Origin of the sequence: Vagococcus fluvialis bH819 (assembly GCF_900163795.1) — a bacterium.
Classification (GTDB): Bacteria; Bacillota; Bacilli; order Lactobacillales; family Vagococcaceae; genus Vagococcus; species Vagococcus fluvialis_A.
Genome location: NZ_FWFD01000018.1, coordinates 1 through 87,660 on the forward strand (window position 1 = coordinate 1; position 87,660 = coordinate 87,660).

At 30.7% G+C, this 87,660-nt stretch carries 89 protein-coding genes, 2 pseudogenes and 1 other annotated feature; of the genes and pseudogenes, 66 read left to right on the top strand and 25 right to left on the bottom strand.

Features of this window, described 5'->3' with window-relative positions; all coding sequences use genetic code 11:
* Window positions 1-185: 185 nt before the first annotated feature.
* The 8 genes and pseudogenes from FM121_RS12895 to FM121_RS12930 form a co-directional block, all read right to left on the bottom strand.
* Window positions 186-866, bottom strand: a pseudogene (locus FM121_RS12895) (IS6 family transposase).
* 496 nt (window positions 867-1,362) lie between these two features.
* Window positions 1,363-2,148 carry a tryptophan-rich sensory protein gene (locus FM121_RS12900; RefSeq protein ID WP_086952598.1) on the bottom strand — a complete coding sequence of 262 codons (786 nt, stop codon included), beginning with the start codon at window positions 2,146-2,148 and terminating at the stop codon, window positions 1,363-1,365.
* 459 nt (window positions 2,149-2,607) lie between these two features.
* Window positions 2,608-3,018 (bottom strand): type II toxin-antitoxin system death-on-curing family toxin, encoded by a 411-nt coding sequence (locus FM121_RS12905; protein ID WP_086952599.1) that lies wholly within the window; start codon window positions 3,016-3,018, stop codon window positions 2,608-2,610.
* Window positions 3,019-3,039: 21 nt separating this feature from the next.
* Window positions 3,040-3,294 carry an AbrB/MazE/SpoVT family DNA-binding domain-containing protein gene (locus FM121_RS12910; protein WP_179203878.1) on the bottom strand — a complete coding sequence of 85 codons (255 nt, stop codon included), beginning with the start codon at window positions 3,292-3,294 and terminating at the stop codon, window positions 3,040-3,042.
* Between the two features lie 745 nt (window positions 3,295-4,039).
* Window positions 4,040-4,351 (bottom strand): hypothetical protein, encoded by a 312-nt coding sequence (locus tag FM121_RS12915; protein WP_086952601.1) that lies wholly within the window; start codon window positions 4,349-4,351, stop codon window positions 4,040-4,042.
* Between the two features lie 150 nt (window positions 4,352-4,501).
* Window positions 4,502-4,801: a BRCT domain-containing protein gene (locus FM121_RS12920; protein ID WP_086952602.1), complete on the bottom strand. Its 300-nt coding sequence runs from the start codon at window positions 4,799-4,801 to the stop codon at window positions 4,502-4,504.
* 57 nt (window positions 4,802-4,858) lie between these two features.
* On the bottom strand, window positions 4,859-5,425 hold the full coding sequence (locus FM121_RS12925; RefSeq protein WP_086952603.1) for a recombinase family protein: 567 nt from the start codon (window positions 5,423-5,425) through the stop codon (window positions 4,859-4,861).
* A gap of 230 nt (window positions 5,426-5,655) precedes the next feature.
* A complete protein-coding gene (locus tag FM121_RS12930; protein ID WP_086952604.1) occupies window positions 5,656-6,504 on the bottom strand; it encodes an Rgg/GadR/MutR family transcriptional regulator in 849 nt (282 codons plus the stop codon).
* Between the two features lie 339 nt (window positions 6,505-6,843).
* On the opposite strand from FM121_RS12930, the gene FM121_RS12935 reads away from it, so the two are divergent.
* From FM121_RS12935 to FM121_RS12970, 8 genes are all read left to right on the top strand, one after another.
* Window positions 6,844-8,259 (top strand): radical SAM protein, encoded by a 1,416-nt coding sequence (locus FM121_RS12935; protein WP_086952605.1) that lies wholly within the window; start codon window positions 6,844-6,846, stop codon window positions 8,257-8,259.
* Window positions 8,228-9,262, top strand: coding sequence for a hypothetical protein (locus tag FM121_RS12940; protein WP_086952606.1), 1,035 nt, complete (start codon window positions 8,228-8,230; stop codon window positions 9,260-9,262). The genes FM121_RS12935 and FM121_RS12940 overlap by 32 nt, the downstream gene beginning before the upstream one ends.
* Window positions 9,263-9,274: 12 nt before the next feature.
* Entirely contained in the window at window positions 9,275-9,520 is a 246-nt protein-coding gene (locus FM121_RS12945) for a hypothetical protein (RefSeq protein WP_086952607.1), read from the top strand.
* Between the two features lies 1 nt (window position 9,521).
* Window positions 9,522-9,710 (top strand): CLI_3235 family bacteriocin precursor, encoded by a 189-nt coding sequence (locus tag FM121_RS12950; protein ID WP_086952608.1) that lies wholly within the window; start codon window positions 9,522-9,524, stop codon window positions 9,708-9,710.
* 51 nt (window positions 9,711-9,761) lie between these two features.
* Window positions 9,762-11,414: an ATP-binding cassette domain-containing protein gene (locus FM121_RS12955; protein WP_086952609.1), complete on the top strand. Its 1,653-nt coding sequence runs from the start codon at window positions 9,762-9,764 to the stop codon at window positions 11,412-11,414.
* A 202-nt stretch (window positions 11,415-11,616) separates the two neighbouring features.
* On the top strand, window positions 11,617-12,225 hold the full coding sequence (locus tag FM121_RS12960; protein ID WP_086952610.1) for a S8 family serine peptidase: 609 nt from the start codon (window positions 11,617-11,619) through the stop codon (window positions 12,223-12,225).
* A 131-nt stretch (window positions 12,226-12,356) separates the two neighbouring features.
* Window positions 12,357-13,952, top strand: coding sequence for a putative polysaccharide biosynthesis protein (locus tag FM121_RS12965; protein ID WP_086952611.1), 1,596 nt, complete (start codon window positions 12,357-12,359; stop codon window positions 13,950-13,952).
* A gap of 246 nt (window positions 13,953-14,198) precedes the next feature.
* The gene (locus FM121_RS12970; protein WP_086952612.1) at window positions 14,199-14,423 is read left to right on the top strand and encodes a hypothetical protein; all 225 of its coding nucleotides are present in this window, start codon (window positions 14,199-14,201) and stop codon (window positions 14,421-14,423) included.
* 1,931 nt (window positions 14,424-16,354) lie between these two features.
* Here FM121_RS12970 and FM121_RS12975 read toward each other — a convergent pair.
* Entirely contained in the window at window positions 16,355-16,735 is a 381-nt protein-coding gene (locus FM121_RS12975; protein ID WP_086952613.1) for a hypothetical protein, read from the bottom strand.
* Between the two features lie 6 nt (window positions 16,736-16,741).
* Complete coding sequence (locus FM121_RS12980) at window positions 16,742-17,650, bottom strand: ParA family protein (RefSeq protein ID WP_086952614.1); 909 nt, start codon at window positions 17,648-17,650, stop codon at window positions 16,742-16,744.
* Window positions 17,651-18,185: 535 nt separating this feature from the next.
* Between FM121_RS12980 and FM121_RS12985 the strand changes: the two genes are divergently transcribed.
* From FM121_RS12985 to FM121_RS13145, 36 genes are all read left to right on the top strand, one after another.
* Window positions 18,186-19,697 (top strand): primase C-terminal domain-containing protein, encoded by a 1,512-nt coding sequence (locus FM121_RS12985; RefSeq protein ID WP_086952615.1) that lies wholly within the window; start codon window positions 18,186-18,188, stop codon window positions 19,695-19,697.
* A 913-nt stretch (window positions 19,698-20,610) separates the two neighbouring features.
* Window positions 20,611-21,030 carry a hypothetical protein gene (locus FM121_RS12990; protein WP_086952616.1) on the top strand — a complete coding sequence of 140 codons (420 nt, stop codon included), beginning with the start codon at window positions 20,611-20,613 and terminating at the stop codon, window positions 21,028-21,030.
* A gap of 461 nt (window positions 21,031-21,491) precedes the next feature.
* Window positions 21,492-21,845 carry a hypothetical protein gene (locus FM121_RS12995; protein WP_233637820.1) on the top strand — a complete coding sequence of 118 codons (354 nt, stop codon included), beginning with the start codon at window positions 21,492-21,494 and terminating at the stop codon, window positions 21,843-21,845.
* Between the two features lie 225 nt (window positions 21,846-22,070).
* Window positions 22,071-23,258, top strand: a complete 1,188-nt coding sequence (locus FM121_RS13000; protein WP_086952618.1) for a hypothetical protein — start codon at window positions 22,071-22,073, stop codon at window positions 23,256-23,258.
* Between the two features lie 82 nt (window positions 23,259-23,340).
* On the top strand, window positions 23,341-23,598 hold the full coding sequence (locus FM121_RS13005; protein ID WP_086952619.1) for a hypothetical protein: 258 nt from the start codon (window positions 23,341-23,343) through the stop codon (window positions 23,596-23,598).
* Between the two features lie 36 nt (window positions 23,599-23,634).
* Complete coding sequence (locus tag FM121_RS13010; RefSeq protein WP_086952620.1) at window positions 23,635-28,395, top strand: InlB B-repeat-containing protein; 4,761 nt, start codon at window positions 23,635-23,637, stop codon at window positions 28,393-28,395.
* A 74-nt stretch (window positions 28,396-28,469) separates the two neighbouring features.
* Window positions 28,470-28,718 (top strand): hypothetical protein, encoded by a 249-nt coding sequence (locus FM121_RS13015; protein WP_086952621.1) that lies wholly within the window; start codon window positions 28,470-28,472, stop codon window positions 28,716-28,718.
* Between the two features lie 36 nt (window positions 28,719-28,754).
* On the top strand, window positions 28,755-29,186 hold the full coding sequence (locus FM121_RS13020; RefSeq protein ID WP_143597087.1) for a hypothetical protein: 432 nt from the start codon (window positions 28,755-28,757) through the stop codon (window positions 29,184-29,186).
* A gap of 16 nt (window positions 29,187-29,202) precedes the next feature.
* A complete protein-coding gene (locus tag FM121_RS13025) occupies window positions 29,203-29,586 on the top strand; it encodes a hypothetical protein (protein WP_086952623.1) in 384 nt (127 codons plus the stop codon).
* Window positions 29,583-30,899, top strand: coding sequence for an ATPase, T2SS/T4P/T4SS family (locus FM121_RS13030; RefSeq protein ID WP_086952624.1), 1,317 nt, complete (start codon window positions 29,583-29,585; stop codon window positions 30,897-30,899). The genes FM121_RS13025 and FM121_RS13030 overlap by 4 nt, the downstream gene beginning before the upstream one ends.
* Window positions 30,900-31,721, top strand: a complete 822-nt coding sequence (locus FM121_RS13035) for a hypothetical protein (RefSeq protein ID WP_086952625.1) — start codon at window positions 30,900-30,902, stop codon at window positions 31,719-31,721.
* Entirely contained in the window at window positions 31,721-32,449 is a 729-nt protein-coding gene (locus FM121_RS13040) for a hypothetical protein (protein WP_086952626.1), read from the top strand. The genes FM121_RS13035 and FM121_RS13040 overlap by 1 nt, the downstream gene beginning before the upstream one ends.
* Before the next feature lie 13 nt (window positions 32,450-32,462).
* Window positions 32,463-32,822, top strand: coding sequence for a hypothetical protein (locus tag FM121_RS13045; protein WP_086952627.1), 360 nt, complete (start codon window positions 32,463-32,465; stop codon window positions 32,820-32,822).
* Complete coding sequence (locus FM121_RS14490) at window positions 32,822-32,965, top strand: hypothetical protein (protein ID WP_179203879.1); 144 nt, start codon at window positions 32,822-32,824, stop codon at window positions 32,963-32,965. The genes FM121_RS13045 and FM121_RS14490 overlap by 1 nt, the downstream gene beginning before the upstream one ends.
* A gap of 32 nt (window positions 32,966-32,997) precedes the next feature.
* A complete protein-coding gene (locus FM121_RS14495) occupies window positions 32,998-33,147 on the top strand; it encodes a hypothetical protein (protein WP_179203880.1) in 150 nt (49 codons plus the stop codon).
* Window positions 33,148-33,170: 23 nt separating this feature from the next.
* The gene (locus tag FM121_RS14500; protein WP_179203881.1) at window positions 33,171-33,323 is read left to right on the top strand and encodes a hypothetical protein; all 153 of its coding nucleotides are present in this window, start codon (window positions 33,171-33,173) and stop codon (window positions 33,321-33,323) included.
* Window positions 33,324-33,338: 15 nt separating this feature from the next.
* The gene (locus tag FM121_RS13050) at window positions 33,339-33,779 is read left to right on the top strand and encodes a hypothetical protein (RefSeq protein ID WP_086952628.1); all 441 of its coding nucleotides are present in this window, start codon (window positions 33,339-33,341) and stop codon (window positions 33,777-33,779) included.
* A 16-nt stretch (window positions 33,780-33,795) separates the two neighbouring features.
* Window positions 33,796-34,023, top strand: a complete 228-nt coding sequence (locus FM121_RS13055; protein ID WP_086952629.1) for a hypothetical protein — start codon at window positions 33,796-33,798, stop codon at window positions 34,021-34,023.
* A gap of 13 nt (window positions 34,024-34,036) precedes the next feature.
* Entirely contained in the window at window positions 34,037-34,837 is an 801-nt protein-coding gene (locus FM121_RS13060) for a type III secretion system protein PrgH (protein ID WP_086952630.1), read from the top strand.
* A 1-nt stretch (window position 34,838) separates the two neighbouring features.
* Window positions 34,839-35,192, top strand: a complete 354-nt coding sequence (locus tag FM121_RS13065; protein ID WP_086952631.1) for a type III secretion system protein PrgI — start codon at window positions 34,839-34,841, stop codon at window positions 35,190-35,192.
* Window positions 35,146-37,563 (top strand): VirB4-like conjugal transfer ATPase, CD1110 family, encoded by a 2,418-nt coding sequence (locus FM121_RS13070; RefSeq protein ID WP_086952632.1) that lies wholly within the window; start codon window positions 35,146-35,148, stop codon window positions 37,561-37,563. Before FM121_RS13065 ends, FM121_RS13070 begins: the two co-directional genes overlap by 47 nt.
* A 115-nt stretch (window positions 37,564-37,678) precedes the next feature.
* On the top strand, window positions 37,679-40,540 hold the full coding sequence (locus tag FM121_RS13075; protein WP_086952633.1) for a lysozyme family protein: 2,862 nt from the start codon (window positions 37,679-37,681) through the stop codon (window positions 40,538-40,540).
* 237 nt (window positions 40,541-40,777) lie between these two features.
* The gene (locus FM121_RS13080) at window positions 40,778-41,281 is read left to right on the top strand and encodes a hypothetical protein (RefSeq protein ID WP_143597088.1); all 504 of its coding nucleotides are present in this window, start codon (window positions 40,778-40,780) and stop codon (window positions 41,279-41,281) included.
* Window positions 41,265-41,528 (top strand): hypothetical protein, encoded by a 264-nt coding sequence (locus tag FM121_RS13085; protein WP_086952635.1) that lies wholly within the window; start codon window positions 41,265-41,267, stop codon window positions 41,526-41,528. Before FM121_RS13080 ends, FM121_RS13085 begins: the two co-directional genes overlap by 17 nt.
* 14 nt (window positions 41,529-41,542) lie before the next feature.
* A complete protein-coding gene (locus FM121_RS13090; protein ID WP_086952636.1) occupies window positions 41,543-42,637 on the top strand; it encodes a hypothetical protein in 1,095 nt (364 codons plus the stop codon).
* 36 nt (window positions 42,638-42,673) lie between these two features.
* A complete protein-coding gene (locus FM121_RS13095) occupies window positions 42,674-43,159 on the top strand; it encodes a DUF3801 domain-containing protein (protein ID WP_143597089.1) in 486 nt (161 codons plus the stop codon).
* Window positions 43,159-44,967, top strand: a complete 1,809-nt coding sequence (locus tag FM121_RS13100) for a VirD4-like conjugal transfer protein, CD1115 family (protein WP_086952637.1) — start codon at window positions 43,159-43,161, stop codon at window positions 44,965-44,967. Before FM121_RS13095 ends, FM121_RS13100 begins: the two co-directional genes overlap by 1 nt.
* A 191-nt stretch (window positions 44,968-45,158) precedes the next feature.
* Window positions 45,159-49,316 carry a DUF3991 domain-containing protein gene (locus tag FM121_RS13105; protein ID WP_086952638.1) on the top strand — a complete coding sequence of 1,386 codons (4,158 nt, stop codon included), beginning with the start codon at window positions 45,159-45,161 and terminating at the stop codon, window positions 49,314-49,316.
* Window positions 49,317-49,332: 16 nt separating this feature from the next.
* On the top strand, window positions 49,333-50,400 hold the full coding sequence (locus FM121_RS13110) for an ArdC-like ssDNA-binding domain-containing protein (protein WP_086952639.1): 1,068 nt from the start codon (window positions 49,333-49,335) through the stop codon (window positions 50,398-50,400).
* A 29-nt stretch (window positions 50,401-50,429) separates the two neighbouring features.
* Window positions 50,430-50,705, top strand: coding sequence for a hypothetical protein (locus FM121_RS13115; protein WP_086952640.1), 276 nt, complete (start codon window positions 50,430-50,432; stop codon window positions 50,703-50,705).
* Window positions 50,706-50,880: 175 nt separating this feature from the next.
* Window positions 50,881-51,234, top strand: coding sequence for a plasmid mobilization relaxosome protein MobC (gene mobC, locus FM121_RS13120; RefSeq protein WP_086952641.1), 354 nt, complete (start codon window positions 50,881-50,883; stop codon window positions 51,232-51,234).
* Window positions 51,235-52,941, top strand: coding sequence for a relaxase/mobilization nuclease domain-containing protein (locus FM121_RS13125; protein WP_086952642.1), 1,707 nt, complete (start codon window positions 51,235-51,237; stop codon window positions 52,939-52,941). It begins immediately after the preceding gene.
* 52 nt (window positions 52,942-52,993) lie between these two features.
* Window positions 52,994-53,206, top strand: coding sequence for a hypothetical protein (locus FM121_RS13130; protein ID WP_086952643.1), 213 nt, complete (start codon window positions 52,994-52,996; stop codon window positions 53,204-53,206).
* A 50-nt stretch (window positions 53,207-53,256) separates the two neighbouring features.
* Window positions 53,257-53,565 (top strand): hypothetical protein, encoded by a 309-nt coding sequence (locus FM121_RS13135; RefSeq protein WP_086952644.1) that lies wholly within the window; start codon window positions 53,257-53,259, stop codon window positions 53,563-53,565.
* 210 nt (window positions 53,566-53,775) lie between these two features.
* Window positions 53,776-54,609, top strand: a complete 834-nt coding sequence (locus tag FM121_RS13140; RefSeq protein ID WP_086952645.1) for a hypothetical protein — start codon at window positions 53,776-53,778, stop codon at window positions 54,607-54,609.
* Window positions 54,610-54,882: 273 nt separating this feature from the next.
* Window positions 54,883-55,053 carry a putative holin-like toxin gene (locus FM121_RS13145; RefSeq protein ID WP_143597090.1) on the top strand — a complete coding sequence of 57 codons (171 nt, stop codon included), beginning with the start codon at window positions 54,883-54,885 and terminating at the stop codon, window positions 55,051-55,053.
* Window positions 55,054-55,216: 163 nt separating this feature from the next.
* On the opposite strand, the gene FM121_RS13150 is transcribed toward FM121_RS13145, so the two are convergent.
* The 5 genes from FM121_RS13150 to FM121_RS14505 all read right to left on the bottom strand — a co-directional run bounded on the left by FM121_RS13150 (window position 55,217) and on the right by FM121_RS14505 (window position 58,498).
* On the bottom strand, window positions 55,217-56,563 hold the full coding sequence (locus FM121_RS13150) for a PcfJ domain-containing protein (RefSeq protein ID WP_086952647.1): 1,347 nt from the start codon (window positions 56,561-56,563) through the stop codon (window positions 55,217-55,219).
* Complete coding sequence (locus tag FM121_RS13155; protein WP_086952648.1) at window positions 56,563-57,426, bottom strand: Cas9 inhibitor AcrIIA9 family protein; 864 nt, start codon at window positions 57,424-57,426, stop codon at window positions 56,563-56,565. Before FM121_RS13155 ends, FM121_RS13150 begins: the two co-directional genes overlap by 1 nt.
* Window positions 57,427-57,553: 127 nt before the next feature.
* Window positions 57,554-58,150 (bottom strand): hypothetical protein, encoded by a 597-nt coding sequence (locus tag FM121_RS13160; protein WP_086952649.1) that lies wholly within the window; start codon window positions 58,148-58,150, stop codon window positions 57,554-57,556.
* On the bottom strand, window positions 58,147-58,374 hold the full coding sequence (locus FM121_RS13165) for a hypothetical protein (RefSeq protein WP_086952650.1): 228 nt from the start codon (window positions 58,372-58,374) through the stop codon (window positions 58,147-58,149). The genes FM121_RS13160 and FM121_RS13165 overlap by 4 nt, the downstream gene beginning before the upstream one ends.
* The gene (locus tag FM121_RS14505) at window positions 58,352-58,498 is read right to left on the bottom strand and encodes a hypothetical protein (protein WP_179203882.1); all 147 of its coding nucleotides are present in this window, start codon (window positions 58,496-58,498) and stop codon (window positions 58,352-58,354) included. The genes FM121_RS13165 and FM121_RS14505 overlap by 23 nt, the downstream gene beginning before the upstream one ends.
* Before the next feature lie 648 nt (window positions 58,499-59,146).
* Between FM121_RS14505 and FM121_RS13170 the strand changes: the two genes are divergently transcribed.
* Genes FM121_RS13170 through FM121_RS13180 form a run of 3 tightly spaced genes read left to right on the top strand, consistent with a single transcriptional unit; the run spans window position 59,147 to window position 61,020 of the window.
* The gene (locus FM121_RS13170) at window positions 59,147-60,454 is read left to right on the top strand and encodes a Y-family DNA polymerase (RefSeq protein WP_086952651.1); all 1,308 of its coding nucleotides are present in this window, start codon (window positions 59,147-59,149) and stop codon (window positions 60,452-60,454) included.
* Window positions 60,451-60,651, top strand: coding sequence for a hypothetical protein (locus tag FM121_RS13175; protein WP_086952652.1), 201 nt, complete (start codon window positions 60,451-60,453; stop codon window positions 60,649-60,651). The genes FM121_RS13170 and FM121_RS13175 overlap by 4 nt, the downstream gene beginning before the upstream one ends.
* Window positions 60,652-60,663: 12 nt before the next feature.
* A complete protein-coding gene (locus FM121_RS13180; protein WP_086952653.1) occupies window positions 60,664-61,020 on the top strand; it encodes a hypothetical protein in 357 nt (118 codons plus the stop codon).
* A 133-nt stretch (window positions 61,021-61,153) separates the two neighbouring features.
* Here the strand turns inward: FM121_RS13180 and FM121_RS13185 are convergent, their stop codons facing one another.
* Window positions 61,154-61,591 carry a hypothetical protein gene (locus tag FM121_RS13185; protein WP_256958468.1) on the bottom strand — a complete coding sequence of 146 codons (438 nt, stop codon included), beginning with the start codon at window positions 61,589-61,591 and terminating at the stop codon, window positions 61,154-61,156.
* Window positions 61,592-61,753: 162 nt separating this feature from the next.
* Here FM121_RS13185 and FM121_RS13190 point away from each other — a divergent pair, with 162 nt between their 5' ends.
* On the top strand, window positions 61,754-62,401 hold the full coding sequence (locus FM121_RS13190) for a hypothetical protein (RefSeq protein WP_086952654.1): 648 nt from the start codon (window positions 61,754-61,756) through the stop codon (window positions 62,399-62,401).
* A 154-nt stretch (window positions 62,402-62,555) separates the two neighbouring features.
* On the opposite strand, the gene FM121_RS13195 is transcribed toward FM121_RS13190, so the two are convergent.
* The 3 genes from FM121_RS13195 to FM121_RS13205 all read right to left on the bottom strand — a co-directional run bounded on the left by FM121_RS13195 (window position 62,556) and on the right by FM121_RS13205 (window position 64,653).
* Window positions 62,556-63,089: a hypothetical protein gene (locus FM121_RS13195; protein ID WP_086952655.1), complete on the bottom strand. Its 534-nt coding sequence runs from the start codon at window positions 63,087-63,089 to the stop codon at window positions 62,556-62,558.
* Window positions 63,090-63,267: 178 nt separating this feature from the next.
* Entirely contained in the window at window positions 63,268-63,555 is a 288-nt protein-coding gene (locus tag FM121_RS13200) for a hypothetical protein (protein ID WP_086952656.1), read from the bottom strand.
* 18 nt (window positions 63,556-63,573) lie between these two features.
* Window positions 63,574-64,653: a ParM/StbA family protein gene (locus tag FM121_RS13205; protein ID WP_086952657.1), complete on the bottom strand. Its 1,080-nt coding sequence runs from the start codon at window positions 64,651-64,653 to the stop codon at window positions 63,574-63,576.
* A 400-nt stretch (window positions 64,654-65,053) separates the two neighbouring features.
* Between FM121_RS13205 and FM121_RS13210 the strand changes: the two genes are divergently transcribed.
* Window positions 65,054-65,488, top strand: a complete 435-nt coding sequence (locus tag FM121_RS13210) for a hypothetical protein (protein ID WP_086952658.1) — start codon at window positions 65,054-65,056, stop codon at window positions 65,486-65,488.
* Window positions 65,489-65,661: 173 nt separating this feature from the next.
* On the opposite strand, the gene FM121_RS14510 is transcribed toward FM121_RS13210, so the two are convergent.
* Window positions 65,662-66,576, bottom strand: a complete 915-nt coding sequence (locus tag FM121_RS14510) for a hypothetical protein (protein ID WP_179203883.1) — start codon at window positions 66,574-66,576, stop codon at window positions 65,662-65,664.
* 611 nt (window positions 66,577-67,187) lie between these two features.
* Here FM121_RS14510 and FM121_RS13220 point away from each other — a divergent pair.
* Together FM121_RS13220 and FM121_RS14515 are read left to right on the top strand one after the other, a co-directional pair.
* Window positions 67,188-67,517 carry a winged helix-turn-helix transcriptional regulator gene (locus FM121_RS13220; protein ID WP_086952659.1) on the top strand — a complete coding sequence of 110 codons (330 nt, stop codon included), beginning with the start codon at window positions 67,188-67,190 and terminating at the stop codon, window positions 67,515-67,517.
* 93 nt (window positions 67,518-67,610) lie between these two features.
* Window positions 67,611-67,769 (top strand): hypothetical protein, encoded by a 159-nt coding sequence (locus FM121_RS14515; RefSeq protein WP_179203884.1) that lies wholly within the window; start codon window positions 67,611-67,613, stop codon window positions 67,767-67,769.
* Between the two features lie 33 nt (window positions 67,770-67,802).
* Here FM121_RS14515 and FM121_RS13225 read toward each other — a convergent pair.
* Together FM121_RS13225 and FM121_RS13230 are read right to left on the bottom strand one after the other, a co-directional pair.
* A protein-coding gene (locus FM121_RS13225) for an IS3 family transposase (RefSeq protein WP_086952660.1) occupies window positions 67,803-69,157 on the bottom strand; the annotation gives its coding sequence in 2 pieces (ribosomal slippage) (window positions 67,803-68,689 and window positions 68,689-69,157; 1,356 coding nt in all).
* Window positions 69,158-69,415: 258 nt separating this feature from the next.
* Window positions 69,416-69,709, bottom strand: a complete 294-nt coding sequence (locus tag FM121_RS13230; protein ID WP_256958469.1) for a helix-turn-helix domain-containing protein — start codon at window positions 69,707-69,709, stop codon at window positions 69,416-69,418.
* A 143-nt stretch (window positions 69,710-69,852) separates the two neighbouring features.
* On the opposite strand from FM121_RS13230, the gene FM121_RS13235 reads away from it, so the two are divergent.
* Together FM121_RS13235 and FM121_RS13240 are read left to right on the top strand one after the other, a co-directional pair.
* Window positions 69,853-70,263 (top strand): universal stress protein, encoded by a 411-nt coding sequence (locus FM121_RS13235; protein WP_086952661.1) that lies wholly within the window; start codon window positions 69,853-69,855, stop codon window positions 70,261-70,263.
* A gap of 12 nt (window positions 70,264-70,275) precedes the next feature.
* A complete protein-coding gene (locus FM121_RS13240) occupies window positions 70,276-71,655 on the top strand; it encodes a SulP family inorganic anion transporter (protein ID WP_086952662.1) in 1,380 nt (459 codons plus the stop codon).
* 50 nt (window positions 71,656-71,705) lie between these two features.
* Here FM121_RS13240 and FM121_RS13245 read toward each other — a convergent pair.
* Window positions 71,706-73,370: pseudogene (locus tag FM121_RS13245) on the bottom strand (FAD-dependent oxidoreductase).
* A gap of 446 nt (window positions 73,371-73,816) precedes the next feature.
* Window positions 73,817-73,862 (top strand) — a sequence feature (sodium ion sensor (DUF1646 type); this cis-regulatory element may regulate processes involved in with the transportation of sodium ions).
* 121 nt (window positions 73,863-73,983) lie between these two features.
* Between FM121_RS13245 and FM121_RS13250 the strand changes: the two are divergent.
* The 10 genes from FM121_RS13250 to FM121_RS13295 are packed head-to-tail and all read left to right on the top strand — an operon-like array spanning window position 73,984 to window position 82,948.
* Window positions 73,984-74,307, top strand: a complete 324-nt coding sequence (locus FM121_RS13250) for a hypothetical protein (RefSeq protein ID WP_086952663.1) — start codon at window positions 73,984-73,986, stop codon at window positions 74,305-74,307.
* Complete coding sequence (locus FM121_RS13255) at window positions 74,294-76,240, top strand: V-type ATP synthase subunit I (protein WP_086952664.1); 1,947 nt, start codon at window positions 74,294-74,296, stop codon at window positions 76,238-76,240. The genes FM121_RS13250 and FM121_RS13255 overlap by 14 nt, the downstream gene beginning before the upstream one ends.
* A 21-nt stretch (window positions 76,241-76,261) precedes the next feature.
* A complete protein-coding gene (locus tag FM121_RS13260) occupies window positions 76,262-76,732 on the top strand; it encodes a V-type ATP synthase subunit K (RefSeq protein ID WP_086952665.1) in 471 nt (156 codons plus the stop codon).
* A 16-nt stretch (window positions 76,733-76,748) separates the two neighbouring features.
* On the top strand, window positions 76,749-77,363 hold the full coding sequence (locus FM121_RS13265; protein WP_086952666.1) for a hypothetical protein: 615 nt from the start codon (window positions 76,749-76,751) through the stop codon (window positions 77,361-77,363).
* A complete protein-coding gene (locus FM121_RS13270; protein ID WP_086952667.1) occupies window positions 77,363-78,367 on the top strand; it encodes a V-type ATPase subunit in 1,005 nt (334 codons plus the stop codon). Before FM121_RS13265 ends, FM121_RS13270 begins: the two co-directional genes overlap by 1 nt.
* Complete coding sequence (locus tag FM121_RS13275) at window positions 78,357-78,668, top strand: V-type ATP synthase subunit F (protein WP_086952679.1); 312 nt, start codon at window positions 78,357-78,359, stop codon at window positions 78,666-78,668. The genes FM121_RS13270 and FM121_RS13275 overlap by 11 nt, the downstream gene beginning before the upstream one ends.
* A 31-nt stretch (window positions 78,669-78,699) precedes the next feature.
* Window positions 78,700-80,484, top strand: coding sequence for a V-type ATP synthase subunit A (locus FM121_RS13280; RefSeq protein WP_086952668.1), 1,785 nt, complete (start codon window positions 78,700-78,702; stop codon window positions 80,482-80,484).
* Window positions 80,477-81,850 (top strand): V-type ATP synthase subunit B, encoded by a 1,374-nt coding sequence (locus FM121_RS13285; protein ID WP_086952669.1) that lies wholly within the window; start codon window positions 80,477-80,479, stop codon window positions 81,848-81,850. The genes FM121_RS13280 and FM121_RS13285 overlap by 8 nt, the downstream gene beginning before the upstream one ends.
* A 9-nt stretch (window positions 81,851-81,859) precedes the next feature.
* On the top strand, window positions 81,860-82,492 hold the full coding sequence (locus FM121_RS13290; protein WP_086952670.1) for a V-type ATP synthase subunit D: 633 nt from the start codon (window positions 81,860-81,862) through the stop codon (window positions 82,490-82,492).
* A 30-nt stretch (window positions 82,493-82,522) separates the two neighbouring features.
* Entirely contained in the window at window positions 82,523-82,948 is a 426-nt protein-coding gene (locus FM121_RS13295) for a universal stress protein (protein ID WP_086952671.1), read from the top strand.
* 1,042 nt (window positions 82,949-83,990) lie between these two features.
* Here the strand turns inward: FM121_RS13295 and FM121_RS13300 are convergent.
* Window positions 83,991-84,644: a BCCT family transporter gene (locus FM121_RS13300; RefSeq protein WP_086952672.1), complete on the bottom strand. Its 654-nt coding sequence runs from the start codon at window positions 84,642-84,644 to the stop codon at window positions 83,991-83,993.
* Between the two features lie 317 nt (window positions 84,645-84,961).
* Window positions 84,962-85,396 (bottom strand): carboxymuconolactone decarboxylase family protein, encoded by a 435-nt coding sequence (locus FM121_RS13305; RefSeq protein WP_086952673.1) that lies wholly within the window; start codon window positions 85,394-85,396, stop codon window positions 84,962-84,964.
* Between the two features lie 202 nt (window positions 85,397-85,598).
* On the opposite strand from FM121_RS13305, the gene FM121_RS13310 reads away from it, so the two are divergent.
* From FM121_RS13310 to FM121_RS13320, 3 genes are all read left to right on the top strand, one after another.
* Entirely contained in the window at window positions 85,599-86,864 is a 1,266-nt protein-coding gene (locus tag FM121_RS13310) for a TIGR00341 family protein (protein WP_086952674.1), read from the top strand.
* A gap of 81 nt (window positions 86,865-86,945) precedes the next feature.
* Complete coding sequence (locus tag FM121_RS13315) at window positions 86,946-87,251, top strand: GNAT family N-acetyltransferase (protein ID WP_206967739.1); 306 nt, start codon at window positions 86,946-86,948, stop codon at window positions 87,249-87,251.
* A gap of 116 nt (window positions 87,252-87,367) precedes the next feature.
* Window positions 87,368-87,610 (top strand): hypothetical protein, encoded by a 243-nt coding sequence (locus FM121_RS13320; RefSeq protein ID WP_086952675.1) that lies wholly within the window; start codon window positions 87,368-87,370, stop codon window positions 87,608-87,610.
* Window positions 87,611-87,660: the final 50 nt, after the last annotated feature.

Consider the following 87,660-nt stretch of genomic DNA (forward strand, 5'->3'; position numbering starts at 1 on the left):
GTGATACATATTTCAATAAAATGTACCAAAGAATTAAAGCTATGAATTATTCAGGAGATAATTATATAGATTATCAAGATTTTAAATCTACTTATCATTTATATGTTTTCAGAAAAAAGTAGTTATTTAAATGGTTCTGTTGCAAAGTTTAAAATGAAAAAAACTTTTACTTAATTGTTTTAATTCTATGATGAAATTCCTAATAATTGGTTAATCTCATAAGTCACTGAAAAGTCAAAGAGATTTCCGTCTCTTCGGCTAGTTTTATATAAAGCATGTATCGTTTCAATTCCTTTAATCGTAGTTGAGGCAGTCCTTATGGACTGATATAGCTTGTTCCTCTTCTTTACTGGTCGATGATCCTGCTCAATGATATTATTCAAATACTTACTCATTCGATGTTCTGTTTTGGTAAATAGATGTTCAAATTTAAGTCGATTGAAAGCGCAACTTAACGAAGGAGCTTTATCCGTAACCATTACTCTAGGTTCTCCAAATTGTTTAATTAACCGTTTAAAGAAAGAGTAGGCAGCCTGACTGTCTCGATTTTTTCGTAGCCATATATCTAAAGTTAAGCCTGAAGAATCAATGGCTCGATATAAATAGTGCCACTTTCCTTTTACTTTAATATAGGTTTTATCCATTCTCCATGAGTCACCAATATGCTTCTTTTTTTTCTTCCATAAGCAGTAAATAATCTGACTGTATTCTTGTACTCAGCGATAAATAGTTGTGTGACAAACATCAATTCCACGGTCATTCATGATTTCTGAAATTTCCCGATAACTCAGGTTATATCTCAAATAATAGCCAACGGCTATCGTGATAATATCTTTTTTGAATTGTTTCCCTTTAAAATGAGTCATCTGAAAGCTCTTAAATATTTTTCCTGATTTTAACTTAAACTAAAGCATTTGGAAAACTTTGCAACAGAACCGAAAAAACAAATGGGTATTCAATAGAGTATAATCAACTGATAATCTCTCGTTTGAAATCGAATATTAAACCAATAATATTAAAGAGTGAAACGGGTGATGAGGCAGTTAGTGCTATTCTTTATTAGTAAACATAGATGGTAGACAAAGTATTTATTAAACTTATACTTTGTCTTTTTTCTTGGTAAACTATAGAAAAGAAGTTAAATTAAAGAGCCAAAAAGATTGGATTCTAATTTATACAGCTCATCCTAGAAATCTGCTATCATTATTCTAAACGAAAAACAAACTAATTACTCTTAAGAGTAATTAGTTTGTTTTCAATCTGAAGAGAGATATACTCTCTCTTTTTCTATAAATATTTAATCAAATGTAATTGTATAGTCTGCTAAATATATATTTTTCAAACTAATTATATTAAATTACTTTATTTAACACTTGGAATAAGGTTATAATTATTTTTATAAAACTGATATATAGCAATAATAATTAAAGCGACTGCTCCACCTAATGCTATATATTTTAAAATCATGTATTGATTTGTTAATACATTAGAAGATTGTAATTGATTATTAATACCGTAAAAGGCCCATGCAATAGGTAAAGGAAATACAGCATTTTTAATTTTTAAAGTAATCAAATAAATTAAAATAACAGCAACTATTAAAGTTAGACTAGCCCAAAAATTTTCAGAAAGATAAAATCTGTTCCATTTCAATTTGACTAAGGTTGCTGATATATTTACAATAGTAGCAACAAAAATCCATCCTGCGTAGAATCCGAAAGTTATGGGAAGGAGTAATGTTTTTTTTGTATTAAAAGTTTCTATACTCTTTAATATTGATAATAGTGAAATTAGAAGCCCAAATATCAATAAGACAGATAATTCTAGTTGTAAATATGAAAATGAAATAATCCACAATATATTAAATAGACTTGCAATCCAAAACTTTAAAGTGATAGCATTAATAATTTTTTTATATTGAAGATCATTACTTTTAATTATCATCAAAATAATAGATACAATTAAAAACATATATATGATACCCCAAATACTAAATGTGCCTGGATTAGGTGTTATTAATGTTGGAAATTTATCTGAAACTTCTTTTTGAGAATAATTATTAATTTGACCACTTGCTCCAAGTGAATTGATTAATAATGTACCTATCAAAATGATAAAATTCCCAATTGCTTTTTTTCTTTCTACCATTTTTCTATCTCCTTCCAATATTATGTAATTAAAATATGTAATTAAAAAATAACTGTTTAACAATAAAAGATATTAATGAATAATAATGAAGTCAGAATTGAGTGTAATCGTATATTTTATTAATACATATATAATTATAACAGAGTGTCTTTCATAATGTCATTCGTAAATCAATTTTTGCAGTTAAAAAATTTTAGCAAACTGATTTTAGAAATTTAAGGTAATTTCATATCAAATTATCATGCTTAAGATTATATTTAGCTTTGTTTAACTTATCTTATGTAAACCAAATGATGAAAAAGGAATAATTAATTTATGATTCTAAGATGATTGATTACCTATTTAAAAATTATTAAATACCTTAAAGTAATCATCTGTGAATGTCTTTTGATAAAAAACTTTCTTTACATTTCAATAAAAAACAAGTGCTCAGAAATATCTGTATACACTTGTTTTTTATTATTTTATGTAAGCTGAGTCTTTTAAAAAATCGATAACTCTGGCTTTTAAAGAATCAAATTCCTCACCATTAGAATTTGAATTAACAACATCTAAAGTGAACTCTATAGCTACCTCATCAGGAAAATTAGTAGATTTCCCATTAATTCTTAGAAAAACAATCATCGCTGTCCAAGCCGTTCTTTTATTGGCATTGAAAAAACAGTGTTTAGTAGCTAAATTAATAAATAATATAGCAGCTTTACTGTAGATATCAGGATATATTTTTTCCCCGAATACTTCTTGTTTAGGTTGTTCTATAGACATTTGTAATGCAGAAGCGTCTTTTATTCCAATTTGTTCTTCTTTACTATAAGTAATAATCGATTTAGTATTTATACTAATAACATGTTTTGCGCTTAAGTAATTCATTGGTTGCAAACTCCTTCAGTTTTAAAGCTCAACCAACTTGCTTAAAAGACTATCATATTGATTCATAACTTCATCTATGATTTGGTCCACATCTAATTTAGGTTCTTCTTTTATTATAGTTACAGATTCTTCAGTCACTATAAATGATACCAAATCACCTTCAGATATTCCTAATGTATCCTTAACAATTGATGGGACAGTAACAATATCGCTGTTACCTGATTTTCTAATTTTATAAGCAGTCGATTTTTCTTCAATATTTTTAGTATTAATCATAATGTTACCTCCTATCCTAGTGTCCATTTTTAATTCCTCCTAATTAACTTAGAAATCTCCTTTCGTATCTTATCTTATATATATACATATTGCCATGATGCTCCTCTAATATTTCTTTTTAAAAAATTTTTTATAGAAACATTAGATTAATACTATAAACAGTATATCAACTCAAGTATATCTTTGTCAATATGTATATGTTTAATATTTTGTATATACTTATAAAAATTTTACTCAAATATGCTACTAAAAATAAGTGTTCAGAGAAGGGTTTTAAGCGATTCTAGAAAGTTTAGGTGAGTAGTTCTGTGTTAAAAAGCATTAGAATCCTCTTGCAGTAATTTTTGAAGAAATGTATCAAAGTTAATCGCGAAATTTTTATTTAAATATGGACTATTCGTATTTTGGTTTATAAAAAGCTCTTAGAAAAATTTGTTTTCCGAGAGCTTAGTATTATTAGTTTAGATATTACTTTAAATATAAATTTTTGATTCTGAATCAGACTATTTTATTAATAAAAAAGAGTGGTTATGGAGGAAACAGCTTTATGAGTTACAGGCTCAATAGTAACTGTTGTTTATTTTGATTTATAAATTTCATTATAAGACATATCCATCCCTCCCCTATCGTTAAAAATTTCATTATATTTTAACGATAGATTCTTAATTCATCAATTTATATAAAAATTTAGAGCTTATTTTGTCCAATGATATTCAAAGTAATCATAACGTGGTAAACAATGCACTTAGGGTACGACTACTTCAGATAAAGGTTTAAAGGAAGCATCATCCAAACCATATTCTGCCATTAATTGATTGACTACGTCTCTATTTTGGAAATGGTTATAGTTAACTCTTATCATTTTCATAAGATCAGCTTTAGTATGCTTATCAGTTTCAACTCTCCTTGCATCTTTCAAAAGTTGTTGTAAATTTACCTTAGAATAGCTACTATTACTCAATAAATCTGTATATAATTTTGATGTCTTTAGTTGCCCACCAAAGAATGTATTTACCTGCAATTGGCCATCCATTAATAGTTCGTTAACTTCTACCATATACCCACCTCCAATTCGTAAATTATTGCTATTTTCTTTAATAAGTACTTGTTTAATACTATTTTGTAGAATTTATTAAAATAAATTTCCGATACACATTGGAGACAACTAATAGTTCTTCGACTATCGTGTTTGTACTTATTTTATAAACTATAAATTACTATGTAATAAATACAAATTGTCCTTAATTAAAGAGAAAAAAGTTTTTTCATCAATCATTTTAATAGATTCTTGTTTATCATTAATTTTTATCGCTGTTTCTATTTTCTTAGAAGAAACTTTTTCAGTAAATAAATCACCTTGTAAATTACCTACTACCAAAATAGTAGTGCTTTTTGAAATATTTTTCTGTATTTTCCCACCAAGTGAAAAAACTAATGCTTGTGCTTGTTTTCTACTCATCGTTATTAAAGTTCCAGTAAATACAACCGTTTCATTTTTGATATTCATCAAAATCATCCCTTTTTAATGACATGTTTCTTCTATTATATAGCAAATGATTTTACTTTATTTTTGATTATCAATTTTATTGAGATATCTGTATACAGTAGTTCTAGAAATATTCCAGCTTTCTGCGATAGTTTTTATTGGAGTTCCACTATCTGCTAAAGTTTTAAGAAGCTCAACATCTTTTGAAGTAAGTTTTTCTGGTCTACCTCCAAATCGTCCTCTTGCTCTTGCAGCTTCTCTCCCAGCTGCAGATCGTTCAAGTATTAAGTTTCTTTCGAATTCAGCAAATGCTGCAAACAAATGAAACATCAGTTGGCCAGTCGAACTAGACTTATCCATAGTGATGTTTTCTTGAATACTATAAAAGCTGACTCCTCTGTCATTTAACTGATTAACAATAGTAATCAAATCTTGCATATTTCTTCCTAGACGGTCTAATCGCCAAACAACAATTGTATCCCCTTCTCTTGCAAAATCAATTGCATTTACCAATCCAGGTCTTTTACTTTTTGCACCACTAATTTTATCTGTAAAAATTTTTTGGCACCCTTCAGATTTCAAACTATCTTCCTGAAGATCTAAATTTTGTAATCCTGTTGAAACCCTTGCATATCCAATTTTCATAAAAGTCAGCTCCTTGTTAAATTTATTGTAACATAACTTAATTAGATAGCAATTAATGAACGTTGATTAGCGAATGGGTTAATGAACATTAAAGTGTCAAAAATATATCGAAAAAAGTAAAAAATAAAAAGTGTCCAGTATATGGTGATTTACTGGACACGTTTTTACATTCAAGACCATAATATTTTTAAAGTTATTAGTATTCTGAAATTTTTCTTCTTTTTAAAAGATTAGGTTCTAAAATAGGCAATTTCTTTATTAATTTGTTCTAGTAACTGTTTATTGTTTAATATTTCTATTAAACTTAAACCTTTTTCAATTTGAGAATTTTTATCACAAATAATACCATTTCTTATCATAGATAAAGATATATAATCAATTCTTTTACTTTCTAAAGACTTACTTAAAGAGAGGGATGAGAATTTTTTTGCTTGTTTTAATTCATTATTCATAAGAAATAATATGGTTAGATTCAAATATACAGATGTTTCTAATAAGATAATATTTGAAAAATTTTTATATTTATTTAAATTTTTTATTAACATATCACTAATTGTTAAATATGATTTTTTATCAAAAAAATGTAGGCAACAATTAATTATTTTTATATCTAAGAGTGTCCAGTTGTCTATAACGGACAATTCATTCCAAATATCTGCTGCATAAATTTTGGTGTAACAAGTAACCTTTTCATTTGAAGAATTATTTAAAAAGTTCAACATATACATTACATTTTTAATACACTTAATGGAAACACTGCAGTTTTCACTTAAGTATACTTCGCACTTTTTTATTATTTCATCATTAATTTCATTGTTTGTATTAGAAAATAAATTATTGAAACTCGTGATTATATCTTGTTTTTTATCATAAGAGTAACCATTTTTTATAAAGTCGAATTCTTCTAGAGTTAAATCAACAGCATTGAGAATATATTTAAAATTACTCATTGATAACACCATTTTTCCGTTTTCAAATTTTGATAAGGTTACTCTTGATATATGATTTTTTACAATATCATCTTGTGTAAGTCCTCTTGATTTTCGTATTTCTTTAAAAGTATATCCTTCGTTAGCCATATGAATCCTTCTTTCTATAATAAAATGTACTTATAGTTTACACTATGGTTTTAAATAATAACACAAGTTATAGTAGTTTATAGAGAAAAGAGAATAAAACGAGGTGTTAAAATGAGTTTATTGTTATTTTCAAACATAATATGGATAATTGGTGGGTAAAATGAACTAATATAATTAGAATTGGTTTTTAATAAGTTGATTAGCTCTCTTATTATATATTTTAATTTAAGTTCTATTTTTATCAACTCGAATGTGATTATTCTCACATTCGGGTTTGACAATAATCACTGTTATGAAGCGTTGTATTTCAATCTGAACTTGAAAGAAAGGAATGAAAATATGTATCTAACACTTGAATCGCCTAACTCTCCGTACTTGTATGATACTAATACTAATAAAATTATTCAAATATCTGAAAATATATGTACAAAAATTAATAACAAAGATTTTAGTAATAGTTCAGAGATTAGCATTTTATTAAAAGAAGGATTGCTGAAAGAAAATACTGTAAAAAAGATAATTCACCCTGAAACAAGGAATCTAGAGCATCACTTAAATTCAGGAATGAATCAACTTATTCTACAAATAACTCAGGAATGTAATCTCAGATGTTCATACTGTCCCTATTCTTGTGATTTAAACTCACAGAGATCTCATACTAACAAACGAATGAGTTGGGATGTAGCTAAAAAATCTATTGATTTTTTTTATTCACACAGTAAGTCAACAGATGAAGTAGTAATATCATTTTATGGTGGAGAACCCATACTTAATTTTAAATTAATGGAAAAATGTGTTGAGTACGCAAAGTTTGTTTTTTTAGGAAAAAATATAAATTTTAACATAACAAGTAATGGAACAATTTGGAATAAAAAAATAATGGCTTTCCTCGTAGAGAATGATTTCAGTATTACACTTAGTTTAGATGGTCCTAAAAAGATTCATGATAAACATAGGACTTTTAAAAACGGCAAAGGCTCATTTGATTTAATAATGAAATACTTATCAGATGCAATATCTGAACATGGTAAAACTTTAATAAATAAATTGTCAATTAACATGGTGATGGATCCTTCTAATGATTTTGATGAAATCAATAATTTATTTAAAAATAAATTATTAAAAGATATTAACTTACGAGCGGAGGTTATAGATGATGATTTTAGTGAGGAAAAAAATATTTATAGCGATGATTTTATTGAAAAAATCAGGTATCACGAGTTCTTATCAATTATAAATTACTTTCATTTAGTTAAAATTCAAGATACCTCTAAAATAACCGAATATACTCCATTGCTAATAGAAACTGATTATGAAAGATTTTTATTAAATTATGATAAATTAGATGAAAATTTTTCCCCTTCAGGACCTTGTATACCAGGACAAAGAAGATTGTTTGTAGATGTTAATGGTGAGTTTTTCCCTTGTGAAAGGATAAGTGAAAATAATGACTTTATGAATATAGGTAACTTATCTGAAGGTATGAATATGTGTAAGTCTAGTAGAATTTTAAATATTGCAACATTAACTGAAAATGAGTGTAAAAACTGTTGGGCTTTTAGATTATGCAATCACTGCGTAAAACTATGTGATGACAATGGTGTAATATCAAGAGAGAAAAAACTAGCTCAATGTTATGATACAAAAAATGGAGCGTATTCTATAATAAAGAACGCTATATTTATTTCAGAATTAAATAATCTATACTTAAAGGAGAGAAAACATGAAGAGAATAATCCTCTATCCTTGTGGTGAATCCGATACATTGTTTATTAAACATTTAGTTAAAACTTATTTAGATACAAATTTTGTTGTAATTAGTCCTGAGCAGTGGGAGAAGCCTGATGCAGGAATTTATCCGAATTTAATATATAGCACAGATTATAATAAATTTATGAAAGATGTTAACGATATATATATATTGGACAAAAAAGAAATACAGTACATGAAAAAACAGATTATTGAGTTGGTAAACAAAGCGAGCTCTCATAATAAATTAGTAACCTTTCTTTCTCCATTTGAAGAAATAGGAATAGAATCTTTGCATGTGAAATATATTGAAAATTTCCCCTTTAATTTTGATTCTAATAGAGATAAATTATACGTTCCTCAGGCTACAATTATTGGATTAGGAAAGCAAATTGAAGATTTAGATACTAGTCAACACTTATTTAATTTGATAGAGCAATTTTCAAAAAAAGGGTTAAATGTTGTAGTTATAAGTGAAAATAATAATTGTAAATTATTGAATAATTATTTCAAATTTCCTAAAAACTTTTTGCATGAGTTTCCCCTGTTTAATTCAATAAAATTACTTAATTCTTTTATTGAAGAATTAGACAATAAGTACGCTCCCGATATTATATTTATTGATATACCTAACTCATTAATCAAATTTTCTAATGATATAGTTGATGACTATGGTGTATCTTCATATATTATATCTCAATCTATAACTTTCGATTATTTTTTATTCCTAGGTACGTTAGATGTCAATTTTAATGAATTGATAAAAAAATTATCTCATGTTTTTGAGGTTCGGCTAAATATCAAAGTAGATCAATATTTATTAGTAAATAAATTTTTGGATATAGTTGATTATTCGGAAACAAAGAATATTAAATATAGAAATAATGATGAAAAAATAAATGCTGAACCTAGTCATCAAACAGTTAAAGTTATAGATGAGGATTTTAAATACGACTTAATAGTAGACGAATGCTTAAAACAATTAACTGCTTATTTACATATAGTATAAGGAGCAAACATAATGGAAAACAATTCATGCGCTATTCTAAATAAAATAAAAGATAAAAATTATATTTACGATGAAATAAAAAATTTACCTTTAACAGGTAAAATATTAGATTTATCAGCAATTGATTTAACATACTTGTTTCTGGAACTTGAAAAAAGTCTTAGTATAAACTTCTTAGAGGAAGATTTAATTAATTATAAGTTTAATACTTTAGAAGGTATTAACTTTATGATAAATAAAAAGAAAGGAGGAAAATAATATGAAATTAGGAAAAAAAAGAGACGTTGTTTACAATTCCATAGAGGCTTATGCTTGTAATTGTAATTGTAAAACTTCTTGTAGCTGTGGTTGTCTTTTTGGATGGACAAAATCTGGTAACAGAACAGGAACAGCATCAAGTGAACAATCAAGTTTAGCGACAGGAATGAGTTGGTCACCAAAAAAATAAGAAAGAAACCTCAGATTTTTCTGAGGTTTTATTTATATAAGTGAGGAAAGTATGATAAAAAAAATATTACTAGACGAGTTAAGAAGTATCTCTTTTAAAATATTAGTCTTGATAATTATAATTGCTACTTCTTTAAGATTAATAATTCCTTCAATAATCAGTAAAATAATTAATTATACAAACGAAGGTAAAGATATGATAGAAATAATTAATATATCACTAATTTCTATCGTAGTATTAAGTCTAATAGTCATATGTAATTTTTTGTCAGAAAAAGTGAGATTAAAAATTGTTAAAAAATTAAAAATTAATCTATTAAAGAAAGTATATAATAGGATTTATTTAAAAAATAATACCTTTTTTTCTAACAAAAATATGACTGAATTAACCAATTCTATTGAGCAAGATGTAGAAAGTATTACATCCTTATTTAGTTCTAATTTAATCAGTTCTATTGTTTATATACTTTTATGTATAGGAAGTATAATTATTTTATTTAGACTGAACATATTATTAACTATTTGTGTGATAACATTGTCACTCACTAAATTTTTTTTAGTTAGTAAATTCAGTAGAGACGTTCAAAATAATCAAATAAATATTTTAAAACTTTCAGAAAATTGGTATAAGTTTTTTGGTAGTATCTTTAACCATATCATGGACATTCGCTCATTTAAGGTGAAAAAAAGTGTTGAAGATTATTATTCTAAGCTATTAAACCAAAAAGTAACATTAGAAAACAAACAATCGTTAATTTTGGAACTATTAGGATATATAAATTCATATATTGATGAATTAACAACAATATCTATATATATTATAGGAGCGTATTTAATTTCCATAAAGAGTATTAATATTGGTACTTTAATAAGTGTGACTATATATGCTAGTTATGTCTCTAATCCTATAGATGTAATATCTAATATATATATCCAATTAAAGTCTATCCAACCTTCTTATTCTAGACTAGAGCATGTATTATTAGATGACACTTTAAAAGTAGGCCAGAAAAGTATTTCTAACATAGAAACTATTGAATTTGAGGATGTATCGTATTCAAGTTCTGAAAAAGAAATTTTAAGTAATATTACATTTAAGATAGAATCGAAAGAAAAAGTTGCTTTAATTGGTGGAAATGGTTCTGGTAAAACAACAATTCTCTTATTAATCTTGGGTATTATAAAGCCATCTAGCGGAAGTATAAAGATAAATAATATTAATATAGAAGAATTAGATATGGATACATACTGGAGTAATATATCATTTATAAAACAAAATTCACCAATGTCTAATTATTCTATTGTAGACAATATATATTTTTTTAGAAAAAGAAATAAAAAACAGTTGGATGATTTAATTTCAGATTTAAAGTTAGAAAATATTATCAGTAAAAAGGGATTTGATTACGCTGTTGGTGAAAATGGAGAGAAACTCTCAGGTGGAGAAAAACAAAAAATAATTCTTGCGAAATATAATCTTTTATTAAAGGATTTATTAATAATGGATGAACCAACTTCAAATATCGAAAAAGACTATATGAATATTTATCAAAATCTTATATTCAATAAAAATGAGAATAACACCGTAATATTAGTTACACATGATTATGATCTATTAGAAAATTTCAAAAAAATAATTTTGATACAAAAAAGTAATGCCTATTGTTTTGAAAATTATAATGATCTGAAAAGATTTAAATATTAATTCGATTCTATAATGAAATAAAGATTTATGTAAGAATATAGAATTTGTAGTAGAGACAAATTCTATATAAAGTATGGTTGTAAGAAATACGAATAAAAAGACTTCAGAGTGAAATGCGAATTATTTTAGTTAATCTTTTTATAAAAAATGGAATGTTTATAAATTTACTTTTATTTTAATGGAACTTAATAAGGAGAAACTCATGAAAGTAGCAATAATAGATTCACAGTTTAATAAAGATTCTTTTTACAAAGTTATTCACATTGATATATTTAATGATCAAGTATTAACGAATACTGATATTTATCCCCCCCCTTCTCATTGTGATATTTGTTTAGACTTGATAACATCAGAATTAATAAACAATAAAAATATTATCTTTTATTGTTTACCTGTATTGGATGATAAGAATACTACTTCTGTAGAGAAGCTTAAAAAAGCATTAAAATGGTGTATAAAAAATAATATTGATGTAATAAATTTAAGTTTAGGTACTATAAAGTATAAGGATATAATGAAATTACATTATATTTTAAATAAAGTAACAAAGAAATCTGTAGTATTTGCTGCTATGTCTAATAATAATAAATTTTGTTACCCTTGTTGTCACCCCCAGGTTATTGGAGTCGAAACACAACAAAGTGAATCTGGAAAAATAGTTACTGTGTCAAAAAAAATAGGTGTGAATTATTCTGTCAGATATGGATTAAATCAAAAGTTAAATGTTTTGAATAATTATTATAGAATTACTGATAACAGTTATGCATGTGCTTATTTGTGTAATCTATATTTAAAAAGAACTGAGATTTAATTCAGTGTATTAGAAATAAAACAGTATTTATGCTAACCAGGTTCAAACAATAAATAAGTTATCTATTATTATGTGCATATGTGGACTATAATTAGGTATAAAATATAAAAAAATTTACAGGAGCTCAAAAAATGAAAAAGAAGTTATTAGTAGGAACATTTTGGTTATCCTTTGCTAATCTTACATCAAAAATATTAGGTATTATTTATATTATACCTTGGTTAGCTATGATGGGAAGCCAGCAAGATAAGTTAGAAGCTCAAGCTTTGTATAATGTAGCATATGTACCGTATGCTTTGTTTCTCACATTAGGGACAGCTGGATTTCCAAGTGCTATTGCAAAACAAGTGGCAGAATATAATGGGAGGAATAATTTTCGAACCAGCCTTAAAGTCTTAAAAATTAGTGGATTACTAATGACCTTTACAGGAATCATATCCGCTATTATGATGTATATTTTAGCTCCTACTTTAGCTCAAAACAGTCCAGTAAATAATGTTGAGGATGCTATTTTATGTATACGTTCACTCTGTCCATCTTTAATAATTATACCAATTTTAAGTGTTTTTAGGGGATTCTTTCAAGGAAACAATGATTTAAGGCCATTTAGTTTATCTCAGATTTTTGAACAATTAGGTCGGATTATATTTATTTTAGGATTTACTTATTTTATATTACAGATAAAAAATGATAACATTGCTCAAGCTGTTAAACTAAGTACTTTTGCTTCATTTATAGGTGGGATGTTAGCACTTATATATCTTATTTTTTATGTCTATAAAAGACGTTTGATATATCAAGTTAAATTAACTAATAGCTTGCCTGTACTGTCAATTTCAACTAAACAGTTGATTAACTCAATCGTGAAGGAGTCAATTCCTTTTGTCATCATTGGTTCTGCAATTACAGTAACACAGTTAATTGATCAGCTAATGTTAAAAGAATTACTAATTATAAAAGGGGATTATACTTTAAGGACTATTGAGTCTCTATTTAGCCAATCTTCTGCAAATCCTAATAAACTAACTGCATTAATTATAGCATTGGCTGCTTCTGTTGGAGGAGCCTCATTACCATTAATTGCTGAAATTGGTTGTCGAAATCAATATGAGCTAGAGAGAGCTGTTGCTGATAGTCTGAGAATGACCTTGATGATGCTTTTACCTATGTCCATAGGCCTCATGATACTATCACAACCAGCTTATCGTCTTATTTTTGGTCCTGATAGACAAGGTGGTAATTATTTAGTTGTAGCAGTTGTAGCAGCCATAATTTTTTCTTTATTTGCCACTGTATTTACTATAATACAGTCTCTTGGAGAACATCGTATAGCGTTAATATATTTTTGTATTGGAATTTTAGTTAAGATTATATTACAAATACCATGTATTTATTATTTAGAGGGTTATGGAGCAAACATTGCTTCAGTCATTTCATTTGGATTAGTAACGATATTGGCCTATAGAAGATTAACTGGTAAATATAAGATAAAACCATTATATTACGTTCGTTCGAATATTATTCGAATTATTTTTGGGAGTTTTATAATGGGAATTATTTGTTTTGTTTCTGCTCAAAGCTTACGTCAATTCTTTGATATAAATTCGTGGTTATCGAGCTTTATTTATTCTATTATTGTTGCGAGCATTGGAGTAGTTGTATACTGCGGAATTGTTTTTAGAAAAACTGCCCATAATTACTATCTAAAGCTAAAAGAATATTTTTAAGTTTATGACCTGCGACAGTAATCTATCTTTTAAATTATTTCTTTAATGTATATAGAATCTAGAAAAATGAGTGTAAGCCAACAGGAGTTTTAAGAAAGAATAAGAAAAGATTGTTATACTGTTACCAAAATTAATGTTAGTAAATTAAAATAATAAATAAAGTATTGAGAATGATTAATGCATAAAAATTAGGATAAGCACTATGTTAACCAGGTGATTAAATAACGATAAAAGGAGTTTTAAAGAATGAATACTGCAATGCAAAAAATTAATTTAAAAGAATTTGCTGATTCAAAAAATGTAACTGTTAGACAGATTACTGAAGGAACAGGTATATCAGAATCAATTGTTAATAGCATGTATAATACTGGTGAGTTTGATGGCAATGATATTAAAATAAATGATATTTTAGAAATTATGGATTTTTTAGGAATTGAAAAGGTTAGTTCATTAGTTCCTAGAATAAAATAAAAAAGTTATTAATCGGCTCCCAAGCGACTATGATAGTTTGAGAGAACATTTATCTAAAAAAAATAGACCTATCAAGGATTTTTCGAGTCATTCCGTTTAACAGTCGAATGGTTTACTCACACTTGATAGGTCATTTAATTATTAGTAAGGATTTTTTCAAATTCCCACGCCTTTCTGATCTTACTTCTAGAACTCTTAATCCTCCAACACGTAACCTACTTCGTACGTGTTAATTAGTTTCCCTTTAAGTTGCTGCGTTCACTATTTGATTCAACAATAAACTTTAAGTATTAAAAACTAATCATGGGAATTTATCGTTCCTTACACTTAATTTATACCATAAAAAGAAAGCGTTATCAAATGAAAAGACTTACCTTCTAGAATTAATGAGATTTTCTACATATGATTGTTACCCATAATAATAGGGTAATGGATATGTTATAATAATTAAGCTGTCTTCCTTTTGGCTGAAATCTTCAGCAAGAAAGGAGGCTATATCATGTATTATCTCTTAGAGCTCTTCATTTCGATTACGGCAAATGTAACCGCACATTATATTTGTAAATGGTTTGAACGAAATGACAACGATGACAGTAAGCCTGCCCGTTAATCTATATAGAACGTAAAAAAAGACCAACAGCCCGCCAGCTGTTGGTCTTTTGGCATTAATATCATGCACTATCTCTTTGTAAATAAATTATATCATATATATTTTAAAATAACCAATTTGTTACTTTTTCAATTTAACAAACTCTCCCCTACTCATTTGATAAGCAGCATTATATTTAGAATTTACACAAATATATATAGTGAAAAGTAGCTGGTATTATAAAAGGCAATTAGAGAAATCGCAACGAACTATAAACTATTGACAAGTGTGTAAATATAAGAACGAACACAATATGTATTTGTTCTGTTTGATCAATTCAAAATGGCTATAAAGGTGCTACTTTTATTGCAATATTTACCATGCCCTCAACCCCTAAATATGAATTTGTTGAAGGTATTGGGGTTATATTTAGTTTGTCATTAGTATTGAATTACAGTCAAAAACTTTTTTATAAATTATAAAATATAAATTGTGATTTATAAATAACAATTTGTAAATACGTATATTCAAAATAAATCTTTAGCTGCCACACTTTTTGCAATATTACCGAAATATTTTTTTACTTTAGTATAGGGTTGATTCTTTAAACTCTTCCTAATGAATAATCTTTTTTTATTTATAATCTGTAAATAAACTTACTATAGTCTTTAATTCATTGATAGAGAGTTGTGCAACTAACATCATTACTAAGAACGGTCCTCATTCCTATAAATTTACTGATTACTTAAGTTACAATTGAAAACTATTTTTTTCTGGGTTATTTATAATTAGCATCAAAATTTAACTAATTTCTCTATTTTTTGATTAAATTAGGTGCTGAGAGAATGATTCTAATGCTTTTAAATTATTTAGGATTGATAAATCTATTTAAACCTTTTAATAGTGAACTATCAAAGTCAATTGATTTTTAATTAGTAGAAGTTAGAAATGAGTTTTTTTATAAAACACTTTGATTAAATTATAAATAATGAATGGGAACTCAATCATATTATATCTTAAACAATATCTTGACGTACTATTACTGATCTGATTTTTGGAAAAAATTATATATTTTTAGTTTAAATGATTATAATTTATAATTTACTTTTTATAATTTATATTTTGTAAATTATAAAATTGGTTTTAAAATATTTTTTCACCTTTTAGTAGGTTAAGTAGGACTGCTTGATTTAATATTTTGGAAACTTTGTTATATTTTACAGCAAATATAAATCATAAAAAGTAAATAGTACTATATTAATTGATTATCAACTTTAATTATTAGAAAGGAGATTTTACAATTTATAAAATATAAATTATAAATTGTAAAAAAAGAAAGCCTTTAAGCTTTCTTTTTTTTCTCGATTTTTTTCTCTAATTTAAATTTTTCATTTTCAATTTTTCTAGATAAATTTTTATCATAAATTTGTTTCTCGTCATAACTAAATCTACTAGTTCTTTCATGAATAAGCTCTTCTAAAAGCTCATATGTATAATCATTATCTGTAGTATCTAATAATGCCATATATTCACACCAAACTATTGCAGGAATTCCAAGTGATTTGTTGTTCGTTTTTAAAATATCTTCTTCAACGGTAATATTACTTAATAATTCTTTATTTCCAGCAGTAAAAGCGCTTTGTGGTTCAGGAACTTCTTTTCTCTCTTTAGAAGGTTTTCTATTTTTATTAAAACCAGCTACTTGTTTAGTATTATTATTCATTTTTCATTATTCTCCTTCAAACATCATTACTCTTTCTAAAAAGTTTATTGCAAGTGGTTCAAAAACTTCATTATATGCTTTTTCATCCCAGTATGTATCTGTGTTTAAACCAGTCCTAGGTGTTGTTTGAACTCTTTTGGTAAATGGAATGATCTTATTAAAGAAGTTTTGTTCTCCAAACATTTCAACAGCATCATCAACAACTGTTGTATCAATTGACCCTTTACTTAAGTGGTTTGGCAAAATACCAACTACTTCAGTTTCTAATCCAAAGTTCTCTATTAATGGAGTTAATTCTTCATTAATGTAATCTTTGACACCATCTAAACTATCAGGTTGAGTCTGAAAAGCCATGATAAGATAGTCAGATGCGTAAGTGGCATTTCTAGTAAAGTCTGACATTGTTGGCGGTGTGTCAATCAAGATAAAATCATAATCATTCTTTATTGGAGAAATTAAATTTTTAAAAACACTAATTCTATTTTGTTCAACTTCTAAGTAATTAGAATCTAAACCTTCTATTGAATCGCCATATAAACGTGTTAAATACTTTGGAAAATTTTTGAAGTCGATATGTGAAGGTATGCAATATAAATTATCAATAATATCTACTACCAAACCGCTTAAATCCTTTTCTACTATACCAGCCATCATAGTTTTTTCCAAAATGTAAATATCATCATCATCTGAGTAATAGTTTTTTGTTAATAACATGGTCTTAGTGGTATTTGCTTGTGGATCAGCATCCACTACCAAAACTTTAAAACCCAGTTTTGCTAGAACGTAAGACAGATATCTGATAATAGTTGTTTTTCCAACTCCACCCTTTGAATTTGCTACTGTTACAGTAATTGGTCGTTTTAATACATTTCTGTAGTTTGTAATTGTTTCTAAATATTCAGCATTAATTTCCATAAATATCCTCCTCGGTTATAAACTATAAAATGTAATTTATAAAATGCAATTTATAAAAGTTGTTTATATTATTGTACCACTAACGTTTTTAATGTCAATTACAATTTATATTTTATATTTTATAAATTGTAAATTATAATTGAGAACCCGTAAAATGTTTACTTTTTAAGAAAAATACGATATTTTGTTAGTGTGAAATACTTTTACTAGTCAAAATGATTAGTAAAGTAGAGCTTTACAAATATTTTTTTTTAGTATAGATTTAAAACCAAAATAAAAAAACTTAGACAATCAGAACGGGAATTCTGTTTTTCTAAGTTCAATTACTTTTTTACGGTTCTTTGGAAGAACTGCTATTTATCTATATTTATTACACTGATAATAGCAATTTTTTCGAAAAAAATCAAGGTAAAAAGGCTTATTTCCTATACTCTTTTTTAAAAAGTAAGCCTGTTTTTCCAATTTTTTTAGAACCGATTCATCTTTTAAGGGATGAGTGGGTTCTTTTTTAGGTTTTAGAAGGGAGGATATCAGGATGTCGCAAGCTGAAAAATTAATTGAATTGATCGTTAAGAACGGACTAACAACGTACAAAACTAAAAATAGTCGTCATAAATATATTCAAGAAACACCAGTTGTTAAAGACAAACAGGGTGTTGTCTTTGGATTTCGTACCAAAGAGCATATGACTGATTCAAGAGGGTTTATCATGAGTTCATTGGAAAGTGTTCTTGAGAATCAAGAGAAATTATCACATTGGACTCCTAATATTTTCTCATACGGTGGTTACCACAAACAATCTGTTTATGGCCACTCTGAAGATAATTTAATTCGTTTGAATTGCTTTGTTTTAGATGTTGATACGAACAATCCTAACTTTTTAAATGACTTGATGATAGCAAGTATTGATACAGACGAACTACTACCAACAGCTATTTTAAAAACACCTAAAGGCTACCATGTTTACTACGTGCTGGAAGAACCGATGTTTGTTTCATCTGCCAATAATTATAAATCATTAAACGTGGCTAAGTTGATCTCAAGCAACTTACGACGTTCTTTTGCGGAACAATTACCTGGTATCGACGTGACGTGTAATCACTTCGGTATCTTTAGAATGCCTACAAAACAAAACTTGATTCACTTTGAACCAAACTTTGTTTATTCGTTTAAGCAGCTAATGAACTGGTCCATGAAATATCAGGACAAAATTAGTTTTGAATTCACTTTAGATTTAAAGAAAAAGGCAAAAACTGTCAGACAAGTTGACGAATCTTGGTATAGAGAACTAATGAATACAGCCAAAATCAGAGGTAACAAGGGAGAAATAGGGCGAAATAACACTATTTTCACTTGTTCTTTGGCTTGCTATTCAAGTGGTTTGTCTTTTGAAGAGTGCTACGATGAAATGGATCAGTTTAATTCTGAGTTGAAAGACGTTAACGGTCATTCAGCTAGTTTAAAAGATTCTGAAGTGGTAAAAATTATTAAGTCTGCGTACAGTGGAAAATACACTGGAGCAAGTAAAGAGTTCATTCAGGAATTGCTTAGTTTGTATACTGGTTCAACTTATAATCCTAGCGTGCGTCAGAATGGCCGTGTGGCACGTGAAAAATGGGTAAAACACGCAAAACCTAGAGAAGAAAGACAAAAATCTCACTACAAAGAATGGGCTGAAGATTTAATTAACTACATCAACGAAAAAACATCTTCCGCAAGACCATATATTCAAACAGACCGAGAAACAATTTGTAAAGCTCTAGGTATGCCTGAAAGCTCTTATAAAGATTTAATGCGTCAACTGAAGAAAGAAAAACGTCTTTACGTTGAATCAAAACGTGGCCGTAATGGCTATACAAAATTAGCGACTAAAAAATCTATGGCCGTGACATTAAAAAATAAAAAGCAATTCCTGTTTAATCACTATATGGACGTTCTGAAGCGTTACTTTGAGGATAGCCCTATGCTAGTTCGATTTGCCAAAAACATTGAATTTAAAGAGACAAGAGACCACTCAGAAATCCTTTTATTTGAGGGAGTTACTTAATATTTTTAAATGGACGAACTGCCAAATACATAATTCTAGAATCCTGTTTGTTGGTTTTAGATGTTTAGAAAAGATATTTATAAAGAGTGAGCCGGTTGCTTTAGCAACATTTTTTAGGCGAGAGTTTTCCTTAGAAAACGGCTGGTGTACCAGGTAGCTGAAAGCTACAGGCGAGACTTTAGGCTCGTTATGTCTTTTAGTGAAGTAGCGTTTACTTTAGGATGAGGTTGGAAGTAAAGAGGAATATTTTATTTTATGTTATTAAAGTTAGTTGATGTCATGTTATTTTGTTGCGTGTTGTTTTAAAATTTAATAATTTTAACTATGGTTAATCTTTTTATTTAAAAATGATTAACTATTTAAGAAATGGGAAAAAAAGAACACGAATTATGCTGTTTTTGATTAACTATTAGCGAATTTTTCCGATACTAATTAAGGAGCAGTGAACTTAGCGATTAAGAGACACTTAAAAAACTTTTGTTATTTGAGTGCTTGACTTTAAAAATGTGGTAGGTTATCTTGTAAACAGGTAATGATTTTGTCGAACTATAAAATTATACAAAAAAAGAGCCCTACCAAAGTCTCGTCGTTGAAGATGTTTATCGACATCTTCAAGAGTCATTGACAATGATAGGTTCCAGTTAAGACTAAACTATAACCAGTCTAAACGGAGTTGCTCTTTGATGTTGCAGTTTATAGCCACAACATTAATAGTATAACAGATTGACACTTTTTATGTGTATTTTTTCTTTGTATTGATATTCAAGGAATAATGAACATGTGAAAAATGTATCTAATCTATTTTTGTTGGGGTATAAGCAGTGTCAGAGGGAGAATTCACGTTTAAGTGGGTTCTCCCTCTTTTTTGTTTTATTTTCGCTAATTCAAGCCTAGAAAGGAACTAGTGATATGAGTGGCAAAGGGATTAACTATTTCTTGTGAACAGCTTCATCATGTGACAACGGATGTTAAATTATTCAATGGTCAAGTATGGGAAATTAGAAAAGGTGGCAATGCTTTTCGGTTTACAACTCATTTTGTAAATGGAAATCGTTCGAAACGTGTTTATTTTGAAGCTTCGAAATTAGAAGATATTTTTTCTAAAATAAAAATCCTTTATGACAAAAAAGGACGCGAAGTTGCTTCTCGTTTGAATGAAAACAGCCGATTGTTAACGACACGTCACAACAAAGTTTGGTCTTACGCAAAAAAAGAGCAAAAACAAATAGATCAGGCGTCTATGTTGTATGTGCTGGTTGAAGCAATTAGATATAAAGAATACAAAGAAACCATTCAAAATTATTGGGAAATGAACGAAAAACAAATGAAATAACTGTAGCAAACAATTGTGTTTGTTACTTGGATATGTTGCTTAGTGTATGAAATTTTAGACTTTTTTTGTTTGCTAAATTCATTAGCAAACTTAGTTGTAAAGCGTTAATGACAAATGCCTACAACGCCTAATTGAATATTAGTTGGGTTTTAGAACGCCCCTTTAAGCTTATCAGCACGGCTACTAAAGAGCTTATCGTAACCAGCAAACAAATAAGACTGGTGTCTGCCGAAAACATAGAAGGATTTGCCATGACCTATCATGATTGAATTGATAAGGAGCAAATATTCTGCCTTCTTAGGAGTTAGATTTCTCCGATTGTAAAAATCTTGCGAATGTATTTAGTTCTAACTTTTCTAATTTAGTAAACAAAAGGTGTCTAATAGACAACATACAAAAGTATAAAATGTTGAAAGGAGAGAGTTTTTATAAATAGTCAAAATAATTGTAAAACTCTGTTTTTGACAGTTGGAAAAGAAGTAACGTTAACTTTTACAAGAAAGAAAAAAAAGTTAGATCGCTTAGTATCAGTTAATTTAAGCGTTAATAAACTCTATGAACTTATGAATAATGGGTTAGTAGATAAAGATGGCTTTTTAGAAATCAGTAGAGTATCACTGTTAACACGAAGTAACTTTAAAACAACTGTTGTGATTGATAACGTGAAAACAAAGGCTAACTGTGAAGGAAAAGATATTTTTTTAGATGGCGATTTCCAGTTATTTGTTGAAGAATCGCAATATATAAGCAGGGATGATTTATATGTTTTAAGTAGAAAAAATAGACAAACTTATGAAAAGGAGTTAAGACCATGAATTTAACAGGATTTGTTATTGTTTATCTAGTGGCTTATGCAGTAGGTAGAGTAATTTATAAGAAGTATATCGCTAAGAAAAAGATTGAGAAATAAGCATTAATAGATGATAATACTATTGTGACGTTGTTATTTATATTAATTAGAATAATGCTGTTAAACGTTATTCTAAGATAATTAGAACTAATTAATTTTGTTACTTAACTAAAAAATAGGAGTGAGTGAGTTGAAAAGATTTGGTAATTTAGGAACTCGAAAAAAAGCTTTAATAATTGGCGGTTCAGTTATTGTTCTTAGTTCTGTTGGTTTGTTTGGGTTTAAGCAGTATGATACTAATCAACGTGTAGAAGCAGCTCAAGAGCTATCGACTAAAAATATTGATTTCAAGGTAATTCAAAAAGGTATTGACTCATATGTAATAGAAGATGGATATCTATCTAAGAATGTTTCAAGTGACCAATTAGAAAAAAATACTAATCAATTAAAGAAATTAAAAGAATTTTCTAAAGCTGATTATATAGATGATAATGAGCGAAAAGTATTTCTTAAAAAGGTATCAGATGCCAATCAACAAGTAGATTTAATAGCTAACAAACTTGATACTCAAAAACAACTCAATGCCTTATTCGAAGGTGAAGTAATCATTGAGAATGAAGTAAAAACTGATGGAATTGTTAAAGAAGATGTTCAATCAGTGGAGCTTGATTTGAAGGGATTTAAAACAGAAGATGATTGGTTAAAGTCAGTCAAAAAAGAAATAGAAATAGTAGGTAGTCAAATTAAGTTAAAGTCGGAAGCAACAAAATCTGTCGAAACCTTTTTTTCTCAAGATAAAGTAAAAGAAGGGGTTACTCGTAAACAATATGATGAAACAGTTAAACAAGTAAATGCAGTTAAAAACCAAAAAGTTCAAGAAAAACTAAAACTGAAACTATCAGAAGTTGACAAGGAATTAAATCGTTTAGACAAAGTTGCGAAAGAAAAAGCAGAAAAAGAAGCGAAAAAAACTGGCGGAACAGTAGAGAAAACAGAAGATGGTTCTTATACAGTTGTTCCACCTAAAAAAGAAAATGATCAAAATAGTAGTTCTGTAGCTGCACCTAGCGTAAATAATGGGACTCAAAACTATTCATCAACTGAAAACGGCTCTAATGGTCCAGCAACTAATTATTATAATGAGACACCAACGAATAATAATAACTATTCAAGTGGCGGCCAATCATCAGGCAGTGTGTCGTCAAGTAATGGTGGTTCTAATACTAGTAATGGCAAAAATAATTATACAGAACATAGTGTACAAACTAACCCTCTTACTGGTGGAAATGTGTATGGAGGAACTTTAGATAATGTTGATTTAAACAATTTTGATATTACGGATATGCCAGGTGTGGAATATTACAACGGAAATAAATAAAAAAGTAGGTAGACGATATGTGGTCTACCTACTTTTTTGTTCGAAATTTTTATCATTCGTTAGAGAAGGGAGGTGAATCTTGATGAATGAAAGGACCAAAAAACTGATGGATGATTTGGTTCGTGAATGTCAAAGGGAAGGTGCTAGTTGTGTTGTTGGTGTGATTAGTGGAAATTCACCTGTTGAAATAGTCACGGGAGGGAATGGCTTAGATGTAGCTATGATTTTACAGATAGGTATGAATTCAATTGTTGAAGCTACTGGTATTTCGTCAGAAGTCATTGGTAATTTGATAAGTAATGGAATTAATAGCGAAGGAGTGCTGGCTTATGATATGTAAGATAGAGAAAATTTTAATTGTAAGTGAGGTGTCTTGATGCAAAAATTAAGACGTTTACCTTCTTTATGGTGGCTGATAAGTTTTCTCTTTATTAGTCTTTTTATTTTTTTACCACAAGATGTGAACGCTGCGACAGGAAATAGTACGGGAAAAGCTGCGAAATATTATGGTGGTTATGAAACATCTACACCTTGGATAACTATTAATGGTATTCCAGCGTTTTGTATTAATCCCGATAAACCTTGGCCAATAAATCAGTCGTATGCAGAAAAAGTTTATTATGATGTAGGAGTATATAATATTCTGTATTATGCAGAACAAAAAGGGTATTTTTCAAAAGAAAGTACTTATGTTGATACTTTTGTGGCTTTGAATTGGTACTTAGGCCATAGAACCTATAGGGCTCAAATGGAAGATCCAACAGTAAAATGGCTATACAATAAAGCTAAAAATCCTGATGCACCTCAAGGTAAATTTGATATTCAGAATAAAGTTCAAACAGCTACTTTTAAAAGCGGAAATACTTATCAAGAAACTGGTTGGTATAAGCCAGTAAGTAGTGGGACTGGAATTAATTACACGGTGACAGTACCCAAAAATATTACTTTAATAACAAATGATAATAAAACTTACCAATCGGGAAAAGTAACACTCAGTCAAAAGCAACAATTTAAACTAAGAGCTAATGTAGATTATTCAGGAACTGTTAGTTTAAGTGCAAATACAAATGTTTTATCAAAGTACGCTTTATTATTTTTACCAACATCAGGTAATGTTCAAAATTTAGTATCGATTCAACAAAAAAATGATCCAACTACAATACCTAATATTAAGGCAACTTTTTACAAACGTACCGCAAAAGGTAATGTGATAAAAAAAGATAATGCGACAGGTGCTGGGCTTTCAGGAGCTGAATATCAAGTAAAAAATATGACTACAGGTAAAACTTGGTCGGTTACTACTGGAAAAAATGGTTCTATTTCTTGGGGTGAAGCTACTATAGGTGATAAATTACAAATCACCGAAACAAAAGCTCCCAAAAATTATATTCTTGATGCTACGCCTAAAACATTAACGGTCAAATCAGGAAATAATGATGTGACTTTTCGAAATGAAAAGATGGCTGAATTGCAGTTAAAAAAGATTCAGATTTATACGGGAAAAGCCGAAAAAGGTTTACCGATAAAGATTTATACAAAGCGGGTTCAAACAAGTACAGAAGCTAATAAATCAAGTGTAGAGATTAACGTGTATGACGCTAGTACATCAAAAAAAGTGTTATCACTACCTTATACGATTAAAGATTTACCTGAAACTGTTGAGTCAGTTATTCCGTCTAATGTGTTAACAGTCAATCAAAAAGTAACTTACATTGCCAAAATTGAAAAGATTGATTCGAAGTCTACTTTTATTACTAAAGGCTATGAGAGTGTTGATACTGAAGGTTATTCATCTTCTGAAGCTAGCTTAACAATAAAAGCTTCAGAAAAGGAAACACTTAGTTTTAAAGGTGTGGTTATGACAGAGAGAGAAGTTGGGAAAGATATTAAACGATATTATGAAACGTTTGACATGCCAACTAATAAAATTAAAGAGCAAAAAACAGGTTACGGTTTTACACGTGATTTTGCTACAACATATACAAATGATTTACAGACTAGGTTTGATTATGACTTAATCATGCAAGTTGATTCTAAGCTGGTAGATAGTTTTTATCAGGTATCAGCGAATGATACAATGAGCGACGTTCGTTTAGAACAAACTTTACGTAGTGATTTTGATGGAAAAGATAAGAGATCATTTCAGCTACCGCATGTTCATGTTGAGAAGAAAACAGGAAATATCTTCATGGATAAACAAGTAGAAAATAAAGATAATCGAATTCGTTATGAACTACGTGATGGTGGCCGTAAATTTTATGTGCCTGTATGGGGAGAATTAGGCGAATATAATATAGCGTTAAAAAATGACCAACCTGTAGGAGTCAATCAAATTAATTTTAGTGTGACAGATACTATTAATATTTACGCTCAAATGGTTGCGACACAAGATTCAAAAACTAAAGATATTGACGAGATACTTATTCAACCAATAGATTCAAAGAATGCTTTTTCTAATGGAATTCCTGATAATTTTGGTTATATTTCCAAAGGAAAACGGTATTTAACTGATGAAGAAAAAGATTTCTTTTATGAAAAGAAATCAAATGAACAGGTATTAATTACTTATCAGGGAGAAAGTGGTAAAAATATTTCGTCTGAAAAGGTAAATATCGGTCAATCTTACCGTATATCAAATGAAATACCTGTCAAAACAGGTTACTTCTTTGATGGGTGGCAATCGTCTGTAGACGGTAAAACGTATCGAGTAGGAGATATCATTAAACCCTCTGAAAACGTGGTATTTACAGCCGTTTGGACGACTAAAAAAATAGCCGTTGTTTATGATGCTAACGGTGGAATAAAGGCCCCTGTGAATGAAAATTTACAGGCTGGAACAACTTATACTATTAGTAGTGATTATCCAAGTAGAGAAGGTTTTACTTTCAAAGGGTGGAAATCCTCGCTAGATGGAAAAGTTTTGCCAGCTGGTAGTGTTATGACTATTACAAAAGATTTAACGTTAACGGCCCAATGGGAAGTTATCAAGCGGATAATAACTTATGATGATGGTCAAACAAAACAAGAAGTTACTGAAGTTCAAGGAGCTACGCACAAAATTTCAATTGCTAACCCTACTAAAGCTGGTTTTACCTTTAAAGGTTGGAAATGGGATAGATTATACAAAAAAGACGAAACGATTAAAGTAGAAAATGAAAATATTTTATTTGAAGCTGTTTGGTCAAGGAATGAAATAGCAATCACTTATATTGGAAATGAAGGTCAAAATATTCCTGATAATGATACTAGTTTTGCATTAGGAAACTATACGATTGCTAGTGATCAACCATCAAAAGTTTATTCTCATTTTGTTGGTTGGAAAAATTCAGTTGATAATAAAATTTATCAGCCTAAAGAGATTATTAAAACAGGTGAAGTTGATATTCGCTTGATAGCTCAGTGGGAAGATGAAACCTCTAGTATTATTTATGATTTTAACGGAGGTACTGGAAACTTCACTAATAGCAAACAATCTATAGGAAAAACATATAAAATTCCAACAGGAACGGCTACAAAATTAGGGTATTCATTAACTGGTTTTGAAAATAGCTATGATGGAAAAATTTATAAAGTTGGGGATATAATCGACGTACAAGAGGAAGATACAACGTTAACGGCTCAATGGGAAACAGGACGTTATCAAGTATCTTACGATTCACTAGGCGGAGATAAGACTCCCGATAGTGAAACAATTGGTTATAATCAGTTGTTTTATGTGAGAGATATTATTCCGGCAAAAGAGGGGTATGTCTTTAAAGGATGGAAATCGTCACAAGATAGCAAGGTTTATGTAGTAGGTGATTCATTTATTGTAACGAAAGATATTGTATTAACGGCAGTATGGGAGTTAAAACAATATACGGTCAATTACAACTTAAATGGCGGAACAGGAGCTGTAACTTCGGCTACTGTGAAACATGGCGAAAAACATACTGTTAGTGCTACGATTCCAACAAAAGAAGGCTATACATTCAAAGGTTGGAAATCTTCAATGGATAGTAAAATTTATGTATCAGGCAATCAAATTGTTGTTATGAAAGATATGACTTTAACGGCTGAATGGGAGATTAAGAAATATTCAGTTACTTATAGTATGAATGGTGGAACAGGAACAATTACTACCGCAACAGTTAATCATGGAAGCACTCATAAAGTGAGTTCAGTTGTACCAGCTAAAACAGGCTATACATTTAAAGGCTGGCAATCATCTTCAGATAGTAGGCTCTATACATCAGGAAATGATATGACGATTAAACAAGATACAACGTTAACGGCAATATGGGTTATTAATCAATATACTGTTAGCTACGGTGTTTCAGGAGGAAATGGTTCTGTTAGTCCAGTAACGGTTAATTACGGTAGTAAGTATCAAGTGAGTTCAATTGTACCAACAAAAGAAGGCTACAACTTCAAAGGTTGGCAATCTTCTGTAGATAACAAAATCTACTCTGTGGGTGATTCTATTGAGGTGACAAGTGATGTATTCCTTCTTGCTGTGTGGGAACTAAAACAGTATACAGTATCATATAACTTAAACGGTGGAACGGGACAATTTAATTCTTCAACAGTGAGTCATGGAACGCTCCATACGATTTCTATTGAGATTCCTAAAAGAACGGGTTATATCTTTAAAGGTTGGAAATCATCAACAGGTGGAAATGCCAATATAGGAGGTAAGTTTACTGTTACTGGAGATACGATTTTAACGGCTCAATGGGAATTAAAAACTTATTCGATTAATTTTGTTGGAACTGATAATAGTAAAATTTCCCCTGAATTCTTATCACTTAAGAGTGTACCAGGGAAAACTACTGCTAAACATGGAACAAGTTACACCTTAGCAGCAACTAAACCACGTCGTATTGAGTATACTTATGAGTTTACATTTACGGGTTGGAAAGAGAAAAACACTGGAAAAGTTTACCAACCAGGTTCTAAATTAACAATTGATGGAGATAAAACTTTTGTGGCTCAATGGAAAACAACAGGAAATATTCATATTGTTGTATATGGTGATACACTTTGGAGCTTATCTAGAAAATACTATGGTGATTCTCTTCAATACAACAAATTGAAAACATTAAACAAACTTAAAACGGATCGAATTGATGTACATCAAATATTAAGATACAAATAACTAGAAGCACCTGACATTTTTCTTATAATGTGAGGTGCTTTTTTATTGATTATAGTATGAAAGGAAAGGATGTTATGAAGTCAAAATTACAAATTAAACGTGAAAGTTTAGGCATTTCTATAGATGATTTAGCAACAAAAAGCTTAATGTATGGAGAATGTGGTTCATTTGGTCACATGATATTAACTATAAAATCAATAGAGAAAGGTGAGTTATTGTGTACCAAACCTCGTAAAACTTATGAATGGGCATGTTTAGCTGAAGCTTTGGGGTGCTTAGTAGATGATATTTATTATTCATTTGAGACCAGGATAAAAAAATAAACGGTCAAAACGATTAAATTGGAGTGAATTATGAAGATGGCAAAAGTAAGAGACGATATTTTATTAACTGCAATAAATGGACTAGAAAATAAAGATTACAAAGCAGCTCTTGAAGAAATTATGATGTTAGCTACTCTATCTGATAAACAAACAGCGTATAAGAAAGGTTTTGAATTAAGTTCAAAAGCTAGAGATCTTGTGACAATTGAAGATATTAATCTAAAGTATTACAAAGCAAAATATGGTTATCTTAACAAATATCCAGTTATTCAGTTAACGTTGGATTACATTCAAATGCCAAGTCAATTCTTTTTAGAAATATATCGTTTTGAGTACATTCCAAAGGAAAAAGTTATGAAAGAAGTTAGCGAATTGATTCAATCTATTCAGTTTAAAAGAAAACTTTTTTCTACTTATGGCGGTCAAATGGATTCTACCTTAAATTTGTTTAAAACAATCTATGCGTAAGATAAGGAGGAAATAAGTGAAAAATACAGGTCTTTTAATTGGTTTTGGTAGTTTTCTATTACTGGCAATCTTTGGTTTTTGTTTCTATCTTTTTTCAGCAAATAGAGAAGATTTTAAAGTGCAAGAATTAAATGTGATGGCAAAAAATGAGCTAGTTTCTAATTTTGATTATTCTTCTAGAATTACTGAAGGAGTTAGTTTTTTTGACCAAGAAGCTTTTGAAACTAAAGTTCGCTCAGGTATTCCCAAAAATTTTAAAAAAGGTTCGCAAGTTACATTTACCTATTTAAAAGAAGCAACAGGAACGGTTAAGAGCGTTCGAATTGTTGTAAATGAAGGGAAAAATATCTACCAAACAACGCTATTAGCTAATATTAATGAAGGAAAGGGGAAAGAATGAAAGAAGTATTAAATATGTTGTATGAACAACAACCTAATTTAAAAGAAACACAAAGAGTTACTGAGCAACAGCTGGAACGAGAAAAAGTGATGAAAGAAGTCATAACAGCTGTAAAAAAACATATTGATTTAAAGCACCCTGAATTAAAGATTGCTTCATTGAAGAATCAAGAAAAAAGGGAAGAGTTAGAGAAAATAGTTCGTCAAATCGTCTCACAAAAGAAAGAATTGTCAGAAGATGAAAAAAGAAGAATTATTCCTACTATAGTTGGTTTTGGCTTTGTTGAAACGGTGCTTGCTCTTGATCCTACCGCAACAGATATACGCTTTAATGGAACTCAGGTTATTATAGAGAATCCTAATAAGAAATATTTGTATCCTCACCCTGTCGAAGAAAGAGAAGTCCAGGCATTAATAAATAGATATGCTAACTTTTCAGGTGATAATTTTAATAAAGAACACCCTAATTTACCTGTTCAAATAGGAAACGTTAGGGTAGATGCCATTCATAAATCAAATGCTCCTTATGGAACAGTCTTAGCTTTAAGAATTAGTCGAAAAAATATGGTTTATTCTAAGGACTATTTTTCAATTGGTCCTGATTCTGTTAGAAAATTATTATTGGCTTTTATATCTAGCCATTTAAGTATCTTTGTAGCTGGTGAAGTAGGTTCTTCTAAAACAGAATTACAAAAATATTTAGTAGAACCGATTCCGTTTGACGAAACTATTTTTCTAATTGAAGAAATTCCGGAAACGCATTTAAAAGAATTATATCCGGATAAAGATATCTCTAGTACAGCCGAACAGGGCGGAAACATGACGATTTCAAGTTTACTGAAGGCTTCCAAACGTCAAAATGCCACGTGGGTTATTTTAACAGAGGTACGTTCATCTGAAGCCTATCATCTAGTTCAATTGTTAAAGAGTGACCATAAGGTTATCTCAACAATGCACTCTAAGTCTGTTTATACGATTCCGTCAACACTAACAGGAATGATTGCGGAACATTACCCTATTAATGAGGAAAACTATATCAGACAAATTCATGAGTCATTAGATATAGGCATTCAATTAAGTAAGAGAAAAATCAATGGCAAAACGTATCGTTGGATAAAAGAATTGTGTGAATATACAAAAGATGGCGTTCAAATGATCTTTACTCAACGATTAAATGCAAAAGGGGAATTAATAGCTACATATTATGGTCTGTCAGATAACTTGAGAGAAGTTATTACAGATTATGGAAAAGAAAGTGAAATACTTGATTTTGAAAAAGAGTGTCAAGAATTTCATAAGAAAATGGGTGAGTAAGTGGGAACGGTAGGGAAAAAGAGATATAGCATTGATGAATTAAGAGCTTTTAAGCTCGCTTATGGCCGTTCAATTCAAGGTGAAGATTATCTTATTAATATTATTATTCCAGCTATCTTAGGTGGTGTAATGGCTCATTTGCTATTGCATTATATTCTATTAACAATTGCTATGACCATTTTTGGTGGTGTCTATGGCTACTTTATTTTGTTTCCAGCTAATATCAAGAGATTTTATGAAAGAAATTCATTCGATCAGCGAAATAAATTTGTAAACAATATTACTCAGGTTATGTCAGCACCCTCTATAACTGTCTATGTGGTTTTAAATGACATGATAGATTTATATAGTGGTGAATTTAAAGAGCGTTTAATCGTTCTTGTTTCTCAATTGTCAGATGCTTCTACTGATGAATATCATGAGTATTTTCAACAATTCGCTTCTTATTATGATAAAGATGTAATTTTTACTCAGTATATAGATATTTTAGAAACAAGTTCAGTTGAAGGAACTAATAATTTAGAGTCATTAAAGAAAACAACAACTTTTCATAATGATATTAAAACATTTAGAAATATGTTAGTAGAAAATAAAAATAGAGCTCTTAAATATGCGAAAGCGGGGCATTCATTAATTTTATTACTAATTATTGCATGTCATTTTAGGATAGAACCAATTACATTTGAAAATTACTTAAAATACTTTAGTCACCATCCAATAGGTTGGGGAGTAAGTATTTTTTATTTATTCGGTGTGTTGCATACTATGACTCATTTTATGAAAACATATTTTGATGATGATGTCTTGGAGGTTGATATGTAGTGAATAAAGTTCAATTATTTATCATAAAAACAATGGAAAAAGATTTTTTAGAAAAAGCAGAATTTATTGGTTATTCAGAAGAGGAAGCCGTAGGGTTGCAGTTTAAACGACTTATGATGTCTTTGGTTTATCTGTTAATTGCTACGTTTTTCTTAACTCAAAAACTTTGGACTGCGTCTATTATATTTATTGTTCTTGGTTTTTTTGCTTATAAAACAAGATACTTTCGAATTCAATCAGCTTACAAAAATGCCAGGTACAATCAACAAATTTCTTATTCTATTTTTACTCGTTTAGTTGATACGTATTTAACTAGTGGTGAAAGTTTATATACGATTTTTGGGAAAATTTCTACTCGGTTAAAATCAAAACAATCTCAATCAAGTATTGCTCGTTTGATGGGAAAAATTCAGGAAGATCCTGAAAATAAAAAAGCTTTTCAAGAATTTGGTCGTGAGCTTTCTGTGACAGATGATGCTCAAAATTTTATGACAACGTTGTACTATTCACAATTTACAACAGATGATAAATCAGTTGTAAAGGAGCTAGGACAGATGGCTGTTAAAGAGGTGTTAGATACAATTGGTGAAATTGTTGAGATTAAAACGAATCAAATTGAAAAATTTGGACGAATATTTTTGTATGTGTCATTGATATTAATTGTGGGAATTTTAATGGCATTTGCAGTAATGCACTTTGATCAAGTTATGACACCAATGCAACAATAAGGAGGAGGAATAAATGAGACAAATTAATGCGAATATTATTCACTATCTTCTTTTAATTATTTTTATTTTGTGTGGTTTATCTGTGTGGGACGTGGGTATTCAAGTTAGTAAATTTTCAAATTACAGAAAAACAGTTAATGAAAACGTCGCTAGATATGGTGGATTAACACCTACTGCTATGGAAAAAATAAACTCAAATAGTAAAACTTACGCTGACAATCGCTTTTCTATTATTTCAAATGAGTTAGGAGTTAAAAAAAAATATGGTGAAATCATCAATTATCAAATTAAGCAAGAATATGAAATAAAAATATTAATCAATAAAAAAGTCACACGTTATACAGATTGTTCAGTTACAAGTGAGGTCAGATAATGAAAGAAATGATTTACGAAGTAGGTTCATTTGTTTTTTTAGGAATAATTATTGTCGCTCTATTAGGAGCGTTACACCATTTTTTCCCACATTTAATAGAAACAATTAGTCAGTATTTAAGAGGTCGAACTCCTAGGTATTGATTTTTTTTTGCAATTGAAGGGAGGTGAAGAAGTTGAAAGAACTAATTCAAGAGATTGGAATGGCATTATTTGGTTTAGCATTAGCAATCGTTGTGTTTCAAATCGCAAAAGTAGGTGTTACTGGTGCTACAAACAACATGTTTGATTTTATGACAAACGCATTTAAAGTAGTACAAAAATAACTTAAAGAAAAGGAAGATTATACATGAAAGAATTAATTCAAGAAATAGGAATGGCATTATTTGGTTTAGCATTAGCAATCGTTGTGTTTCAAATCGCAAAAGTTGGAGTTACTGGAGCTACAAATGACATGTTTAAATTCATGACAGATGCTTTTACAGCTGTTCAAAGTAAATAGTATGGTGCTTGGTAGATGAAATATACAAGACCACTCCAACGTGAAGAAATAAAGAATGAGTTTAGTATTGGTTCACACCCAGCGACGATTAAAAAAGTAAAAAATATGTTTTCAAAAAATACTGGTGCTCCAATGTTTAGAATGTTAGTGACAGGTGAAAACGAAGAAGAAGCTACTCATTATTTGGTTTTTGGGAATTCATATACAGAAAGTAATGTTAATTTCTTACTTGCTAGTATTGAAGATAACGGAGTCGATATCCCTGATATTGACTTCGGTTTTAACCCTGAAACACTAAATTTTTTAAAAGGAAAAGCGGTTTATATTGAAATCAAGGAAACAGAATATAACGGCAGTAAGCAGAATAGCATAGATAAATTCTTAAATTTAAAAGAATTTGAAGAAAGTGATACATCAACTGAAGATAGCAGCGTGTATGACGGATGGGAAGATTAGGAAAGAGGGATAAGGTATGGCAACAGTTGTTAAAATAGTACAAATTGCTGGCACAATATTTGGTGCTAGTGGACTAATCGGTTTATTAATCGGTTACTTTAATTTTCAATCAGGAACAAAACATGAAGATCCAATGAAAGCTGAAAAAGGGTCTCAACAAATGCTTTGGGGAGGGGCTTCAGCAATGATTGCAACTGGTGTTGTTACTGTAATAGTTCAAGCCCTAAATGCAATAAGATTCTAAAGGGGGCAAGGTAATGCACATTCCTAAAGGAACACTTAACCAGTTATTCAAATCATTAAGTTCCTACAACCCTGTAACTAATCAAGCAATGGAAAAAATAGCGACTGTCCTACAACCTGTAGGAATCGCTATTTTAGCCATTCTTTTTTTATTAGAATTACAAAACTATTCTAAAAAATTTGATTCAGAAGAAGGTGGCCTGACTGCTAATGTTTATCTGAGTATTGCTATGAAATATTTAGTTGCGTATTTTTTAATCATGACTTCAAGCAAAATTGTAGATGGTGTTGTTTGGTTCGGTATTCAGACGGCCAAATGGATTAACTCAGTTGTAGTAGTAACAGGAACAAATGACGTTATTAAACCACTAGCGAAAATGAAAATGTGGGAAAGACCTATTCCGTTTCTCTTTAGGATATTAACCTATATTTCAATGGCTTTTGCCAGTTGGACGTCAAAGATTATCATTTTTTTAAGAGCAATAGATTTATACATTATAAAAGCTGTTGCACCAATAATGGTTGCCTTTTTTGTTCATGATGAATTACGTTCTATTAGCATTAATTTTCTTAAATATGTAATGGCGGTTGTATTTCAAGGAGCATTATTAATATTAATACTTGGTTTAATACCAATACTTACAGCAAATGATTTTTCAAGTTTTAATTCATTAGATGGTTCTGTTTGGCAGAATGCTGGAGCAATCATTAAGAATGTGATTGAGTACGTTGGTCTAATTTGTAAATATGTCGTTATTATTATCCTACTGATTGGTTCACAACGAAAAGCAAAACAATTAATGGGGGCGATGTAAGATGGCAATGCAAAGTGAATTTCAACGAGATATATCTCAAATGGAAAAAAAATTATTTGGTGTTTCGCGTCGGCAATTTAAAGCGGGCGTTTTATTAGTTATTGTAAGTGGAATTGTTGTAGCAGAAGCTTTTATTTTACCCGATTGGTCATTTCATATAGTAGCCGTATTAACGGCTCTTTTATTGGGGGCTTACCCTATGCTGCTATTGTTGGACCGTTGGAATGAAATAAAGCGAAAAATTCAACTTTATTTTATATATGAAGATTGTCATTATTTAACAGGTCAAATTAGGAGGTATGAAGCAAGTGAATTTATTCAAGACAGTACAATCAAAGAAACAGATAGGATTTAAAAAAGCTAGTAATAATGACGAATTACTAGCTAAAGAGGTAGCGGAGAAAAAAAGATTAGAACGTATTAAACTACAGACAACGCCTACAACACAAGGAGCTATTAAATACACGTCCCAGTTTGAAGAAGGGCTGATGCACATAGTAGGTGATGAATACTCTCAGATGTTTAAATTAGGTGAAGTTGATTATGAAGTTTCAACAGATGAAGAACAGTCTAATGTAGTTATCGGTTATGCTGAAGCCTTGAATAAACTAGATAAACATTCAAGGTATCAGCTTTTAGTAATTAATCGTGCTGTTCCTGAAAATTTAATTGATCAGACGCTACTACCATATCAAGCTGATAAATTTGATAATTACCGAGAAGAAATTAATGAAATTATTCAACAACAGTACGAGAAGGACGAGCGTAACTTTCAAGTAGACAAATACGCTATATTTACTACTGCTAGTCATTCTAGAAAACAAGCAAGTAAAAATTTAGTCACTCTTGCTAGTAATTATGTGACACAATTTGATGATAACGAAGTAGACTTATCTGTTGAAAAAATATCAGGACTAGAGCGATTAAAGGTAATGGCTTCATTACTTAAGCCTGATGATTATTTTATTTCTACTTATGAGGATATTGCTGTTTCGGGCCTTTCTAGTAAAGCTTTTATCAGTCCTAGTAAAATGTCATTTCCTCGAGGAAGAGTCTTTTTTAAATTGGGAGAAAAGTATGGGGCTATCCTATATATTAAGCAATATCCTAAATACTTAGAAGATACTTTAATTCGTGAGATTACTAGTATTGGTCGTGAAAGTGTTATTAGTATTCATGCTAGACCTTATGATATGAAAGAAGCCAAAAAGAAAGTGCAAGCTGTTAGTATTCGTAATGAAACAGAAATTGCTAAACAACAAAAAAGAAACTTTAAAGCTGGTGTTTCTGAGGATATGGTTTCGGGAGAAGCGAAGGAAATTAAAGAATCAACTGAATCTTTAAGAAAACAATTTAAAGAGGATGGTCAAAAGTTATTTTCAGGAATCTTTACCGTTATGGTTTTAGAAGATGATGAACACTCTTTAAAACAAGCTATTCAAGATGTTAAAGATGTTGGTTCATATCATGATGTTTATTTTGAAACGATTGAGGACTACAAAACAGAGGCTTTAAATACTATCTTACCAATTGGGAAACCATATTTAGATGTTGAAATGAATTATATGCGTGATATGACTTCATTTAATGTAGCAACGCAAATACCATTTTCAAATGTTGAATTACAACACCCTACAGGCCATTTTTACGGCACAAATCAGTTAACTAATAATATGATTACAGTTGATAGGAAAAAAGGAATGATTGCACCAGGGGGGCTAATTTTTGGTTCTTCGGGTTCAGGAAAAGGTATGACGACAAAATGGGAAATTATCGGCTCTAAGTTAAGATATCCAAATGATAAAACTATTATAGTTGATCCTGAGAGTGAGTATTTAGAATTAGCTAAAGAGTTTGGGGCTGAAATATTGGATATTTCAACCGGAACGAGTAATCATTTAAATATTTTAGATATGGCTGATAAATCTCTTCTTGATGAAGAAGATCAAAGCTTGGACCTAGTGAAGGAAAAAGCCAATCTTTTAGCTACTTTGTTTGAATCTATTTTAAAATCTTTTACAGATGAAGATGCAGCGATTGTTGATAGAGTAACAAGAAAAACTTATGAACAATTTGAAGGGCAGACAAGAAACCCTACCTTAGTTGATTGGCATAATATTTTACTTAACGAGCCGGAAGATTCAGCAAGACTTCTAGCAACTAAGGTTGAACCTTATACAATAGGGGCTCAAGATATATTTGCACATGAAACGAATATTGATTTGAATGCTAATTTTATTGTTTTTAACATCAAAAAATTAGATGCTCGTTTGAAACCATTTGCTATGAAAGTTATTCTTGACCAAATTTGGAAGCAAGTAGTTGATAATCAAGGAAAAACAACCATTCATTTATATTTTGATGAATTACAGGAAAACTTTGATACAGAAGAAAATTCATTATGGTTTACAAGTGTTTGGGCTAGAATTCGTAAATATGGAGCTATTCCTACAGGTATTACTCAAAATATTTCTACTTTATTAGATAGTGCAGCAGGTAGGAAAATGGTATCAAATAGTGAGTATATCGTTCTATTACGTCAAAAACCCGTTGATTTATTGCGATTAGAGGAAATGATTCGATTACCGCCTAAGTTGTTAAAATACGTTGGTAATAGGGTGGAACCAGGAACTGGTTTGATTTCTGCTGGTGGTGTGATTGTTCCTTTTGAAAATTCAATACCTAAACATACTGACTTGTTTAGAATTATGAATACAGATGCGTAACATACGAGAAATAGCTGATATATCAGCATTTTTAAAAATAATATTAGTCTAAAATAGAGCTTTTAATCACTAGATTATAAGGCTCTTTTTTTGTTTTAAATGGAGGTCTTATTGATTGAAAGCTCAAAATAAAAAAGATAAATTACTTAACAAAAAGGAACAGCCTAAAATAGAAAGTAAACACGTAAGAAGCCGTGATATCAATAGACAGTCAGTAGATTTAACGGCAAAACATCATCATACAAGTTCAGCAAATGATTCTAATGGCCTTTTAAAAAGCAAGGAGCTAGTTACTGAAACTCTTCAAGGAAAACAAAATCAATATAGAAATGCTTTGAATACTGAAGAAAAATACAATAATTTATTACATTCTAAGCTGAAACCTACTGATAAAGGAATTATGGCTCATTCAAAAATTCTTAGAAAAGATACTGAAGGCATAAAAGAAAAATTAAAAAGTCAGAAAAATGATTTAAAAATATATTCCAATGTTCCTAAGAGAGAGTTACTTCAGGCTAAAACAGATAAAAAGGAATTGTTACTAGAGGGAATTAATAATCAACAAACCCTAACACCTAAAGAAGCTAGAAGAGAAGCTAAGAGCAATTTAAAAGTAACTCAAAAAGAATATAAGTTAATGCGAAGCGAAGTGAAAAAAGAAAGTAATACTTTAAAAAATGCCATTAACAACGAAAAAAACTTATCAAAAGAAGAATTAAAAGGACTTAGAGATAAGAAAATAGCCTTAAATCGTACAAAAATGAATGTGAAAGTTAACAAAAAATTAGTAAAACATTCAGTGAATAATGATCCTTTTGCCGTAAGAAATCAAGTCAAAACAGAATCTAAAGCACGTATAAAGCAAGATTTAATCAATAAAACAACAAGTCCAGTCAAACAAGACGATACGTTTGGTGAAGCAATCAATCTTGTACAACAAACCAAACAAGCCAATATGCAAATGAGACAAGCGTTAAAAGTCACTAAGTTAGCTGGTAAATTATCAATGAAAACAGCTAAAGGTAGTTATGGCTTAGGAAATAAGACTTATAACCTAGTTAGAGGGAAAGGCTTTTACAGAACACCACCTCATTTAACCACACGAGCAGAACTTATGAAGAAAGCTAGAAGGTCTCAGAGACGATTAATGGCTTATTCTAATCAAAAAAAATTTCAATTTAGTTTTGAAGTAAATAAAATGGTATCGCAAGCAAGTAAAGCCTTATCAACAGCTGTAAAGGCTGTGGCTACAAACCCTATCACGTTAAGTGTTTTGGGTTTTATACTAATATGTTTAGTCGTTGTTGGAATTGCTTCAGGCAATCAATACGCTATAAGTCAGACTGAGGAAGATTTAACGGACTCATGGGCATATATGACAAAACTAGATACAGATCATAATGACGATTCTAATACATTTTATACCAATTTTAATGATGTCATGTTTTACATGAATTATCGGTTTGAAGATTACCAATTAGATGAAAAATATTCTCTTACAAAAACATATAGAAAATACTTATCTACTATGTGGTCCAAACTAAACGGAAGCAGTCCAAACTATGAAATTGTTTCAATGGACTCCTTAATTAAAAATAAAAAAAGCTCTTATTATCTAAATAAAGAGGACTATTCAGAATACAAAGAAAACAAGTCTGAATATGGTTATTTATCTTTGGATGGTCAGCTCTCTTTTCCGTTTAAAACAAAAGAATTAACGGTAACTAGACGCTTTGGCTATGAAGGAAAAGGGAAGAATGCAAAACTTTTTAATCAAATAATAGTAAAAAGTGAGCCAGGAACTGATATTGTTGCCCCTATGTCGGGAACAGTATCGAAAATAACAGGAACTGATTCAATAGAGATTAAGTTGTCAAAAGACCATAAAATAATTTTAAAAGGTGTTAATAATTCACGTTTTATTGGTGGAGAAACAATTACTGAAGGAGCATACATAGGTAAGGGAACAGATGCCACACTCTCTATTAAATACTTTTCGTATCAGTCAGAAGAAGCTAAGTGGAAAGCCGTTAATCCAGCTTTCTATTTTCCTAAAGTTATCTATACACAAGAAACATTATTAGGTAGCGATTATGATTCTATGTCGTTATCTCCACAAGTGATATCCCTCATACCTAAGTTTAAACAAGCTATGAAAGAGGTTGGTATGCCTGAAAAATACTTACCAATTGTTTTAGCCGTTTGTATGCAAGAAAGCGGAGGACGAGTGCCAGATGTGATGCAGTCCTCGGAAAGTCTAGGTTTACCTAGAAATACGCTAGGAACAGATGCCAGCATAAGGCAAGGTGTTAGGTATTTATGGGGAAATATGAGGTTGATTGGCTTAGAGTTAATAAATAAGGATGATAAATACGTTAAAACAGCTGTACAGGCATATAACTATGGTGTTGGTTTTATCCCTTATACAAAATCTAATAATTATGCTTTTACAGAAGAATTAGCAACTGGTTTCGCAATGATGATGTCAGGTGGAACAGGTGGTTATGGGGATTCTAAATATGTCGCTCATGTGTGGCGATATATAAGTTCAGGAGGTCAAAAAAACCCAGGAAATGGTCAATTTTCTTATCCATTGCCTAATCGTCTTGCTAGTATATCAGGGTTTGACTATCGAATTAACCCTAAAACGGGAGTAGCTGAATTCCATACAGGTTTAGATTTTGCCGTTGGTTTTGGAACTGAAGTTTATGCAGCTGAGGACGCTGTAGTTATGAGAGCAACCGACGTTGGCGATACTTATGGAATCAATGTGGTTCTTAAGCATAAAAAAGGTAACTATTGGACGAGATACGCACACTTAAGTAAAGCAATGGTGTCTGAGAATGGAACAGTTAAGAAAGGCCAATTAATTGGTCTTGTAGGTTCTACAGGATTAAGTACAGGACCACATTTACATTTTGAAGTTATGACAAGTATGTATGCTGGTCATGTAGATCCACGTGGCTTTATAAAATAGAAAAGGGGGAAAGGAAAGAGAAAGTTCTTTCCTATTACATTTATGGTAGATATTCAAAAACTTAAATTTGTAAAAAAAATAGTGATTATTTTAGCTTGTTTTTTACTCTTTACTACGGGGTTTTTATTAGGTTCGAATATAGGGAAAAAAGAGCCTAAACAAGTAAAAACAGAGAATAAGAAGAGTGTAGACAAGGAGATTAAAAAAGAATTAACCACTAAAGTAGTTAATGATTTTTTGACAGCTTATTACACAAAAAAAGATGTTGGTGAAAATAGAAATCGTTATGAGCCGTTGGTTTCAGTAGCAATGTTCAACGAATTAAAAGCTCAAGAAGAACAACCAATTAATCAAGCATATAAAGGTTATATCGTTAATCAAGTTTTCGATAGGGCAGATATTTATGTAGATACAGTCAAATCTACAGCTGTTTGCCTAGTAAATTATACGTATACACACCGTTCAGAAAAAAATACTGATAGAAATGCTTTACTAAATCAGAATGAAACTGAAGCAATAAAAATTGAATTTCTTAAAGAAGGAAAGAAATTTATTGTTAACAAAATTGATTATGTTTCGTTAACAGAGATAGATAGTGGTGGGTACAATAATTACAAAATCGAATTAGATGAAACAACTCAATTTTCATCAAGTGATAGTACTTCAGATGAAGAAATGATTACTAGTAATGACAAAACAATAACAACTACGGAGGAAACAAATAATGTCGAAGAAAATTAAAGATGCAGAGAAAAAATGTACTCGTTTAGGTGCTGAATTGGAAAAAGCTAAAGAAAATGTGAAAGAAGCGGAAACAAAGCTTGCGACTAAACAAGATGAATTTGATAGAGCCAATATGGATCTAGTTAATTTATTGTTGGTGGAACACAAGTTAACAATTCAAGATTTACCTGAATTATTATCAGAATTATCTTCAGAAAATAAAAATGCAGCAGTATCTTCTCAACAAGATACTTACTTAAACTAGAAAGAAGGGTAATTATGTTTGGAATATTTGATATGTTTAAACCAGCTGAAACGTTTGTCATAGCTCATTCAGAAGAAATAAAACCAGCAACAATTAAAGAAGCGGGGCAATTAATTAATTATGTTATTGGTGTTAATAACGACTTGCTAGACCGTGGAAAAAGTGGCTGGTTAATCGTTAAAAAAACAGTCACTAAGAAAAAAATTGATACAGATATTTTTGCTATGCGTTTAGATTTACCGTTATTAGAAGATAACCCTTATTTTACTAACTTATTAGAGCCTTTTTATCAAAGTAAACCAGTTGAATTTGATGAATCGCTATTATTAGAAATGGAAGAAACCGTTCAAGATGAAGGGAATGAGGTAGATGAAACACCCACTTTACCTAGTAATTTAGAGTCACTAGTTAAAAAAGGAACTGATGTTTTGGAGCAAGAGGAAACCCTTGTTCCAATAGAAATAACTGAAAGTTCAAATATATTGTCTGAAGAAAAAAATTTAGAGTATGAACAAGAAATTGAGCGATTGAAATTAGAGTTAGAAGCTAAAAATGATTTACTGGCTAAACAAGTCCAAAAAGAAAAGGAAATTGTTGAATTTCAGAAAGTTGTACAAGTAGAAAATACTAAAGATATACCTGTTTCAAACGAATTTCCGGATATTGTAGGTTCAGCTTTACAGTCAAGATTAACTCAGTTAGAACAAGAAATTAAACAAAGAGATACTCGCTCACATATAAAAGAATCAATTGTTAATGATTTTCAAGATAAGAAAAAGAAAGCGATAGAAAATAAATTAATTGAGTTAGAAATTGAGAAAAATGTAAAACTTGAGAAACCAAAAGCTGATTATGAGCTGCTGGTAAAACAAATAGTTGATGAACACAATCAAATTAAAGAAAAAGAAATGAAGAATATTACAGATTATTATGAAAAAGAGTGTCAAATTAAAATAAAAAATGAAACTGAAAAACATTCTGAAGAATTAGCGAATTACTTAAATGAACGAAAAAATGAGTTACTAAATTGGCAAAAATCTTTTAATAATGATATTGAGTCGCAATTAGGTAGTATGTATTATGTGTTCCAATTACCAGTTGAAGAATAGCTTTAAAAGAAATAAAAATAAGCTAGGAGGGATTCATTGGAACAGCAAGAAATGGTCCACCGTTGCGTTATGACAGGTACTAAAACGTTTGGCAAGACGATTGAGGTTCTTCTTTATTTATCAATGGAAGGATTAACCAATTTAAAAGATAGTCAATTTCCAATGCACGGTGAAACAAATTTATATAAATTAATGAGTAGAAGTGATCCTCTCACTTCTGCTTTTTTAAATGAAAAAGTAGATTTTAACCAGTTGAAAGAGCAGTTAAACAATCAAGGGTTACCTTTTTCTTTTAGAGAAACAAAAGAAGGAACAGAGTTATTCTTTAGAGTTAAAGACCAAGAATTAGCTAAAAAAGCATTAGAACGGGTTATATTAGATATAAAAAAATCGCCCAAAAGTATTCTAAAAAAACCTGGTTCAATGACTTTTGATGAAAAAGTAGCCTATGTGAAGCAATCTAATGCTTATAAAGGAAATATCTACACGACTAGAGCATTAAATAAAGGACGTGGTATTTAATGCAAATACATAAAAAAGAGTTTAAACCCTATCTATATAGAGGTTTATTACTTGCTTATATTGGTTATTGTTGTGGCAATTTTTGGATGGTTCTTCCAGGTTATGACCTGTACTCAAAAACTCATAATCTAATGACTAAAGACTTGAACGGAATTATATTAGATAATTCTGTTCAAGTTTTTTTATTACCATCAGTAGTAGGGCTATATTTAGGTGTTCTAGCTTTTCTAGTTAGCCTTATTTTTTACACCATAGATAATGATAAAGGTGTTTACCGAAATGGAGAGGAACATGGTTCTGCAAGATTTGCGAAAGTGGAAGAGATAGAAAAATTTTCAGATGAAAAGCCTGAAAATAATATTATTCTTACTAGAAATAGTCGAATGGGCTTAGATAATAAGCGAATACCTTATGAGCATCAAAAAAATAAGAATGCGGTTGTATTTGGTGGTCCAGGTTCAGGTAAAACATTTACATTTATTAAACCTAATATTATGCAGTTGAATTCAAGTTTCTTAACGATTGATCCTAAAGGCTTATTAATACGAGAAATGGGTCAGTTATTAGAAGATGCTGGATATAAAATCAAGATTTTTGACCTAAATAATCTATTAAATAGTGATATGTTTAACGTATTTTCTTATATAAAAACTGAGTTAGATATTGACCGAGTATTAGAAGCTATTACTGAAGGGACAAAAAAGAAAGAAAATAATAGTGGCGACGATTTTTGGAGACAAGCTGAAGGTTTGTTAATTCGAGCATTTATAGGTTTCTTATGGTACGACGGACAAGATAATAACTATCTACCTCATTTGGGTATGATTGGTGATATGTTGCGATTAACTGAGAGAAAAGAGAAAGATACACCTAGTCCAGTTGAAGAGTGGTTTGAAGAATTAAATAGAAAACATCCTGATAATTATGCCTATAAACAGTGGACTTTGTTTAATGATTTATATAATGGTGAGACTCGTATGAGTGTTTTAGCAATTGCAGCTGGTCGTTATTCAATCTTTGACCATACGCAAGTAGTTGATATGATTCGCTACGATACGATGGATATTGAGTCATGGATAGATGAAAAAACGGCTGTATTTGTTACTATACCTGAGACAAATGATGCTTATAACTTTTTAGCGTCAATCTTTATTTCAACTGCCATGGAAACTCTTAGAAAAACCAAAGATGATATTTTAACAGGCCTTGTTGATTTCAGAGAAACTCATCATTTCAGATTTTATTTAGATGAAATTGCCAACGTTGGACGTATTCCGAATGTTGACAAAGCCCTGGCAACGTTTAGAAGTAGGGACTTATCTCTTGTGTTAGTTCTACAAGCATTAGATCAGTTAAAAACAATGTATCCAAAAGGTTGGGCGACGTTGATAAATACCTGTGATACGCTTCTTTTTCTTGGTGGTGACGAAAAGGAAACAACTGAATACTTATCAAAACGTGCTGGTAAACAAACCATTTCTGTTAGGAAAAATAGCCATAATAAAGGTAGAAATGGTGGCGGTTCAGAAAGTCGAGATACTATTGGCCGTGATTTATTGACTCCTGATGAAATAGGCCGAATTAATGGGAATGAAGCCTTACTGTATATCTCAGGACAGTTTGTATTTAAAGATGAAAAGTATGTTGTAAGTGACCATGAATACGCTGATTTACTTGCTAACAACCCAGGTGATGAACGTTGGTATCGTTATAAGCGTTATAAAAATGATGTTGAAAAATTATTAGATCAGGTTAAAAAAGAAAATGTGGTTAATCATGGAGTTGTTTCTGATGATATTGCTGCATAAATAAAGGAGAATTTTTATGTTTGTATTTGTACTACTAATCATTTGGTCCTTTTGCCTTTCTTGTTTATTTAAGGAGGTGATTCCTCGAGTTTATATTTATCTAGCATTAGTCTTTACCATTGTGGCAACTTATTTTTATATTCAATCTAATTTTTACTACGTTATTTTAAGTTAGGAGGTATCTAGTTAGTATGGGACAAACGCATAAAGAAAGAGTAAAATCTCTTGAAATCGCTCAAAATGTAGATATTTTATCAGTTGCAGATGCACTTGGTATGGGGCTTGAACGGTCAGGACGAACGTATCAATGGTCAAAACATGACAGTCTGAAAATCACACCGAGTAAAAATAGTTTTTACTGGAACTCTCGCTCAAAAGGTGGGGGTTCTATTCAGTTAGTAATGGCAGTTAATGAGTGTTCCTATAAGGAAGCTATTAAATTCATTAATGAAAATGAACTAAGTGAGTTTAAAGACCAGGTATTAGCACCTGAAAAACCTTTTGTTTACTTTCTTAAAGAGGATAAAGATTTATCTAAAACAAAAGACTATTTAATAAACGAACGTCAACTGTCGAAAGAGACAGTTGATTTTTTTATTGAAAAAAACGTGATAACGCAAGGAAAATACAAAGATAAGATTAATAACCATGAAGAAACAGCAATTGTTTTTAAACATACTGATTTAACGGGTACAGTCAAAGGGATGTCTTATCAAGGGATAGATGCTTTTCCGGAGATTCACGGAGACAGAACACGTTTAAAACGTGTCTACGGTGACGGTTATTATGGGTTAAGCGTACCTATAGGTCATGTTCCAAAAGGAAAAGATATTTCTATTGATAATCCATTAAAAATAATTGCATTTGAAGCTCCAATTGATTTAATGAGCTACTACGAATTAAATAAAAACAACTTAAATAATGTTGTTTTACTAGCTATGAATGGCTTTAAAAAAGGGACTTTATCCACTTATATTGCTAATTCACTGGGTTCAAATTTATCAGACGAAAAAAAACAAACTTTTCTTGAAGATATGCAAAAGATGGCCAAAAAGAAAGTGCCATTTATTCAGCTGACTCTTGCGGTTGATAATGACAAAGCTGGCCATAATTTTATTAATGAATTTGGAATTGATTTCATAGATGTTCAAACCGATTTACCACCTATTAAGGAGGGGGTAGATAAATCAGACTGGAACGAAGTTTTAAAAGAGACTAAATCAGTTTTAAAAGGGGATATAGTGATGGATGAAGTACCACAATCACGTACAAGATTAGATATTTCAAAAGGCAAATTAGCAAGACTAGAGGGTGAATTTAATTCTAAGGTAGAACAAGTTTACGTTCATGCAGCAAAAACGAATGGCCAACCAATGAATGATAAAAGAGGCGGATATCGCCACATTCATCAACAAGAAAAAAAGGAAGATGCAGTTTTTAACACCTTGAAAGAAATCAAGGAACAGAAAAAGCGTGTTGAAAAATTGGAACGTCAAGCGGAATTAAAGGAAATGGGGTTTAATCGACAAGGTGGCTTAAACATGATTGTTGAGAATATTCCACGTATTCAAGAAGAAATTGAGAAGTCTAAACGTGGAGAGTCACTTTTTAGCAAAACAACTATAAGGAAATATGAAAAGAAATTAAATGATTTACTCATTACACAAGCCATTTCTAAAGTTTCAAATCCTCAATTGAAGGAATTGGTTGAGTCCGGAAAGGTCACTCAATGGAATAAGAACCCTACTATTCATTTTGTTGCTGGTTTAAGAAAAGTTGCTTTAGAGTTAAAACCAACTGGAGAACTTGACGTATCGGCAAAATTTCCTCCTAAAACTGATGAAGAGAAAAAAATTGTTTCTGAATTACTTCAAAAAGAAGTGTCATTAACTCAAGAAAAGGAGCAAAAAGCAGATATGAAAACTAATGAGGAATTATCTGATTATTTTAAAGTCGAATTTAATGAGACTAACCCAATGAAAGGAATTGTTAGCCTTGAAGGTGAGATAGTAACCCTTGATTTAATTGAAAAAATTAAACTGTTTGACCAATCAGCTACAAATGAACCAGGTTATTATAAATTCTTTTTTGATGAATTTAAGAATGGTGAAAAGGTCAGTCAATTGAGGATAGATATTGGAGACGGAATAGGTAGAAATCAAAAATATTACCAACAATTAGAGGAAAAAGTAGTGACTTTTCCGAAAAAAGAGGTAGCTGAGAAGGACACTGAAACAAGCAAAAAAGAACATATAGTACCTAAAAAAGCTGATTCTATTGAAAAGGTAGATACAGAAAATGAAGTAATACCAGTATCAGCAACATCTACTGAAAATACAGAAATAGATGTTCCTGAAAATAAAAGTATGACCTATAATTTTTTAGTTTCTATTGAAGAAGGATTAAACGATACGCTTAATCAAATGGCATTAACTGATTCCCCTACCCAAAATTATTTAACAGAAACAGAAGTTAAGCAATTGTTATCGACTCATTTAGATAAGGTAGAACACTTGATACAACATTTTTCTGATTCTGCTAATCAACTAGAGAACCCCACTAAAGAACAAACTGAACGCATACAAAAAGGCTTACGAGATACGATTAAAGAGGTATCTAATCAATTTAAAGAAGCGTTAAAAGAATCTCTGACGCATAAGAAGAATGAAATTATTACCTTTCCTAAACGAAAAGCGGATGAGATTCGCCAACATATATCGACTGCTTTTAGAAGTCGATTGTTAAAAATCAATCAATCAATTCAAGCGTTTGTTGATAAGGTTGATCAAAAATATAAGGATACTGAAAAACTTTATCCTGATGAAAAATTGGAAAATCCAATTACTGAAGGCGGAGATATTTCACCCGATGTCACACCATTAGAAAAAAATAGTGACACTATTTTGATTAAAGATACTTTAGAAAAAGAGCTTGTTCCTAGTGAAGATATGATTCAACTAGGACGAAACTATTCTTCTTTACTTGCCGAAATGGACGATTTAAAAGAACAAATTAGTCAATCAATCAGTCAAAATCCTTTATTAGATGTGTCAAATTTACAACAAAAACTAAAAATTAATCAGGACAGTATCAAAGAAGTTGGAGAGAAATTAAATAAGCTGCGACTACCAATTAACCCCGATAAAACAATGACTAGCAATATAGATACTGTAGCAAAGTTATCTATCCTAGTCGCACAAAGAGATAGTCTGTTAGCCGAAAGAGACCAATGGGTGAGCCACCCTGATTTTCTTAATCAGAAAATAGAATCAACTAATTTAGAATCACCACTAAATCAATTTAAGAAATGTGACGCTCAAATTATAGCGATTGATAAGCTAATAGTTGAGCTACAAAATGGAAAAGAAGTTAATTCATCTGAGTTTTTACAAACGGCACGAGTAGAGCAATTAGTTACAAAAGAGGTTATCAATAAGCCTGTAACGGAGCAAATTCATGCAGAGACTAAAGACATTAAACGTGAGGAAGTTTTAACAGATAGTGATATTAAAAAACTGACAGATACTGTTAAAGACCAAAGAATGATGTTACTAAATCCTGATGTATTTAAAAAATATTTAGACTCAACAACTAAGTTACATTCTTATTCACCTAAAAATATTCAGTTGATTGTGAGCCAATTTCCTGAAGCAACACAAGTTGCTAGTGAGAATAAATGGAAGCAACTTGGCTATGAATTAACAGCTGATGCTAAACCTATTCATGTTTATGCTCCAGTTGTTTCAGAGGGAGAAGTAGATAAAAAAGGAGACATTCAATTTTACTTGAAACCAGTTTATGACGTAAGCCAAACGACTGGAAAAGAAAATTTTCAGTCATTTCAACTGAATGAAAATGACAAGGAACAAGTATCGAAGGTCATTTATGGTTTAACAGATAACGTGACCAATAAGGAGCTGGTTAATCAAATACCAGTTAATTCTATTGGTAAAAACTTTAATGAAATCATGAAGAGTTACATTGATTTAACGGTAGAACAATCATTAAAAACGACCTCACAAGGTCTACAAAGACAGTTTGAAGTTAACGCAATATCTTATGTAATTGCCAATCATTTAGGCTTAGAGAGCGAAAAAATGTACTCACTAGAAGAATTAAAGCAGTTCAATACAAGTCCTAATTCAATGAAAAATTTAGACAACTCACTTATAACTATCTCCAAGCATTCAGATAAATTAGTTCAATCTATCAATCAGAAAGTGAATGGTAAAGCTCAACAAAAAAATAAATTTGAGGAACGAGTTGCTGAAGGTCAGGCAATGAATAAACAAGTTGAATGTAGTCGTCCAACACAAGAACAGGAACAAAAACAATCACTAAGACGTTAAACAAAGGAGCTTACACATGGTAGAAAAATCTAAAATTAAAGAGAAACAACCTATTGATTCCTCACTATCAGAAATTATCAAAGCGAAAGATTATAAAAAACTATCACGTCATTTAGAAGATGGTATTGAAAAATATCTTCATAGTGACGACTACATTAATTACTTAAAGTTTATCTCACAATTTCATAAATATTCCTCCAAGAACGTGCAATTAATCTTGGAACAGAATCCTGATGCAAGCCGAGTGGCTGGTTTTCAGACGTGGAAAAAAATGGATAGATACGTAAAAAAAGGTTCGAAGGCTCTATTTATTTATGCTCCCTATACAGTTGATAAGAAAGATAAAGATGGAACTGTCATGGTCGATGATAATGGTACACCCTTAAAAAGTACCCGCTTTATGTTGAAGCCTGTATTCGATGTGAGTCAGACTGAAGGTGAAAAACCACTTCCTAAACAAGTTTATAATTTGACTGAGGAACTAGATGATCCTAAAAAATTTGTAGCTTACTACAATCTATTGAAAGACCTAAGTCCTGTCGATATTTCAATTGAACCAATTCAATCAAGAGCTAATGGTTACTACAATGTAACGGATAAAAGAATTGTTGTTAAGGAAGGACTAGGCGAAGTCATGACGTTAAAAGTGATGATACATGAAATGGCTCATGCGATTTTACATGCTGATTCATCTGCTTTTTTTGGTGATAAGACGTATCGCAAACAAGAATTTGAAGCTGAATCTGTGGCTTATATTGTTAGTGACCACTTAGGATTTGATACGAGTGACTACTCATTTGGTTATCTTTCTTCATGGACTGATAGAGGAAATGAGCTATCAGATTTAACCGATTCTTTGGAAAAAATTACAAAGGAAGCTAGTAAATTAATTGAGTCAATTGATAAAACATTGACTCAAATTTACACTTTAAATGCTCCTGAAAATAAATTTGAGGAACGTGTAGCCATTGCTAGAAATTTGCCCGTCGCTATTCCTAGAGAGCCAAAAAAGGAGTACAGACAGGCTGAACCAACTCCAAAAAAGACGGTTGAGAACTCGCTTAATAGTAGAATGTCTCAATAAATTTAATCAAAAAAGAGAGGGATATGTGTATGTTGCAGCTATCAGATGAAGCACGATTTATAATTATTCAACAATTTACAGATGAAACAGTTCCTAATGGAACTGTGATTCATCCAAAGAAAAAAGAAAAGAAAAAGGGTTCACTTACTAAAGAAATTCAACAATTAATTCATGATTACACTGAATTAGAAATTGAAATTGACCTTGCACCTTATGAAGAAGCTGAAAAATTTTTAAGAAAATTAGCAGTTGGTGAACCTTACAATGAGTTTATTAATTCACTACTCAGACCTTACATGAGTTAAAAGCAAAACAACCAAAAGAAGAAAAAAAGGGGATTGGGGAAACCCCAACTATTAAACAACCTCCACCGTGATTTTGGGTGGAGGTTGTTTAAATTTATGTCATTGGGGGACCAATGACTATGCTTGCAAGAGCAAAGTCTGACGCTTAGAGAAAGATTTGTAAAGGAGTAAATTCATGGAACGTTATCGTCATAAGGAACAAAAAATAAGATTTACTGAAGACGAGTTTAATTACGTTTTATCAAAAATGGCAGATAGTAGAAAAAAAAAATTTCAACATTTTGCCCTTGATATGTTAATTCAAGGAGAAGTTTCTTTTGTTGATTACACGGAATTGAGAAGGTTAGTGTACGAAGTAAAAAAAATAGGAACTAATATTAATCAAATAGTAAGACTAGCTAATCAATTTGATGATATTTCAGTTACTGATATAAAAATGCTAACACAAACATTATCAAATTTAACTGAACTAGTTGAAACTGAATTACAGAAGCAACAAGAAAAACATAGTCTAAAGGATTGTGAGTAAATGGTTTATACAAAACATTTTCCAATACATAGTTTTAAAAACTTAAAGAGAGCAGAAAAATATATTAGTAACGCAGATAAGACATTAGTTGATTACAATGAAGAACCTTCTCGTTTAGATGATTTATTTAGATATATCGCAAATAATGATAAAACAATGATGAAACAACTTGTATCAACATATGGTGTTGTAGATTCTGAAACTGCATATGAAGAGTTTAAGTACACAAAAATGAAAGCAGCTTATATGACAGGAAGAAATTATAAATTTAATTCTGTTACTAAGAAACTTGAACCACCATCATTAATAGATATTGAAAAAAAAAATACTGTCTTAGCTCGACATTTGATTCAGTCATTCTCACCTGAAGATAATTTAACGCCGGAACAGGTTCATGAGATAGGTCGAAAAACGATTTTAGAATTTACTGGTGGTGAATATGAATTTGTCATAGCGACACATACAGACAAAGAACATATTCATAACCACATTATACTTAACACAACTAATTTAGAAACTGGTAAGGCATTGCCTTGGAAAATTGCAAAAACAAAAGGAGGGCATAAAGATATTTCAAAGTTTAATTTTGAAAAAATTTCAGACAAAGTAGCGTCAGAATATGGAGCAAGATTAATTGAAAAATCACCTAAAAATTCACATCAGAAATATACTAAATGGGAAACAGAATCAATCTATAAACTAAAAATAAAATCTCGTTTAGATTATTTGATAGAGCATAGTTCCTCAATAGATGACTTCATGCTGAAGGCTGAAGCTTTAAATCTTTCTGTTAATTTTTCGGGCAAGTGGGCCACCTATCGTTTGTTGGATGAACCGCAAATTAAAAATACAAGGGGACGAAATATAGTTAAAGGAGATCCAACGCGATATAACAAAGAATCCATAGAAGAGAAATTAAAAGAGAATTCAGGGATATTTTCTATAGAGGATGTAGTAGAAAATTATCATGAAAAGACTAGTCGGGTAGAACAAGATTTTGATTACCAAATTACAGTGGAGGACTGGCAAGTATCACACTCAACTGAGAAAGGGTATTATCTGAATGTTGATGTTGGATATAATGAACCAGGAAAACTTTTTATAGGAAGTTATAAGGTAGATAGACTAGAAGATGGTCAGTTGAATCTATTCATCAAAGAGAAAGACTTCTTTTATTTGATGAATGATAAGCACTCAGAATTTAATAGGTATATAACTGGTGCTAGTTTGGTAAGACAGTTACAACGTTATAATGGACAGGTTCCATTGAAAAAAGAGCCAGTAATGACACAATTAAAAGAACTAGTCTATGCGATTAATTTTTTAGCAGAGCATGATGTTCAGGATGGCCGCCAACTACGAAATTTAGAAAATCAGTTTGACCAGGCATTAACTGAAGCAAACGAAACGCTGGAAAAATTATCAGAAAAAATGATGATGCTACATCAAATCAGTAAGCTGCTTATTGAATCAGAGGTGACTCAGCAACCTCAAGAAGTGCAAAGAAAGTTATCTAGCTTATTACCACATGCGACACTTAATGAGCTTAGTTATGACGACATTAAAAGTGAAATAGCTTCCATTCAGAAGAGCCAAACCTATTTAAAAGAAACAGTCAAAACAACCGTTAAGAAAATAGAAAATGTTCATCTAATTCAAGCTATGCCGAATAAAAATCATGAAATAAAACAAGAAAGAAAAGTTTAACCTGGTGTTTCAGTAATTGATTAGATAAAATTAAAAAGTAAGGAAGAAAATAATGAGTGATAAACAAAACGAACTACTAGAAGAATTGAAACTAATTTATTCATGGCAACATAGCCACTTATCAGATATTCTTTATTATTTAGCTAAACGCGATTATGATATGTTCGATAGTCAAACAATACGAATTTATGATCAATTGAGTGAAGAGGAATATGTTAAAGTAGTTAATGAATTTTCTAAATGGATAATAGAGAAATCTATTTAGTTATACATAATGACAATAGGAGATAGGGCAATGACAAGAAAGGAGAAAGTATGAAATTAGAATTTGATAATATTAAATTTGGATATTTTGTAAGTGAAATAAATGTTGAAAATTGGGAGATTGAAGAAAAATTAATTGAAGATCCAGTTTTTGGCAAAAATAGTGATTACTATTTTACGTTAGGCGATAATCATGATACTAGTGATATTGCAATGTTTGTTTCAGAAGTACGAGAAAATGTTATAGAGAAAATACCGTACGAAGAAATTAAAGACTTACCAAAGAACATACAAAAAAATATAGAACTGTATAGAAATATAAAAACAAATGAATTTACAGGTATTGTCAAAGTGCAATAGGCAATTATATTTAGTTATACTTAAAGTCAATAGGCAAAGAACAGGGTATAAATATTTTAAGGAAAATTAAGTAACGAACGTGTATGTTATAATCATATTATTATAAAATTAAGACTGATTAACGGTAGGAGAAAAAAATAAAAACCGTAGAAAATAAGAATCTCTAAAAATATATTAATTAATATGAATTCAAGAAAGGAAGGCTCTTTCATGATAGTTAAGACTCTACACGTTAAAGAGAGGCGACAAAAAAAAGTCTTTGAGATATACCCTAATCAAAAAGAATATACTTTCAGAGTCGATAAAAAGATTGAAGATAAAATGAAAGTAGGTAAGCTGGTTCGTTTTTCAAAACAGCAACTTTTATATGTAACTGAAGTGATCACTGATTGTGAAGATGAAGAACAATATACGGGAACAGTTAAAAGAATTGTTAAATTAAAAAATCGACCAATTATTTTTTTAACTGATGATGATTTAGAAGAACGACGTATTGAACGAGAAAAGCAAGCAAAAAAACAGCAAAATATTGCGAATCATACTAAGAAAATTTGTGTTGCTCAGGGAACTTATTTAATGATGGAAGGGAAAAACTTTAGAAACCTAAATAAAATCGTTAAAGTAGAAGTCAATAAAAATATACAAAAATGGGTTCAGATAGGTGATATTCTTTATATTCGCTATGTAAATAAAAATGGAAATAATGTGTATCGTTATGTGTTAGTTCAAGAAATTATTCCGGATTTTTTAATTACACGTAAAAAAACTGAGTGTGAAGTCGTTCATCATTATTACCAAAAAACGGCAAAAGGTTATGTTAAAACGATGCTTCAAAAGAACGGTTTACCTGTACCACCTAAAAAGATAGCAGCTAAGAAGAAAAAGCCTAAAAAGCAAGCAAGTAAAGTTGAAGATAAACAAGTAGTACCTCTTTCAAGAAAAAAAGAAGCAGAAAAAAAGAAAGAAGATCTTGAAAAAAATAAATCAGGTCATAGTTGGACTATGAGGCAAAGAAATAGTAATTCCCCTGGAGATATTAACTAATTTCTCTATGTTGTTTTGGGTGTTTTTCCTATGATGTTTGATATAGGAAGCGATTGAATAATGAGCTTTCTATTGAGTCGGCGCCGCGGTGGTGGCGGTCGGAGCAAGGCGACTCAAACGACAAGGTGGTTTTCCTTGTCGCAGCTTATTAGAAAGAGAAGAAATAAAACAGTCTAAAACCTTGATAACAATAGGTTTTAGACTGTTTTTATGTTATAATAAAGAAGTAGAGAAGTTAGTGACGGTGGCTATCTTTTAATGGAGGTGGTGCTTATGAAAATAAGTATTAAATCTAGGAAAGGAGAAGCCCTTTTGTCTGCATTGGAAACTATCCAATTATTATTAGGTTTTGGCACTTTTGTCATTGCGTTAATAAAATTGGTTGTTGACCTTGTAAAAAATGACAAAAAAAATAACCGTTCACTTAAACTTTGGCTAGTTTAACGGTTATTTTTTACCAAAACAATGCTACCGTCTTTAACGGTTCTACTTAGGGGCGTATTTCCAGTACGTCCCTTTCACTTAGTATTATACCATGAATCAATAAAAAATGTTACTAAAAACACTATCTAAACCATATATCATAGTTGGTTTAGATAGTGTTTTTTTAGCTTATTCTTTTTATTTTATCTTCCCATTTGTTGATTGCCTTTTGTAAGTCGTTGGCTACTGTTTCACGGTTATATTTCCCTTGTACCTGGGCAACGTGTTGATTTTTATATTCTAAGGTAAAGTATGGTTTTTCGACTTCATCTTTTTGTCTAATGAAGATTATATTTGTATCGCCTTTTGTGTGATTATCTAAGTAGTGTTTCCCACCAACACAATGATGTAAAGCATTTCCCTCATTAACAATCTCTTGTAAATCTTTAGGAACAAGGAACATAAATTCATCAATTTCTTGTTCATACTTCTGTAAAGATTTTTTTCGTTTCTCATACTCTTTTTCTTCTAGTTCTCTTTCAAGTTTCCCAATAACACTAACTAAATCATCATGAGCTTTTCTAATGTCTTTAGGAAAAATGATTAAATCACTTGTTAAAGGTGTTTCTAGTTCCTGTAACATATAAATGTAATCTAAATAGTAATCAAATGAAAACTTTTGCTCTTCAAGATAATTAATAAATTTACGAAGATTAATTTCTTTAGGTAACTTCTTTAACTGCTTGTAATGAATTAGTCTGTCTAAATTATCAATCATTTTAATATGTCGCTTTTCTAAATACAGTTGTATCATAATTTCATTAAATGATTTATCTGATTTTTTTAAGAGTGACTTATTTTTCTTTAACCAATTTTTATTAATTGTTGTCATGTCTACTGTACTGTAATAGTCTTTTCCATAGGGTAATTTACCTGTAAACATGATGTTCTCTGCTAGTCTTTTATTTCCGATTTTTTGTAGGTATTCAATTTCATATCTGTACTTATAAATTCGACTAATATCTTCTCGTTGAATTCTAGGTAATGTTAAATACTTTAAATCTCGATTGTTTTTTAATTTAGATTGCCAGTTGTTTGGATAAAAAATAGTGTTGGTATAGTTTCCACTCATAAAACCGTAACTGGTTCTTAGTCCATTGTCCCACTGGTTATTATAAGTATTATAGGCTTTGATATGTTTGCCATTTTCAAAACGTTCGAAGTTTGTTAATCGCTTTGAAAGAATTTCTTTACCCTCTTTTATTTCTTGCCAGTAATCATGAGATTGTATCTCGATTCGATTTTTAGAAACAAGGATAATTGAAAACTGATAAAATTTTACAGAGAACGTTAATCGTGAGTTTTTCGTCAGTCTTTTTTTAATAAGTTCGCAACCAGTACGCTCACTGGACTTAATCGTCTTTTCTTTGTTGCTCCATTCAAAAATTGGAATTTGGCTTTCACACCACTTAAAGAAGTCTTTAGGTGGTGTGAGCGTTTTGCCAATTTCTTTAGTTAATTGATTAGTCATTAGATTGTTGCGAACAACTCAAGTTGTTGCTCGTTTTCTTCTTGTTGTTCGGCTCCCCCTTTCTCACTTGCTGGGAGAACATTACTAGTAATTTTTGTTACGTTATTAACTGGTTCAGTTTTTTTCTTAACTTTAGGTTGAGCCTTAGCTTTCTTTTTAGGTTTAGCTTTTGGTAGTTCATAGTGAATGAAGTAATCAGATACCCACTGAAAAACGGTATTATCTTCAACCATGACTGATGGACTATTCTTATCCGTTTTACGAGCTTGGTCTGAACAATAGGTAAATGCTCCTTTTAATGTCTTACCCTCTGTTAGAATGCCTTTAAATAGCTCTTGGTTGGTTTGTTTACAAAGCCATTGATGAATACGCTCGATAGGTTGTGAACTTTCTTGTTTGATTTCAGACAACATTTTTTCTAAGGCTTGCTCTATACAGTTTTCTAAAACTGGCTCTGTGTGATTTTCTTCTGTTTTGGTGTCATGTTGTCTGAAAAATCGGTCATACTCTAACTCGTCACTTAGGACTAACCATTGATAAAATTTACCATTTTCTCTCATGCTATCAATGGATAAGTACAATGATGTATAGTCATTTTCTTCTGTCATTTTAGAGATAGGAGCTTGTAATGGTAATCTACTCAAGTAACCTTGTAAGGTCTTAATATCATACATTTGGATAGTTTCATGGGCATAGAATGTTAACCATTGAAATTTTTTGTCATTCTTTATTTTTTCTTCTTTTTTAAAGGCTACACTCATGTAACCTCTGTCACAGTCAAAGACTGCGACAGGTAAGTTTTTATCAAATTTTGATAAGTGTTCTTGTAGTTCTTGGATAGTATCTGCTTTTAATATGGTCATTGGTAACGCTCCTTAAAATTTTCTTGTCAAAGGTCGTTACATACGATACAATGATTACGAAGATGCGTGTAATGACTATATACGTAGTAACTGGAAATCTTTTGTTGGTCGCAAAAGGTTTCTTTTTTTATGGTCTGAAAGGGGAAATGTCATATATATGATGTTTTCCTTTTTTTAGTTTTTGAATATTTTTAGTTAAATAAGTTTTTAGATGTAAATTTGTTAGCATATTTATAAATTGATTTAACGGTAATTCATCTGCAAAGTACATACTAAACGTTGTCATAACATAGTCTGATAAACTCATTGACTTAATATTGAAACACTCACAATAAGCTTTTTCTAACGTATCCAGTTCATTAATAAAAGAAACATATAGGATAAATTCGATATATTGATAATCACTAAAAACTGATTTATCATCTAAAAAACTAACTTGATAAGTTTCTTTAGCATAGTCTGTTAGAAATAGTACAAATGAGTCATACTCTGCAAAGTTACTAGTAACATTATTTTCAGATAAGATAAGTTGTTCTTGATAGAACCAGTCACACATTGAAATTTTTGTGATGTCTAGCTCTGCAAGTGGTGTATGTAAATATCTATTTAATGAGTACATACTCAATTCTTGATTAATACTATCTAATAGATTTTGTTGTTTATATAAGATGATGGGTATCTCTTTAAAATTGTTAATAGGTTTTAAGGGGACAGTTAAGTTCATCTTGATAGCTCCTTTAATTTAATCAAAAAACCATTTTTGCTAATATCAACATAAAGATAAGCCAAGTTTTCATCTTTGGTTTGTTCGTAAGTGTCATAAATCATGTTTAAAATATCATCAAGACTAAAGTCTGTAGGTTCTGTTCTTACTAAATGATGAATTTTTTTAGCAAGCTCAATATAATTCCAACCTGTTAATTTTTTATAAATCGTTCGTGAGTTCATAGACGATTTTCCTCTCTCTCGTTGTCTGCGTTTCTTTCAAAATAACGTTTCTATAAAACCAACTCATTTCGTATTCTTCATCATAGATAAACACTACTAAAGCTAGTAATAATTCCTTATACATATTAAAACCTACTTTCAAAAATCTAATATTTTTTAATGCTAAGAGTTGTTGCTCTTTAAATTCTTTAGTCTTTGAACCATTTGAGTTAGGTGTACAGGGGAGGGGGGCTGGTCATTTGTTTAACTCATGCCTGAGGGATACACAATGCTCCTTTCTTATTTAGATTGTTATGGTTCATTTGTTGCTAGTATGCTTGGGTGTGGGGGCTATAAAGTGTGAGAACCATAGGCACAAAGATTATACAAGGGCGAGCTTGCTCGTTTATATACCCTTGTCTAATCGACTGAATATGGTACTTGTATCACTTAGCCCTCCACTCAAGCATACTAACTTGAACATAATCTAAATAAGAGAATAGGTATGCCGAATGATAAGCATGAGTTAAACAAATGACGGTTTTGACTTTTTGTTAAACGTTGCGAAGCAGCGTTTAACGGTCTTGGAGTGAGTGCAACGAACGACTTATTGAGGGAGCGGTGGAGGTGGCCGGAGCGACTGAAATAAATACCAAATAAAATTGTTTCCTCCTGAAGAAGATAGATCACTAACCAGGCATTTACTTCTTATGAACTTAAAATATTTAAAAACTGTTCGCTTGAAAATGAGAACGTACGTTTGTATAATTATGTCTAAAGGAAGTGAAAATGAATGTCTGAATACTACTTTAACTACGATAAAGAGCCTAGAGACGATATACTTTGTGTCGATATGAAATCCTTTTATGCCAGCGTTGAATGCGTAGAAAGAGGTCTAAATCCCTTAAAAACGATGCTTGTGGTTATGAGTAATGCAGAAAGTGGGGGAGGGTTAGCTTTAGCGACTTCTCCAATGGCAAAAAAGGTGCTAGGAATATCTAATGTGACTAGAAAATATGATATGCCTTACCATAAAGACTTGTTGATTGTTCCTCCACGTATGAACCTTTATATCCAAAAGAATTTAGTCATTAATAATATCTTTCGTCAGTACGTATCAGATGAAGATATCCTGATCTATTCTATAGATGAAACATTTATTCGAATAACGGCTTCTAAAATACTATTTCATATGAATGCTTATGAGTTTGCGGCCCAATTCCAAAGAGAAATCTATCATGAAACTGGCTTGTTTTGTACAATCGGAATCGGGGACAATCCCTTGTTAAGTAAACTTGCTTTAGATAATGAAGCTAAGAAAAACAAAGATATGATTGCTACCTGGAGATACGAAGATGTACCAAATACGGTCTGGCAAATTAAGAATATGACTGACTTTTGGGGCATTAATACCAGGACTGAAAAAACATTAAATAATAAAGGCATTTACTCCATTAAAGAGTTAGCTAATTATGATTACTTCAATCTAAAGGCTAGCATGGGAATTATGGGTGAACAACTATTCGCTCATAGTTGGGGTGTAGATAGAACGAAATTATCAGACGTGTACGTCCCTAAATCAAAATCTATAGGCAACAGTCAAGTTCTAATGAAAGACTATACAGACGTGTCAGAAATCAAAATAGTTATAAGGGAAATTGCTGAACAAGTGGCTACAAGGATACGTTCAAGTGGAAAACAAACGTCTTGTGTTAGACTAACCATAGGATACTCTAGATTTGATTCTGAACGTGGTTTTAACCGACAAATGACTATTCAACCTACTAATCAATCAAAGGAGTTAACGGCTCAATGTATGCGATTATTTGATAAGTTTTATAACCCAAAAATGGCAGTTAGAAATATAGCCATTAGTTACTCAAAATTAACAGATGATACGTCCCTTCAGTTAAATTTATTTGATGAACCAACAGAAATAATTGCTAACAAGGAGCTGGACGAGGTTGTCGATACAATCAGGAATCGGTATGGTTTTTCTTCCCTAGTACATGCGAGTAGCTATGTGGAAGGTTCAACGGCATTAAAACGAGCTTCACTTGTCGGTGGGCATGCGGGCGGTAATGAAGGGATTAATCAATGATATTCGATAGGTTAGAAAAACAATTTTATGATTTGATTGCAGCGTTTGAAGCGGAGGAAATTACTTATAGCGAATTCGAGTATGAATTTGCTGCATTTGGTGATAATACAGCCATTGCTGTTGGCGAAGAGCTGTTTACTTTTTGGGCCAATATACCAGGAGATTATCTTCAGCAAAGAAAAAATGAATTAATTTAAAGAGGTGAGGAAATGATTGAATTAAATGATTATTACGAGGATCGTGGGATTGTAAAGTACAATGGTTTCTATCTATCTGAACACACGGCAGATATTAATACAGCCTCAATTGAAAGAAATAAAGTAATTGCTGGAAGAGATCAAATGTCAATGGAATTGATATTTGAAATTGTAGATTTTGCGATATATAAGAATAAACGAATCTCTATTCAATTGAACATTAAAGATATTGAAGGTAATTTTTTAGAAGATTATACAGGTTTTGTGAGTGGTTATGATGAAAGGTTTATTTACCTTAATAATGTACCAGTTCCAATCTCACAAATAAGAAATATTGTTGAATTAGACGAAATCCCCTGGTTTAAGTAAAGTAATGTAATAGCCCTTTTGTCTTAATCTGTATCTGTAGTTATACTAATTTAAAAAGCTCTCAAGATAAGCATCTGAGAGCTTTATTTAATAAATTTATATATGTAAATTAAAATTTTAGTAGAATATTCTGTTATTGAACAACAGACAATAAATGATTTTTTAAACTATTTAGTTCTGATTCCTTATTTTCTTTAATTAAGTATTCTTCTTTATTTATCACCACTTTGTTTCCGTTTGATATCTCTATATTGTATACAATTTTGTCTTTCTTATAAAAAACTATTTGATAATTAAATTGGCTTTGGTTAGGCGTCAATTTCATACTGAAGTTCTGTGCATTCTCATCTTTTTTAACAAACAAAAGATTTACATTACCTATTAATGTTTTTAAAAAATTTTGATCTTCGGCTTCCCAATGCTTATCTTGGCCACTTCCATCTTTAACTACAATCTTTACTTTATCAACTTCATCAACTGAGATAGTTGGCGGTGTACTCCCCTTACAGGCTGATAATATAACCAAGCAAATAACAAACAATACAAAAATAATGGATTTATTTTTCTTCATTGTAAACACCCCTCTTTATTAATAAATATATAAATTATAACATAAATAACGATTAAATAAACATTTTTAATTAAAACGTAATCAATATTGACTTATTAAAAAATAGCGCTTACACTCATGTTGAGTTAACTCAAAAAAATATTTTAACAAGGAGCTTAAGAAATGAAAATGAAATCGTTTATTACTACAACTTTAATTTGTTCCTCTCTTTTAGGTGTTCTAGCTGTTGGTCCATTTGCGTCGCTGAATGCTTCTGCTAGTGAAGTAGCAAAATCAGAAATTGTAACTAATGAGATAGATTTGAATTCTGATGAAGTATCAATATCAGAAAATATGACAAAAGACGAAATGCTACAATCTATTTTTGATGAATTAGGAGTTTCTAAAGAACAAGCGGAACAAAATATTTTTAAAGGCAGTCAAAGAATGCTGCGTCAAGTAAATGAGGAAAACTTTGTTTTAGTTAGAGCAACTTGGCAAGATCGCCAAATCAATAATAGTGTTGAAGGGGGAACGGCATATTTCTATTGTAGAACTACTGAAAGTGGTGGGTTTAGAGCGATTAAAGAAATAATTTATGCTGGTTTTAACCATCCAAAATATGGATTTTCAGGTACGTTACAATATGGACTTCCTGATGCCAACCGTATTCACTATACATTGAATGGTGCTTTATATAATCATGCCACTACTAGTATTTCAGGTGGTGGAAGTGTAGGAGTAACTGGAGTAGGTTCTATTAATCTTAGCTCAACAGTAACTACTAACTTTGTTAAAAATGTATTTGTAACTAGAGACGTAAGATTTTAAGATTTCCTACATGTAAGTTATGTTATAAAGTTATCAAAGACTATAAAAATTAGGGTTTTACATTGGGTGTATCCTAACCTTAAAACGAGCTAGTATTTTATTAATACTAGCTCGTTTTTTTACAATATTAAAACTAAAAGATATACCTTCTCTATCACTGAGATTGATTCTTTTTCCAATCATTTAAAATCTTTTCTTTTTCTGTTTTTTTGGAGTTCCATTTATTTATATTGTTTAAAGAAATATTTTCGCCAAAATATAAAAATTCCGGAATATAGTCTATGCTTCCTTTTTTTTCTAAAACCTCATACTCTTCTAAAGTTAAAGAAGTGTCCCAGTAACGTTTTATGATGTTCTTTCTTTTCTTATAGTTAAGCGGCCATGTACGTTGCAATTCTAGATATATGCTATAACTAAAAACTCTTATTTTGCTACGGTCTAATTTTTCTGAATCAACTATAAATATAGCATTATTAAAATGTACGTTTAAGTTTTTACCTAGTTCATTTTCTCTAAAAAAATAAATAGCCTTTTGTGTTTTAAATTCCTCGAATTCTTGTGGACGTTTGTTATCAAGTATTTTTCTTCTAATAAAGTTTTCAATATGATTTATGTCTTTTTTTCTAACATTTCTTAAGCCTTCAGTATTAATTTTTTTTCCTCTATTTGTTGTATGATACAATTTCATTTTCTAACTCCATTCTTTTTTATGTATAAAAAATACCAATAGATAACGTTGTGTCAAAACCTCTAAAATAGTTTTATACGTTGTATTTTATATATTTTAAATTCATATAATAGAGATTTTTCCAGCAAAAAAGCTCTCAGAATCAATCTGAAAGCTTTAAATCTTTCTCCTTAACATACTAATCACTACTTAAACCGTGAAATCCTTTAAAAGCAGATGATGAAGTATTATCTGCTTTTAAATTTTCTTCAGGTTCTTTGTTTACTTCTTGATTGATAGTTGATTCCTGGTAAGAATTAATCATGTTGTGGTGTGTCATATAGAATTTCATAGCTTCTTTAAATTGAATAGCAATAGGTTTCTTTTTTTCCTCATAAGTGGACTCTAAAAATTCTAATATTTCTTTTTCATCAACTTTATTAGGGTTTAAACTTATCTCGATGCGTTTATTCTTTGGTTTTTCCATTTAGGTAGTACTCCTTTTCTACTGTGTGAGACCATGTTTTAAATATCCTTTAACATTTGAAAATTGTCCTCCTTCACTATACAAAATTTTCATATTGTTAAAAGAAGAAGAAACAATATCTTTGTTTATTACTCTACTACCTCCACCGGTGAAAATCAAACAGTCAATTGATGAAAGATGTGGGAAACTAGTTTTTATTTCGTTTACAGTGTGTTTTGTATATAAATCAATACATTTGACTAGATCATTGGTTAAATTTACAGTATTTTTTGATCCACTATAGCTATTTGGAGAGTAGATAAATTCTTTACCACCACTTTTAATCCCAGCAGTCACGCAGTTCTCTATTTCAAATATATTCGGTTTAATCGAACTATCAACGTCTAGAAATTCTTGAATCATATTGTATAAGGTCCACATGCCAGTATCCTTTTGTTGTCTTTCTCCAGTTTCCATTTTAAAATTTGTGACAATATCAAATAGTTTTGTTAAGCCACCAATATCTATGACAGCAACTTTTTGTTTTGACAATTCCTCATTTTTAAAAGTTAGGTCGTCGTTTAAAATAGTATCGTAATAAGTTCCTACTGGTTGAGGAATTGCATAAATTTTAGTTATTTCAACGTTAACAGTCTTTCCATTAATCTCTACTGAATGTTGTCTTTTTGCATATTCTTCAATAATTCGAAAATTTTCTTTTGAAAAATCTTCGGAAGGAAAACCAATCACTAACTCAGCCTTTACAATATCCTCTAAAAATTCAGAAGCCAACTCACAAATACAAAAACTAAGCATATCCTTAAAAATTTGACTTTCATAACGTTGTTTCCCAAAAGCTAAAGATTGTTCGATGTGTCCGTCTTTACCTAAAGAGTGGATGCCTTCACCAAAGTAATATGAAGAAGAGGAATGAATCATTTTGTATTTTTTTACACTTTCGTTCTTGTTAAAACTGTCAGCCCCAAAATCAAGCCTTCCTGAACCGTCCACAAACAAAGTATCAATGTATCTTGAAGGTATAGATACAGCTTTACCACCATTTCTAATTATTTTAGCCGATTTATTTCCTAGATCAATTGCAAATATATTTTTAGTCATTTAAAAAACCTCTTTCATTTATTTATAAAACTATATTACCGTATCAAACAATACGTGTCAATCAAAATATACGTATCAAAATATACGTATATTTTGATACGGTAATTATTTCAAAAGTATAAAAAATACCCGTAACAAAAGCCTGAAGTTAAATGGCTTAAATTACGAGTATTTATGTTTTTGTGGTCTTTGATAATCTTGATTGTTGGTACTAACTCTTGTATAAGGGTTTACTATAGTAATTAATATGATTTACTGCTTTTTTAGATTTGAACATTTTAAATTATTATTGTACTAAATCATATAGATTAAAATGCAATATTAAATATGTTATAATATTGTTTAATAAAGTCAGTTACACCCTCGGAAAAATACAGAAATATATAACTAGGAGGCAAAAATGAAAAAAATTACAGTGATAGCTATTGTGCCTATTGTAATATTGGCGCTTTTGAGTTATATTTTCTACAGTTCTAGTATAGAGGAATCTTACAAAGAAGAGGGAACAAAACCTACTGACTATGTTATTAAAATTGGTGATAACTATACTCTTGATAAAACGTCTGCTAAAGAATCATCTTTAGTTTATCAAAATGGAAATGATAGGCGTTCAATGAATATAGATTATTTAGTAAAATTAAATTGGAATGACAACTATATTATATACTCAAAAAAAGAGAATGTATTTAAAAGACAGTATTGTATTATACAAAAAGTCACTGGTGATGTTGTTTATACTACTTCTAGGTTAAAAGAATTTGAAAAAGAACTAAAAGATAGAAACATTGAAAAAGAATTATTAAAACTATCCAAATTTGATTGGTATCTTCCATAATAAGAAAATACTTTGATTTACAAGAACAGTATACAATCGAAAAGTAGCTTGAACCAAAATCATTTTTGATTTTTAGGTTCAAGCTACTTTTTTAATTTTTCTAAATTTTCTTACTTCAAAAACACTTTCCTTTTAAAAATGTAAAATGAGAATTTCTTATTTAGTCAATAACATTAGCTATTATATGCAATCGTAATATTATAGTTTCCTATTAAACCAAGTGTTTGCATTCCAAAAGCATAATTATTAACAAAACCTGTTTTTATACTATCATAATTCATTAAGGCAAAGTCATAATAATCTGTAATTATAGTATAGACTTTAAATCCTCCATTAGACTGACGAACGTATTGGGTTGAATAATTTACATGAGCCAATGCGTAATATGGATCACCTGAGGTAAAATAATACGTTCCGGATTTAGTTGCAGTATTTACATTGGGTTTATCACGAACATTTACTTTCCACCAATTAAAATCCTGGCCCGCAAAACCATTATCAGTACAAAGCTGTTTAGCCCAGGCATTATTTTTCGAAAGATGATTCGCTGGTTTAGTGAAAGGAATAGCTACTTCAGCATGACGCATATACATTGCAGCATTTGGATAACCTCCAGCTTTTACTAAAGTTGCACCTGCATTCCAATAAGTTCTAGCAGCAGTTACTGTTATTTCGATTGGACCACGACTTGCTAAGAGATTGTTACTACTAGGCATCGCTCTTTCACTAAGCATTCTATTGTATGCCTCTTCTTGATTTGCTTCGTTATCAATGAGAAGTTCTTGAATTAATGAGTTGATTTCTTCGGATGTTATTAGTTCATTATTTTGAGCATCAGAAATAATTTGATTAGCCACTTGAGAAACTTGTGGATTTTGTAATGCTGTGTCATCAATCATCGATTGTGTTTCGTCACTAATAATAAGCTCCTCATTTGAGCTATAGGGGTTATTAGCTACGTATTCTTCGTTAGGAGCCTTTATTTCATTTAGTATGGCTTCTCCTGTAGAGTCCGCAAAAGCATTACTAGTTATTCCTATTCCTAACAAAATTATCATACCTGTAAAAATATAAAAGTTTTTTTTCATTTGTAAAATCACTCCTTTATTTGATATAAGGAATTATAACATCTAGTTAAGCGTTTACATTACGTTTTTCCTAAACGATAAATTTAATATCTTAAACGTTCTCTAAATTTTTTTTATAATAAACCCGATTTTACGCATGAGCATAAGAACTTAATTCTCTGATGTGGCTTCTATAGATAAATCGAAATTTCTAAAGGTAATCTTATGTCTATGTAAATTATAGGTGTACCTCAATCATACAGATAGGCAGATTGACTTAATCAGCTATTGAACGTCTTATTAGGGTGTGTGATAATGATATGTAAGTCTAGTATTCAACTAATTAAGGATGAATTATATAACAATTTGTTGACAGAAATGTTCAGGGAATTCACAATCTTGTTAAAAATGAAAAAGGTGTTAAATCAAGGTTCTAATGTTCATTTTTAGCTAGACCAATTTAAAATCACAATGTTGGTCATTTTTAAGCACGTGGTTAGTGCTAGTTGTTTTAATAAGCATTATGTTAACTATTTTTTAGCAATTTAAAGTGTGATTAACATGAGAGGCATTATAACGAGTTGGTTTTGATGTTATAATTAAAACAATAACTTTTATTTAGGAGTATTGATATGGAGAAAAATACACATGAAAATTGCCCTGTAGCGACTACCTTAAATTTACTAAGTAATAAGTGGAAAATACTGATTATTCGAGAACTTTTAGATACGACTAAAAGGTATGGAGAGCTTAAAAGAAATATTCAAGGTGTTAGTGAAAAGATGTTAAGTCAAAGTCTTAAAGAAATGGAACAAGACAAATTGATAAAGAGAACCGTTTATGCTGAAGTTCCCCCAAAAGTCGAATATTCTTTATCAGAAATTGGAGACACTCTACGTCCTATTATAAATTCAATGAAGTTATGGGGAGTAGAATATCAAGAAAAAATATCTCAAAACTAACTAAAAAGTAAGTAGCTAACTAAAAAGTGGCTACTTACTATTTTTTTGTAGTCTGCTTATAATGGCTTTAATAAATATTTGGAGGTAATTTCCATGAGAGAAAGTAATTTAACCGTTATTGGTCATAAGTTTGTATCAAATGATGTTTTTATGTCAGCAGAGAAGTTAGATAATCAAGAAGTTTTAAAAGTAATTAAAGATCCTGTTATTGATAAAGAAGATGAACCAACTTTTGCAAAATTAATAGACTGAAGTGACCCCTAAAAGTTAGACACGATTATTTCATTAGGCTACTTGCTCAAAATGAGTTCGGTATTGCACTGGGCTCATTTTTAATTTTACCTTGATTCGTTTCGTGTTGTAATACATTATATAGTTTTCAAGTTCCTTTTTAAAATGTTCTATACTTTCAAATTCTTTTAAATAAAAGAATTCTGATTTCATAATGCCGAAGAAGTTCTCCATTACTGAGTTGTCGTAACAGTTCCCTTTACGGGACATACTTTGTACAATTCCTTTTTCTTTAAGGACATGGCGATATTGCTTCATTTGATAATGCCAGCCTTGATCAGAATGGATAAGCAGATCATGTACCTCTGGCAACCTTTCAAAAGCTTTTTCTGACATTTCAGAAACTAACGAATAGGTAGCTCTAGAACCAATTGTATAGGTAATAATTTCGCCATTAAATAAATCTAAAATAGGCGATAAGTATAGCTTTTCTCCAAATAATTTAAATTCTGTAATATCTGTTACCCATTTTTGATTAGGATTTTCTGTGGTAAAGTTACGTTCTAAAATATTAGGAGCGATTTTCCCTACAGTACCTTTATAAGATTTGTATTTTTTCATACGTACGACACACTTTAAACTTAATTCTTTCATGATACGTTGAACTTTTTTATGATTTACTTTTTGTCCACGATTCGCTAGCTCATCACGAATTCGACGATAGACGTATCGACCTTCATGTTCATTAAAAATCGATTGGATTTCGATTTTTAAATTTGCATCTGGATCAAGCTGATTCATCTTTCTAACTAAATTGTAGTACGTACTACGTGATATTTCTGCGATTTCCACAAGTGCCTTCACCGAGTATTTATGCCTTAGTTCATAGATAATCTTTACTTTGTCTTTTTTGGTGATTTGTGCTTGGATTGAACTAAGGCGCTGAGCTTTTTTAAATACTCATTTTCCATACGTAGACGATTAATCTCAGCTTGAAGTGCTTCTGTTGAGTCTTTGATAGGTAATTTTTTAGATTGCTTATTGGTTTCTTTTTTCATAGAAGGATGCCCCTTTTTCTTTGATTGAAAGGCATCAAATCCATTTTTTTCAAATTTCCTTTTCCATTTAAGAATGGTTGAATGCGAAGATATCCCGAAGATAAACGCTGTTTCATTTAAGGACGTACCGTTTTCAATCATGAAGTTTAGTACGTTTAGTTTAAACTGTTCTGTGTAATTTGTATATTGTTTTACAAATATTCCGGGTCCATTGTATTGATATTGCTTTACCCACTTTAAAACAGTTGCGTGTTCTGTACCTATCGATTTAGCTATTTCATATGAACTTTCATGTCCATTTATATATCGTAGAGCTATTTGTAATTTTTCTTCCGGAGTAAATTTAGCCATATAAAAACTGGACCTCCAATTATTTTATGTGTCTAATAATTGGGGTGCAGTTCATTAATATGTTAGTTGTTTTTTATTACTAATAATGCTAAGTATATGTATTTTTTCAAAATATCTGAATAACTATTAATCATATCAACCTTTTAAAAGGGGAATGAGGTATTTATTTGGATATAGCAACAAATAGCTAGTTTTCTAAGTGATTGAGAATTAATTTATTAACCCTTGGCTATGTCCGATATTTTGATTCATCTTATATTAAAAGATATCCTCAATAAAACTTAATAATTCCTTTTTTTTATTATCTGGCATTTGTTTGATTGTTGATATTAAGCGTTGTTCTACAGGAGAGAGCTCTTTATCAAAAAATTCAGATAAGGACACATTTAGAACCTCACAGATATGATTGAGTGTTATTAGAGATAATTTTGTTGAATTATTTTCTATTGCTGACACAAATGGAGGTGATACATTTATTTTTTTTGCCAATTCTTTTGCAGTCATATGATTTAATTTTCTCAGTTCTTGTATCTTATCACCTACTTGTATCACATTAAACACCCCTCTTTAAATAATCTTAAAGTTAAAAAAATCAAATATTTAATAACCTATAAGTTAATTCTTTTTGTTAATATACGTTAATTGTGTTAAGCTAGCTAAATATCTATATACTATAATATCAAAGGAGGAGCGTTATGGAAAATGTTATTGTAGCATTTGATGGTTCAAAGCATGCATTAAGAGCTATTGATCAAGTTAAGAAGTTAAAAAAAGGGTTTCCCAAATTAGAAATTACTGTATTAGAAGTTATTGATATCAATAAATTAAAAGATCAAGACTTGGATTTATCTAAAGATTTTGAAGAGCGTCAGAAAGACAGAGTTGATAATCTCTACAAAGAATTAGCAAGTGAATTAAAAGAATTTAATGGAATTGTTCTGAGCGGGGATCCAGCAACAAAAATAATAGAGCATATTAAAGATAATAATTACGATTTATTAGTTATAGGGAGTAGAGGTTTAAATTCTTTACAAGAGTTTCTTTTAGGTAGTGTCAGCCACAAAGTGATTAAACATATTTCTATCCCATCGTTATTAGTAAAATAAAAGGAGAGTTTTATGTTATTAAGTTTAAGAAAAGATGAGTGGTTTGGTAATGTAAAGGATGATGTGTTAGGGGGAGTGGTGACATCAATTGCCCTGATTCCTGAAGTGATTGGCTTTGCTATTATAGCAGGCGTCAATCCGATTACTGCCTTATTTGCTTCGGTCTCAACAGCCGTTGTTACGTCGTTTACAGGCGGCCGTCCTGGTATGGTTTCAGCAGCAGCAGGATCTATGGCTCTTATTATGGTTTCTATCATAAAAAATCATGGAATAGAGTATATGATTGCTGCAACCGTATTAACTGGTATCATACAGTTAGTCTTAGGTTATTTAGGAATACATAAGCTAATGAAGTTTATCTCAAAACCTGTCATGCTAGGCTTTGTTAATGCCTTAGCCATTCTGATTTTTATGGCACAAATTCAACAATTAGTAAACGTTACAACCATGACTTATGTTGTAGTGGGTGTTTCAATTTTATTTATGTTTTTTTTACCCAAAATTTTTAAGAGTATTCCCCCAGCGTTAATAGTTATTATATTGACAACTCTTATCTCAATGTTTAGTTCTATCAATTTACAAACAGTTGGAGATTTAGGAGATATGACAGGTAGTTTACCGACTTTCTCTATTCCTACTATTCCATTTACAATAGAAACCTTACTTATCATCTTGCCTGTTTCTTTAGGTTTAACAATGGTTGGGTTAATTGAGTCACTATTAACGCTCCCCTTAGTTGATGATATGACTAATACTCAAGGTAACAGTCACAGAGAAGTTAAGTCACAAGGTTTAGCTAATATAGTTACTGGTTTTCTTGGAGGACCAGCAGGATGTGCGATGATTGGTCAGTCTGTTATTAACGTTAAATCCGGTGGGAAAAAACGTCTATCAACTTTAGTTGCGGGATTATCGCTATTATTATTGATTGTATTTTTTAAAAATACGATGATTCAAATACCAACAGCCGCATTAATAGGTATTATGATAACTGTGTCATTTGAAACATTTGATTGGCAGAGCATCAAAAACATCAAGCAAACAGCGGTTTCTGATGTGCTAATAATGATGACAACGATTTTAATTGTTGTCTATACTCATAATCTTGCTATTGGAATTTTTGTAGGTGTATTTTTAAATATCATTTTATTTACAATAGAAATCTCTAAGTTGACTATTAATCAGAATGAAGCAACATTAGAAATTAAAGGAATATTGTTTTTTGTTTCGTCTAATTATCTAATTGAGTATTTCAAAAAGATTGATTTAGAAACAATAGACAAGATTGATTTTACAGATTTAAAAGTCTTTGATGAGACAAGTAAGTCTGTTCTGGATGATGTCATAAAAAAAATCGAGCATAAAAAATCAACCATTTTAATTATGAAATAAAAGGAACATCAAATCATTTATTTGATTTGATGTTCCTTTATTTTTACCGTTTATTTTAGCTCACTAATAATTTGATAATTCTTATTGCCGCCTGATAAATTGTAGACTTTTTCAAACCCAGCATTGATTAAAATATTTTGCGCGGCATTACCTGTAACTCCTTTATTACAGTAAGTGATTGTTGGAAGTGTTTTATTAAGGTTTTTTAGCTGCTCTCTCAAATCTGCCAACGGAATATTAATTGCCCCAGGAACGTGCGAAACATTAAATTGTTTAGGAGCTCTCGTATCAATAATTTGCAGTTGTTCTCCTTTAGATTGTAAACGTATTAATTCATGAGGAGTCATTAATGGTCTGTTTTTGTTAATAGCATTATCTAAGGCCATACCCGTATAAAGAATTGGATCTTTAGTTGTTGCAAAGGGTGGCGCATACGCTAAGTCTAAATGGAATAAGTCTTCAGCAACGGCACCAAATGAAATAGCAGTTGCAATAACGTCAATTCGCTTATCTGCTCCTTGTGGCCCAATGATTTGTGCCCCAAGAACTCTACTAGTCTGTTTATCAGCAATTGCTTTAATAGTTAGCTCTTTACCACCAAGATAATCTGCATTGTTAGGTTTAATACTGTATAAGGTTTCAATTTCGTATCCTTCAGCTAAAGCTTCTGTTTCAGATAATCCAGTATAAGCAATGTCTAAATCAAAAACGCGAACAATACCAGTTCCTAAGATACCACGATGCTCCAATGTCCCTCCTGTTAAAACATCACCTACAATTCGGCCCATTTTATTTGCGGTTGAACCAAGTGGTCGGTAAATAGGTTTTCCAGTAATCACAGAATAGCTCTCTGAAACATCACCAACAGCGTAAATATCAGGGGTAGATGTCTGCAATTTTTTGTTGACGCTAATTGCCCCAGAACCTCCGATTTTAACAGGTAAATTTTCTACTAGCTTCGTATTAGGGACAACACCAGTTGCTAAAACAACCATGTCTGTCACAATATTTTCACCGCTAGTAGTTTCTAGATTTGTAATGACGTCATCACTTGTGTGTACCTTGGTAACTATCGTATTTAGATGAATGACTACCTGATTTATTTCTAATTCTTTTTGAATTCGAAAAGCCATGTCTTGGTCCATATGTTTCATGAGTTGTGAGCTACGTTGTAGGAGTGTTACTTTAATTCCAAGTCTAGTTAGTTGCTCTGTCATTTCTAAACCGATGAAGCCACCACCGATAATGGTAGCTGTTTTAGGAGTGCTTTCCTAAATGTATTGATGTATATGTTTAGCATTTTTTATGTTTCTTACTTGGAATAGATTATCAATTTGTCCTAAGCTACTAAATACATCAGGAGTAATTGGTGTCGCACCAGTTGCAAGAACTAGATAATCATAATTTTCAATTCTTGTTTCATTTGTTTGAAGATTAGTTACTTGGACTTTTTTATCTTCATTATCAATTTGTATAACTTTATGTTCTGTGAAAATATCAACGTTGTATCTTTTTTTAAACCATTCAGCATTTCGAGGGGTTAATGTATCAACATTTTCAACTTCTCTTCCTATATAATAAGGAATACCGCAAATTGAATAAGAAATATCTTTGTCTTGATCAAAGACCATAATTTCGACATCTTCGTTATTTCTGCGTGCTTTAGCAGCAACACTTGTTCCAGCAGCAACTGAACCAATAATAATAATTTTCATATAAACTCCCCTTATAAATAGTCTAATTTAATCTTTTTTTAAAGCGATAAATATCATTTTAATAATTATATGCCATATCTGTACTCGTTATATCTGTCCTCTCAGTAGAAAGCATAATTAGTTATCATGGGATACGCAATAAGAATATCATTTTCTGAACCAATAGTAGTAATAAAAAGCTTGATAATAGATGAGTTTATTTAACGCTTATCATAATAACAAGTGAAGAATGTATCATTTAAAAAAATAAAATTTATTCTTATCAATTTTGAAATAGATTTTTCGAAAAAAATATTTTATTATTTGAAACGTTGATAAAACAGCTTTAATGGGAGGTGTTCATAAAATGTGAGCGCTATCTTTTTTTAGTTTAACTGTTTTTAGTTTAAAATATTTAATAAAAATGTTATAGTTATTAGTGAGATTGTTAAAAAGTGAATATAACCGGTTGGGCGTAAGCTTTCAAGGTGTGTTTTTCTAGGGCGAGAAAAACAAGCTTGAGTACGTCCAAACGAAAAGGCGTGTTCTTTTAAAGAATACGCCTTTTTTGCTTTCCTTTTTTAATTAATCACCAATGGATAAAAGTTGTTATTCAAAAGAAGGGGGAGTTATGTTGAAAGATATTATTGTTGAAATTATGTCAACTGAACAATTGATTAAACAAGAACGAATAGATTTGGAAAATCAATTAAAGCAAATAAAGAATAACAATATTAAAGCATTAAAGAATAGAGAAAAAGAATTGGAACAAGAGCTTTATGATGAGTTAAAAACTTATGAAGACAATCAGCAAAAGCTACTAGATGACTGTATGAAAGAAAGTCAAAATTGGAAACAAGAAAAGTCTTCCCAATTAGCTAGATCTTTTGAAACCAATGAAGATTCTGTTGTCGATGCGTTGTTGAAGGAGGTTGAAACAATTTATGGCCATTTCTAAAATGGAAAAAGTAACGATTATTTCACCTAAATGTGAAGAAGAGAAAATTTTACGCATCATGCAAGATCTTCAAAACATTGAAATTGTTGATAGTGTGAATGAATTGAATAATCAATACCAAACTAGACAGTTTGATGTGGTTAACCTTGAGCAAAATAGACAAAAAGAAGATGAATTGAATCAGTTACAAAATCGTATTCAAAAGGTTCTTAGCTATTTATCTGTTCATATTTCTAAAGCACCTGAGTTGTTAAATGAAGTTCAGACGTTTTCAGAATTTGAAGAAGAGATTGATTTTGAATCTATTCAAGGATTATTGAATCAAGTCAATGACTGGCAGGAAAAGGAAAAAGTCATCACAGATGAGATGGCTGAAGTCAGAGTAGAGATAGAAAATTTGAGACAGTGGCAGTATTTAACTGTTAATCCAAATGAAACAAAGGATTCAAAATACCTTCGCTCTGTCTTAGTCGATTTTTCTTTAACGGTTAAAGAAAAGTTGCTAGAAAAAGTTGAAGAATTTTCTACATTATTTGAAGTAGTCTACGAAAGTCAATCTAGACAATATGCTTTCATTGTTTTTTTAGAAAAAGACGAGGAGCAACTGAAAGAATTAGTTTCGACTTATGGCTTGAACGTATTGGATTATTCTCATGATCAAGCGCCCAAGAAAATATTTGAGTCATTAGAAAATAGATTAGTTACACTAAATAAAGAAAAAGAAGCTATTATCAAACAAGTTAGTACCCAACACGAATTGATTAATCCCTTAAAAATGGCAGAAGAATCAGTATTGGCGGAAATTGACCGAAATCATGTGAAGGAAAAACTTGCCGATTACAAAGATTTAACTATCATTCGTGGTTGGATTGAAAGTGACCGAGCAGAAAGTTTTGAAGAAAATATAAAGGTTAAGCTAGCAAGTAATATTCCCGTTTTAGTCACATTTGATGAAACGAAACAAACAGAAGATGTCCCAACGGCGTTAAAAAATAATAAATTAGTGAAACCATTTGAATCACTGACAGAGATGTACAGTTTACCTAAATATGGTGAGCTTGATCCAACCCCACTGCTGACTCCATTTTATATGGTGTTCTTTGGAATGATGGTAGCGGATTTAGGTTATGGTTTGTTGATGCTTGTTGGAACTTTTGTGTTAAGTAAGAAAAAGACTTTAAGACGAAGTGCTAGAAATTTTATTAACTTATTTAAAATATTATCTGTTCCTGTTATGATGTGGGGCTTAATTTATGGGTCATTCTTTGGGCTATCACTTCCGTTTCATGTCTTGTCAGCAACAGAAGATATGAATAGTATCTTGATTCTTTCTGTTTGCTTCGGGATGATTCAACTTTTAGTAGGTTTATTAATTAATGGTATCCAATTAGTGAAGAAAAAAGATTACTTGAAAAGTGTGAGTGAATCATTTGCGTGGCAAGGTATTTTAATTGGAGCTGTGCTACTTGTTTTAGGTAACATCGTGTTACAGAATGAAGGATTGAAAAATGCTGGTTTGATTTTATTTGTTATTTCAGGTGTTTTAATTATTTTAATTCCTATGATAACAAGCAAGTCAAAAGGAAAAGGATTAGTACAGGGTATGTATTCTTTTTACGGTATAACAGGTTACATTGGCGACTTAGTTAGTTACACTCGTTTAATGGCACTAGGAATTTCAGGTGGAAGTATTGCAGGAGCCTTTAATATGCTAGTTGGTTTTATGCCACCAGTGGCTAGATTTACTGTAGGTGTGGCGTTGATTATCGTACTTCACGCCTTAAATATCTTTTTAAGTCTGTTAAGTGCGTATGTTCACGGAGCAAGATTACAGTATGTCGAATATTTTGGTAAGTTCTTTCAAGGTGGCGGAAGGAAATTTTCACCTTTCAAACCAAAAGAGAAACACATTGATTTTAAAGTAGATAAATAGAAAATTTAGGAGGAAATATTTATGTTTACGTATTTAATAGAGAATAATGGTGGGATTGTTTTTGCTATTTTAGGAATGGCAATTGCAACTATTTTTTCAGGAATTGGTTCAGCAAAAGGTGTGGGAATGACTGGTGAGGCTGCAGCGGTGTTAACAACGGAGCAACCGGAAAAATTTGGTCAAGCCTTGATTCTTCAATTACTACCAGGGACACAAGGGCTATACGGTTTCGTTATTGCTTTCTTCATCTTAGGTAAAATGTCACCAGACATGGGAATGGTTGATGGTTTAGCTATGTTAGGTGCATCACTTCCAATTGCTTTTACAGGTCTTTCTTCAGGGATTGCACAAGGTCGTGTAGCAGCTGCTGGTATTCAAATTCTTGCTAAAAAACCAGAACATGCAACAAAAGGAATTATCTTTTCAGCAATGGTTGAAACTTACGCGATTCTTGGATTTGTTATTTCTTTAATGTTGATTTTACAAAACTAAGAAAGTAGGAAAAGTAATGAAAAATCAAGAACAATCAAAGGAAGAAATGATTCAGTACATCTTAAATCAAGGAAAAATTGAAAATGATGCTTATTTTGATAAAGAGAGTTATGTGTTAAATGAAGATTTCAAACAAAAAATGACAAAAATTGAGACAGATAAAGAAGCTCGATATCAAAAACAACGAGCTGTGATAAAAGAGACGTATGAAAAAAAAATACAACGAATTGAATTAGAAAAAAATCAAAGTATCATGTTAGAAAAACAAGCTTATTTAAAAAAAGTAATAGATAAAATGGCTGTAAAATTAAAAACATTGTCAAAAGAAGAGTCTCAATCTTTTATGAGTTCTATTTTTATCTCGAATGATTTAAGTGGACAAATAGATGTTTTAATTGGAGAACTTAGTCAAGAGACTATTACTCAAGAGTGGTTAGATCAGCTATCTAACCAAAATGAAATGCCTGTGACTTATGTACTTTCTTCAGAGGTAATTTCAAATGATGGTGGTTTTATCTTATCTCAAGACGGGATTGAATATAACTATCTTTACTCAAGTATTTTAGATCAAATAAGTGAAGAAAAGGAATATGATATTGTTTCTGAATTATTTAAAAATGAGGTGATCTAATGAAAGATATGCTTTATAACCAAATCAATACAATGGTTCGAATGGAAGAGAGTTATCTACTAAAATCAGAACACCTGAATAAAATGTTGCTCAGTGATAGTTTCGATGAAGCCAAAGAGCTACTACGAAACACGAAATACGATTCATATATTGATGAGTCAGACTTTTTAATGAATTTTGATTATTACTTAAGAAAAGAGCAACACCGATTATTTAAAAAAATGTATGAAGTAGCTCCGGAAAAAGAAGTTATTGATATCTATACTATGCGCTATACGTATCACAATTTAAAACTCATTACAAAAGCTTATTATAGTCATCAGCAGTTAGATCAGTATTTTATTGATGATGGTCAATATTCATTAGCGACAATAAAAAGTGCTGTAAAAAATGGGACGTCCACATCTATTAAAGGTCTTTTGATGGATAGTATTTTAGATGTAAAGGCTTATCTAGAAGAATATCAAGATGTTCGAGGCATTGATGTGATTTATGATCGTTATTACTTAAGACATCAACGTCAAGCCGCTAACAAATTAGACTATCCAGAATTATCAAAAGAAGTGATTGCTTTTATTGATTTGACGAATATATCTATGGTTTTCCGTGGTATTAAACAAAAAAGAACGCCAACTTTTTTACTGACGACTTTATCAAGCTTTGGTTCATTTGATAAAAAGCAATTAGCCAGTTTTGCGAATCAAACAGCTTCTGATTTCACTTCATTTTTAAGTGGTAGTGATTATCATGAGGTAACATCTTCTCTAGTTAATAAAGAAACAGATGAGATTAACCTTCTTTTACTAGCTAAAGAGAGGGATAATTTCTTAACAAAGATATACAATTTGGCTAATACACAAGCTTTTGGCCCATTACCTTTACTGTCTTTACTAAATGCTAAAGACATCGAGATTAAAAATATTCAATTAATTCTAGCTGGGAAAAAGAATAATTTCTCAGAAAAAGCAATAAGAGAAAGGATTCGTGAAAACAATGAGTTATAAAATTGGTGTTGTTGGTCATAAAGAATCTGTCATTGCTTTTAAGTTAGTTGGGTTTGATGTTATTTATGCTGAAACAAAAGTGGCAGCTAGAAAAGCAATAGATGAAATGGCTAAAGAAAATTATGGCGTTATTTATGTAAGTGACACCTTATTGTTAGAGATGCCTGAAGTGGTAAGTCATTATGAAAGCAAAGTTAAACCGGCATTGATTAGTATTCCAACCCATTTAGGAAGTAACGGTTATGGAAAAGGAAAAATCAAAGAATACGTAGAAAAAGCAGTAGGGCAAGATATTTTATAAGACGTAACAAGAATTAGAAAGGAAGAGCATATTGAATAGTGGAAAAATTGTTAAAGTATCTGGTCCTTTAGTTCTTGCCAGTGGCATGTCAGATGCAAACATTCAAGATATATGTCATGTAGGTGATAACCAATTAGTAGGTGAAATCATCGAGATGCGTGAAGACGTAGCATCTATCCAAGTATATGAAGAAACATCAGGCATTGGACCTGGTGAACCAGTTGTGACAACTAAAGAACCCCTTGTGGTAGAACTTGGGCCAGGAGTTATGTCACAAATGTTTGATGGGATACAACGTCCTTTAAAAACATTCCAAGAGACAACTCAAAGTAATTACTTAAAAAGAGGAGTTCATATTCCGGCTCTAAATCGAGAAAAAGTTTGGACATTTAATCCTTTAGTTGAAGTAGGAGATACACTAACAACTGGAGATTTCATTGGTAGTGTTGAAGAAACAGCATCAGTGAGTCATAAAATCATGGTCCCCCACCAAGTAACAGGTGTGGTAAAAGAGATTAAATCTGGTGAATTTACTATTGATGAAATAGTTTGCGTGATTGAAACAGACAGTGGTCTAAAAGAATTAACGATGCTACAAAAATGGCCAGTAAGAAAAGCGCGTCCGATTTCAGAAAAAGTTTACCCAACAGATCCTTTAATTACTGGACAACGAGTGATTGATACGTTCTTCCCAGTAGCAAAAGGTGGAGCTGCAGCTGTTCCAGGTCCTTTTGGGGCAGGTAAAACAGTGGTTCAACATCAGATTGCTAAATGGAGTGATGTGGATATTGTTGTTTATGTTGGATGTGGTGAACGTGGTAACGAGATGACTGACGTTATTAATGAATTCCCAGAGTTAATCGATCCAAACACAGGTGAGTCTTTAATGGCTAGAACAATCTTAATTGCCAATACCTCTAATATGCCAGTGGCTGCTCGTGAAGCATCTATTTATACAGGTATTACAATTGCAGAATACTTTAGAGATATGGGATACTCTGTTGCGATTATGGCAGATTCAACTTCTCGTTGGGCAGAGGCTCTAAGAGAAATGAGTGGTCGTTTAGAAGAGATGCCAGGAGACGAAGGTTATCCAGCATATCTAGGAAGTCGTTTAGCGGAATATTACGAACGTGCAGGTAAAGTGGTTACTTTAGGAACTAATAAACGTGAAGGAAGTATTACAGCTATTGGTGCCGTATCACCTCCAGGAGGAGATACATCAGAACCCGTTACTCAAAATACATTGCGAATTGTTAAAGTATTCTGGGGCTTAGACTCGACATTGGCTCAAAAACGTCACTTTCCTTCTATTAACTGGTTGTCTTCTTATTCTCTTTATCTAGAAGAAATGGGGAGTAAGATGGATGATCTTTTAAACAAAGATTGGTCAAGCCTTGTAAAAGAAGCGATGCGTATTTTACAAGAAGAATCTAAACTAGAAGAAATCGTTCGACTAGTGGGATTAGATACGTTGTCTGATAAAGATAAGTTAACTTTAGAAGTAGCTAAATCAATTCGTGAAGACTATTTACAACAAAATGCCTTTGACGAAGTCGATACGTTCAGTTCAAGAGAGAAACAATTTAAAATGTTAGATACGATTCTTTCTTTAGGTGTAGAAGGTAATAGAGCTCTTAATCTAGGAGCTTACTTCAAAGAGTTAATGACAAGTACAAAAGAAACGAGAGATTTAGTAGCTAGAATGAAATATCTACCAGAGTCTGAGATTGAAAAAATTGATGACATTAAAGAAGAGTTGAAACAGGTGATTCAACAACTATTAGAGAAAGGGGGAGAGGGTAATCATGCGTAAAGAATACAAAACGATTAAAGAGGCAGTCGGTCCGTTAATGCTTGTGGATAAAGTAACCGATGTTAAATTCGATGAACTGGTGGAAATCAGAATGCAAAACGGTGAATTACGCCGTGGTCAAGTATTAGAAATTACAGAGGACAAGGCGTTAGTTCAGTTATTTGAAGGAACAAGTAGTATTAATATTAGAGACTCAAAAGTTCGATTCTTAGGTAACTCCTTAACTCTAGGTGTATCAGAAGGTATGCTAGGTCGAGTATTTGATGGATTAGGTAACCCAAAAGATGGTGGAGCTAAGATATTAGCGGAATCTCATTTAGATGTTAACGGTGAAGCGATTAATCCCATGGCTAGAGATTATCCAGATGAGTTTATCCAAACAGGTATTTCATCCATTGATCATTTAAATACATTAGTTAGAGGACAAAAATTACCGATATTTTCTGGCTCAGGACTTCCTCATAAAGAATTAGCTGCTCAAATCGCTAGACAAGCAAGTGTTTTAAACAGTGATGAAAAATTTGCAGTGGTATTTGCGGCTATTGGTATTACGTTTGAAGAAGCGAATTATTTCATGAATGACTTCAAAAAAACAGGAGCAATTGACCGTTCAGTAATGTTTGTCAATCTAGCTAATGATCCTGCGATTGAAAGAATTGCCACACCTAAAATGGCTTTAACAACAGCGGAATATTTAGCTTATGAAAAAGGGATGCATGTGTTAGTTATTATGACGGACATGACGAATTATTGTGAAGCATTAAGAGAAGTATCTGCTGCAAGACGTGAAGTTCCAGGTAGACGTGGCTATCCAGGTTATCTTTATACTAATCTTTCTACGTTGTATGAGCGAGCAGGACGTATTACAGGGTTAGATGGATCGGTGACACAAATACCTATATTAACGATGCCTGAAGATGATAAAACGCATCCAATTCCCGATTTAACAGGTTATATTACAGAGGGACAAATTATTTTATCCCGTGAACTAGATAAGAGTGGTATCCAACCACCAATTGACGTTCTCCCTTCATTGTCTCGTTTAAAAGATAAAGGAACTGGAGAAGGTAAAACAAGAAAAGATCATGCCGCAACGATGAATCAGCTCTTTGCAGCATATGCTCAAGGAAAACAAGCAAAAGAATTAGCTGTTGTTTTAGGTGAGTCAGCTCTGTCTGAAGAAGATTTAATCTATGCTAAGTTTGCAGAAGAATTTGAATTTAAATACGTGAACCAAGGATTTACAACGAATCGAAATATTGAAGAAACTTTAGAATTATCTTGGGAATTACTATCTATGTTACCAAGAACAGAACTAAAAAGAATTAAAGACGATATGCTAGATGAATTTCTTCCTGAAAGGTAGTGAGATAACATGGTGAGGTTAAACGTCAATCCAACACGTATGGAATTAACGAAATTAAATAGTCGTTTATCAACTGCTACTAAAGGATACAAATTATTAAAAGATAAGCAAGATGAATTAATGCGTCGCTTCATTCTTTTAGCAAAAGAAACAAATGAACTAAGGGATAAAGTAGAAGCTGAATTAGTAGATTCAATGCAAGCGGTCATGTTAGCAAACGCAACAATTCATGAAGCCTTTATTGAAGAGATATTTGCCATACCGGCTGAAGAAGTTGAATTAGATATTGTATTAAAGAATATTTTAAGTGTGGATATTCCAAGTATGATGTTCTCATATGACGAGTCCCTTGACACAAACTCTTTAAATTACGGTTATTTGAATTCAAACGAAGAGTTGGATGAAGCGATTAATAAATTAATTCAAGTATTGCCAGATTTACTTAAACTGACAGAACAAGAAAAAGCGTGTCAGTTAATGTCAGATGAAATCGAGAAAACAAGACGTCGTGTTAATGCATTAGATTCCTTGACGATTCCTCAACTAGAAGAAACGATTAAATTTATCAAAATGAAGTTAGAGGAAAATGAACGATCTAATATCACCAGATTGATTAAAGTTAAAAATATGAATAAGTCATAAGTAAACAGAAGAAATGGGGAATTAGAAAAAATGAAAAGTAATTATAAAAATATTTTAGTTGGTATTGATGGTTCGGAAGAATCAGAAAAGGCGTTTTTAAAAGCGAAAGAAATTGCAAAAAATAATGAAGCTGAACTAGTTATTGCTTGGATAAATACAGAGTTGGAGAGAAGGATTCCTGGAGAAGAATTATCTGATCGAGAAGAATTAATTTATAGTAGATACGTATCAGTTAAGGAAGCTGAGGCCAAAAATGATGGCGTAAAGAAAGTCATTTCTGTAGTTATGACTGGTGAACCGAAAAAATATTTATCTAAAGTAATACCTCAAAAATTTAATAGTGACTTGATAATATTGGGGGCAACTTCAACTAATATAGTAAGAAATATACTAATAGGATCAACAGCAAAATATGTAGTTAAAAATTCGAAGTGTTCTGTTCTTATTGTAAAATAGACTCCTATATAAATTAACGTTTACATCACTAAATTCTTGCAAATGACTCAATAGAATGCTTAATTACATAAAGAATCGTGTATATAGGAAAATCGTTTGCCATTTAACTTGAAACATTGAATTTCCTGTATCTTGAAATTTTTTAAACTATATTAATTAGATTGAGAGACTAAGAATTTTTTCATGTTTTCTTCGTTAGAGGACCGCCCTTTTATTTTCCAAAATCTTATTAAAATTTTTAGTTAAACTTGTTATAAAAAGTGAGTGTAGTAGGATGCACTAGCAAATTCTACTTTTTTGAATTCTCTGATTAAATATTTTTTTAACTATCACTGTTGATAGTTATTGAATTTAAAAATAGTTAATCTTAGTTAATTTATAACTATTAAATCAGAAAAGGATCTTAGAACTATTTTGAGAGCCTTAAATCAGTTCAAAAAGAATAAATTACATTGAATTTCTTATTGAAATTGTAATTCTATTTCAACTATTAATTTGATTAATGAGCAAGATAAGGTGTATGTATTCTGTTAATTTTAAAGATACCTTCTAATTAAGTACCAGAATAAAAAGAGTATTCTTTCAATACAGTGAATCAGTCAATAAATTATTTTTTTAAAATTTTCTTTAATGGATATATTATTTTACTAGGCTATTTTTTTAGTTACACTGTTTATGTTTAGCATAGGTTTATTATTAGGGGGGGTAGTACCCAATTTAAAAATAGCCAGTATTTGGGCAAGTATACTCTATTTCTCAATACTTATTTTTCTGGCGTAACCCTTCCTTTAAGGATTTACCAATATTTATTCAAAAAGCAGTTAGTGTTTTACCCTTGAAACAAGGAGTAAAACTACTGAAAATATTATCTCAAGAATATCTAAATCAATCATCTTGGCTACCTATAATGGTATTAACTACAGTAATGATTGTTTGTGGAGTTATTAGTATTAAAACTTTCAAATGGGCTTAATCAGTATCAAAAAAGCACTCGGAATAATTAAATATTCTGAGTGCTTTTTGTCAATATTATTTATTTAACTTATATTTTCAGTCGTTTATCTGCAGTTAAGGACTTAAAGAATTGAATAGTCATTAAAATAATGATAAAAACAAATGGAAATGAGGATAAGACTGATACTGCTTGTAGAGCCTCTAATCCTCCAGCATATAATAAAATAATAGCAATGATATTCGTAATATCAGCAACTTTTTTTCGTTTTTCTTCTTTAAACAGATAAACAACACTTTCACTAATTAATGCTAGTCTATTGTGTCTAAAAGTATTATAAGCAATGATTAGACCTAAAAATGCATACAGTGACCAAGGTTGTAAGCCCCAATGAAAAAAAGTGTAGTTCATGGATGCTCTAGCATTTCGAACGAAATTATCTGAAGCGATAGCAGGTTCATGTAGGTGCATAATAGGTTCTGAAACCCCCAAAAAAATGAGGCCAATTCCCATTCCAGAACTAAACAACATGGCAATCCATGAAATATAGCCAAATTGGGGTTCGTCCTTTTCTTTTCCTAATTTAATATCTCCGTACTTTGAAAACATTAAAAATAGGCATAAAATAATAAACGACAGCATTAACAGAGTATATAGCCAACCAAATTCGTTTGATATAAATCTTTGAGCTTTGCTTGTTATTTCTTCTAGTGAAAATATACCGAGTAGTGATTCTGGTAAGATTCCCTATACTGTAAATGCTATACAAATAAAAATAAAAATAGAAATAAAATATACTTTATACTTACTATTCCAAAAAATCGCTCCTTGTATTATTCTTAAAAATAAACTTTTTATAAAAGTTTCGTTAAAAAGTATATCATAAGTTTATTAAACAATAAGGAGTACATCATCTTTATCGGAAATTCTCATTATAGTCTAATATAGTTTACTGTGTAAGAACTTAGTGTTAGATGCAAAAATTTTATTGATCATTGGCTATATATTTTTATCAAAAAAAACAAATAAACTATTTTTTTAATAGCTTATTTGGTATCAACTTAAATAGAATTTCCCATTGAAATGGCGATTCTATTCCAACTATTAATCTGATTAATGAGCAAAATAAGGTCTATATATTCTGTATCAGAGTAAAACTGACGAATTTGCTTATATAAGGTATCAGATACTCGTTTTGTTGAGATATTCGTAACGTGTTCAGCCAATTTTAAAGCCACTTTCTCAGCATCGGAATAAAAGGAGCATTCTTCCCAGGCGTTTAGTCCGTAAATTCGTTCTTCGGTTTCTCCTGCTTTTCTAGCATCTAAAGCATGTGTATTGATACAGAAAGCACATTTATTAATTTGTGATATTCGTATTTTTATTAGTTCTTTTAACTTAGCATTTAATGCCACTTCTGAAAGATACTTCTCAGTTTGTAACATATTCTTTAAACCTTTAGGTGCTACTTTGTAGTAATCTATTCGTTGTGTCATAATTAAATACCCTCCTAATTGTGTTAGTTAAATTATAACTAATAAAGATACTTATAGCTATTATAATGCACGATATCATTATTCTTCTTAAAAAATTTAAATGTTGTGTATGTCGTTAAATCATATCTATTATTTTACGTTACATTTAAACTTTCATTATTCGATTAACTACTTTAAAATATACTAATGAAAGGATGAAATCATGAATACATACAATAAAAAAGATAATCCATTTCTAGTGAAAATTAATAGTGAATTACATTTTAACATCGAGGATATTATTATTCTGATTTGTTCTATTTTTATTGCATCTATTGGTTTGAATATGAATTCGACACCAATTGTTATAGGAGCCATGCTTATTTCTCCTCTAATGACTTCTGTGATAGGGATAGGAATTAGTTTGGCTTTTCAAGACACTTCCATTTTAAGAAAATCACTAACCTTACTAGCGCTACAAGTAGTTGTCAGTCTAGTTGTTTCAACGCTATATTTTTCTTTTTCACCACTAACTTATGCGAGTAGTGAAATAATAGCCAGAACAAATCCTACTATCTGGGATGTTGTGATTGCTTTTACAGGAGGAGTAGCTGGTGTAATAGGGTTTAAGAAAAAAACTGCTAACAATATTGTTCCTGGAGTTGCTATTGCTACAGCACTTATGCCGCCTCTTTGTACATTGGGATATGCTATTTCAATTCAGAATATGACTTATATTTTTGGTACGTTCTATTTGTTTGTTATTAATATCTTTTTCATCAGTCTTTCGACATTTATAACTGTTTATATTTTTGAAGCAAAAAATGATAAGCAGATTGATTCAAAAAAAAAGAAATCAACAAATGCAATGTTTATTATCTTGACAATTATTATCATTATACCTAGTATTTATACGGCTTCGTCAATGGTCAAAGATTCATTAAATGAAAATAATTTAAATCGATTTATTGAAAGTGAATTAAAAGACTCACTGATTTTAGAAAAGAAAATCTCAAAAGAAAAAAAGACAATTCATTTAACATTATCAGATACAAGTATCAATGATACTAAATTACAAAGTTTACAGAATAAATTACCAGAATATTATCTAGGTAATATGGATTTAAATATTAAACAAATTACTGAAACAGATAGTTTATCTGGAAAAGAATTAGAACATTTAATTCGACAGCTCATTGATTCAGAAACTTCTGTGAGACCGTCCACCAAGGAAGAACCCCAGGCTCTAGAGGACTTTATTATTGAAAAAAACAAAATAATAAAAACAAACTTTCCAATTGATATTGAAAAATTATATATGAATTCGGAAGTAGCTAGTAATGAAAAACAAATCAAAAACGTACTAACCATAGAACTTAAATCCAATCTTACGAAGAGTTTGGAAAGTGACATAGAAAGCTATGTTTTAGATACTTACGATAATAAGATAGACAATTTATCAATAGTATTTAAGGAATATGGGAATTAGATAAAGCGAGGATTGAAAATGGCTACTTATAATTATCAGACTAATTAAAAAAATAGAAGACTTGGAAAACTTTATCAAACATTGAACTGGAACCAAGTAGGTTTATCTGTAGATGAACTAAAAAATATGGCAATGGGAAGTTGGTATAGCCTCTATGTTTATGATGACCTAACTTTAATTGGAACTGGTCGGATTATTTCTGACGGCATTATCACTGGTTTAATATGTGGTGTTGGAGTGTATCCTTCTTATCAAAATCAAGGGATTGGAAAGGAAATCATTAAAAATCTAATAATTGAATGTGAAAAAAATAAAGTTTTCCCTCAGTTAATGTGTACTAAATCTTTGATACCGTTCTATAAATCTATAGGATTTGAAGAGTTCTAAACAGGAATGACTTATCCTATAGAAAGAGTGGGAAAATAATAATCTGTTATTTAATCCTTAGGTAGATATAATCTGATGTTATTGTTAGTTAAAAATTCAAATAAAAGGGTAAAATAATGAGTTTGTATGATAAATATTATAAAGAAGTAAACTATTTTGGAAATCCATATCCTGAATTAATAAAATATATGAAACAATTACCTAAGGGAACGTTGATTGACTTAGGAGCTGGGCAAGGTCGAGACAGTGTACCTTTATCTCGTATGGGATTTTTAGTTACTTCAGTAGATACTTCGTTAGTGGGATTAGAACAAATAAAATTGGAAGAACCTAAGATAAAAATATTACATAAAACCTGAATAATTCATAGCTTTAATTCTTTGGTACATTTTATTGAAATATGTATCAC

Excerpts from the sequence above, each read along its gene's own strand:
- FM121_RS13255 (WP_086952664.1), top strand. The coding sequence starts at position 74,294 with ATGGCCATTTCTAAAATGGAAAAAGTAACGATTATTTCACCTAAATGT.
- FM121_RS13170 (WP_086952651.1), top strand. The coding sequence starts at position 59,147 with ATGTCTGAATACTACTTTAACTACGATAAAGAGCCTAGAGACGATATA.
- FM121_RS12970 (WP_086952612.1), top strand. The coding sequence starts at position 14,199 with ATGAATACTGCAATGCAAAAAATTAATTTAAAAGAATTTGCTGATTCA.
- FM121_RS13050 (WP_086952628.1), top strand. The coding sequence starts at position 33,339 with ATGAAATATACAAGACCACTCCAACGTGAAGAAATAAAGAATGAGTTT.
- FM121_RS13100 (WP_086952637.1), top strand. The coding sequence starts at position 43,159 with ATGCAAATACATAAAAAAGAGTTTAAACCCTATCTATATAGAGGTTTA.
- FM121_RS13310 (WP_086952674.1), top strand. The coding sequence starts at position 85,599 with ATGAATACATACAATAAAAAAGATAATCCATTTCTAGTGAAAATTAAT.
- FM121_RS13180 (WP_086952653.1), top strand. The coding sequence starts at position 60,664 with ATGATTGAATTAAATGATTATTACGAGGATCGTGGGATTGTAAAGTAC.
- FM121_RS12910 (WP_179203878.1), bottom strand. The coding sequence starts at position 3,294 with ATGATTAATACTAAAAATATTGAAGAAAAATCGACTGCTTATAAAATT.
- FM121_RS13085 (WP_086952635.1), top strand. The coding sequence starts at position 41,265 with ATGTCGAAGAAAATTAAAGATGCAGAGAAAAAATGTACTCGTTTAGGT.
- FM121_RS12975 (WP_086952613.1), bottom strand. The coding sequence starts at position 16,735 with ATGAATAATAATACTAAACAAGTAGCTGGTTTTAATAAAAATAGAAAA.
- FM121_RS14490 (WP_179203879.1), top strand. The coding sequence starts at position 32,822 with ATGAAAGAAATGATTTACGAAGTAGGTTCATTTGTTTTTTTAGGAATA.
- FM121_RS12980 (WP_086952614.1), bottom strand. The coding sequence starts at position 17,650 with ATGGAAATTAATGCTGAATATTTAGAAACAATTACAAACTACAGAAAT.
- FM121_RS13045 (WP_086952627.1), top strand. The coding sequence starts at position 32,463 with ATGAGACAAATTAATGCGAATATTATTCACTATCTTCTTTTAATTATT.
- FM121_RS13150 (WP_086952647.1), bottom strand. The coding sequence starts at position 56,563 with ATGACTAATCAATTAACTAAAGAAATTGGCAAAACGCTCACACCACCT.
- FM121_RS13270 (WP_086952667.1), top strand. The coding sequence starts at position 77,363 with ATGAAAGATATGCTTTATAACCAAATCAATACAATGGTTCGAATGGAA.
- FM121_RS14510 (WP_179203883.1), bottom strand. The coding sequence starts at position 66,576 with ATGAAAAAAAACTTTTATATTTTTACAGGTATGATAATTTTGTTAGGA.
- FM121_RS13165 (WP_086952650.1), bottom strand. The coding sequence starts at position 58,374 with ATGAACTCACGAACGATTTATAAAAAATTAACAGGTTGGAATTATATT.
- FM121_RS12965 (WP_086952611.1), top strand. The coding sequence starts at position 12,357 with ATGAAAAAGAAGTTATTAGTAGGAACATTTTGGTTATCCTTTGCTAAT.
- FM121_RS14505 (WP_179203882.1), bottom strand. The coding sequence starts at position 58,498 with ATGTATAAGGAATTATTACTAGCTTTAGTAGTGTTTATCTATGATGAA.
- FM121_RS13130 (WP_086952643.1), top strand. The coding sequence starts at position 52,994 with ATGAGTGATAAACAAAACGAACTACTAGAAGAATTGAAACTAATTTAT.
- mobC (WP_086952641.1), top strand. The coding sequence starts at position 50,881 with ATGGAACGTTATCGTCATAAGGAACAAAAAATAAGATTTACTGAAGAC.
- FM121_RS13155 (WP_086952648.1), bottom strand. The coding sequence starts at position 57,426 with ATGACCATATTAAAAGCAGATACTATCCAAGAACTACAAGAACACTTA.
- FM121_RS12940 (WP_086952606.1), top strand. The coding sequence starts at position 8,228 with ATGAAGAGAATAATCCTCTATCCTTGTGGTGAATCCGATACATTGTTT.
- FM121_RS12905 (WP_086952599.1), bottom strand. The coding sequence starts at position 3,018 with ATGAATTACTTAAGCGCAAAACATGTTATTAGTATAAATACTAAATCG.
- FM121_RS13110 (WP_086952639.1), top strand. The coding sequence starts at position 49,333 with ATGGTAGAAAAATCTAAAATTAAAGAGAAACAACCTATTGATTCCTCA.
- FM121_RS13055 (WP_086952629.1), top strand. The coding sequence starts at position 33,796 with ATGGCAACAGTTGTTAAAATAGTACAAATTGCTGGCACAATATTTGGT.
- FM121_RS13060 (WP_086952630.1), top strand. The coding sequence starts at position 34,037 with ATGCACATTCCTAAAGGAACACTTAACCAGTTATTCAAATCATTAAGT.
- FM121_RS13020 (WP_143597087.1), top strand. The coding sequence starts at position 28,755 with ATGGCAAAAGTAAGAGACGATATTTTATTAACTGCAATAAATGGACTA.
- FM121_RS13135 (WP_086952644.1), top strand. The coding sequence starts at position 53,257 with ATGAAATTAGAATTTGATAATATTAAATTTGGATATTTTGTAAGTGAA.
- FM121_RS13160 (WP_086952649.1), bottom strand. The coding sequence starts at position 58,150 with ATGAACTTAACTGTCCCCTTAAAACCTATTAACAATTTTAAAGAGATA.
- FM121_RS13005 (WP_086952619.1), top strand. The coding sequence starts at position 23,341 with ATGAATGAAAGGACCAAAAAACTGATGGATGATTTGGTTCGTGAATGT.
- FM121_RS12945 (WP_086952607.1), top strand. The coding sequence starts at position 9,275 with ATGGAAAACAATTCATGCGCTATTCTAAATAAAATAAAAGATAAAAAT.
- FM121_RS12955 (WP_086952609.1), top strand. The coding sequence starts at position 9,762 with ATGATAAAAAAAATATTACTAGACGAGTTAAGAAGTATCTCTTTTAAA.
- FM121_RS14500 (WP_179203881.1), top strand. The coding sequence starts at position 33,171 with ATGAAAGAATTAATTCAAGAAATAGGAATGGCATTATTTGGTTTAGCA.
- FM121_RS13290 (WP_086952670.1), top strand. The coding sequence starts at position 81,860 with ATGGTGAGGTTAAACGTCAATCCAACACGTATGGAATTAACGAAATTA.
- FM121_RS14515 (WP_179203884.1), top strand. The coding sequence starts at position 67,611 with ATGAGAGAAAGTAATTTAACCGTTATTGGTCATAAGTTTGTATCAAAT.
- FM121_RS13265 (WP_086952666.1), top strand. The coding sequence starts at position 76,749 with ATGAAAAATCAAGAACAATCAAAGGAAGAAATGATTCAGTACATCTTA.
- FM121_RS13320 (WP_086952675.1), top strand. The coding sequence starts at position 87,368 with ATGAGTTTGTATGATAAATATTATAAAGAAGTAAACTATTTTGGAAAT.
- FM121_RS13125 (WP_086952642.1), top strand. The coding sequence starts at position 51,235 with ATGGTTTATACAAAACATTTTCCAATACATAGTTTTAAAAACTTAAAG.
- FM121_RS12915 (WP_086952601.1), bottom strand. The coding sequence starts at position 4,351 with ATGGTAGAAGTTAACGAACTATTAATGGATGGCCAATTGCAGGTAAAT.
- FM121_RS13240 (WP_086952662.1), top strand. The coding sequence starts at position 70,276 with ATGTTATTAAGTTTAAGAAAAGATGAGTGGTTTGGTAATGTAAAGGAT.
- FM121_RS13285 (WP_086952669.1), top strand. The coding sequence starts at position 80,477 with ATGCGTAAAGAATACAAAACGATTAAAGAGGCAGTCGGTCCGTTAATG.
- FM121_RS13195 (WP_086952655.1), bottom strand. The coding sequence starts at position 63,089 with ATGAAATTGTATCATACAACAAATAGAGGAAAAAAAATTAATACTGAA.
- FM121_RS12960 (WP_086952610.1), top strand. The coding sequence starts at position 11,617 with ATGAAAGTAGCAATAATAGATTCACAGTTTAATAAAGATTCTTTTTAC.
- FM121_RS12925 (WP_086952603.1), bottom strand. The coding sequence starts at position 5,425 with ATGAAAATTGGATATGCAAGGGTTTCAACAGGATTACAAAATTTAGAT.
- FM121_RS13205 (WP_086952657.1), bottom strand. The coding sequence starts at position 64,653 with ATGACTAAAAATATATTTGCAATTGATCTAGGAAATAAATCGGCTAAA.
- FM121_RS13030 (WP_086952624.1), top strand. The coding sequence starts at position 29,583 with ATGAAAGAAGTATTAAATATGTTGTATGAACAACAACCTAATTTAAAA.
- FM121_RS12985 (WP_086952615.1), top strand. The coding sequence starts at position 18,186 with ATGTCGCAAGCTGAAAAATTAATTGAATTGATCGTTAAGAACGGACTA.
- FM121_RS12900 (WP_086952598.1), bottom strand. The coding sequence starts at position 2,148 with ATGGTAGAAAGAAAAAAAGCAATTGGGAATTTTATCATTTTGATAGGT.
- FM121_RS13235 (WP_086952661.1), top strand. The coding sequence starts at position 69,853 with ATGGAAAATGTTATTGTAGCATTTGATGGTTCAAAGCATGCATTAAGA.
- FM121_RS13210 (WP_086952658.1), top strand. The coding sequence starts at position 65,054 with ATGAAAAAAATTACAGTGATAGCTATTGTGCCTATTGTAATATTGGCG.
- FM121_RS13200 (WP_086952656.1), bottom strand. The coding sequence starts at position 63,555 with ATGGAAAAACCAAAGAATAAACGCATCGAGATAAGTTTAAACCCTAAT.
- FM121_RS13105 (WP_086952638.1), top strand. The coding sequence starts at position 45,159 with ATGGGACAAACGCATAAAGAAAGAGTAAAATCTCTTGAAATCGCTCAA.
- FM121_RS12935 (WP_086952605.1), top strand. The coding sequence starts at position 6,844 with ATGTATCTAACACTTGAATCGCCTAACTCTCCGTACTTGTATGATACT.
- FM121_RS12920 (WP_086952602.1), bottom strand. The coding sequence starts at position 4,801 with ATGAATATCAAAAATGAAACGGTTGTATTTACTGGAACTTTAATAACG.
- FM121_RS13275 (WP_086952679.1), top strand. The coding sequence starts at position 78,357 with ATGAGTTATAAAATTGGTGTTGTTGGTCATAAAGAATCTGTCATTGCT.
- FM121_RS13175 (WP_086952652.1), top strand. The coding sequence starts at position 60,451 with ATGATATTCGATAGGTTAGAAAAACAATTTTATGATTTGATTGCAGCG.
- FM121_RS13015 (WP_086952621.1), top strand. The coding sequence starts at position 28,470 with ATGAAGTCAAAATTACAAATTAAACGTGAAAGTTTAGGCATTTCTATA.
- FM121_RS13140 (WP_086952645.1), top strand. The coding sequence starts at position 53,776 with ATGATAGTTAAGACTCTACACGTTAAAGAGAGGCGACAAAAAAAAGTC.
- FM121_RS13145 (WP_143597090.1), top strand. The coding sequence starts at position 54,883 with ATGAAAATAAGTATTAAATCTAGGAAAGGAGAAGCCCTTTTGTCTGCA.
- FM121_RS13260 (WP_086952665.1), top strand. The coding sequence starts at position 76,262 with ATGTTTACGTATTTAATAGAGAATAATGGTGGGATTGTTTTTGCTATT.
- FM121_RS13010 (WP_086952620.1), top strand. The coding sequence starts at position 23,635 with ATGCAAAAATTAAGACGTTTACCTTCTTTATGGTGGCTGATAAGTTTT.
- FM121_RS13295 (WP_086952671.1), top strand. The coding sequence starts at position 82,523 with ATGAAAAGTAATTATAAAAATATTTTAGTTGGTATTGATGGTTCGGAA.
- FM121_RS13220 (WP_086952659.1), top strand. The coding sequence starts at position 67,188 with ATGGAGAAAAATACACATGAAAATTGCCCTGTAGCGACTACCTTAAAT.
- FM121_RS13305 (WP_086952673.1), bottom strand. The coding sequence starts at position 85,396 with ATGACACAACGAATAGATTACTACAAAGTAGCACCTAAAGGTTTAAAG.
- FM121_RS12930 (WP_086952604.1), bottom strand. The coding sequence starts at position 6,504 with ATGGCTAACGAAGGATATACTTTTAAAGAAATACGAAAATCAAGAGGA.
- FM121_RS13115 (WP_086952640.1), top strand. The coding sequence starts at position 50,430 with ATGTTGCAGCTATCAGATGAAGCACGATTTATAATTATTCAACAATTT.
- FM121_RS13065 (WP_086952631.1), top strand. The coding sequence starts at position 34,839 with ATGGCAATGCAAAGTGAATTTCAACGAGATATATCTCAAATGGAAAAA.
- FM121_RS13185 (WP_256958468.1), bottom strand. The coding sequence starts at position 61,591 with ATGAAGAAAAATAAATCCATTATTTTTGTATTGTTTGTTATTTGCTTG.
- FM121_RS13090 (WP_086952636.1), top strand. The coding sequence starts at position 41,543 with ATGTTTGGAATATTTGATATGTTTAAACCAGCTGAAACGTTTGTCATA.
- FM121_RS13190 (WP_086952654.1), top strand. The coding sequence starts at position 61,754 with ATGAAAATGAAATCGTTTATTACTACAACTTTAATTTGTTCCTCTCTT.
- FM121_RS12950 (WP_086952608.1), top strand. The coding sequence starts at position 9,522 with ATGAAATTAGGAAAAAAAAGAGACGTTGTTTACAATTCCATAGAGGCT.